Source organism: Pseudomonas svalbardensis (assembly GCF_030053115.1).
Lineage (GTDB): Bacteria > Pseudomonadota > Gammaproteobacteria > Pseudomonadales > Pseudomonadaceae > Aquipseudomonas > Aquipseudomonas svalbardensis.
In genome coordinates this window covers 2823046-2935997 of the sequence record NZ_CP125619.1, presented here as the reverse complement: position 1 = coordinate 2935997, position 112952 = coordinate 2823046, and the positions used below count along the sequence as shown (strand labels likewise).

General features: G+C 59.6%; 104 protein-coding genes and 9 pseudogenes (1 of these 113 running past the window's edge). 49 read left to right on the top strand and 64 right to left on the bottom strand.

Annotated features, from left to right (window positions below; all coding sequences use genetic code 11):
• On the bottom strand, nucleotides 1–417 hold the start of the coding sequence (locus QFX16_RS13555) for a LysR family transcriptional regulator (RefSeq protein WP_283184319.1). The gene continues 438 nt to the left of window position 1, outside the view; 417 of the gene's 855 nt are visible here — the first part of the coding sequence; it begins with the start codon at nucleotides 415–417; its stop codon lies off the left edge, out of view.
• A gap of 111 nt (nucleotides 418–528) precedes the next feature.
• On the opposite strand from QFX16_RS13555, the gene QFX16_RS13550 reads away from it, so the two are divergent.
• Nucleotides 529–954 carry a VOC family protein gene (locus QFX16_RS13550; RefSeq protein WP_283184318.1) on the top strand — a complete coding sequence of 142 codons (426 nt, stop codon included), beginning with the start codon at nucleotides 529–531 and terminating at the stop codon, nucleotides 952–954.
• On the top strand, nucleotides 951–2228 hold the full coding sequence (locus QFX16_RS13545; RefSeq protein WP_283184317.1) for an amidase: 1278 nt from the start codon (nucleotides 951–953) through the stop codon (nucleotides 2226–2228). The genes QFX16_RS13550 and QFX16_RS13545 overlap by 4 nt, the downstream gene beginning before the upstream one ends.
• Here the strand turns inward: QFX16_RS13545 and QFX16_RS13540 are convergent.
• The 6 genes from QFX16_RS13540 to QFX16_RS13515 form a co-directional block, all read right to left on the bottom strand.
• Nucleotides 2175–2774, bottom strand: a complete 600-nt coding sequence (locus tag QFX16_RS13540; RefSeq protein ID WP_283184316.1) for a GGDEF domain-containing protein — start codon at nucleotides 2772–2774, stop codon at nucleotides 2175–2177. The two genes, QFX16_RS13545 and QFX16_RS13540, sit on opposite strands and share 54 nt — an antisense overlap.
• A 74-nt stretch (nucleotides 2775–2848) precedes the next feature.
• Nucleotides 2849–3427 (bottom strand): hypothetical protein, encoded by a 579-nt coding sequence (locus QFX16_RS13535; protein ID WP_283184315.1) that lies wholly within the window; start codon nucleotides 3425–3427, stop codon nucleotides 2849–2851.
• A 1-nt stretch (nucleotide 3428) separates the two neighbouring features.
• Nucleotides 3429–5597 carry a xanthine dehydrogenase family protein molybdopterin-binding subunit gene (locus QFX16_RS13530; protein ID WP_283184314.1) on the bottom strand — a complete coding sequence of 723 codons (2169 nt, stop codon included), beginning with the start codon at nucleotides 5595–5597 and terminating at the stop codon, nucleotides 3429–3431.
• A gap of 25 nt (nucleotides 5598–5622) precedes the next feature.
• Nucleotides 5623–6078 (bottom strand): (2Fe-2S)-binding protein, encoded by a 456-nt coding sequence (locus QFX16_RS13525; protein ID WP_054615082.1) that lies wholly within the window; start codon nucleotides 6076–6078, stop codon nucleotides 5623–5625.
• Nucleotides 6079–6574: 496 nt separating this feature from the next.
• Nucleotides 6575–6823 (bottom strand): transmembrane sensor/regulator PpyR, encoded by a 249-nt coding sequence (locus QFX16_RS13520; RefSeq protein WP_283184313.1) that lies wholly within the window; start codon nucleotides 6821–6823, stop codon nucleotides 6575–6577.
• Between the two features lie 160 nt (nucleotides 6824–6983).
• Nucleotides 6984–8342, bottom strand: a complete 1359-nt coding sequence (locus QFX16_RS13515; RefSeq protein WP_283184312.1) for an XAC2610-related protein — start codon at nucleotides 8340–8342, stop codon at nucleotides 6984–6986.
• A 182-nt stretch (nucleotides 8343–8524) separates the two neighbouring features.
• Here QFX16_RS13515 and QFX16_RS13510 point away from each other — a divergent pair, with 182 nt between their 5' ends.
• A complete protein-coding gene (locus QFX16_RS13510) occupies nucleotides 8525–9028 on the top strand; it encodes a VOC family protein (protein ID WP_283184311.1) in 504 nt (167 codons plus the stop codon).
• A gap of 33 nt (nucleotides 9029–9061) precedes the next feature.
• Nucleotides 9062–9895: an AraC family transcriptional regulator gene (locus QFX16_RS13505; RefSeq protein ID WP_283184310.1), complete on the top strand. Its 834-nt coding sequence runs from the start codon at nucleotides 9062–9064 to the stop codon at nucleotides 9893–9895.
• Here the strand turns inward: QFX16_RS13505 and QFX16_RS13500 are convergent.
• Nucleotides 9892–10476 carry a LysE family translocator gene (locus tag QFX16_RS13500; RefSeq protein ID WP_283184309.1) on the bottom strand — a complete coding sequence of 195 codons (585 nt, stop codon included), beginning with the start codon at nucleotides 10474–10476 and terminating at the stop codon, nucleotides 9892–9894. The genes QFX16_RS13505 and QFX16_RS13500 overlap by 4 nt on opposite strands.
• Before the next feature lie 170 nt (nucleotides 10477–10646).
• Between QFX16_RS13500 and QFX16_RS13495 the strand changes: the two are divergent.
• Nucleotides 10647–11015, top strand: a pseudogene (locus QFX16_RS13495) (LysE family translocator); the annotation flags it as partial.
• Between the two features lie 60 nt (nucleotides 11016–11075).
• On the opposite strand, the gene QFX16_RS29545 reads toward QFX16_RS13495, so the two are convergent.
• Both QFX16_RS29545 and QFX16_RS29720 read right to left on the bottom strand, forming a co-directional pair.
• Nucleotides 11076–11453, bottom strand: a complete 378-nt coding sequence (locus tag QFX16_RS29545; protein WP_349294217.1) for an FAD-dependent monooxygenase — start codon at nucleotides 11451–11453, stop codon at nucleotides 11076–11078.
• A 90-nt stretch (nucleotides 11454–11543) separates the two neighbouring features.
• Nucleotides 11544–11717, bottom strand: a pseudogene (locus tag QFX16_RS29720) (IS5/IS1182 family transposase); the annotation flags it as partial.
• 201 nt (nucleotides 11718–11918) lie between these two features.
• Here QFX16_RS29720 and QFX16_RS13485 point away from each other — a divergent pair.
• Nucleotides 11919–12470, top strand: a complete 552-nt coding sequence (locus QFX16_RS13485) for a chalcone isomerase family protein (protein WP_283184308.1) — start codon at nucleotides 11919–11921, stop codon at nucleotides 12468–12470.
• 19 nt (nucleotides 12471–12489) lie between these two features.
• A complete protein-coding gene (locus tag QFX16_RS13480) occupies nucleotides 12490–13014 on the top strand; it encodes a DUF3833 domain-containing protein (RefSeq protein ID WP_283184307.1) in 525 nt (174 codons plus the stop codon).
• A 94-nt stretch (nucleotides 13015–13108) separates the two neighbouring features.
• On the opposite strand, the gene QFX16_RS13475 is transcribed toward QFX16_RS13480, so the two are convergent.
• Entirely contained in the window at nucleotides 13109–14035 is a 927-nt protein-coding gene (locus tag QFX16_RS13475; RefSeq protein WP_283184306.1) for a LysR family transcriptional regulator, read from the bottom strand.
• Nucleotides 14036–14190: 155 nt separating this feature from the next.
• On the opposite strand from QFX16_RS13475, the gene QFX16_RS13470 reads away from it, so the two are divergent.
• The 5 genes and pseudogenes from QFX16_RS13470 to QFX16_RS13450 all read left to right on the top strand — a co-directional run bounded on the left by QFX16_RS13470 (nucleotide 14191) and on the right by QFX16_RS13450 (nucleotide 18325).
• Nucleotides 14191–15396, top strand: a complete 1206-nt coding sequence (locus QFX16_RS13470; RefSeq protein ID WP_283184305.1) for an MFS transporter — start codon at nucleotides 14191–14193, stop codon at nucleotides 15394–15396.
• Nucleotides 15397–15500: 104 nt separating this feature from the next.
• Nucleotides 15501–15629, top strand: a pseudogene (locus QFX16_RS13465) (LysE family translocator); the annotation flags it as partial.
• Between the two features lie 106 nt (nucleotides 15630–15735).
• Nucleotides 15736–16818: a bifunctional transcriptional activator/DNA repair enzyme AdaA gene (locus QFX16_RS13460; protein WP_283184304.1), complete on the top strand. Its 1083-nt coding sequence runs from the start codon at nucleotides 15736–15738 to the stop codon at nucleotides 16816–16818.
• 42 nt (nucleotides 16819–16860) lie between these two features.
• Nucleotides 16861–17664 (top strand): isocitrate lyase/PEP mutase family protein, encoded by an 804-nt coding sequence (locus QFX16_RS13455; protein ID WP_283184303.1) that lies wholly within the window; start codon nucleotides 16861–16863, stop codon nucleotides 17662–17664.
• 4 nt (nucleotides 17665–17668) lie between these two features.
• A complete protein-coding gene (locus QFX16_RS13450; RefSeq protein ID WP_283184302.1) occupies nucleotides 17669–18325 on the top strand; it encodes a DNA-3-methyladenine glycosylase family protein in 657 nt (218 codons plus the stop codon).
• A 161-nt stretch (nucleotides 18326–18486) separates the two neighbouring features.
• Here QFX16_RS13450 and QFX16_RS13445 read toward each other — a convergent pair.
• The 3 genes and pseudogenes from QFX16_RS13445 to QFX16_RS13435 all read right to left on the bottom strand — a co-directional run bounded on the left by QFX16_RS13445 (nucleotide 18487) and on the right by QFX16_RS13435 (nucleotide 21697).
• Nucleotides 18487–19585: pseudogene (locus tag QFX16_RS13445) on the bottom strand (extracellular solute-binding protein).
• 2 nt (nucleotides 19586–19587) lie between these two features.
• The gene (gene aguA / locus QFX16_RS13440) at nucleotides 19588–20712 is read right to left on the bottom strand and encodes an agmatine deiminase (RefSeq protein WP_283184301.1); all 1125 of its coding nucleotides are present in this window, start codon (nucleotides 20710–20712) and stop codon (nucleotides 19588–19590) included.
• Between the two features lie 100 nt (nucleotides 20713–20812).
• The gene (locus QFX16_RS13435; protein WP_033054579.1) at nucleotides 20813–21697 is read right to left on the bottom strand and encodes a LysR substrate-binding domain-containing protein; all 885 of its coding nucleotides are present in this window, start codon (nucleotides 21695–21697) and stop codon (nucleotides 20813–20815) included.
• 187 nt (nucleotides 21698–21884) lie between these two features.
• Between QFX16_RS13435 and QFX16_RS13430 the strand changes: the two genes are divergently transcribed.
• Nucleotides 21885–22289, top strand: coding sequence for a PaaI family thioesterase (locus tag QFX16_RS13430; RefSeq protein WP_033054578.1), 405 nt, complete (start codon nucleotides 21885–21887; stop codon nucleotides 22287–22289).
• 46 nt (nucleotides 22290–22335) lie between these two features.
• Nucleotides 22336–22824: a GFA family protein gene (locus tag QFX16_RS13425; protein WP_283184300.1), complete on the top strand. Its 489-nt coding sequence runs from the start codon at nucleotides 22336–22338 to the stop codon at nucleotides 22822–22824.
• Nucleotides 22825–22967: 143 nt separating this feature from the next.
• Here QFX16_RS13425 and QFX16_RS13420 read toward each other — a convergent pair whose 3' ends face one another.
• The gene (locus QFX16_RS13420) at nucleotides 22968–23576 is read right to left on the bottom strand and encodes a MiaE family protein (RefSeq protein WP_046032069.1); all 609 of its coding nucleotides are present in this window, start codon (nucleotides 23574–23576) and stop codon (nucleotides 22968–22970) included.
• A gap of 160 nt (nucleotides 23577–23736) precedes the next feature.
• Between QFX16_RS13420 and uspL the strand changes: the two genes are divergently transcribed.
• Complete coding sequence (gene uspL / locus QFX16_RS13415) at nucleotides 23737–24600, top strand: universal stress protein UspL (RefSeq protein ID WP_283184299.1); 864 nt, start codon at nucleotides 23737–23739, stop codon at nucleotides 24598–24600.
• Nucleotides 24601–24720: 120 nt separating this feature from the next.
• Here the strand turns inward: uspL and QFX16_RS13410 are convergent, their stop codons facing one another.
• Complete coding sequence (locus tag QFX16_RS13410; protein ID WP_033054572.1) at nucleotides 24721–25191, bottom strand: DUF1289 domain-containing protein; 471 nt, start codon at nucleotides 25189–25191, stop codon at nucleotides 24721–24723.
• Nucleotides 25192–25599: 408 nt separating this feature from the next.
• On the opposite strand from QFX16_RS13410, the gene acnB reads away from it, so the two are divergent.
• Nucleotides 25600–28209: a bifunctional aconitate hydratase 2/2-methylisocitrate dehydratase gene (gene acnB, locus QFX16_RS13405; protein ID WP_283184564.1), complete on the top strand. Its 2610-nt coding sequence runs from the start codon at nucleotides 25600–25602 to the stop codon at nucleotides 28207–28209.
• Between the two features lie 187 nt (nucleotides 28210–28396).
• Here the strand turns inward: acnB and QFX16_RS13400 are convergent, their stop codons facing one another.
• A complete protein-coding gene (locus QFX16_RS13400; RefSeq protein WP_283184298.1) occupies nucleotides 28397–29677 on the bottom strand; it encodes a serine/threonine transporter in 1281 nt (426 codons plus the stop codon).
• A gap of 334 nt (nucleotides 29678–30011) precedes the next feature.
• On the opposite strand from QFX16_RS13400, the pseudogene QFX16_RS29715 reads away from it, so the two are divergent.
• The 5 genes and pseudogenes from QFX16_RS29715 to QFX16_RS13380 form a co-directional block, all read left to right on the top strand.
• Nucleotides 30012–30098 (top strand): annotated as a pseudogene (locus tag QFX16_RS29715) (tautomerase family protein); the annotation flags it as partial.
• A 32-nt stretch (nucleotides 30099–30130) separates the two neighbouring features.
• Nucleotides 30131–30748, top strand: a complete 618-nt coding sequence (locus tag QFX16_RS13395) for a TetR/AcrR family transcriptional regulator (RefSeq protein WP_283184297.1) — start codon at nucleotides 30131–30133, stop codon at nucleotides 30746–30748.
• Nucleotides 30749–30936: 188 nt separating this feature from the next.
• Nucleotides 30937–31896 carry a 2-hydroxyacid dehydrogenase gene (locus QFX16_RS13390; protein WP_283184296.1) on the top strand — a complete coding sequence of 320 codons (960 nt, stop codon included), beginning with the start codon at nucleotides 30937–30939 and terminating at the stop codon, nucleotides 31894–31896.
• A 144-nt stretch (nucleotides 31897–32040) separates the two neighbouring features.
• Nucleotides 32041–33108, top strand: coding sequence for a phosphotransferase family protein (locus QFX16_RS13385; protein WP_283184295.1), 1068 nt, complete (start codon nucleotides 32041–32043; stop codon nucleotides 33106–33108).
• Nucleotides 33109–33142: 34 nt separating this feature from the next.
• A complete protein-coding gene (locus tag QFX16_RS13380; protein WP_150630518.1) occupies nucleotides 33143–33910 on the top strand; it encodes an SDR family oxidoreductase in 768 nt (255 codons plus the stop codon).
• Between the two features lie 387 nt (nucleotides 33911–34297).
• On the opposite strand, the gene QFX16_RS13375 is transcribed toward QFX16_RS13380, so the two are convergent.
• Entirely contained in the window at nucleotides 34298–34645 is a 348-nt protein-coding gene (locus QFX16_RS13375; RefSeq protein ID WP_283184294.1) for a hypothetical protein, read from the bottom strand.
• A gap of 118 nt (nucleotides 34646–34763) precedes the next feature.
• On the opposite strand from QFX16_RS13375, the gene QFX16_RS13370 reads away from it, so the two are divergent.
• Nucleotides 34764–35879 (top strand): Gfo/Idh/MocA family protein, encoded by a 1116-nt coding sequence (locus QFX16_RS13370; RefSeq protein WP_283184293.1) that lies wholly within the window; start codon nucleotides 34764–34766, stop codon nucleotides 35877–35879.
• Nucleotides 35880–36294: 415 nt separating this feature from the next.
• Here the strand turns inward: QFX16_RS13370 and QFX16_RS13365 are convergent, their stop codons facing one another.
• From QFX16_RS13365 to QFX16_RS13340, 6 genes are all read right to left on the bottom strand, one after another.
• A complete protein-coding gene (locus QFX16_RS13365) occupies nucleotides 36295–36543 on the bottom strand; it encodes a DUF1652 domain-containing protein (RefSeq protein WP_283184292.1) in 249 nt (82 codons plus the stop codon).
• Nucleotides 36544–36672: 129 nt separating this feature from the next.
• A complete protein-coding gene (locus QFX16_RS13360) occupies nucleotides 36673–38169 on the bottom strand; it encodes a PAS domain S-box protein (RefSeq protein WP_283184291.1) in 1497 nt (498 codons plus the stop codon).
• A gap of 83 nt (nucleotides 38170–38252) precedes the next feature.
• On the bottom strand, nucleotides 38253–39146 hold the full coding sequence (sigJ, locus tag QFX16_RS13355; protein ID WP_283184290.1) for an RNA polymerase sigma factor SigJ: 894 nt from the start codon (nucleotides 39144–39146) through the stop codon (nucleotides 38253–38255).
• Between the two features lie 3 nt (nucleotides 39147–39149).
• The gene (locus tag QFX16_RS13350) at nucleotides 39150–39584 is read right to left on the bottom strand and encodes a carboxymuconolactone decarboxylase family protein (protein WP_283184289.1); all 435 of its coding nucleotides are present in this window, start codon (nucleotides 39582–39584) and stop codon (nucleotides 39150–39152) included.
• A 94-nt stretch (nucleotides 39585–39678) separates the two neighbouring features.
• A complete protein-coding gene (locus QFX16_RS13345; protein WP_283184288.1) occupies nucleotides 39679–40962 on the bottom strand; it encodes a Zn-dependent hydrolase in 1284 nt (427 codons plus the stop codon).
• A 156-nt stretch (nucleotides 40963–41118) separates the two neighbouring features.
• Entirely contained in the window at nucleotides 41119–42603 is a 1485-nt protein-coding gene (locus QFX16_RS13340; protein WP_283184287.1) for an NCS1 family nucleobase:cation symporter-1, read from the bottom strand.
• A 551-nt stretch (nucleotides 42604–43154) separates the two neighbouring features.
• Here QFX16_RS13340 and hydA point away from each other — a divergent pair.
• The 3 genes from hydA (at nucleotide 43155) to preA (ending at nucleotide 47398) form a co-directional block, all read left to right on the top strand.
• Nucleotides 43155–44594, top strand: coding sequence for a dihydropyrimidinase (hydA, locus tag QFX16_RS13335; protein ID WP_283184286.1), 1440 nt, complete (start codon nucleotides 43155–43157; stop codon nucleotides 44592–44594).
• 161 nt (nucleotides 44595–44755) lie between these two features.
• Entirely contained in the window at nucleotides 44756–46123 is a 1368-nt protein-coding gene (locus tag QFX16_RS13330; protein WP_283184285.1) for an NAD(P)-dependent oxidoreductase, read from the top strand.
• Nucleotides 46124–47398, top strand: coding sequence for an NAD-dependent dihydropyrimidine dehydrogenase subunit PreA (gene preA, locus QFX16_RS13325; protein ID WP_283184284.1), 1275 nt, complete (start codon nucleotides 46124–46126; stop codon nucleotides 47396–47398).
• A 107-nt stretch (nucleotides 47399–47505) separates the two neighbouring features.
• Here the strand turns inward: preA and QFX16_RS13320 are convergent, their stop codons facing one another.
• On the bottom strand, nucleotides 47506–48126 hold the full coding sequence (locus QFX16_RS13320) for a TetR/AcrR family transcriptional regulator (RefSeq protein WP_283184283.1): 621 nt from the start codon (nucleotides 48124–48126) through the stop codon (nucleotides 47506–47508).
• 140 nt (nucleotides 48127–48266) lie between these two features.
• Here QFX16_RS13320 and copC point away from each other — a divergent pair, with 140 nt between their 5' ends.
• From copC to QFX16_RS13290, 6 genes are all read left to right on the top strand, one after another.
• Nucleotides 48267–48632 carry a copper homeostasis periplasmic binding protein CopC gene (copC, locus tag QFX16_RS13315; protein WP_283184282.1) on the top strand — a complete coding sequence of 122 codons (366 nt, stop codon included), beginning with the start codon at nucleotides 48267–48269 and terminating at the stop codon, nucleotides 48630–48632.
• A gap of 3 nt (nucleotides 48633–48635) precedes the next feature.
• Nucleotides 48636–49496 carry a copper homeostasis membrane protein CopD gene (gene copD, locus QFX16_RS13310; protein WP_283184281.1) on the top strand — a complete coding sequence of 287 codons (861 nt, stop codon included), beginning with the start codon at nucleotides 48636–48638 and terminating at the stop codon, nucleotides 49494–49496.
• Between the two features lie 263 nt (nucleotides 49497–49759).
• On the top strand, nucleotides 49760–51058 hold the full coding sequence (locus QFX16_RS13305; RefSeq protein WP_283184280.1) for an OprD family porin: 1299 nt from the start codon (nucleotides 49760–49762) through the stop codon (nucleotides 51056–51058).
• A gap of 203 nt (nucleotides 51059–51261) precedes the next feature.
• Nucleotides 51262–52086, top strand: a complete 825-nt coding sequence (locus QFX16_RS13300) for an NAD-dependent epimerase/dehydratase family protein (protein ID WP_283184279.1) — start codon at nucleotides 51262–51264, stop codon at nucleotides 52084–52086.
• Nucleotides 52087–52139: 53 nt separating this feature from the next.
• Nucleotides 52140–53030, top strand: coding sequence for an SMP-30/gluconolactonase/LRE family protein (locus QFX16_RS13295; protein WP_283184278.1), 891 nt, complete (start codon nucleotides 52140–52142; stop codon nucleotides 53028–53030).
• 150 nt (nucleotides 53031–53180) lie between these two features.
• Nucleotides 53181–54050: an aldose 1-epimerase gene (locus QFX16_RS13290; protein WP_283184277.1), complete on the top strand. Its 870-nt coding sequence runs from the start codon at nucleotides 53181–53183 to the stop codon at nucleotides 54048–54050.
• Here QFX16_RS13290 and QFX16_RS13285 read toward each other — a convergent pair.
• The 9 genes from QFX16_RS13285 to QFX16_RS13245 all read right to left on the bottom strand — a co-directional run bounded on the left by QFX16_RS13285 (nucleotide 54035) and on the right by QFX16_RS13245 (nucleotide 64299).
• Nucleotides 54035–55762: a hybrid sensor histidine kinase/response regulator gene (locus QFX16_RS13285; protein ID WP_283184276.1), complete on the bottom strand. Its 1728-nt coding sequence runs from the start codon at nucleotides 55760–55762 to the stop codon at nucleotides 54035–54037. The two genes, QFX16_RS13290 and QFX16_RS13285, sit on opposite strands and share 16 nt — an antisense overlap.
• Complete coding sequence (gene ercA, locus QFX16_RS13280; protein ID WP_283184275.1) at nucleotides 55746–56909, bottom strand: alcohol dehydrogenase-like regulatory protein ErcA; 1164 nt, start codon at nucleotides 56907–56909, stop codon at nucleotides 55746–55748. Before ercA ends, QFX16_RS13285 begins: the two co-directional genes overlap by 17 nt.
• Before the next feature lie 234 nt (nucleotides 56910–57143).
• Nucleotides 57144–58286: a pyrroloquinoline quinone biosynthesis protein PqqE gene (pqqE, locus tag QFX16_RS13275; RefSeq protein ID WP_283184274.1), complete on the bottom strand. Its 1143-nt coding sequence runs from the start codon at nucleotides 58284–58286 to the stop codon at nucleotides 57144–57146.
• Entirely contained in the window at nucleotides 58264–58536 is a 273-nt protein-coding gene (gene pqqD / locus QFX16_RS13270) for a pyrroloquinoline quinone biosynthesis peptide chaperone PqqD (protein WP_283184273.1), read from the bottom strand. The genes pqqE and pqqD overlap by 23 nt, the downstream gene beginning before the upstream one ends.
• Nucleotides 58533–59285 (bottom strand): pyrroloquinoline-quinone synthase PqqC, encoded by a 753-nt coding sequence (gene pqqC, locus QFX16_RS13265; protein WP_283184272.1) that lies wholly within the window; start codon nucleotides 59283–59285, stop codon nucleotides 58533–58535. Before pqqC ends, pqqD begins: the two co-directional genes overlap by 4 nt.
• A gap of 155 nt (nucleotides 59286–59440) precedes the next feature.
• A complete protein-coding gene (pqqB, locus tag QFX16_RS13260) occupies nucleotides 59441–60355 on the bottom strand; it encodes a pyrroloquinoline quinone biosynthesis protein PqqB (RefSeq protein ID WP_283184271.1) in 915 nt (304 codons plus the stop codon).
• A 55-nt stretch (nucleotides 60356–60410) separates the two neighbouring features.
• Nucleotides 60411–60482 carry a pyrroloquinoline quinone precursor peptide PqqA gene (gene pqqA / locus QFX16_RS13255; RefSeq protein WP_003253598.1) on the bottom strand — a complete coding sequence of 24 codons (72 nt, stop codon included), beginning with the start codon at nucleotides 60480–60482 and terminating at the stop codon, nucleotides 60411–60413.
• Nucleotides 60483–60739: 257 nt separating this feature from the next.
• Nucleotides 60740–62260, bottom strand: a complete 1521-nt coding sequence (gene exaC / locus QFX16_RS13250) for an acetaldehyde dehydrogenase ExaC (RefSeq protein ID WP_283184270.1) — start codon at nucleotides 62258–62260, stop codon at nucleotides 60740–60742.
• A 263-nt stretch (nucleotides 62261–62523) separates the two neighbouring features.
• A complete protein-coding gene (locus tag QFX16_RS13245; RefSeq protein WP_283184269.1) occupies nucleotides 62524–64299 on the bottom strand; it encodes a PQQ-dependent methanol/ethanol family dehydrogenase in 1776 nt (591 codons plus the stop codon).
• Nucleotides 64300–64525: 226 nt separating this feature from the next.
• Here QFX16_RS13245 and QFX16_RS13240 point away from each other — a divergent pair.
• A pseudogene (locus QFX16_RS13240) lies at nucleotides 64526–64780 on the top strand (hemerythrin domain-containing protein); the annotation flags it as partial.
• A 75-nt stretch (nucleotides 64781–64855) separates the two neighbouring features.
• On the opposite strand, the gene QFX16_RS13235 reads toward QFX16_RS13240, so the two are convergent.
• Both QFX16_RS13235 and QFX16_RS13230 read right to left on the bottom strand, forming a co-directional pair.
• Nucleotides 64856–65296: a CopD family copper resistance protein gene (locus QFX16_RS13235; RefSeq protein ID WP_283184268.1), complete on the bottom strand. Its 441-nt coding sequence runs from the start codon at nucleotides 65294–65296 to the stop codon at nucleotides 64856–64858.
• A 25-nt stretch (nucleotides 65297–65321) separates the two neighbouring features.
• On the bottom strand, nucleotides 65322–66512 hold the full coding sequence (locus tag QFX16_RS13230; RefSeq protein WP_283184267.1) for an NnrS family protein: 1191 nt from the start codon (nucleotides 66510–66512) through the stop codon (nucleotides 65322–65324).
• Nucleotides 66513–66995: 483 nt separating this feature from the next.
• Between QFX16_RS13230 and QFX16_RS13225 the strand changes: the two genes are divergently transcribed.
• Nucleotides 66996–67679 (top strand): Crp/Fnr family transcriptional regulator, encoded by a 684-nt coding sequence (locus QFX16_RS13225; RefSeq protein WP_283184266.1) that lies wholly within the window; start codon nucleotides 66996–66998, stop codon nucleotides 67677–67679.
• A complete protein-coding gene (locus QFX16_RS13220) occupies nucleotides 67676–67876 on the top strand; it encodes a protein DnrP (RefSeq protein WP_283184265.1) in 201 nt (66 codons plus the stop codon). Before QFX16_RS13225 ends, QFX16_RS13220 begins: the two co-directional genes overlap by 4 nt.
• A 193-nt stretch (nucleotides 67877–68069) precedes the next feature.
• Here QFX16_RS13220 and QFX16_RS13215 read toward each other — a convergent pair whose 3' ends face one another.
• From QFX16_RS13215 to QFX16_RS13190, 6 genes are all read right to left on the bottom strand, one after another.
• Nucleotides 68070–69911, bottom strand: coding sequence for a nitric oxide reductase activation protein NorD (locus QFX16_RS13215; protein WP_283184264.1), 1842 nt, complete (start codon nucleotides 69909–69911; stop codon nucleotides 68070–68072).
• A gap of 77 nt (nucleotides 69912–69988) precedes the next feature.
• Nucleotides 69989–71419: a cbb3-type cytochrome c oxidase subunit I gene (locus QFX16_RS13210; RefSeq protein ID WP_283184263.1), complete on the bottom strand. Its 1431-nt coding sequence runs from the start codon at nucleotides 71417–71419 to the stop codon at nucleotides 69989–69991.
• Nucleotides 71420–71422: 3 nt separating this feature from the next.
• Nucleotides 71423–71863, bottom strand: coding sequence for a c-type cytochrome (locus QFX16_RS13205; protein ID WP_095133504.1), 441 nt, complete (start codon nucleotides 71861–71863; stop codon nucleotides 71423–71425).
• Nucleotides 71864–72110: 247 nt separating this feature from the next.
• Entirely contained in the window at nucleotides 72111–72362 is a 252-nt protein-coding gene (locus tag QFX16_RS13200) for a cytochrome C oxidase subunit IV family protein (protein WP_283184262.1), read from the bottom strand.
• A 10-nt stretch (nucleotides 72363–72372) separates the two neighbouring features.
• Nucleotides 72373–72960 (bottom strand): cytochrome c oxidase subunit 3, encoded by a 588-nt coding sequence (locus QFX16_RS13195; RefSeq protein WP_283184261.1) that lies wholly within the window; start codon nucleotides 72958–72960, stop codon nucleotides 72373–72375.
• Entirely contained in the window at nucleotides 72944–73747 is an 804-nt protein-coding gene (locus QFX16_RS13190) for a CbbQ/NirQ/NorQ/GpvN family protein (RefSeq protein ID WP_283184260.1), read from the bottom strand. Before QFX16_RS13190 ends, QFX16_RS13195 begins: the two co-directional genes overlap by 17 nt.
• A gap of 199 nt (nucleotides 73748–73946) precedes the next feature.
• Here QFX16_RS13190 and QFX16_RS13185 point away from each other — a divergent pair, with 199 nt between their 5' ends.
• From QFX16_RS13185 to QFX16_RS13135, 11 genes are all read left to right on the top strand, one after another.
• Nucleotides 73947–75635, top strand: coding sequence for a cytochrome D1 domain-containing protein (locus QFX16_RS13185; protein ID WP_439900117.1), 1689 nt, complete (start codon nucleotides 73947–73949; stop codon nucleotides 75633–75635).
• Between the two features lie 24 nt (nucleotides 75636–75659).
• On the top strand, nucleotides 75660–75974 hold the full coding sequence (locus QFX16_RS13180; protein ID WP_283184259.1) for a c-type cytochrome: 315 nt from the start codon (nucleotides 75660–75662) through the stop codon (nucleotides 75972–75974).
• 16 nt (nucleotides 75975–75990) lie between these two features.
• Nucleotides 75991–76317 (top strand): c-type cytochrome, encoded by a 327-nt coding sequence (locus tag QFX16_RS13175; protein WP_283184258.1) that lies wholly within the window; start codon nucleotides 75991–75993, stop codon nucleotides 76315–76317.
• A complete protein-coding gene (locus QFX16_RS13170) occupies nucleotides 76314–77492 on the top strand; it encodes a cytochrome D1 domain-containing protein (protein ID WP_283184257.1) in 1179 nt (392 codons plus the stop codon). The genes QFX16_RS13175 and QFX16_RS13170 overlap by 4 nt, the downstream gene beginning before the upstream one ends.
• Nucleotide 77493: 1 nt before the next feature.
• Complete coding sequence (locus QFX16_RS13165; RefSeq protein ID WP_283184256.1) at nucleotides 77494–77952, top strand: Lrp/AsnC family transcriptional regulator; 459 nt, start codon at nucleotides 77494–77496, stop codon at nucleotides 77950–77952.
• Complete coding sequence (ahbB, locus tag QFX16_RS13160) at nucleotides 77949–78464, top strand: siroheme decarboxylase subunit beta (RefSeq protein ID WP_283184255.1); 516 nt, start codon at nucleotides 77949–77951, stop codon at nucleotides 78462–78464. Before QFX16_RS13165 ends, ahbB (QFX16_RS13160) begins: the two co-directional genes overlap by 4 nt.
• Complete coding sequence (locus QFX16_RS13155; RefSeq protein WP_283184254.1) at nucleotides 78457–78900, top strand: Lrp/AsnC family transcriptional regulator; 444 nt, start codon at nucleotides 78457–78459, stop codon at nucleotides 78898–78900. The genes ahbB (QFX16_RS13160) and QFX16_RS13155 overlap by 8 nt, the downstream gene beginning before the upstream one ends.
• Nucleotides 78875–79378 carry a siroheme decarboxylase subunit beta gene (ahbB, locus tag QFX16_RS13150; RefSeq protein WP_283184253.1) on the top strand — a complete coding sequence of 168 codons (504 nt, stop codon included), beginning with the start codon at nucleotides 78875–78877 and terminating at the stop codon, nucleotides 79376–79378. The genes QFX16_RS13155 and ahbB (QFX16_RS13150) overlap by 26 nt, the downstream gene beginning before the upstream one ends.
• A gap of 26 nt (nucleotides 79379–79404) precedes the next feature.
• Entirely contained in the window at nucleotides 79405–80583 is a 1179-nt protein-coding gene (nirJ, locus tag QFX16_RS13145; protein WP_283184252.1) for a heme d1 biosynthesis radical SAM protein NirJ, read from the top strand.
• 70 nt (nucleotides 80584–80653) lie between these two features.
• Entirely contained in the window at nucleotides 80654–81493 is an 840-nt protein-coding gene (gene cobA, locus QFX16_RS13140; RefSeq protein WP_283184251.1) for a uroporphyrinogen-III C-methyltransferase, read from the top strand.
• Nucleotides 81490–82983 carry a nitrite reductase gene (locus QFX16_RS13135; RefSeq protein WP_283184250.1) on the top strand — a complete coding sequence of 498 codons (1494 nt, stop codon included), beginning with the start codon at nucleotides 81490–81492 and terminating at the stop codon, nucleotides 82981–82983. The genes cobA and QFX16_RS13135 overlap by 4 nt, the downstream gene beginning before the upstream one ends.
• Nucleotides 82984–83703: 720 nt before the next feature.
• Here the strand turns inward: QFX16_RS13135 and QFX16_RS13130 are convergent.
• From QFX16_RS13130 to gabT, 19 genes are all read right to left on the bottom strand, one after another.
• Nucleotides 83704–84447: an SDR family NAD(P)-dependent oxidoreductase gene (locus tag QFX16_RS13130; protein WP_283184249.1), complete on the bottom strand. Its 744-nt coding sequence runs from the start codon at nucleotides 84445–84447 to the stop codon at nucleotides 83704–83706.
• Nucleotides 84448–84557: 110 nt separating this feature from the next.
• Nucleotides 84558–85061 (bottom strand): nitrous oxide reductase accessory protein NosL, encoded by a 504-nt coding sequence (locus tag QFX16_RS13125; RefSeq protein WP_283184248.1) that lies wholly within the window; start codon nucleotides 85059–85061, stop codon nucleotides 84558–84560.
• A gap of 33 nt (nucleotides 85062–85094) precedes the next feature.
• Nucleotides 85095–85925, bottom strand: a complete 831-nt coding sequence (locus tag QFX16_RS13120; RefSeq protein WP_283184247.1) for an ABC transporter permease — start codon at nucleotides 85923–85925, stop codon at nucleotides 85095–85097.
• On the bottom strand, nucleotides 85922–86845 hold the full coding sequence (locus QFX16_RS13115) for an ABC transporter ATP-binding protein (protein ID WP_283184246.1): 924 nt from the start codon (nucleotides 86843–86845) through the stop codon (nucleotides 85922–85924). Before QFX16_RS13115 ends, QFX16_RS13120 begins: the two co-directional genes overlap by 4 nt.
• A complete protein-coding gene (locus QFX16_RS13110) occupies nucleotides 86842–88131 on the bottom strand; it encodes a nitrous oxide reductase family maturation protein NosD (RefSeq protein ID WP_283184245.1) in 1290 nt (429 codons plus the stop codon). The genes QFX16_RS13115 and QFX16_RS13110 overlap by 4 nt, the downstream gene beginning before the upstream one ends.
• Before the next feature lie 27 nt (nucleotides 88132–88158).
• Complete coding sequence (gene nosZ, locus QFX16_RS13105) at nucleotides 88159–90081, bottom strand: TAT-dependent nitrous-oxide reductase (RefSeq protein WP_439900128.1); 1923 nt, start codon at nucleotides 90079–90081, stop codon at nucleotides 88159–88161.
• A gap of 53 nt (nucleotides 90082–90134) precedes the next feature.
• A complete protein-coding gene (nosR, locus tag QFX16_RS13100) occupies nucleotides 90135–92315 on the bottom strand; it encodes a transcriptional regulator NosR (RefSeq protein WP_283184243.1) in 2181 nt (726 codons plus the stop codon).
• A gap of 111 nt (nucleotides 92316–92426) precedes the next feature.
• Complete coding sequence (gene hemN, locus QFX16_RS13095) at nucleotides 92427–93815, bottom strand: oxygen-independent coproporphyrinogen III oxidase (RefSeq protein ID WP_283184242.1); 1389 nt, start codon at nucleotides 93813–93815, stop codon at nucleotides 92427–92429.
• A 6-nt stretch (nucleotides 93816–93821) separates the two neighbouring features.
• Complete coding sequence (locus QFX16_RS13090; RefSeq protein ID WP_283184241.1) at nucleotides 93822–95171, bottom strand: oxygen-independent coproporphyrinogen III oxidase; 1350 nt, start codon at nucleotides 95169–95171, stop codon at nucleotides 93822–93824.
• Nucleotides 95172–95287: 116 nt separating this feature from the next.
• Nucleotides 95288–95731 (bottom strand): CopD family copper resistance protein, encoded by a 444-nt coding sequence (locus QFX16_RS13085; RefSeq protein WP_046046915.1) that lies wholly within the window; start codon nucleotides 95729–95731, stop codon nucleotides 95288–95290.
• Between the two features lie 744 nt (nucleotides 95732–96475).
• A complete protein-coding gene (locus QFX16_RS13080; RefSeq protein ID WP_046046902.1) occupies nucleotides 96476–96916 on the bottom strand; it encodes a CBS domain-containing protein in 441 nt (146 codons plus the stop codon).
• 40 nt (nucleotides 96917–96956) lie between these two features.
• Nucleotides 96957–97334, bottom strand: coding sequence for a nitrite reductase small subunit NirD (gene nirD / locus QFX16_RS13075; protein WP_129444743.1), 378 nt, complete (start codon nucleotides 97332–97334; stop codon nucleotides 96957–96959).
• Nucleotides 97334–99895, bottom strand: a complete 2562-nt coding sequence (nirB, locus tag QFX16_RS13070; RefSeq protein WP_283184240.1) for a nitrite reductase large subunit NirB — start codon at nucleotides 99893–99895, stop codon at nucleotides 97334–97336. Before nirB ends, nirD begins: the two co-directional genes overlap by 1 nt.
• Before the next feature lie 95 nt (nucleotides 99896–99990).
• Complete coding sequence (locus QFX16_RS13065; RefSeq protein WP_283184239.1) at nucleotides 99991–100236, bottom strand: hypothetical protein; 246 nt, start codon at nucleotides 100234–100236, stop codon at nucleotides 99991–99993.
• A 60-nt stretch (nucleotides 100237–100296) separates the two neighbouring features.
• Nucleotides 100297–101502 (bottom strand): acetyltransferase domain-containing protein, encoded by a 1206-nt coding sequence (locus QFX16_RS13060; protein ID WP_283184238.1) that lies wholly within the window; start codon nucleotides 101500–101502, stop codon nucleotides 100297–100299.
• A 28-nt stretch (nucleotides 101503–101530) separates the two neighbouring features.
• On the bottom strand, nucleotides 101531–102169 hold the full coding sequence (locus QFX16_RS13055) for a DUF4198 domain-containing protein (RefSeq protein WP_283184237.1): 639 nt from the start codon (nucleotides 102167–102169) through the stop codon (nucleotides 101531–101533).
• A 528-nt stretch (nucleotides 102170–102697) separates the two neighbouring features.
• Entirely contained in the window at nucleotides 102698–103186 is a 489-nt protein-coding gene (locus QFX16_RS13050; protein WP_008055821.1) for an Lrp/AsnC family transcriptional regulator, read from the bottom strand.
• Between the two features lie 45 nt (nucleotides 103187–103231).
• Nucleotides 103232–103888: an HAD family hydrolase gene (locus QFX16_RS13045; RefSeq protein ID WP_283184236.1), complete on the bottom strand. Its 657-nt coding sequence runs from the start codon at nucleotides 103886–103888 to the stop codon at nucleotides 103232–103234.
• Nucleotides 103889–103983: 95 nt separating this feature from the next.
• The gene (gene gabT, locus QFX16_RS13040; protein WP_283184235.1) at nucleotides 103984–105276 is read right to left on the bottom strand and encodes a 4-aminobutyrate--2-oxoglutarate transaminase; all 1293 of its coding nucleotides are present in this window, start codon (nucleotides 105274–105276) and stop codon (nucleotides 103984–103986) included.
• 272 nt (nucleotides 105277–105548) lie between these two features.
• Here gabT and QFX16_RS13035 point away from each other — a divergent pair, with 272 nt between their 5' ends.
• Nucleotides 105549–106475 (top strand): 2-hydroxyacid dehydrogenase, encoded by a 927-nt coding sequence (locus QFX16_RS13035; RefSeq protein WP_283184234.1) that lies wholly within the window; start codon nucleotides 105549–105551, stop codon nucleotides 106473–106475.
• Nucleotides 106476–106689: 214 nt separating this feature from the next.
• Here QFX16_RS13035 and QFX16_RS13030 read toward each other — a convergent pair.
• Both QFX16_RS13030 and QFX16_RS13025 read right to left on the bottom strand, forming a co-directional pair.
• Nucleotides 106690–107770, bottom strand: a pseudogene (locus QFX16_RS13030) (tartrate dehydrogenase).
• A gap of 25 nt (nucleotides 107771–107795) precedes the next feature.
• Nucleotides 107796–109253 carry an NAD-dependent succinate-semialdehyde dehydrogenase gene (locus tag QFX16_RS13025; protein ID WP_283184233.1) on the bottom strand — a complete coding sequence of 486 codons (1458 nt, stop codon included), beginning with the start codon at nucleotides 109251–109253 and terminating at the stop codon, nucleotides 107796–107798.
• 242 nt (nucleotides 109254–109495) lie between these two features.
• Between QFX16_RS13025 and QFX16_RS13020 the strand changes: the two are divergent.
• The 3 genes and pseudogenes from QFX16_RS13020 to QFX16_RS13010 all read left to right on the top strand — a co-directional run.
• Nucleotides 109496–109627 (top strand): annotated as a pseudogene (locus tag QFX16_RS13020) (ATP-dependent Clp protease proteolytic subunit); the annotation flags it as partial.
• Nucleotides 109628–109723: 96 nt separating this feature from the next.
• Nucleotides 109724–111895, top strand: coding sequence for an ATP-binding protein (locus QFX16_RS13015; RefSeq protein ID WP_283184232.1), 2172 nt, complete (start codon nucleotides 109724–109726; stop codon nucleotides 111893–111895).
• A 42-nt stretch (nucleotides 111896–111937) separates the two neighbouring features.
• Nucleotides 111938–112125 (top strand): annotated as a pseudogene (locus QFX16_RS13010) (LysR family transcriptional regulator); the annotation flags it as partial.
• A 142-nt stretch (nucleotides 112126–112267) separates the two neighbouring features.
• Here the strand turns inward: QFX16_RS13010 and QFX16_RS13005 are convergent.
• Nucleotides 112268–112699, bottom strand: a complete 432-nt coding sequence (locus QFX16_RS13005; protein ID WP_283184231.1) for a DNA methylase — start codon at nucleotides 112697–112699, stop codon at nucleotides 112268–112270.
• Nucleotides 112700–112952: the final 253 nt, after the last annotated feature.

The window sequence follows — 112952 nt, the reverse complement described above, 5'->3', positions numbered from 1 at the left end:
ATCCACCTCACCGGTGTCCACCTGGCTCAACAGGTTCAGCGACACGCCGGGCACCAGTTTTGGCTCCAGCAACGGCGCCTGTTGCCTCAGTCGCAGCAATGCCTGGGGCAGCAGTCCGGTCTGGGCCGTGGCCACCGCGCCAATTTTCAACTCGCCGCGATACTCGCTGACATCATCGCTGACCGCCATGCGGCTGAAGGTCTCCAGCATTTCCCTGGCCATCGGCAATGCGCGCTGGCCCGCCGCATTGAGCAGCGCCTGACGTCCGGTGCGGTCGAACAAACGAATACCCAGGGCCTGTTCCAGATTGCGAATCTGCGCGCTGACGGCCGACTGGGTCAAGCCGATGTGCATACCGGCCGCGGCAAAAGTGCCGTAGCGCGTCACCGCAATGAAGGTTTTCAGTTCTCGCAGCATGGCCTTCTCGATTGATCGAAATAATTTGAGCTCGACGCAAAAATTATCGTCTTTTAATCAAAAAGCACAGGACTAAACTCAGTCTGAATCCATACAGCCGAGGCACATCCAATGCAACTCTCCCCTTTTCACTTGGCCATCCCGGTCTACGACCTGACTGCTGCACGGAATTTTTATGGTGAAGTGTTCGGCCTGGAGGAAGGTCGCTCAAGCGATCATTGGGTCGATTTCAACTTCTTCGGCCATCAGTTGGTCATTCACCTGGCGCCGAAAAACGCCTCTCAAGAAGCGGCGCACACCAATGCTGTCGACGGTCATGACGTGCCGGTGCCGCATTTTGGTGTGGTGTTGGGGATGAGCGAATGGGAGGCTCTGGCCGAGCGGTTGAAAGCCCTCGACACCCGATTCGTGATCGAACCGGGCATTCGCTTTCAGGGCTTGGTAGGTGAGCAAGCGACGATGTTTCTCTTTGATCCATGCGGCAATGCGCTTGAGTTCAAGGCGTTCAAGGACATCACTCAGTTGTTCGCCAAATGATCCGCCCCGTCCCGGATGCCACGACCCTCAGTCAGTCCGTGATCAAGGGTGAGACGACCGCCGCCGTCATCGCCGAAACGGTCCTGGAACGCATTCAGGCGCTGGAGCCGGACATCCGGGCCTTCGTCTCGTTCGATGCCCGAAAAGTACGCACCGATGCTGCGTTGCACAACAGTCGTGGCTTGCTGGCCGGAGTCCCGGTGGGGGTGAAGGATGTCTTCGACAGTGCCGACCATCCGACGCAATTTAACTCGCCCATCTATGCCGGTCATCAACCTGCCCGGGATGCCCATGTGGTGACCCTGCTCCGTCAGGCCGGCGCGCTGATCATGGGCAAGACCCACACCACTGAATTTGCGTACATGCACACCGGCCCGACCCGCAACCCGCATGACCCGGACCGCACGCCGGGCAGCTCCAGCGCCGGTTCAGCGGCCGGGATGGCAGCGGATTTCTTTGCTGTGGCGCTGGGCACCCAGACTGCCGGTTCACTGCTGAAACCGGCGTCCTATTGCGGTCTGTTCGCGTTCAAACCGTCGTTTGGACTGGTATCGCTGGAAGGCGTAAAGCCGCTGGCGCCGAGCTTCGACACCGTAGGCTGGTACGGTCGCTCGGTGCGGGATCTGCATTTGGTGGCGCAGGTGTTGATTCCAGGTTTTGCAGTGCCTGAGGTTGAACCACGTCCTCTGCAATTGGGCTTCTATCGCACAGCGCGCTGGGATCAGGTCGACCCCGAGGTGGCCAACGCCCTGAAACAGGCCGTGGACCACTTGCGCAGCGCCGGCCATCAAGTCAACGACGTGCAACTGCCAGATGAATTTGCCGGGGTATTCGACGATCACCTGTTAATCAACGATTGCGAAGGCGCCCGTTCTCTGGCGAAGGAGTTTCAGGAACACCGCGCACTGTTAAGCCCTTCGACGTTGGCAATGTTCGACCGAGCGGCGACGACAACCTGGGAACAGGAGTCCGCTGCCAAGGCCCGGTTGGCGGCGCTTGCACCGCGCCTGAATGAACGATGTCAACCCTACGACGCAATGCTCGGCCCCTGCTGCGGGATGGTCGCGCCCGTGGGTCTGGAAAGCACCGGGCCATCGGATTTCATCAAGTTCTGGGGCGCGTTCGGCTGGCCGCAGGTGAATATCCCGCTGGTTCGCGCTGTAGGATCAATGCCTATCGGTTTACAGATGATCGGCCGCTTCAGAAATGACGGTTCGTTGCTACGGGCGGCCGAACGGGTCGCTTCCGATTTGCTCACTGATCGCGGCCAATAAGCCCTCGGCCGTCTGGTGGAGCGCAGGATGAAACTCGATCTGATCGATACTGAAGCGGATGTCATAACCGCGGTGCACCGTGGCATTGCGCTCTTCGAGTATTTCTTCGAGTCGCGCCCTGATCGCGGGTATTTCCACAACGCTTGAGCCGGTCAGTAACGCGACGAATTTGTCGCTGCCCAACCGGCCGATCACATCGCTCTCGCGAAAGGCAATTCGCAGCACATCAGCGAAGGTTTTCAGGGCGTTGTCGCCCTCGGCGCGACCATAGAGATAGTTGATGTGTTTGAAGTCATCAATATTGAAATGCAGCAGCGTTGCTGGCTTTTTCAGCTGTTGGCAGACATCCAGCCCTTGTTGGGCCAGCGCTGTAAAACCGTGTCGATTGGAAAGCAGCGTCAACTCGTCCATGCTCGCCATCTGCACACCCATCAGCTCCTCCTCGGCCTTGCGGGCCAGGTCACGCAGCAGCTCGCGCTCCTGCAGTGGCGTGCGCAACGGGTTGGCGTACGTGCCTGGTTTTACCGGTTTGCCTGGGATCAGCATTACTCACTCCATTGACGGGTATATTTCTTAGAGTCGTCCATACCCGGTTTGACTCCCTGTTAACGGACCGCCGGTCAACTCCCCACGACCGGACATGGCCCTCCCGCGTCTGCCCAGCGTTTGAACTGGGTGACGAAAATGTCGTGCGGCACCGGGACCGGCGCCCTTCCCTGACCCGGATTCCAGCCCCAAAGCACCAATTTGTCGTCGCTGACATGCTTGATCAGCGCGGCGAAATCGCGGTCACCGTTGCTGGAACGGTCCTTGATCATTGCGCACAACTGGTCGGCCGGCAGACCGATCCAGGCCATTTTGTGCGCGGCTGGCGGCAGGCTCCAATGCGGCGCCCCCGGCGGTGCGTGAGCCCCATAACTGGCCGGCGGATTACGCTCGGCGTGGCAGGTAGCGCAGGGCAAAACCGCCGCGCCCTTGCCGTCCATGCCCCGTACGACGTTCATTGCGTGAGGAATCCCGGCGTCGAATTGCAACGGCGAATCGCCGGGGATATGGCAGTTCTGGCAGCGCGGGCTCTGGAAGACTTTTTGCACGGTATCGAACGCCTTGATGGCTTCTTTATCGTCAGCAAACAGGTCCTCGGCATAGCCGATCAGGCCGATCAATACCACCGCGCCAAGAATCAGATGTCGTCTCATCTCACACCCCCGACAGTTGCAGCGGCAGTTCCCGCAAGCGCTGGCCGGTCAGGGCGAACACCGCGTTGGCCACTGCCGGCGCCGTGGGCGGCACACCGGCCTCGCCGATGCCGCCGGGTTTGTCGCTACTGGGCACGATATGCACTTCCACCACCGGCATTTCGTTGAGCCGCAGCACTTGATAGTCGTGGTAATTGGACTGCACCACTTGCCCGTTCTTGAAGGTCAGTTTGCTGTGCAAGGTAAATCCGAGGCCGAAGGTGATGGCCGATTCCATTTGCGCTGCGATGCTCATCGGGTTGACCGCAATGCCGCAATCCACCGCACACACCACCCGGTGTACGCGGATCGCGAGGTTGTCCTGGGACACCTCGGCCACCTGGGCAACATAACTACCGAAAGACTCATGCACCGCGACACCCAACGCATGGCCGTCCGGCAGTGGCGCCTTCCAGTTGGCTTTCTCGACGGCCAGGTTCAGCACGCCAAGATGCCGTGGATGGTCCTTGAGCAAGGTTCGTCGGTACTCGACCGGATCCTTGCCGGCCGCCTCTGCCAGTTCGTCGATCAGCGACTCCATCACGAACGCGGTGTGGGTGTGCCCCACCGAACGCAGCCAGAGCACACGAATGCCGGTTTGCGGCGAATGCAGATCAACCTGGTGATTCGCCAACCCCTTAAGGTACGGACTGTCGGCGACCCCTTCGACAGACGTCTTGTCGATGCCATTCTTGACCATGGTCGCCTCGAATGACGTGCCTGCCATGATCGACTGCCCGACCATGACATGCTTCCAGGCGATCGGCAGGCCGCCGGCATCGAGGCCGATGCGCGCCTGATGGAGGAACGCGGAGCGGTAGTAACCACCGCGAATGTCGTCCTCCCGGGACCAGACGGTTTTCACCGGTGCGCCCGCTGCCTTGGCGACTTCCACGGCTTCAGCGACAAAGTCCGAGGTCGGATTGGCCCGGCGACCGAAACCACCGCCCAGAAACTCGGTGTGAATCTCCACCTGCTCGGGTTTGAGCCCGGTGATTTTCCCGGCGACCATTTGATCCAGCGTCTGGAACTGGGTGCCGGTCCAGATTTCGCACTTGTCCTGGGTGATTTTCACCGTGCAGTTGAGCGGTTCCATCGGCGCGTGGGCCAGGTACGGCACGCTGTACTCGACATCGATGGTCTTCAACGCTTTACCCATACCTGCCGCGACATCACCGGCCTGACTGGCCGAAGCGCCAGGGGTGGCGGCGAGTTTGCGGAAGCTTTCCAGCAGCTTCTGACTGTCGAGCCCGGTGTTCGGCCCCAGATCCCAATCGACCTTCAACGCATCGAGCCCCAGCTTCGCCGCCCAGTAATGATCGGCAATCACCGCCACCCCGGAGGGCACCTGCACCACTTTGTGCACGCCCGGAATCTCCAGCGCTTCGGCGCCTTCGAAGGATTTGACGCTGCCCCCGAACACCGGCGAGCGCGCGACCATGGCGGTCATCAGGCCGTCGAATTGCACGTCCATACCGAACTTGGCGCGGCCGGTGATTTTCTCCGGCGTGTCCAGGCGCTTGGTCGGTTTGCCGATGATTTTCCAATCCTTGGACTCCTTGAGCTTGATCGACGCTGGGTCCGGCACCGGCAGCTTGCCGGCGTCATCCGCCAGTTCGCCGTAGGTGGCGCGTTGGTCGCCGGCAATCACCACACCCGATTCGGTGCGAATTTCGGAGGGAGCAACGTTGAAGCGCTTCGCCGCCGCGTCGATCAACATCAAACGCGCCGCTGCACCGGCCTGCCGGTAGCGGTCGAACTCCATCCAGGTCGAAGTCGAACCACCGGTAATTTGCATCCCGCCAAACCCGGCCAGGCCATACTCGGCGGCCGAAGCCGGTGCATGTTCGACACGGATCTTCGACCAGTCGGCGTCCAGTTCTTCGGCGATCAACATGGTCAGGCCGGTCCAGATGCCCTGGCCCATTTCCGAATGGCCGAGCAGTATGGTGACGCTGTTGTCATTGCCGATCCGTAAAAACGCATTGGGCGCGAAAACATTGCCTTGATTCTCGGCGCCCATGGCAAAGCGATGGGCACCGGGGATGACAAACGCCACCACCAGACCACCGCCCAGCACCGCGCTGCCCTTGAGGAAACCGCGGCGTGACAGAGGATTGAGGCTGTTCATTGTTCGGACTCCCGTCAACGTGGCATCAACCGATCTCGGCGGCGCGTTTGACCGCTGCGCGGATCCTTGGGTAGGTGCCGCAGCGGCAGATGTTGCCGGACAGCGCCTGATCGATGTCGCTGTCGGTGGGTTTGGGGATTTTCGCCAGCAACGCGGCGGCCGACATGATCTGCCCGGACTGACAGTAACCGCACTGCACCACGTCGAGTTCGGCCCAGGCTTGTTGTACCGGGTGCGAACCGTCGGTGGAAAGGCCTTCGATGGTGAGGATTTTTTGCCCGTGGGCCACGGCTGTGGCGGGGGTGATGCAGGAACGCAGTGGCGCGCCGTCGACGTGCACCGTACAGGCACCGCACTGGGCCATGCCGCAACCGAATTTGGTGCCGGTCAGGTGCGCGACATCGCGCAGGACCCATAGGAGCGGCATGTCTGCGGGGACATCCAGCGCCTGGTCCTTGCCATTGATGTTGAGGGTCAGCATAGCGAATGTCCTCAGACTCACGGTGTTCTGAAGGGGCTCTCGTTAGGCCCTTGTAGGAGCCGAGCTTGCTCGCGATGAACGATAACGCGGTGTGCCAGACCTGACGCCATCGCGAGCAAGCTCGGCTCCTACAGGGTGGACGGGCTCTCGGGAACCTCGGGTTATCCCTACAGCTAAGCGCAAATTGCCGGGCGAGACAGGTTCATCGACCACCGGTCACACAAAAAAGACTGAAGTAACCCGCTCCGTGTAGCAGCTGCCGAGCCTGCGAGGCTGCGTTCGGCGACGCAGTCGTCGTAATCCTTGCGCATGCAGTTTTCCTGGCGCTCCGCAGTGCCTGACTTCACGACGACTTCGTCGCCGAACGCAGCCTCGCAGGCTCGGCAGCTGCTACCCAGAGCGGTGGGGGCTTAGAAGTCGGTGGTTGCGCACCTCGGGCCTTTATTGATTTGGCCACCCGGTGGATCGCTGAAAAGGGAAGCCTGGGCCGTCGCCTTCAGGCCACGGCGCCGACCAGACCTTTGCCCAGCCGATGCTGCGCCAGAAGACGCATCACGTAGCCGATTTTGAGCAAGGTCGGCCCGATGATGGTCATAGCATGCATCGACACCAGCACCACGATCGACAAATGACCGTCGTAGAGGTAAGCGCCGTAGATACCCGCCACCAGCAGCGCGAGACCGGCACCGAGGACCCGGCTCGACAGGTGCAGAACGTTCTGAGGATTGCTGAAGAACTCGAACATTTTTCCGTACTCCTGAATCAGAATCAGTTGTACGTTGGGTGTATCAAGTCTCGTGCCAGATTAAAAATCTATAAAAATCAAATATTTGAAGCTATACAAGTCGATATGACTACTTTCGAAAGTAGTCATATCGACCCTATAAAAAGTCATTACGACTACATCAGGGTTGTTTCACGTAAGCCGCGCTGTACTTCTGATACTCACCAAAACCGGTCACTTCTGCGGCGCCGTTGAGCAACTGCAGGCGAAACAGCGGATCTCCCTGGGAGTCCAGTGCGATGACAAGGTTACCGGCGAGCAATGGATACTGATGATGGACTTCAACAGGCGGATCCTTGAGCTGAAAAATGCTCAGGTTGATGTCCGCCATCTCGGGGCCGTTGTCGATTCCCGGTAATACTTTGACGGTCAACTCGCCGATACGCCGGTCCTGGACATTGCTCACGAGGTAGCGCCCTTCTCGCTGACTGTCAGTAACCCGCTCAAGCTTTTGCGCGGCGACTTTGAACGCGGTCGGCCTCACATTGATGCTTAATTGACGAGAGCCGTTGATCCACGTGCCGGTCTGGCTGCCCTGTTCGTTCGGCGTGCCTTCGACGAACCAGTTGCCGATCATCTGACCGTCGTCGTCCAGTTCACGCAGAACAATACCGCCATCTTCGTAGGTATTGCCCACCAGCCGGATCGGTTTACCGCTGCCGGTTTTGCTGTAGCGAACTTCCCCAACGTAGACATCACCCTGACGTTGCCACCACAGCTCAACGGGGATCTTGTCATCGAGGGTGCCGCGCAACATGACGGGCACTTCACCAACAGGACCTTCGAGACGACGACGCTCCGTCCATTGGCCGGACTTCAGTTCACGATCGGTCACGTCCACATAGCCAGAAGGCATAAACGGGTTGGCTTCCGACGGTTTTTGCACCACCTCTGTTTTCTCGGCCACCTTCACAGGACGGTTGTCCTGTATTTGCCATGTCGCGCTCTGGCGCCAACAGCAACCGCTTTTGGACTGGGTATGCAGGCGCTTGGTGACCGGATCGATGTCGAACATGCCCAGATTTGCGTCACGGGTCAGAGCGGCAAAGGACGTGCTCGACACGAGCGTCGGACTCTCGGGATCGAACAGATAAATGTCGTAGGAAGGACCGCCATAGCCCGCTTCATTGCCATTGCGTACGGCAAGATCTTGCTGCCCGTCGAAATTGAAATCGCCGAACAACAGCAGACTTTGATCGGCATACGCCAGGTTGCGGTCGAACTCCGAAGCTTTGTGGCCTGGCTTGAACAGGGCGAACGCTTCGGCTGACTCGATGCGCTGCAGCACCTGCCCGCCAGCCCTTTCGCGCAACGTAATCAGCGCAGGGGCGCCGTCGAAAGTCTGGGTGGGCGGCTGTGCAAACAGCACGTCGATGACGTATTTCTGCGCAGGATCCGTGAGGTGATACGTCAACGGCTCGGCGCTTACAGCAGCGGCAACCAGCAGACAGGAAACAGCCAATAAACGAGGGGCAACCATGATGCAGAGCGTCCTTGCGGCAAACCAGATCGGCAAGTCTAGCGGCTATCGGGTCGGGCCGACATTGTTGATGCCATCGACAAAGGAAACTCTTTCAACTTGTCGATCTACGGTACGGCCCGACGAGCCGAGGCTGACTACGCTGAAAGTCCAGCCTGAGTAATCCGTAGAGGAGCTACACCATGCACCGCGTTCAAAAACTCACGCCCTGTCTGTGGTTCGACAATCAGGCCGAGGAAGCCGCGAAGTTCTATTGTGCGATCTTCGATCATTCGAAAATCAGCGCCACCACCCACTACGGCAAGGCCGGTCAGGATATCCACGCCAGGCCCGAAGGTTCGGTGATGACGGTCAGTTTCGAACTGGACGGACAGAGTTTTACCGGCCTCAACGGCGGTCCCCTACTCAAGTTCAATGAAGCGGTTTCATTTCAGGTCAATTGCCATACTCAGGAAGAAGTTGACCACTTCTGGGGGCGCCTGTCCGCGGGCGGTCCCGTTGAGGCCCAGCAATGCGGCTGGCTCAAGGACAAATTCGGCGTGTCCTGGCAGATCGTGCCGGTGGCCCTGATGGACATGATTAAAGATCCCGACACAGCAAAATCCCAACGCGCCATGACGGCGATGTTGCAGATGAAAAAACTCGATATCGCAGCGCTGCAACGAGCCTTTGACGGCGAGAGCTAATACACTTCGACGCTGACCTGCCGAGGACTGACCATGAAGCCCGCCGTTGCCAAAAACGCTGACAAAGCCCCGCGCTTCTGGCGCGACGACGCCCTGCCGTTCATCGAAGCCCGCTCCATCGCCGACGGCCGCGAGGTCTGCTACACCCGGCATTCTCACGAGCACTTTTCCATCGGTGCGATCACGGCCGGGCGCAGTACCTACCTCCACGAGCAATCGGAGTTTCAGGTCAGTGCCGGCACCGTGGTACTGATGAATCCCGGCGATGTCCACGCCTGCAATCCCATCGATGACCAGCCGTGGTCGTACCTGATGCTGTACGTCGAGACACCTTGGCTGACCGATTTGCAACATCAGCTCGGCTTCAGCCAGGACTTGGCGTTTCGCCGGTTTTCCATCACCCACACTCACGACAGCGACCTGTTTGCCGGCCTGAAAGGTTTGTACGACGTGCTGGTCGATGCGCAGCAAGACGTGTTGCGCAAGCAAAGCGCGGCCGTGGAGTTTTTCACCGACGTACAGCAGCGGCTCAATCCGATCGATCAACCGCTGCGCGAGCCCAATTTCAAACTGGAACGGGCGGCCGATTACATCCGCGACAACTGCACGCACATGCTCAAACTCGAAGACATTTGCGAGGCGGCCCAGCTATCGCCGTCCTACCTGATCCGTGCGTTCAAGCAGCATTACGCCATGACGCCCCACGCCTTTCTGGTCAACCGGCGTATCCAGTTCGCCCGCGATCAGCTGCGCAGCGGCAAGCTGATCGCCGATGTGGCACTCGAAGCCGGGTTTGCCGATCAGGCGCATTTTCAGCGAGCGTTCAAACAACATCTGGCGGCGACGCCGGGGCAGTACCGCGGTTAAAACAACAGGTACACCGCGCTCGCCGCCAGCAGCAACGCCATGCTCCGATTGAACAGGCGCATGCCCGCCGAGTTACTCAGATAGCCGCGTAAAAACGTCCCGGCATAGGCCCAGCAGCCGACGGACAGGTAGCAAATCACCAGATACACCGCCGCAAACTGCCAGACCAGTCGCGCCTCGCCATCCGCCACAAAAGCGCCCATGCCGGCAACACAAGCCAGCCAGGCTTTCGGATTGAGCCATTGCATGACGGCGCCGTACAGCATCGACGGCGCACGGCCTGACTCTTTCGCATCCAGATGTCCCTTGTCGGCAGCCAACTTGAAGGCCATGTACAACAGGAACGCCACACCCGCCCATTGCACCACCTGCGTCAGCGCTGGCCATCGCTGCAACACTTCATGCAGCCCTAATCCCATCAATACCAACAACACGACAAAACCCAACGTCGCCCCGGCTACATGCCGTTGACTGGCGCGAAAACCAAACTGCGCGCCGGAACTCAACGCCACGATATTCACCGGCCCTGGCGTTATCGAGGCCACCAATGCAAATGCCGCCATCGAGATAATCAGACTCATCACAGACCTTCTTCAATTGAGTTGAACGAGGCCTCAAGGTAAAGAGCGACCTGATGGCTGTATTGAACAAAACACCCCTCAGCTGTACCGCGACCGCCGTCCACCACTGTATGAGTCAAGCCACCCCAGGCCTGTGATAAAAATACCGTTCCTGCTTTTGGAACCCCGCCATGGACCTCGCCACCCTCACCCTGTTTCTACCGGCCTGCTTCGCCCTGAACATGGCGCCCGGGCCGAACAACCTGTTGTCGGTCAGCAACTCGACCCGCTAAGGCTACCGCATCGCCTGTGTCGCCGGGATCGGTCGGCTGCTTGCGTTCGCCGGCATGATCGCCCTCGCGTCTGCGGGGTTGGCGGTGGTGCTGCAAACGTCAGGGTTGTTGTTTTACGGAATCAAGATTCTGGGGGCGGCGTATCTGCTCGACCTCGCCTGGCAATTGTGGCGCGCGGATCCCGGGGCGGAAAACAGGGTGGAAGGTGCTCCGGCGGGGATGCTGGCGTTGGCATGGCAAGAGTTCCTGGTGGCGGCCGGCAACCCTGACGATGGCCAATCGAAAGTTCGCTGATAGTCCGTATCGGCCAGAAGCGGACATTCGAGTCTACGTCCGCTGCGGATCGTCATAATTCGGCAACTCGATCGCATCAGCCTTCAGAGAAAGGATTTTTCCGAATAAGGTCTTTAACCCCGGTGCGGTGGCCATCCTCAACACCGCGTGACCGAGCGCGATACCAAATCGCGAATGCGGCGATGCCAGTCTAGGCGCGGACTTGGGTACGCTTAGCGCCTGAGCGACGTAACGGCGCATCAGTTTTTCGTAGGCCGCAAACGCGCGGGCGTGGTCGGCGTGGCGGCTCAGTTCGCCAGCCAACACATAAGCGCCGCACAGTCCCAGACTTGTGCCCATGCCGCTGATAGGCGATGCCCAATAGGCTGCGTCACCAACTAGCGCGATGCGCCCTTTGTTCCAACAGGGCATCTTGACCTGACCTACCGCGTCCAGATAAAGGTCGGTCGCCTCCTCCAGCGCAGCGAGCACGCGAGGTGTCTCCCAACCGGCGTCGGCAAACATTTGCTTGAGCAGCGATTTCTGCTCGGCCAGCTTGAACTCATCGGTCGCGCGACTCATGTCACGTAGTCTCAGGCTATCCAATTTCAGGATGCGCTTGAGGTGGGCAAACAACATTTCGACCTTTTTACGTTCGTGGCTAGAGCGCACGTACACAGGTGTCGCTGCGATTCGAAGACTACAAGGAGCAGCGTCTGCACAACGCTTTCAATTGTCGCTTGCCGAGGGAGTTCAGGCGCTTGGCAATAGCATTATTTGAACAAGGCGTTGGCGTCCGTTTTTGTGGGGGCAAGCCCAGTTTGAGACGTTAGCTGTACAAAATAATAATTTGGTATAACTTTTAAAGGCGCCCATTGAGTTTTACTGAGGTCTTGCATGACTATGCAGACGGATCGCTTAATCCGCCGCGTTATCTGTCTTGTTCTGATGCTCCAGAGTGCAGAACTATTTGCTGATTGGCGTGAGGCTTTACCCGATGCTCGTCTGTTGGGTAGCGGGGATATGCGAGTATTTGGTTTCTCCATCTACAGCGCGCATTTCTGGAGCCCACGCCTGATTGCCGGTGAACCGCTGGGTGCAGATGTGCCTTTTGCGCTGGAGCTGACCTACAGTCGCGCTATTAGTCGCGATGATCTGGTCGAGGCCAGCATCAAGGAAATCCGTCGCCTGTCACCCAACTCCCTGAATTCAGAGCTGATGGCTCGCTGGGAGTGGGAAATGCAGCAAGCGTTTGTCGATGTGGGCGCAGGTGACCGCATCACCGGAGTCTATATGCCTGGAGAGGGCGCACGTTTTTACGTCGGCGAGAACCTACAGCATGTGGTGAGGGATGATGCGTTCGCCAAAGCCTTTTTTGCGATCTGGCTTGACCCCCGAACACGTAACCCGGAGCTGCGCGCCCAATTGCTGGGCGCAGCTAAACCCTGAGGTCGTTGAGCAAATGCACATGTTGAAGATATGGATAATGCTGCTATGCATTGGCCTTGCGAGTTGCAGCCGGGTAGATGTGCATACCTACAGCCAGGAGACGCCCAAGCTTGAGTTGCGCGAATTCTTCGAGGGCCGGGTCGAAGCTTGGGGTATGTTTCAAAAGCGTTCAGGCGAGGTCACCAAGCGCTTTCACGTGGAGATCAATGGCCACTCCGAAGGTAGCAGACTGATACTCGACGAATCATTTACTTACAGCGATGGTACTAAGCAAAAACGAGTGTGGACGCTAACCCCTGTTGGCCCTAGCCAATGGCGCGGAACCGCTGGCGACGTGGTGGGCGAGGCGCGTGGTGAGGTGGCAGGCAATGCACTGCGCTGGAGATATGTGCTGAGCCTTCCGGTGGATGGCAAGGAGTATCAGGTTCAGTTAGACGACTGGATGTACCTTATGGACAAGAACACCATGATCAATCGCTCGTTCATGACCAAATTCGGGGTGGAGGTAGGTCAGATCACCTTGTTCTTCCGCAAGCAGCCTTGAGTCAACGGGCATGCTGTCCGGCCATCCAGTGCAACGCCGACATCAATATCGCCCAAAGAAAAGGGGCTTGCAATGAGGGGGAGTCCATATACGGTCATTGGATTTTGCTAGTAGACGGCACCAAATTAGCGGCAAGCTCCTCCAGTAACGCACTGACTTTGGGAAGTGCCTGTCGACTTTTGATCCAAACCAGATTGATCGCTAGGCCATCGGTTGCCAAGTGGGGAAGCACTTCAACCAATGTCCCCTCTTCAAGCTGACGCTTGATCAACCACGAAGGTAACTGCGCGATCCCGCATCCCGCCGATACCGCGATCACCAGACCTTCGCCATCTCCCACAACGAACTTTGCGGCTATCGCCCTGCGTTCAATTTCGCCCGGGTGCTTTCCTGAAAAACTCCAAGGGTTAACCGTTCCATCCGCCCAGCCGTAAGCGATGCACTGATGCTGTTCCAAATCACGATCGGTCACAGGCGTGCCATGTTTGCTCAAGTACGCGGGCGACGCACAGAAGATATGCCACTCACTGCCCAGATAGCGATGCCCCAGCGCAGCGGGCCAAATGTCCGAACCACCGATGCGTACAACGATATCGACACTTTCCTCGATAGGGTCGATGAAACGGTCAGAAAACGAAATGTGTGGGAGCAACAGCGCATGTTCCTGAGCAAACCGGAGAATGACCGGAAGCGCCTGCAAGCGGCCGAAGGCACCTGGAAGGTCAATGCGAATCCTGCCACGAGGCTCAGTGTTTTCGGCATGCAGAGACAGCTCAGCCTCTTCCAGGTCAGCCAGGACGCCTGTACACGTGCGATAGAACGCAACCCCCGCATCCGTCAGTGACAAGCGTCGTGTCGTGCGATGGAACAACCGAACCCCAAGCCTGCTTTCCAATCGAGCGATGCCTTTGCTGACTGCCGACCCCGTCAGACTCATCCGCTCGGCAGCGGTTTTGAAACTGCCGCAGTCCGCGACGCAGACAAATACATCAATGCCCTTTAATCGTTCGGAGGAAAACATGGATGCTCCGTATTAATGAACTAAGTTCCGCAAACTTGATAATAAACATCATAAATCAGAACAGGATTCCCCAGTAAGATTGATTCCGACGCATCAATCAACAAGATGCGACTGGCGAATTCCATAAAAACAACCTGCTGAACGATGAGGCAAGGATGCTGACCACATTAAAAAACTATCCGACGACGGTAAATTTGCTGCTCTCAGCGTCCCTGATATTGACCTTGGCGCGAGCTATCACCCTGCCTTATCTGGTCATCTACCTTTCCAGCAGTTTCGGCTTGAACGTCGCCGATATCGGCCTGGTCATTGGCAGCACACTGATTATCGGGTCGTTATTGAGCCTTTACGGTGGCTTTCTGGTTGATAAAATGTCCAGTTACCGGCTGATCCTGGGACTCAGCGGTGTGTTTACGCTGGGTTTTCTCGGGACGTTTCTTGCTCGCGATCTCTGGCTGTTCTACAGCTGCCTGCTATTGATCAACCTGGCTTATGCGGTCATTGATATCGCGGTCAAATCAGGATTTGGCAGTCTGCTTCCCGTCACTGATCGCAGCGAAGTTTTCTCGATCAAATACACGCTGACCAATATCGGGTATGCCGTCGGCCCGTTTCTTGGCGCTGGGATGGCCAAGCTGGATATCAGCTTGCCATTCCTGTTATCCGCCGGGCTTGGGGCAGGATTCTTCTTCATCTATTTCGTTTGGGGCGATAGAGACCTGAACGCCACCGATGAAGCTCAGAAACCCGCGCCGTTTCTCGCCGTGGGAAAACTACTGCTCCAGGATTATCGGTTGGTGTGTTTCACCCTTGGCGGGCTCTTCAGCGCGGTGGTCTTTGGCCAGTTCACCGCTTATCTCTCGCAGTATCTGGTGGTCACTACTACGCCAGAATCTACCTACCAGATCATCAGTACCGTTGTGGCTACCAACGCACTCATGGTTATCGGGTTGCAATATTCCATAGGCAGAAAGATCTCCCACAGACACCTGAATTTGTGGCTTGCGGCGGGGCTGAGCATGTTCATGATGGGGTTGGCGGGTTTTGCCCTGTCGACCTCTATTCTGCTCTGGGTCATTTCCATGGCCATCTTCACGGTCGGCGAGATCATCGTATTCCCCGCCGAGTACATGTTCATCGACAAAATCGCTCCAGACAACCTGCGCGGCATGTATTACGGAGCGCAAAACCTGTCCAACCTCGGTGCAGCACTGGGCCCGGTTCTTTGCGGAGTCGTATTGGCGACCCAGCGTCCTCACTACATCTTCTACATGCTCGCGCTCTTCATTGTTGCGGGTGGATTGTTTTACCTCCTGGGAGGTTCCAATTTGAGCGCTACAACGGGTAAGGATCCTGATTGATGGGCAGCAATGAGGAAGCCGGTGAGGAATCAAAAAATCACCTTGTAAATGTCCGTTTTGGGTCGAAAGCGGGCAACCAGCAGCTGAGATTCAAGCTGGGCACCAGCAATCCGAAAGCGATCCTGATCTTCACCGCGTTCCTGCCCCAATTTGTCGACTCGACCCAAGCCGTATCGCCGCAATTCGCCGTGTTGGGCGCGTTGTTCCTGGCGCTGGAATGGATCGCCATCGGCGGCCTCGGTGTTGCTGATGGCGCGACGGGCCTGATTGGCGGGATCTGTGGAATTCTCTGTCGATTTTTCGGTGGAGGCGTTGGGCGACGCGTCTTATGCTCACTGCATGAACCTACAAAACGCTTTGCTTCCGCCCCACGCCGAGATGGTTCGCGCCATGCTCGAACGAGACACCGCCTACGAGGGGGTGTTCTTTACCGCGGTCAAAACCACCGGCATCTTCTGTCGCCCCAGTTGCACGGCGCGCAAACCGAAACCGGAGAATGTCGAGTTCTTCGCTCATGCCGATGAGTGCATGTCCGCGGGCTACCGCGCTTGCCTGCGCTGCAAACCACTGGACGCGGCGGCCATCGCGCCGGGCTGGGTGCAGCAGCTGCTCAAATCGGTGGATGCCGACCCTGAGCAGCGCTGGACCGATGCCCGGCTGCTGGCCGAGGGCATCGAACCGCTGAAACTGCGCCGCTGGTTCAAGCAGCATTTCGGCATGACCTTTCACGCCTGGCTGCGCACCCGGCGCCTCGGCATGGCGTTGGGCGGGATCAAACAGGGCGATTCCATCGACAACGCCGCATTCGATTCGGGCTACGAGTCCCTGAGCGGGTTTCGCGATGCGTTTCAAAAGTCCTTCAACATCACGCCCGGCCGCGCCGCCAACAGCGAGCCACTGCTGTTCACTCGCCTGACCACACCGCTGGGGCCGATGATCGTCATGGCCGAACGACGTGGGCTGGTGCTGCTGGAGTTTCTTGATCGGCCAGCGCTGACCAAGGAAGTCGAAGAATTGCAGAATCGATACGGCTATGCGGTCGCGCCAGGACATAACGCGCATTTGCAGCAGATTGAAGCCGAGCTGACGCAGTACTTCGCCGGCAAACTCACTGACTTCAACGTTCCACTACACTTGCCTGGCAGCGATTTCGCCCGACAGGTCTGGGCCGAACTGGCGAAGATCCCGTACGGCCAGACCATTACCTACGGCGCCATTGCGGCGTTATTGGGCAAGCCCGGCGCCAGTCGCGCCGTGGGCCTGGCCAACGGGCATAACCGTCTTTCGATTGTTGTGCCCTGTCACCGGGTGATCGGCGCAGACGGTTCGCTGACCGGCTATGGTGGAGGGCAACCGCGCAAGGCGTTCTTGCTAAGGCTGGAAAAATCGGCGGTGCAGATCACGCAACAACTCGCATTCTGATCATTTACGGGTTTCTCAAAAAGTCATAAGGAAGGACATTCGATGGACAACCTATTTCACCAGTTGCACCACGACGGCTTGCTGATCCTCACCAACGTCGCCGATGCCGCCGGGGCGCGCATAGTGGAACAGCTGGGCTGTAAAGCCGTCGCCACCAGCAGCGCGGCAGTCGCCTGGGCTCACGGTTATCCGGATGGCAATGCCCTGCCCCTTGAGCGCCTGATTTCAACGGTCGAGTCCATCGCCCGGGTGATCTCGGTGCCGTTGACCGTGGACATCGAGGCCGGTTATTCCGATGACCTGACGCGGGTGGCCGACCTCATCGATGCGGTGATTGCCGCCGGGGCCGTCGGGATCAACATCGAGGACGGTGCGTCCCCGCCCGAACTGCTGGTGCGCAAGATCGAAATCGCTCGGCAGGTTGCCAGTCGCCGAAATGTGAAGCTGTTCATCAACGCCCGCACCGATGTGTACCTCAAAAGCCTGGTGCCCGCCGAAGATCGCGTGGCCGAGACGCTCAAGCGCGCCGCGTTGTATCAGGTGGCCGGTGCCGATGGGTTGTTTGCTGCCGGAGTCACCGCGGAATACGAGATCGCTGCGCTCTGCCAGGGCACCACGCTGCCGGTGAACGTTCTCGGCCTGCCGGGCCTGCCGTCGCCTGAAGAGCTGAAAGCCCTCGGCGTACGCCGTTTGAGCGCGGGTTCACGCATCGCCGAGTTTCTTTATGGCGCCATGAGCGCACTGGCCAAGAGTTTTCTGGAAACAGGGACACTCGACAGCCGTGATCTTAAGGCCTTCACCTATGGCGAAGTGAACGCGCTGTTGGCGCCGTCCGGGAAAGCTTGACCCCATGCCCGACGCCTATCTGCCCGCCACCAAGTTTCTATCGTCCATCGATGAGGACTGGCGCCGCCACATCGCCGCCATCGGTCCTTGCCTGCATCAGCCCCATGCGGCTCGCGATCCTTATGAGTCGCTGGTGCGGGCGATTGCCTACCAGCAACTGCACGCAAAGGCTGGGGATGCGATTGTCGGTCGGTTGATCGCGTTGTTTGGGACGGGCGCGTTCCCGAAGCCTGAACAGATTCTGGCGACAGGCTTTGATCAACTGCGCGGTTGCGGGTTTTCCGCTGGCAAGATCGCGACCATTCAGGGCATTGCCCAAGCGGCGCTGGACAGTGTGGTGCCGGATTACGCCACGGCACTGGCCATGGAGGATGAAGCCTTGATCGAGCGCCTGATTACCCTGCGCGGAGTTGGGCGTTGGACGGTTGAGATGTTGCTGATTTACAGCCTGGAACGGCCGGATATTTTGCCGGCCGATGATTTTGGGGTGCGTGAGGGGTATCGGCGGATTAAGGGGTTGGAGGTGCAGCCCAATCGCAAGCAGATGATTGAGATCGGGCTGGGGTGGCGTCCGTTTCGGACGGTGGCGGCGTGGTATTTGTGGCGTGTGCCGAAACCACCCCTCACCCCAACCCTCTCCCCAAGGGGTAGAGGGGGCTGACCGAGGTGTTCTACGAGATCCATCGACCTGTGAAACCGAGTCGATTATGGATTCAATACAATACTTTCAGGTCGCAGTAATTCGTCAGGTCTTTACGGTCAGCTCCCTCGCCCCTCTGGGGCGGTCCGACGTTTCGGGAGGGTTGGGGTGAGGGGTCGATTTCAAAGCCCCGACTTCAACCGACTAAACGCCCGTATCAACGCCCGGTTAAACGCCTTGCCATTGTCATTCTTGCTATACAACGAAGCCCTCACCTCGGCCGACGGATACGTCCCCGGGTCATTGCGAATCGCCGGATCAATCAAGCCGTCCGCCGCCGTAATCGCATTGGCGTAATGGATGGTGTCCGTGATCGGCGCGATCACCTCCGGTGTCATCAGATAATCCATCAACGCCAGCCCCGCCTGAGGATGAGGCGCATCCTTGGGAATGACCATCGCGTCGAACCAGATTAACGTGCCCTCCTTCGGTATCTGATAACTCAGCGTGAACGGCTTGTTCGCAGCCTCAGCCTGTCCCGCGGCGATGGCCACATTGCCGTTCCACGACATCGCGACGCAGGTGTTGCCATTGGCGAGGTCGCTGATATTCAGGTCATTGTCGAAGTAGCGGATGTAGGGCCGGATCTTGGCCAACTGCTGCTCGGCCCGTTTCAGGTCATCGAGGTTCTGACGGTTGATGTCCAGCCCCATGTACTTCATGACCGCGGCGAACACTTCGTTGGGATCGTTGAGCAAACTCACCCCGCAATCGGCAAATTTTGACACCACTGCTGGGTCGAACAGCATGGCCCAACTGTCCCGTGGTGCGTCGGGCAGGCGCTTCTTGATCGCCTCCTCCTGATAGCCGACGCCAGTGGTGCCCCAGGCGTAGATCCCGGCATAGCGATTGCCCGGATCGAACACCGCCATGTGCTGGCGGAACTCGTCACCCACGCCGGCAAAATGCGGCAGCTGTTGCAGGTTCAGGGTTTGAATCGCACCGCTCTGGATCGCCCGGGACAAATGCTGGCCGGCGGTCAGCACCAGGTCATAGCCGCTGCGGCCGGTGAGCAGTTTGGTCTCTGCGGTTTCCAGGGAGTCGAAGTGGTCGGCCACCACGTGGATGCCGGTTTTCTTCTCGAAATTGGTCAGGGTGTCCGGGGGCCAGATACTCGCCCCAGATGTACAGATTGACCACCGGTTTGGCGGTGTCGGCGGCCTGCACACACAGGGGTGCGAGCACCAGCAGTAATGCTTGAGTCAGTTTGTGCAGGCCCATTTTCAAACTCCCTTTTTGTTGCAGGCACTGCCTGCGTACTGCGGCATGGTGATACAGGCGACGTTACCGCCGCCAAGGAGGATTTCCCGAGAGTTTTCGATACCGACGATTTTATGTTGCGGGAACAGTTCGGCGAGGGTCGCCTGTGCGGCCTGATCGTTGCGATCGCCAAACAACGGCACCACGATTGAGGTGTTGCCGGCGTAGTAGTTGATGTACGACGCGCAGATTTTGGTCCCGGCCTGACGGGTGTGCGTGCTGTCTTGCTGATCCAGGCCTTCGGCTTCCTCGGCGGTCCATTCCAGCACATCCGGTTGCGGCAGCTTGTGCACTTTCAACTCGCGGCCACGGCTGTCGCGGGTGCTGCGCAGGATGTCGTAGGCCTCCTGGTAGATTTCCCATTGCGGGTCATCGCGATTATCGGTCCATTGCAGCACCACTTCACCGGGGCGCACGAAGCACGCGAGATCGTCGACATGGCCGTCGGTTTCGTCAAACTTGCAGCCCCGTGGCAGCCAGATGATTTGCTCGGCGCCGAGGTAATCGGTCAGTCGGCGGGTGACTTCTTCCTTGCCCAAATGCTGGTTGCGATTGCGGTTGAGCAGGCATTGCTCGGTGGTCAGAATGCTGCCCTGGCCGTCGCTCTGGATACCGCCCAGTTCAGCAATCAGCGGCGCGCGGTAGCGGTCGAACCGTTCGATTTCGAGGATTTTGCTGGCGATTTGATCGTCCTTGTCCCACGGGTAGTACAAGCCGCCATCGAGGCCGCCGTATGCGTTGAACTCGAAGTCCACGCCGCGCACCTCACCGCTGTCGTCGTTGACCACAAAGCAGGGGCCGCTGTCACGGAACCAAGTGTCGTTGCAGGTCATTTCCACCACCCGCGCGTGAGGCGGCAGTTGGCGGCGAGCGGTGGCGAACTGCGCGGCGGAGGCGCACACGGTGACCGGTTCGCTCCGGGAGATGGCGGTGACGATCTGCACCCAGACTTTCTGCGCCGGCTTGGCGCCATTGCGCCAGACGTCGGTGCGCTCCGGCCAGCCGAGCCAGCAACCGGACTTGGTTTCGAACTCGCCGGGCAAACGGAAACCATCGAGTTTGGGGGTGGAGTCGAGCAAACGTGCCATGGTCAAACCTCATCAGCGGGGATTGGAATGACCACAGGCTACGGTCGCCGGCGCCCTCCTCGCCAACGATGAATATTTCGGAATACTTGAATTCAACTCATCAATCGATCAGTTGATCGTTGAACCATTCCAGCATCTGCGCCACTGCCGGGCGCTCCAGCCTCACTCGCTCACACACCAAAGCATATTGGCCGAGTGCAGTCATGCTTGAAGTGAACGGCCGGACCAGACGACCGCTGAGCAAATCCTCCTGCGCGGTCAAGTTATCGCCCATGGCCACACCCTGGCCTTGGGCCGCTGCTTCCAGCGCCAAACCGGCGTGGGCGAAATACAGCTGCCGTTCCGGACGCTGATCGCCGGCATGGCTGGTGAGCCAGGCGGTCCAGGTCTTGCCGTCCTGATCGTCGTGCAGCAGGCAGTGGCGTGCCAGATCCTTCGGCGTTTTCAACGTGCCCTGATTGAACAGTCCGGGGCTGCACACCGGGAAGAACTGCAAGGCCGGCAAGGGCCTGACGAAGTACGCGCTGCTGTCCACCGGGCCAGTGCCGTAAGTGATCGCCAGGTCGATGTCTTCGCCCGGCGCCGTGGCGTCGATCGGTTGTTCGTAGAGGTGCAAGGTGATGTGCGGATAGCGCGCGTAAAAATCCGTCAGGCGACTCATCAACCACTTTTGCGCCAGCTCGGCAGTTACCGCCAGGCGCAACACCGCCAGCGATGACGGGTCACGCAGCTCATCGCAGGCATCGCCGATCAGTTCGAAGGCCTGCTGCAAGCTTTGCATCAGGCGCCCGGCGGCCATCGTCGGGCGAATCTGCCGGCCTTCACGGATGAACAACGTCACGCCCAATTGCTCTTCGAGCTGGCGAATCTGATGGCTGACGGCGCTGTCGGTGACGCACAACTCCGCCGCCGCCCGACCGAAATGGGCGTGACGGGCGGCGCATTCGAAGGTTCTGAGTGCTGCTAAAGAAGGCAGTCGTCGCATGATCAAGGTCCCGATTTCGAGGCACCATGCTGACCCGGCGGACAGTGGGCGTCCAGTGGGAGCCGAGCTTGCTAGCGATGACGGCGGCACATTCACCACAAATCCAACGCCCCATCACCCTCCCTTATCGACCATGACATCCCCCCAAACCCGGCGCATGTTGGTGCCTCAACCGGAGGGATTCGCCATGCTCAACGCACTCAAACAGATCAACTCAACCTCAGCCTTTAACCGCTGGGCCGGTTTCGAAGTCACTCGCGCCGAGAGCGGCGAAGCCGAACTCACGATGGCTTTTCGCGAGAGCGATATGGCGCAGTACGCAGGCTTCCTGCACGCCGGACTGATCGGTGCCCTACTCGATACAGCCTGCGGTTTTGCCGCAGGAACAGTCGCCGGCAACGTGCTGGCATCGCATTTTTCAGTGAACTGCCTGGCACCCGCCATCGGCGAAGTGTTCATCGCTCGGGGTCAGGTGGTGAAGGCTGGCAAGAAGCAGGTGTTCGCCCGCGCCGAGTTGTTCGCGCAAACCGGCGATCAACTGAAACTGGTGGCGACCGGCGACGCGATTCTCGTACCGGTCGAGGGGCGCTGAAGGTCTAGGCTGTCTTGGGTAAGTTCCAGACCTGTCGGAGGTTCCCATGCAGCTCGAAGGTTCCTGCCATTGCGGCGCGGTGTCGTTCAGTTTGACCAGCGCCCACCCCTACCCGTACCAGCGTTGTTACTGCTCGATCTGCCGCAAGACTCAGGGCGGTGGCGGTTATGCGATCAACATCGCTGGCAATGCCGCCAGCCTCAAGGTGCGCGGTCGCAAGCACATCTCGATTTACCATGCGCGGCTCAAGGACGAAGGGGATAAACGCGCCCGCCGCAGCACCACCGAGCGGCATTTCTGTTCCCTTTGCGGCTCGGGATTATGGCTGTTCAGTCCTGAATGGCCGGATCTTGTTCACCCATTTGCCTCAGCCATCGACACGGCGTTGCCGGAGCCACCCGAGCGCACGCACGTGATGCTCGGTTCGAAAGCATCATGGGTGGAAGTCCAGACGCAGCCCGCTGATCGACAGTGCGATGTCTGGCCCGAAGAGTCCATCGCCCAATGGCATGAGCGCCTGGGTTTGAGCCGCTAAGACGGTTCACAGTCTTTGACAGTTTCCCGACAAAGCTGTCAAAGATTGCTGGCCGACAGCCGCCTAGCATAGGCGCATCCAAATTCCCTCGGGTGCTCCCATGTTTCGCTCCTGCGCAGCAGGTTGATTTTCGGTCGAAAGCGTCAGGCCGCGGCTGGCACACCGCTGTGGAAACGAAACTCCACGTCCGGCGACTCGATCAGCTCTTGCTCAGCGGCGCGAACCTTGTCGATCACCTGGGCGATGTCCTTGGCGTCACCGTACTGGTAGGCCAGTTTCAGATAACCCTGGAAATGCCGGGCCTCGCTTTTCAGCAGGCCGAAGTAGAACTTGCCCAGCTCTTCGTCCAGATGTGGCACCAGCGCTTCAAAACGCTCGCAGCTACGAGCTTCGATAAACGCACCGACCACCAGGGTGTCCACCAGTTTGACCGGCTCGTGGCTGCGCACCACTTTGCGCAGGCCCGAAGCGTAGCGCCCGGCGGACAGCTGACGCAGCTCGATCTTGCGCTTTTTCATCAGGCGCATGACCTGTTCGTGGTGCACTAGCTCTTCCCGGGCCAGACGCGACATCAGGTTGATCAGATCGACGTGGGAGTGATACTTGGCGATCAGGCTCAACGCGGTACTGGCGGCCTTGAATTCACAGTTTTTGTGATCGATCAGCAGGGTTTCCTGATCAGCCAGCGCGGCTTGAACCCAGCCATCGGGGGTGCGGCAGCCGAGGAACTCGTGAATTTCGGGAAGGATCATGGGGCTCACGGATAAGAGGTTCAAAATCGAAGGGCGCCGATTATACCGGCCTGCCGGCAGACCACCAGTCGCGACCGTTGATATACATCAAGTCCCGAATGGCCAGCCAGCAACTATAGTTGTCCAACGCAGTATTTCTTACTTCATGGAGATCCCGATCATGCAAGCCATTCGCAGCATTCTGGTGGTCCTCGAACCTGAACACCCGGAAAGCCTGGCGCTCAAACGGGCCAAGCTGATTGCCGGCGTGACCCAGGCTCATCTGCATCTGCTGGTCTGCGACCGCAAGCATGACCACAGCGGCATGTTGGGCGTGCTCAAGGCCGCGCTGATCGAGGACGGCTACAGCGTCACTACCGAGCAGGCGTGGAACGAAAGCCTGCACGAAACCATCGTCGATGTGCAGCAGGCTGAAGGCTGCGGACTGGTGGTCAAGCAGCATTACCCCGACAGTCCGCTGAAAAAAGCCCTGCTGACCCCGGCGGACTGGAAACTGCTGCGTTACTGCCCGACGCCGGTGCTGCTGGTCAAAACCTCGAAACCCTGGACTGGCGGCGTCATTCTGGCGGCGATCGACGTCGGTAATACCGATGGCGAACACCGCACCTTGCACTCTTGTATTGTCGATCACGGTTACGACATTGCCAGCCTGGCCAAGGCCCATTTGCACGTGGTCAGCGCCCATCCGTCGCCGATGCTGTCGGCGGCCGACCCGACGTTGCAGCTCAGCGAAACCATCGAGGCGCGCTATCGCGAACAGTGCAAATCGTTTCAGGCCGAGTTCGACATTGATGACGAGCACCTGCATATCGAGGAAGGTCCGGCGGATGTGTTGATTCCGTTCATGGTCCACAAACTGCAGGCGGCGGTGACGGTCATCGGTACCGTGGCTCGGTCCGGGTTGTCAGGGGCGTTGATCGGGAATACGGCGGAAGTGGTGCTGGATGCGGTGGAGAGTGATGTGCTGGTGCTGAAGCCGGATACGATCATGGACCATCTGGAGGAGATCGTGACGCAGCATTGAGATTTTCGGCGCCAGATAGATCGCCTTCGCGAGCAAGCCCGCACATTGGATCTGTGTCGTTCACAGATTTCATGTCCAATGGAGATCCCATGTGGGGCTTGCTCGCGACGCTTTTAAGATTTAACCGCCGAAGGCGTCGCGGAGGAAGCCCGGTGCAATGTAGCGCTGGTAATGCGCCTCGGAGAGCAAAAAGAACTCCCGATCAATAGCATCCCGCAGTTCCGGCAGGTTCCAGTCGCGAAACTCCGGCATCAGCACCATCCCGTAAGCTTCCAGGTTGTTGATGACCCGCGCCCCCCGGGCGATCAACTGATACGCCCAGCAATATTCCGACTGATGCGGCACAAAGCGGATCTTGCGCTGCTCTAGCTGCAGACGCAGGCGCTGGGGATCGAAAACCTCCAGCTTGCTGGCCATCACCTGGGACAGCAGCAGCTCAAGACGCAGCCACACCGCGCGCTTTTCTTCCTCGTTGTAACCATTCCAGTTGATCACTTCATGGTGGAAACGCTTGCAGCCACGGCACACCAAATCACCATAAACAGTGGAGCAGAGGCCGACGCAGGGGGTTTTGATGGTCTGATTGGGCATAGGTTGGGAGAACACGGGAAAGCAGAACAGGTCGGCATGTTAGCCCTTTGTCTAACATTCATCACCCCTCAATCTTGAGGGCCTAACTTACCTTTAATTTTTTTTTGCCGTAGAATCAGCCAGCCTTTTAAGGCGCCAATGTCCGTTAGAAGCTGTTTTCAAAGCGTCACGAGCACAGTCGTTCCTTCAGAGCGGTGTTGGCGATGGGTTTTTCCAGCGGGGAAAAGCCCAACGCCAACCCTCATCAGCTCCCCGTTCTGCAGGCGTAAAACTTTGAAAGCAGCTTCTGTAAGGAATTGTCGGTAATTCTGGCTAAGTGGCCCACAACGCCACGCAGCGCATGAGTACGGCAATTTCGGGATGAGCGTCCCGGACACCCATTTGGGACCACTGATGAGGGTAATAACTGTGCTTGAAGCCTACCGCAAACATATCGAAGAGCGTGCAGCACTGGGTATCGTTCCCCAGCCGCTAAACGCCGAACAAACTGCAGGCCTGGTCGAGCTGCTGAAGAATCCCCCGGCTGGCGAAGAAGCTTTCCTCGTTGACCTGATCACCAATCGCATTCCGCCAGGTGTAGACGAAGCAGCCTATGTAAAGGCCGGTTTCCTGTCTGCCCTCGCCAAAGGCGAAGCAAAATCCCCTCTGATCGACAAGAAACGCGCTGTTGAACTGCTCGGCACCATGCAGGGCGGCTACAACATCGTGACGCTGGTTAATCTGCTGGACGACGCCGAACTGGCGCCAGTCGCTGCCAAAGAACTCAAGCACACCCTGCTGATGTTCGACGCTTTCCACGACGTCGCTGAAAAAGCCAAGAACGGCAACGTTCTCGCTAAAGGCGTGCTGCAATCCTGGGCTGACGGCGAGTGGTTCAAAAACCGTCCTGTGCTTGCCGACAAGATCAGCCTGCGCGTCTTCAAGGTCACCGGCGAAACCAACACCGACGACCTGTCCCCTGCTCCGGACGCCTGGTCCCGCCCGGACATCCCGCTGCACGCCCTCGCCATGCTGAAAATGGCCCGTGAAGGCATCGCGCCTGACGCCCAGGGCGTCACCGGTCCGATGAAGCAGATCGAAGAAATGCGCGGCCAAGGCTTCCCGATCGCCTACGTCGGTGACGTGGTCGGTACCGGTTCTTCGCGTAAATCCGCCACCAACTCGGTGCTGTGGTTCTTCGGCGACGACGTTCCTTTCGTGCCGAACAAGCGTGCCGGCGGTTTCTGCTTCGGCAGCAAAATCGCTCCGATCTTCTACAACACCATGGAAGATGCGGGCGCACTGCCAATCGAATTCGACGTCACCAACATGCACATGGGCGACGTGATCGACCTGTACCCGCATGCTGGCAAAGTCTGCAAACACGGCACTGACGAAGTCCTGACCACCTTCGAAATGAAGACTCCGGTGCTGTTGGACGAAGTCCGTGCCGGCGGCCGTATCCCGCTGATCATCGGCCGTGGCCTGACCGACAAGGCCCGTGCCGAATTGGGCCTGGGCCCTACCGACCTGTTCAAACTGCCTGAAGCACCTGTCGACACCGGCAAGGGCTTCACCCTGGCGCAGAAAATGGTCGGCAAGGCATGTGGTCTGCCAGAAGGCAAAGGCGTTCGTCCAGGTACTTATTGCGAACCGAAAATGACCACCGTCGGCTCTCAGGACACCACCGGTCCTATGACCCGTGACGAACTGAAAGACCTGGCGTGCCTGGGCTTCTCGACCGATCTGGTAATGCAGTCTTTCTGCCACACCGCGGCTTACCCTAAGCCGATCGACGTGACCACCCACCACACCCTGCCAGACTTCATCATGACCCGCGGCGGCGTTTCCCTGCGTCCGGGCGACGGCATCATCCACAGCTGGCTGAACCGTATGCTGCTGCCGGACACCGTCGGTACCGGTGGTGACTCGCACACCCGTTTCCCGATGGGCATTTCGTTCCCGGCCGGTTCCGGTCTGGTTGCGTTCGCTGCAGCCACCGGCGTTATGCCGCTGGACATGCCGGAATCGATCCTGGTGCGCTTCAAAGGCAAAATGCAACCAGGCGTCACCCTGCGTGACCTGGTTCACGCCATTCCTTACTTCGCGATTCAGGCTGGCCTGCTGACCGTCGAGAAGAAAGGCAAGAAGAACGCCTTCTCCGGCCGCATTCTGGAAATCGAAGGCCTGGACAACCTGAGCATCGAGCAAGCTTTCGAGCTGTCCGATGCCTCGGCCGAACGTTCGGCTGCCGGTTGCACCATCAAGCTGTCGAAAGAGTCGATCACCGAGTACCTGAGCTCCAACGTCACCCTGCTGCGCTGGATGATCGGCGAAGGCTACGGCGATGCACGTACCCTGGAACGTCGTGCTCAAGCGATGGAAGCCTGGATCGCCAACCCTGAGTTGATGGTTGCCGATGCTGACGCCGAATACGCTGAAATCATCGAAATCGACCTGGCCGACATCAAAGAGCCTGTGCTCTGCGCGCCAAACGATCCGGACGACGCCCGTCTGCTGTCCAGCGTTGCTGGCGAGAAGATCGACGAAGTGTTCATCGGTTCGTGCATGACCAACATCGGCCACTTCCGCGCTGCCGGCAAGTTGCTGGAACAGGTCAAAGGTCAGCTTCCAACCCGTCTGTGGCTGTCGCCGCCGACCAAAATGGACGCTCACCAGCTGACCGAAGAAGGCTACTACGGCATCTACGGCAAGGCCGGCGCTCGCATGGAAATGCCGGGTTGCTCGCTGTGCATGGGTAACCAGGCACGTGTAGAGCCGAACTCGACTGTTGTGTCCACTTCGACCCGTAACTTCCCGAACCGTCTGGGTGACGGCGCGAACGTCTACCTGGCTTCGGCCGAGCTGGCGTCTGTTGCTTCCATCCTGGGTCGCCTGCCGACCGTCGAGGAGTACATGGAATACGCTGGCAAGATCGACAGCATGGCGGCCGATGTTTACCGCTACCTGTCCTTCGACCAGATCGCCGAGTTCCGTGAAGCTGCTGCGAACGCCAACATCCCGGTCGTTCAAGCCTAACGCTGCAACGCAATAAAAAACGCCGCCCATCGTGAGATGAGCGGCGTTTTTTTATGCCTCAAGAATGCTTATTTCCAAGAAGACCGAGGCGCCTAAATCGCGAGCAGGCTCGCTCCCACAGGTTTTGCGCGGTCCCTGTGGGAGCGAGCCTGCTCGCGATGGCGGACTCACAGCCCCGAAGAAATCATCAGGCAGTCAGCGAATAGATCAACGCCGAAATCGCCACCAGGCCCACCGCCGTCACGAAGACGTTGGAAGCCTGACCGCGATAACGCGCCATGGCCGGAACCTTGCGAATCGCGTACATCGGCATCAGGAACAGGATCGCGGCGATGATCGGGCCACCGAGGGTTTCGATCATCCCGAGAATGCTCGGGTTCAGCGTGGCAACGATCCAGCAGACCACCAGCATGAAGGCGGCAGTCATGCGATCCAGGGTCTTGGGTGCCGGGCGTTTGCCACTCTTCACAATCAGACCTTTAAGACCTTCGCTGGCGCCGATGTAGTGGCCCAGGAACGACTTGGAAATGGCCACGAACGCAATCAACGGTGCCGCGAAGGCGATGGTCGGGTTGCTGAAGTGGTTGGCCAGGTACGACAGGATCGACAGGTTCTGCGCCTTGGCTTCCGCCAGTTGTGCGGGCGACAGGGTCAGCACGCAACTGAACACGAAGAACAGCACCATCACCACCATCAAGGCGTGGGCGCGGGACAGGATCTGCGAACTACGCTCTTCGGCGTGATCGCCGTAACGACGCTTCTGGTCCACCGCGAACGCCGAGATGATCGGCGAATGGTTGAACGAAAACACCATTACCGGAATCGCCAACCACAGCGTGTGCAGCAATGCCGACGGTTCTGGCAGCGTCGACGCGGTGGCGAGAATGCCGCCGTTCCAGTGAGGAATCAGGAACACCGCGAGGAACAGCAGCGCAACAATGAACGGATAAACCATCAGGCTCATGGCCTTGACGATCACCTGCTCGCCGCAACGTACCACCGCCAACAGGCCGAGGATCAGTACGAGCGACAGCACAGCGCGTGGCGGCGGCATGATGTGCAGTTGATGCTCTAGGAAACTGCCCACGGTGTTGGTCAGGGCCACGCTATAGATCAACAGGATCGGGAAGATCGCGAAGAAGTACAGCAAGGTGATCAGCGCGCCAGCCTTGATCCCGAAGTGCTCTTCCACGACTTCAGTGATGTCCGCGCCTTCGCGTCCGGACAACACAAAACGTGTGAGGCCACGGTGTGCGTAAAACGTCATAGGGAACGCCAACACCGCCAGGACCAACAACGGCCAGAAGCCGCCCAGACCCGCGTTGATCGGCAAAAACAGCGTGCCAGCCCCGATGGCCGTGCCAAACAGGCCCAGCATCCAGGTGGTGTCATGGCGATTCCAGCTCTCAAGCGTCGCTGGTGTCGCCGATACATAGCGTTCGTCGACGCTATTGGCCTGATCATTCATCCGGTGGGATCTCCGCATTCCGGTCAGTTGCTACCCGGTCAGGACGAGTCGGAAAAATCCGACAGGCAGCGCCCTGGCCGAAACAGGGGCGCGATTGTCCGGGATTAATGAGCAGAAGCAAAGACTTAGCTGAGGAGTGGTTGTGCGGATCAGATCCTCTGGCACCCTTTACTGAATAGATGTTTTAAAAAATCTATTCAATAAAGGATTGCCGTCATGTAATTTCGATCCCGACTGCTGACCGGCAACCCTAATTTCGGAGCCCTCTCATGCCACTCGTTCGCGTCGACATCAAGAAGCATCAAGACCCGACTTACGCCAAACGTGTCGGGCAAGGCTGGAAGATGTATTCATTAATCTGGTGGAAGTAAAGAAAGAGAACTGGTCCCTCGGCAATGGCATAGCCCAGTACGCCAGCTGATTTCTGCCTTTATGTATACCTGTGAGCCGCCAATGCCCCGAGTCTCCCGCAAACAAGCCGAACTCAACCGCGAGATCATCGTCGAGGCCGCCACGCGTCTGTTTCGCGAACGCGGCCTGCACGGGATCAGTGTCGTCGATGTGATGGGCGCGGCCGGCCTCACCCATGGCGGGTTCTATGGTCACTTCGAATCCAGGGAAGCGCTGGCGCAAGAGGCGTGCAGCCGGGCGTTCACCCAATCGATGGAACGCTGGAAGCAGAAAATAGAGGATAACGACGACAGTCTCTCGGCTCGCGAGAGCATCATCGCGCCCTACCTGTCCGCGGCCAATCGCGATAATCCAGGCGAAAGCTGCCCGGTGACCGCATTTGCCGGCGACATGTGTCATGAAACCGCTGAAAGCGGATTGCACCAGACCTACACCCAAGGGCTGGAGGCATTGTTGCAGATGCTGGCACCGCTGATGGGCGCGGATCAGCCCGAAACCAATCGGCAAAAAGCGTTGGTGGACTATTCGCTGATGGTCGGCGCCCTGACCCTGGCCCGCGCCACCCGTGGTGACGCCTTGTCCGATGAAATTCTCGACGCAGCCCGGACATTTCTCACCTCGGACACGGCCGTTGACACACCCGCGACGCCGCGACGTTGAACGGCGCCTTCGCAAAGGTGTTGAACACCGTGGATGTGTAGGCGCTACGGAACGCTTCTACACTGAGGTCGCAGGCCACAAGCCTGCTATCTTTGGTAAATGCCAAACCGTTGCGGAATCAGCCATTTGAAGCAACGTTTTGAAGCCACTTTCGAGCCCCGACTTTCCGATGCCCACAGGAGCCCAGCATGCCTGCAACCGTTCTGGTACTGGTTGAAACCATCAATGAGTACCTGCCGATTCTCGAACATCAGGGTTTTCACCTGATTCTGGCTCCCACACCTGCCGAGCGCGCCGATGCCATCACACGCCATGGCGCGCAGATCGATGCGGTGCTGACCCGCGGCCCATTGGGCCTGTATGCCGACGAAATCGCCGACCTGCCCAACCTCAAGATCATCTGCGTGATCGGCGCCGGCTACGAACACGTCGACCTGCAAGCCGCCGCCAACCGGGGCATTACGGTCACCAATGGCGCCGGAGTCAATGCCTCTTCAGTCGCCGACCATGCCATGGCGATGCTGCTCTCTCTGGTACGTGATATTCCCCGTTGCGACGCCGCCGTGCGCCGGGGTGAGTGGCCGAAAATCATGCGCCCGTCCCTGGCGGGCAAGCACTTGGGAATCCTGGGGCTCGGTGCGGTCGGAATGGCCATCGCCAAACGCGCCGCCCACGGCTTCGACATGACGGTCAGTTACCACAACCGCCAGCATCGCAGCGATGTGCCGTACAGCTTCCGCTCGACGCCCACCGAGTTGGCGCGGGAATCAGACTTTTTGGTCGTCGCCACCCCCGGCGGCCTGGGCACCAAACACCTGATCAACCGACAAGTACTCGACGCCTTGGGCCCCCAGGGGTTCATCGTCAACATCGCCCGAGCCAGTGTGATCGTCACCGCAGACCTGATCAGCTCGCTTGAGCAGCGCAGGATTGCCGGCGCTGCGCTGGATGTCTTCGACACAGAACCCCAAGTACCCAATGCCTTCAAGACGTTAGCCAATGTGATCCTCACCCCGCATGTCGCCGGTTTGTCCCCGGAAGCCACTCAAGGCACCGTGGAACTGGTAGGTCGCAATCTGGTGGCGTTCTTCTCAGGTAATCCGGTATTGACCCCGATTGCCCTGCCATCATCGATGAGCATGATCTGACTACCATTCAAACAGGTGTATCAAACACAATGATTGCCCGGCAACACGCTCACCTATAAGGGCGTTTCGTGGTTGTGGGTGTCGGGTGTGCGCATTAGATTAGCCAATAGTCTCAGGCCTCCAAAATAAGCAGAAGGGATAAGCATGGCGCTTACTGACCAGTCCACCCGTATCCGCACCGGCGAAGAACTCGATGCCAGCCTGATCGATCCGTACCTCAAGGCCCACATTCCGGGCCTGAGTGGTTTGCCGCAGATCAGCCAGTTTCCGGGCGGTGCGTCGAACCTCACTTACTTGCTGGAATACCCCAAACAGGAGTTCGTCCTGCGTCGCCCACCCTTTGGCCACAAGGCCAAGTCCGCTCACGACATGGGCCGTGAATTTCGCATCCTCAATCAGCTTCGTGATGGTTTCCCGTACTGCCCGAAAACCTACGTGCACTGCACCGATGAATCGGTGATCGGCGCCGAGTTCTATGTGATGGAGCGGGTCAAGGGGATCATCCTGCGCTCCGAACTGCCGCCGGAACTGGGTCTGGATTCGGCGAAAACCGAAACGCTGTGCAAGAGCTTCATCGACAAGTTCGTTGAACTGCACCGGGTCGACTACAAAGCCTATGGCCTGGGCGACCTCGGCAAACCCGAAGGTTATGTCGCGCGGCAAATAAAAGGCTGGAGCGATCGCTACGAGAAAGCACTGACGCCGGACGCGCCGAAGTGGGAAGCGGTCAAAGCCTGGCTCAACGACAAGATGCCGACCGATCACCCGACCTCCAGCATCGTCCACAACGACTACCGCTTCGACAACGTGATCCTCGACCCGAACAACCCGATGGACATCATCGGCGTGCTCGATTGGGAACTGACCACCCTCGGCGACCCGCTGATGGACCTGGGCAACACCCTCGCCTACTGGATCGAAGCCGACGACCCGGCACCGGTGCAATTGATGCGCCGCCAGCCGAGCCACGCACCGGGCATGCTGACCCGCCGCGAGTTCGTCGATTACTACGCCGAGCGTTCAGGCATCCAGATCGACAACTTCGACTTCTACTACACCTACGGCCTGTTCCGCCTGGCCGGCATCGTGCAGCAGATCTACTACCGTTTCTTCCATGGTCAGACCCAGGACAAACGCTTCGCGCAGTTCATTCACATGAACAAACTGCTGGAGCAGATGAGCCTGCAAGTCATTTCGAAATCCAGCCTCTGATCGCCCGCCCTGGCCCCAATAACAAGGAAAAACCATGTCCAAGACTCAGTTGTTCGACCTCGACGGCAAAATCGCATTCGTATCCGGCGCCAGCCGCGGCATCGGTGAAGCCATCGCCAAATTGCTGGCCCAGCAAGGCGCCCATGTCATCGTCTCGAGCCGCAAACTCGACGGTTGCCAGCACGTGGCTGACGCGATCATCGCCGCCGGCGGCAAAGCCACTGCCGTGGCTTGCCACATCGGCGAAATGGAACAGATCAGCCAGGTCTTCGCCGGCATCCGCGAACAGTTCGGGCGCCTGGACATTCTGGTCAACAACGCCGCGACCAACCCGCAGTTCTGCAACGTACTGGACACCGACCTCAGCGCTTTCCAGAAAACCGTCGACGTGAACATCCGCGGCTACTTCTTCATGTCGGTGGAAGCCGGCAAGCTGATGCGCGATAACGGCGGCGGCAGCATCATCAACGTCGCCTCGATCAACGGCATCTCGCCGGGGATCTTCCAGGGCATCTACTCCGTGACCAAAGCGGCGGTCATCAACATGACCAAAGTGTTCGCCAAGGAATGCGCGCAGTTCGGCATTCGCTGCAATGCGCTGCTGCCGGGTCTGACCGACACCAAGTTTGCTTCGGCATTGGTGAAAAACGAGGCTATTTTGAACACCGCATTGCAACAGATTCCGCTCAAGCGTGTGGCGGATCCGAGTGAGATGGCGGGAGCGGTGTTGTATCTGGCCAGTGATGCGTCGAGTTACACCACTGGGGTTTCGTTGAATGTGGATGGTGGGTTCTTGTCCTGATCCGATTTACCGGATGAACACAAGGCAGCCTTCGGGCTAATGCCAGTCAGTTAAGCCAAAACGCGATCCGTAGCAGCTGGCGAAGCCTGCGTTCGGCTGCGCAGCAGTCGTAAAACCTGAGTTTGCGGTCTTCCTGAAACACCGCATCGTCTGATTTCACGACTGCTGCGCAGCCGAACGCAGGCTTCGCCAGCTGCTACGGATTTTGTCGTTCCTTAACTGATCGGCATTAGCCGGCGCTAATCACAAAGGAATTTTTGATAGAACTCCGCTTTTGCGCATTCGTCGCAAAGCTCAGAGCCCGCTGCGGATTGTTTTCCCAAAAAATAGGCGCCGCGACCAAGCCAATCAGGAAACCAAGAACAAAAGAAGGAGAAATGCAATACATCAGCGAGCCTTGGCTTCCCCATTCACACGCTCGAAAAACGCTCGAACCTTGTTCGGATCCTTGAGCATTTCAGCAGCGTATTCATCGATACGCACCGAAGCGCATGTGGCAGCTGATAACTTGGTGCCGTTAGAACCGACCATGATCCAGCCGTTCTCAGCCGCTGTTTTGTGTCCTTCACTATCCATATCGATCCTCACTTCTGATCCACTTTTTGCAATCGCAGCTGCGATAAATCCGTAGGCCTTCTCGGAATTTGTTTTGACAGTACTGGCACGTCCGCTGACGATTTTTCCATTCGCCAGGCGGATGATGCCGCCGTGCTGGAATCCGGCAGAATCACGCACAACCTTGGCTTCCTGACATTGCACAACAAAGGAATATTTATTCCACAATGTTGCGCATTGAGAATTTTTATTCCATTAATAGCCCCTCCTGAAAATAAAATCCAAAAGGACCCCGGCTATGCGCGAACTCGGTATCGGTCTCATCGGCACAGGTTTCATGGGCCGCGCCCATGCCTTGGCGTTTCGCAACGTCAGTGCGGTTTTCGAACTGCCCCTCAAGCTCAAACTGGCCGCCCTGGCCGACGCCGATCCGCAGCGTGCCCGCCACTGCGCCGATGCCTGGGGTTTCGTCACTGCTCATAGCGACTGGCAGCAACTGATCGATGACCCCAAGGTCAATCTGATCGCCATCACCACGCCCAATCACCTGCATTACCCCATTGCCATGGCCGCACTCGCCGCCGGCAAACCGGTGTATTGCGAAAAGCCGTTGGCGGTGAATCTGGAACAGGCCGACGCCATGCGACTGTCGGCCAAAGCGGCGGGCGTGGTGACGCGGGTGGGTTTCAACTATCAGCACAACCCGATGATCGGGCTGGCCCGGGAGCTGATTGAAAACGGCGACTTGGGTCAGATCATCAGTTTCCAGGGTGAATTCAGCGAAGACTTCATGGCCGATCCCGCGTCACCCTGGTCGTGGCGTTGCGATGCCGATCATGCCGGTGGCGCACTGGCCGATCTGGGCAGCCACGTGTTGGCCATGGCCCGCTATCTGGTGGGCGATGTCGAGGCAGTGAGCGCCGACACTCATACCGTGCACCGGCAACGCCCCGCCACGGCTGGCAGCCTGGAACAACGCAATATCGCCGTCGACGATCAGGTCCACGCCTTGTTGCGGTTTGCGAACGGCGCCCGGGGCACGTTCAGCAGCAGTTGGCTCAAGCACGGCTACAAGAATCACCTGAGTTTCGAAATCAGCGGCACTCGAGGGACTTTGGTGTTCGATCAGGAACGCCTGAATGAACTGCGTCTGTTTCGTGCCGGTCAGGACGGTTTCCAGCACTTGCTGGCAGGGCCGAATCTGCCGGGTTATGCGGCGTTTAGCCCGGCGGCAGGGCATCAGCTCGGCTACAACGAACTCAAGACGCTGGAAGTCCATGATCTGGTGATGGCGTTGGCAGGCTTATCTCAGGGCGGAACGGATTTCGAAGAGGCGTGGGAAGTCGAACGCCTGGCTACGGCGATTCGGGTGGCCGCGCGGGAGTCGCGTTGGGTCAGGATCGAGGAAGTCTGAGCGACGCGCGCGGATACCCGCCAGCAGCACAGCGCTGCTGGCGGTTCAACGGGAGCCGATGGACGCTTACTGAGTGACGCAACGAGTGAGCGTCGTTTCCCGGGTCACCTGCCCCTCAGCTCTCATATCGCCTTGCACATCAGTGTTTTCAGTGGTTTGGCAGGTTCGCACAGGGGGCGGAGGCGGCGCAGCGGGAGGTGGCGGTGGAGGACTGGCACAACCACCCAGAATCGCTATCCAGAGTGCGAACGACAGTGTTGCAAAAATGCGTTTCCCAAGACTTTTCATAGGTTGACCCGCGGTAAGTGATCTACATATTTCCGCGACCCAACTGTTTCACCGCGAAGCCGCGGACCGGTCACAGAAAAAATACTCTCGTATTCTTTGTACGACCGCCGGCAAAACCCGACAGTTCCTAGGACGTCTCGCGACAATGCAACGTGTTGCTCTCAAGTTCATAACGCAGCTCTTCGATCAAAGCTGCCACCGCCTCCGGCGTTCTGAGGTTGGCCACGCTCAACCCACTGATCACCAGATCCACCTGCCCCGACACCGGATGATAGAGCTTCACCGTCAGTGAATGATCACCCGTAACATTGCACTCACAGGCCAACGGTGAAAAGCTCCGCTCCAGTTGCATACGCAATTGCGCCACGTAAATCATCCTGCGGTTCCTGTCGCTGTTTTGAAAGGGACGCGATACCCGAAGACCTGTATCGCACCCTTACAGCCTAAGAACCGCCGCCCCGGCCCAGAACATCAATTTGCACCCCTTCGAGTAGTGCATTTGCACCTAACGCTGGGCCTTGGGCCGCCACTCGCTGGAGAACAAACCGCGCTCGCGAGCCCAGACAATCGCCTCGCTACGGCTGTGAACGTCGAGCTTGGAATACACCGTCGAGACATGGTTGCGCACCGTGTTCGGGGCGAGTTTGAGCCGCGCGGCGATTTCCTTGTCGGCCAGGCCTTCGCAGATCAGGCCGAGCACATCGCGCTCGCGGGCGGTCAGGTCGGTGAAAGACACGCTAGGCAACTGCGGCGAGTTGACGTTTTTGACGTTAGCGAGTTTCTCGATGAGCGTGCGGCTGAACCAGGAGGCGTCTTTCATCACCTCTTCGATCGCCGACACCAACTCCAGCTCGGTGCGTTTACGTTCAGTGATGTCCATAAACACCAGCAGGTAGCAGGGACTGTCCTGAATGTTCACGGTGTCGGCCGAGACCGCGCAATCGATCAGCCCGGTGTCTTTCTTGCGGAGGCTGACATCGATGCGATCCAGGCTTCCGATTTTCTCCAGGGTTGCGAACAGCCGTGTACGTGCGCCCTTGTCATGGATGAAGTCGATCTCTGCGATGGTCTTGCCGAGCACCTCTTCACTGGGATACGCGAGCGTATCGAGGAAGGCTTCGTTGACGTCCATCACCATCTGATCGCCGGCGTTACACACCAGAATGGGCACCGGGGTCAGTCGAAAAGCCTTGGCGAAACGTTCCTCGCTTTGGCGCAGGGCGACCTCGGCCTTATGCCGAGGCTCGATGTCTACAAAGGAAAAGAGCATGCAGGCTTCGTCGTTCAGCTCAAGGGGCTGGCCGGCGACGATCACCTGTTTGCTGCCACCTTCGGATAACTGCAGCTGAGCCTGCATTTGCGGAATGGTTGCCCCTTCGCGCAAACGCTGCTTGGCCAGATCCTTGTTTTCGGCCCCTTCCAGCACATCCAGTTCATAGGTAGAACGGCCGATCACCTGATCACGCGCATAGCCGGTCATCTCCAGGAAGCCAGGGTTGACTTTGATGTAGCGCAAATCGCTTAGACGACAGATCACCGCCGGGGCTGGGTTGGCGTTGAAGGTTTTTTCGAAACGCTGTTCGGCGCTGGCCCACTCCGTGACATCGCTCATGATCAGCACCAGCGACTCCGGCTCGCCAGCGCTGTCGGCCAATACCATGCTGCGCACGCTGTGGACCCAGGTGCGCTCTTCGTCGTCCGCCGGCGTCACCTCAACCAACACATCACTGAAGGTCTCACCTCGGGCAACGCGGCTGATCGGATAATTGTCGGCCTGAACCGGGTGATTATTGCGATAACGCAAGGCGAAGCGCTTGGCGTACTCCTTGGCATTCGCCCCCAATTCGCTGAGTTGCCCGACGCCGTGCATGGCCAACGCGGCGTCATTGGCCCAGAGAAGGGTCTGGTCGAGCTCCAGCAGAATCAACCCATCGGACAGGCCGGCGATAATCTGCTGCAACTGACGGCGATTGGTTTCGGTGGTCAGGACGTCCTGGCTCATTGGATCTCCACGCGTGCGGCGGTGCATTCACGCGCCGCCCTGTGAAGATTACGACCGCGAGGGGTTGGGATAGTGCAGAGGACTCAGTGCACATCCAACAAATCCTGCAACCCCGCCAACTTCTGCGGATTGCGCATGATAAAAATCCGGCTCACCTGCCCCGCTTCGTCGAACCCAAACGTCATCGATGCAGTGATGACCTCGTCCGCCTTGATGATCACGCCTTGGGCACCATTGATTTCGGCTGGCAGCCATTCGCAAGTCTGCCAATAGACGTGCAACGACTGGCCAATGAAATCCAGCACATTGGAAATGCCAGACAACGTTTCGCGGATGGCCGAGGCCTTGCCGCCGCTGTCGGCGCAGAGTTCGACGTCTTCGCTCAGCATCGCGGTCAAGGAAGCGGTCGAGCCGCTGGCGATGGCGCTACGGAAAGCGCTGAGCAATTGCTCCTGGCGTGCCGGTTCCGGCTGAAAGCGCGTTTGTCCGCTGCCCAGGCTGGCCTTGGCCCGGGACACCAGTTTGCGGCACGCAGCCTCTTGAACCCCGACCGCATCCGCGACGTGCGTGTAATCCATGTCGAAAATTTCGTAGAGCAGGTACGCCGCACGCTCCTTGGGGGTTAGCCGTTCCAGTAACAACAGGAACGCGGTGGACAGCGACGAGGCCAGTTCATGCCTGTGTTCGGGTGAGTCCTGATGGGTGGTGTGAATCGGTTCCGGCAGCCAGGTGCCGATGTAATCAACCCGCGACTTGTGCGCCGAGCGCAGCAGATCGATGCAGTGCCGGGTGCAAGCCGTGGTCAGCCAGGCGGCCGGCGTGGCAATGATGGCGCGGTCGGTCTCCAGCCATTTGATGAACAGCTCTTGCACAACATCCTCGGCTTCGGCGCGGGAGCCGAGGATGCGATAAGCAAGACCGAGCAAAAATGGCCGGCGCTGCTCGAACACAGCGGCGGTGTTTTCAGCGGAGTTCATCAATCAGTGCCTCGACACCTGCAAACGGTTCCACAGGCTGATCATGCCGATCTCGGCCGTCAAGGCACCGATTTGTGCGTCGCTGAAGTGCTCGCGCAAGTCACCGCGCAGGCTGGCGTAGTCGGTCTTTTCATCGAGTACGGTGAGGGCTTCGGTCCAGGCCAGGGCCGCACGTTCAGCGGCAGTGAAATCGCTGACGTGACGCCAGACGATCAGGCGGTCCAGCCGCTCGTTGGTTTCATTGGCTTCACGGGCCTCGCGGGTGTGCATCTTCACGCAAAAACCGCATTGGTTGATCTGCGAGGCACGCAAGTGCAGCAAGTGTTTGAGGGTCGGGTCCAGGTCGTGGCTGTCGAGGGTGACGTGGACCTGGGTCAGGCTTTCGAACACCTGAGGAATCGATTGCAGCAGGTTAACCGGCTGGGTGTTGGACGACATCGTGTTGCTCCACTGTTTGGGGGATTCAACAGGATGACGATTGAGGATTCGGGTTTGTGACGTGCGCTGTTTTTTTCAGCGCACGTCATGCTTTTCAAGCCGCCAATTGACCGCTGGCAATCGCCGCCGAAGCCACCAGCATCGCCCGCAACAACACCGCACACCCGGCCGCCAGATCATCCGGCGCGGCGTTTTCGATTTCGTTGTGGCTGATGCCGCCTTCGCACGGTACGAAGATCATCCCGGCCGGGCCGAGTTCGGCGAGAAAGATTGCGTCGTGCCCTGCTCCGCTGACGATGTCCATGTGCGACAGGCCCAAGCCTTGGGCGGCGCCGCGTACCGCTTCGACGCAGCCTTTGTCGAAGTACAGCGGCGGGAAATCCGCAGTGGGTGTGAGTTCGAAGGTCAGGCCGTGTTCCTCGCAGGTGGTTTCGATGACTTCACGGACTTCGGCGATCATTGAGTCCAGACGCGCCGGTTCCAGATGACGGAAGTCCAGGGTCATGCGCACTTCGCCGGGGATGACGTTGCGTGAGCCGGGATAGGCTTGCAGGCAACCGACGGTGCCGCAGGCGTGGGGTTGATGGCCGAGGGCAGCGCGGTTGACCGCACCGACGATCACCGAGGCGCCGACCAGAGCGTCCTTGCGCAGGTGCATCGGCGTCGGGCCGGCGTGGGCTTCGACGCCGCGCAGTTTCAGGTCGAACCATTTCTGCCCGAGGGCGCCCATCACCACGCCGATGGTTTTGCGTTCGTCTTCAAGGATCGGGCCTTGTTCGATATGGGCCTCGAAATAGGCGCCGACGGCATGGCCGCTGACCTTGCGCTCGCCAGCATAGCCAATGGCGTTCAAGGCTTCACCCACGGTAACGCCTTCGGCATCGACCTTGGCCAGGGTTTCTTCGAGGGTGAACTTTTCCGCGAATACGCCGGAGCCCATCATGCAGGGGGCGAAGCGTGAGCCTTCCTCGTTGGTCCAGACCACGACTTCCAGCGGCGCTTCGGTTTCCACGCCCAGGTCATTGAGGGTGCGCAGCACTTCGACGCCGGCCAGTACGCCGAAGCAGCCGTCGAACTTGCCGCCGGTGGGTTGGGTGTCGATGTGGCTGCCGGTCATCACCGGTGGCAGGTTCGGATTGCGGCCCGGACGACGGGCGAAGATGTTGCCGACGGCATCGATGCTGACGGTGCAACCGGCCTCCTCGCACCAGTTGACGAAAATGTCCCGGGCCTGGCGGTCGAGGTCGGTCAGGGCCAGGCGACAAACACCGCCCTTGACCGTGGCGCCGAGCTTGGCCAGGTCCATGAGCGACTGCCACAAGCGGTCGCGGTTGATGTGCTGATGGGTGGACTGCAGAACGTCAATGGCAGCGTTCATGATGATCTCCTCAGGCAGTTCTTATGGATTTCTTCAGGCATTTCTTGGGTGTCTTGGCGGCCGTCTTCGTCGGAACGCCGCCCGGAGCCGGCTCGCTCCCACAGGGGTAATGCATTCCAAATGTGGGAGCGAGCCTGCTCGCGAAGGGGCCGTCCCTCACACCGCAGATTTCGCAACAGACGGGCTGGGGCGCATCGAGCACAACCCGTAATAAATCAGTCCGCCCAGTGCCGATCCGGTGAACCAGCCATAGTCGTAGAACCAGCTGAATGCATCGCTGCCGAGCGACAGCAGCGTCAGCGCCACCGGCACACCAAACGCAATAAATCCGAACCAGTTCCACGCTGGATAAACGTCGTCGCGGTAAAGTCCGGCCAGATCCAGTTGCTGTTTCTTGATCAGGAAATAGTCCACCACCATGATCCCGGCAATCGGACCCAGCAGGCTCGAATAGCCCAGCAGCCAGTTGGAATACACCGTCTCCAGGCTTAAATCCGAGACGATCAAACCGAGCTTCTTCAACAGCTCATGGGCCATCAGCGCCAAACCGACCAGGCCAGTGAGCATCACCGCTTTGGTGCGGTTGATGAACTTAGGGGCGACGTTCTGGAAGTCGTTGGTAGGCGAAACGATATTGGCCGCTGTGTTGGTCGACAGCGTGGCGATGATGATCAGCGCCATGGCCAGTGCGACCCAGACCGGGCTCTGGATATGACCGATCAGCGTGACCGGATCGGAGACGGTGACGCCCACCAGTTTTACCGAGGCGGCCGTCATCACTACGCCGAGGGAGGCGAACAGAAACATGGTCAGGGGCAAGCCGATAATCTGCCCGACGATCTGATCCTTCTGGCTTTTCGCATAGCGGCTGAAATCCGGAATGTTCAGGGACAAGGTGGCCCAGAACCCGACCATGGCGGTCAGCCCGGCGGCAAAGTAACTGACCACGCTCGCGCCTTCCGGACGTTTGGCCGGAATCGCCAGCAACTCGGTCATCGACACGTTCGGCATCGCCCATACCAGCAGCCCCACGCCCACCAGCACCAACAACGGTGCCGAGAGGGTTTCCAGCCATTTGATCGAGTCCGCGCCGCGAATCACCACCCACAGATTCAAGGCCCAGAACACCATGAACCCGATTACTTCACCGGTACCGCCGAGGGATTTCCAACCGTCGAACACCGACCCCAGAAACAGGTGAATGGCCAGCCCGCCGAACATCGTCTGAATGCCGAACCAGCCACACGCCACCAGCGCCCGGATCAGGCACGGAATGTTGGAGCCGAGGATGCCAAAGGACGAACGCAACAACACGGGAAACGGAATGCCGTACTTGGTGCCGGGAAAGGCGTTCAGGGTCAACGGGATCAGTACGATGATGTTGGCGAACAGAATCGCCAGCAACGCTTCACCGACGCTCAGGCCGAAATGCGCGGTGAGCACGCCACCGAGGGTGTAGGTCGGCACGCAAATCGCCATGCCTATCCACAATGCGGTGATGTGCCATTTGTTCCAGGTTCGTTCGCGCACCTTGGTCGGTGCCATATCGTGGTTGTAACGGGGACTGTCGAGGACGTCACTGCCGGCTTCGAGCTCAAACAAGCCGTCGCGCTCGGTCACTTGCGATCTGTTCTGTTGCATGGCCGCTCCACTGTTCTTTTGATTATTGTTGCTCATCAGGGGCTGGCGGCATCAATTAACGTGCCGGTTACCCCGTTTGCGCATCGGGCAGTTCCATAAAAACTTTGTAACCAACTGATGTTTATCAGTTTTATTTATATCACCGATGAGTCACCGGTTACTTGCTCGTTCAATCAGGCCAGATGCCAGGCAAGTTGTCCGAACAGTCAGGACTCAATCTGGTGCATACCACTTTTTTTCAACGTCGCGCATCAACCATAGACCATCCTCAAGCGGCTGATTTCACATAAGAAATCTCGTCTATTTTTGGAACCTGTCAAGTGCGTCAAAATGGTGAGAGGCCTCACCATTTTGGTGATTTGAAGTTTTAAATGTTAATTATCAATAACTTAAAACAAATATAAGCATATAAAAAATATTCTTGCTCAATCCTCAAACTCAGACTAGCGTTTATTCCTGACAGCGCTGACAGGAATACACCTGTTTGCGTCAGCTTCATATAAAACATTTAGAACCGGCACAAGTCGGTCATTGCCTGCGAGGAACTCGGAATGTCTCTGTTGATCCGTGGCGCCACCGTTATTACCCATGATGAAAGTTATCGCGCCGACGTCTATTGCGCCGACGGCGTGATCAAAGCCATCGGCGAAAATCTTGATGTTCCGGCGGGTGCCGAAGTGCTCGACGGCAGCGGCCAATACCTGATGCCCGGCGGCATCGATCCGCACACGCACATGCAACTGCCCTTCATGGGCACGGTGGCCAGTGAAGACTTCTTCAGCGGTACTGCGGCGGGACTTGCCGGTGGCACGACGTCGATCATCGACTTTGTGATCCCCAATCCGCAGCAATCCTTGATGGAAGCCTTTCATCAGTGGCGCGGCTGGGCCGAGAAGTCGGCGTCGGATTACGGTTTCCATGTCGCGATCACCTGGTGGAGCGAACAGGTCCGCGAGGAAATGGCCGATCTGGTCAGCCACCACGGGGTCAACAGCTTCAAGCACTTCATGGCCTACAAGAACGCAATCATGGCCGCCGACGATACGCTGGTGGCGAGTTTCGAGCGCTGCCTGGAGTTGGGCGCAGTGCCGACCGTGCATGCGGAAAACGGTGAGCTGGTCTATCACCTGCAACGCAAGCTGATGGCGCAGGGCATGACCGGCCCGGAAGCGCATCCGCTGTCGCGCCCTTCGCAGGTGGAAGGTGAAGCGGCCAGTCGGGCGATCCGCATCGCCGAAACCCTGGGCACGCCGCTGTACCTGGTGCATGTCTCGACCAAGGAAGCCCTCGACGAAATCACCTACGCCCGCAGCAAGGGCCAACAAGTCTACGGCGAGGTCCTGGCCGGGCATCTGCTGCTGGACGACAGCGTCTACCAACACCCAGACTGGCAGACCGCCGCCGGTTACGTGATGAGCCCGCCCTTCCGTCCTCGCGGCCATCAAGAGGCGCTTTGGCACGGTCTGCAATCAGGCAACCTGCACACCACCGCCACCGACCACTGCTGTTTCTGCGCCGAGCAAAAAGCGGCGGGACGTGACGATTTCAGCAAGATCCCCAATGGCACGGCCGGTATCGAAGACCGCATGGCGGTGCTCTGGGATGAAGGGGTGAACACCGGGCGTTTGTCGATGCAGCACTTCGTGGCGCTCACCTCCACCAATACCGCCAAGATCTTCAACCTTTACCCGCGCAAAGGCGCGATTCGCGTCGGTGCGGACGCGGATCTGGTGCTGTGGGATCCGCAAGGTACGCGGACGATTTCGGCGAAGACTCACCACCAGCAGGTGGACTTCAACATCTTCGAAGGCAAGACCGTGCGCGGTGTGCCGAGCCACACCGTCAGCCAGGGCCGGGTGGTATGGGCCGATGGTGATTTGCGAGCAGAGCGTGGTGCCGGGCGGTATGTCGAACGCCCGGCGTATCCGGCGGTGTTTGATTTGCTGAGCAAGCGGGCTGAGATGAACAGGCCGACAGCTGTGAAACGCTGAAAGCGGCCTTCGGCCTATCGCGAGCAAGCTCGCTCCCACAGGTTTTGTGGACGCCCGAGATACCTGTGGGAGCGAGCTTGCTCGCGATGGGGCCGGCCCAGACAACAAAAAAACCAATGCCCATCAGAGGCATCACCTCAAATAACCGTGAGGCCAACACCGTGATCAAGACTCTGAACCACCTCCCGCATCCGCACGAGAATGCGGCCGCCCTCGCTGGCCATTTCACCGATCTGGCACCACCACTCAACGACCGCCAGGCCCATCTGGAAGCCTCGCGTTGCCTGTACTGCTACGACGCGCCCTGCGTGAATGCCTGCCCGAGCGAGATCGACATTCCGTCGTTCATCCGCAATATCCATCAGGAAAACGTTCAGGGCGCCGCGCAGAAAATCCTCTCGGCGAACATCCTCGGCGGCAGTTGCGCCCGGGTCTGCCCGACGGAAGTGCTTTGCCAGCAAGCCTGCGTGCGCAACAACGACCATGAATGCGCACCGGTGCTGATCGGCCTGTTGCAGCGTTACGCCGTCGACAACGCACACTTCAGCGAACACCCCTTCACACGTGCTGCATCAACTGGCAAGCGCATCGCGGTGGTTGGCGCCGGTCCGGCCGGTTTGTCCTGCGCTCACCGCAGTGCCATGCACGGTCATGACGTGGTGATTTTCGAGGCACGGGAAAAGGCTGGCGGCCTCAACGAATACGGGATCGCCAAGTACAAACTGGTGGATGACTACGCGCAGAAGGAGCTTGAATTCCTACTGGAGATCGGCGGGATCGAAATCCGCCACGGGCAGAAACTCGGCGAAAACCTCACCCTTGGCGAACTGCATCAGCAGTTCGACGCGGTGTTCCTCGGCCTCGGTCTGGCCGCCAGCAAGCAGCTGGGGCTTGCTCATGAAGACGCACCCGGTCTGCTGGCCGCCACCGATTACATCCGCGAACTGCGTCAGGCCGATGACCTGACCCAACTCCCCCTCGCTGACCGTTGTATCGTTTTGGGCGCCGGCAACACCGCCATCGACATGGCCGTGCAAATGGCTCGCCTCGGGGCTCGCGACGTCAACCTGGTGTACCGCCGCGGTGTTGAGGAAATGGGCGCCACCGACCACGAACAGGACATCGCCAAAGCCAATCAAGTGCGTTTGCTGACGTGGGCACAACCCGAAGAAGTCCTGCTGGATGCTCAAGGCCAAGTACGCGGCATGCGCTTCGCTCGGACCTGGTTAGTCGAAGGTCGCCTGCAAACCACTGGCGAAACCTTCGAACTGGCCGCCGACGCCATCTTCAAAGCCATCGGCCAGGCCTTCGACGCCAGTGCCCTCGCCGATCCGCTGGCCTGTGAACTCAAGCGCCAGGGTGAGCGGATTCAAGTGGATGAAAACCTGCGCACCAGCATCCCCGGCGTATACGCCGGCGGCGACTGCACCAGTCTCGATCAGGACCTCACCGTGCAGGCGGTGCAGCACGGCAAACGGGCCGCCGAGGCCATCAACGCCCAACTCATGCTCAACGTGGAGGCTGCGTAAATGGCCGATCTCTCGATTGTCTTCGCCGGCATCAAAGCCCCCAACCCGTTCTGGCTGGCCTCCGCGCCACCGACCGACAAGGCCTACAACGTGGTTCGCGCCTTCGAGGCGGGTTGGGGTGGCGTGGTCTGGAAAACACTGGGTGAAGACCCGGCGGCGGTCAACGTGTCGTCCCGTTACTCGGCTCATTTCGGTGCCAACCGTGAAGTGGTGGGCTTCAACAACATCGAGCTGATCACCGATCGTTCGCTGGAGATCAACCTGCGGGAAATCACTCAGGTCAAAAAGGACTGGCCGGACCGTGCACTGATTGTGTCGCTGATGGTGCCCTGCGTCGAAGAGTCCTGGAAATTCATCCTGCCACTGGTGGAAGCCACCGGCGCCGATGGCATCGAACTGAACTTCGGTTGCCCGCACGGGATGCCGGAGCGCGGCATGGGCGCGGCGGTCGGGCAGGTGCCGGAGTACGTCGAACAGGTCACCCGTTGGTGCAAGACGTATTGCTCGCTGCCGGTGATCGTCAAGCTCACGCCGAACATCACCGACATTCGCGTCGCCGCCCGCGCAGCCCATCGTGGTGGTGCGGACGCGGTGTCGCTGATCAACACGATCAACTCGATCACCAGCGTCAACCTGGAGCGCATGGTCGCCAATCCCTCCGTGGGCAGCCAAAGCACCCACGGCGGTTATTGCGGTTCGGCGGTGAAGCCGATCGCGCTGAACATGGTCGCCGAAATCGCCCGCGATCCACAGACGCAAGGCCTGCCAATCTCCGGCATTGGCGGCATTGGCAGCTGGCGTGACGCGGCGGAGTTTATTGCGCTGGGCAGCGGCTCGGTGCAGGTGTGCACGGCGGCGATGCTGCATGGCTTCCGGATTGTCGAGGAGATGAAAGACGGTTTATCGCGCTGGATGGACAGGCAGGGCTACGCCAGCGTGTCAGAGTTTTCCGGGCGTGCGGTGGGCAACACCACGGACTGGAAGTATCTGGACATTAACTATCAAGTGATCGCCAGGATTGACCAGGAGGCGTGCATTGGTTGCGGTCGTTGCCACATTGCTTGCGAAGACACTTCGCACCAGGCGATTACGAGCCTTAAGCAGGCGGACGGGACGCATAAATATGAAGTGATTGATGATGAGTGCGTGGGGTGCAATCTGTGTCAAATCACGTGCCCGGTGCAGGACTGTATCGAGATGGTGCCGATGGAGAACGGGAAGCCGTTTCTGGATTGGAATCATGACCCGAGGAACCCGTACCACGTCGCTGTTTGATCGTTGAAGATCAAGGGATCGCAGCCTCGTTTCACTCGACAGCTCCTACAAGGGATTGCGTAACCCTGTAGGAGCTGTCGAGTGAAACGAGGCTGCGATCTTTTGATTCACGGCTCCAAGCCGATCCCCCGCAAGATCACACTCGTCACCGTCTGCACCGCCCGCTCGAACTGCATGTCCGACAACGGCTGATGGTCATTCAGAATATTCACCTGATGATCAAAGTCGGCATAGTGCTGGGTCGACGCCCAGATCATGTACAGCAGGCTTGAAGGCTCCACCGGCAGGATGCGTTTGTCGTCCACCCACTGGCGAATTTTCGCCTCTTTCATTTTGGCCCAGTCGTACAGACTGACGTCCAGCTTCTCACCCAGGGTCGGCGCGCCGTGGATGATTTCGTTGGCCCAGACTTTGGAGCCGTAAGGCCTGCTGCGGGAGTGGTTCATCTTGGCGCGGATGTAGCTGCTGAGCACCACGCGCGGATCGTCGAACATCTCGAAGCACAGGGCATCCTGTTTCCACACTTCCAGCAAACCCAACAGCACGGCGCTGTACAGATCACTCTTGGTGCTGAAGTAGTAATGCAGGTTGGAGCGCGGCAGTTGCACTTCGGCAGCGATGTCGGCCATGGCGGTGCCGCCGAAACCTTTTTCGGCGAACACCTTTTCGGCCCCCAACAGAATTTTCTCGACGTTACTGCGACGAATCTCGATCTTGTGATTGCCCATGAGGGCTCCCTGACAACAGCGTTGCCCAAGACTAGCATCCGCTCTATCTCGCGGCGACAAGGGAAAACGAAACTTCGTACACGCAGCTTCTCGCAGGTAAACTGACCGCCTTTTCGAACTCGCCTCAGAGGTATTCCACGATGCTGCTCAAGAAAACCCTGACCACCGTCGCCCTGCTCGGCTCGTTGTTCGCCGCTTCATCGGTATTTGCCCACGCCCATCTGAAAGACCAGACCCCGGCCGCCGACAGCACAGTGACCGCGCCGTCGGAACTGCGCCTGGTGTTTTCCGAAGGCGTTGAAGCGACCTTTTCCAAGGTCACGATCAGCAAGGACGGCAGCAACGTGCCGGTGAAGAGCCTCGCCACCGAAGGCAGCGACAAGAAAACCCTGATCGTCACCCCGGCCGCACCGTTGGCAGCGGGTGCCTACAAAGTCGAATGGCACGCGGTGTCGGTCGATACCCACAAAAGCGAAGGCGCTTATAGCTTCAAGGTTGGCCAGTAATTCATGACGAGCGCGATGGTGCTGTGCCGCTTTCTGCATTTCACTGTTGTGCTGATGCTATTCGGGGCCTGGGTGTTCAGGCCTCTGCTGCTCAATGGCGACGCTGGAAATCTGGATCAGCGACTGGCCAGAACGAGCCACTGGCTGGCGGCGGTGGCCCTGGTCACTGGCGTTAGCTGGATGCTGCTGATCACCGCCAGCATGGCCGGTTCACGGGACGCGGCATTCGATCCTCCGACCCTGCAACTGATGCTGGGCAAAACGTTTTTCGGCCAGGTCTGGCGCTGGCACTTGCTGCTCAATGCGTTGTTGGTCGCGCTGCTGATGACGCCCTTGCGTTCAAACCTGCCCCTGCGAATCGGCCTCGCCAGCCTGCTGCTGGCCTCCCTCGCCCCGGTCGGCCACGGTGCCATGCTCGACGGCCTCAACGGCCAATTGCTGATCCTCAATCAAATCATTCACCTGACCTGCGTCGGCGCCTGGCTCGGAGGCTTGATGTTATTGGTGATGATCCTGCGGCAACCGGCAGAGCACTCAATCAAAGCGACATTGCAACGCTTCAGCGGCGTTGGTTACGTCTTGGTGGCGGGGTTGGTGATGACCGGTTTGATCAACGTTCGTGTACTGACCGGGCAATTCTGGCCGACGCCGTTGCTGTCCGGGTTTGCGCTGATCCTGTTGATCAAGGTTGTGTTGGTCGCCTCAATGCTGGGGCTGGCGCTGTTCAATCGGCTGCGGATCAACGACTGCGACCAGCGTCCGACTGCTCTGAAAAGCAGCGTCATCTTCGAATGGTTGTTGGGGATAGGAGCGGTGGCAGCGGTTTCCCTTCTGGGCACCATGCCCCCGATGATCGTGAGCTAAACACAATCCAATGTGGGAGCGGCGGTGCGGCGGTCCGACTTGCTCGCGAAGGCGGCGTCACATTCGACACATTGGCTGACTGACACACCGCTTTCGCGAGCAAGCCCGCTCCCACAGGGTTCTGCGACATGCTACAAAATCACGCCAAGTCATCGTACAACTTCTGATTGACATTCCCCGTAACACTTGCAAATAATCCGCCCCAATGTTGTACGACGACGTATAACAAAAATACAAACAACAAGAAACACGGGAGCGTCACTGTGAGCAAGCTCGTCCGCAATTCCTCCGTCTGCACCCTTCGCCCAACCTTCACATGCCGTCACACCCTGAGCCTGATCGGTTGCAGCAGCCTGGCCCTCGCCTTGCCCATGACCAGTCATGCCGAAGGTTTCGTCGATGACGCCAAAGCCACGCTGAACCTGCGCAACTTCTACATCAACCGCAACTTCACGAACCCGGCTTACCCGCAGGGCAAGGCTGAAGAGTGGACCCAAAGCTTCATCCTCGATGCCAAATCCGGATTCACCCAAGGCCCCGTCGGTTTCGGCATGGATGTGCTGGGCCTGTACTCGGAAAAACTCGACGGCGGCAAAGGCACGGGCGGCACCTCGTTGCTGCCGATTCATGACGACGGCCGCCCGGCCGACAATTTCGGGCGCCTGGGTGTGGCGCTGAAAGGTAAAGTCTCGAAAACCGAATTGAAGGTCGGCGAATGGATGCCGGTGTTGCCGATCCTGCGCTCCGACGATGGCCGCTCGCTGCCGCAAACCTTCCGCGGTGGTCAGGTGACGTCCACCGAGATCAGCGGCCTGACGCTCTACGGCGGCCAGTTCCGCGCCAACAGCCCGCGCAACGATGCGAGCATGGAAGACATGTTCATGAACGGAAAATCCGCGGCCTTCACCTCGGACCGTTTCAACTTTGGCGGTGGTGAATATGCGTTCAATGAGAAGCGCACCCAGGTCGGTGTCTGGTACGCGCAACTCAGCGACATCTATCAGCAGCAGTATTTCAACCTGAGCCACAGCCAGCCCATCGGCGACTGGACCCTCGGTGCCAACCTTGGCTACTTCATCGGCAAGGAAGACGGCAGCGCCCTGGCCGGCGACCTCGACAACAAAACCGCGTTCGCCATGCTCTCGGCAAAATACGGCGGCAACACCTTCTTTGTCGGCTTGCAAAAACTCACCGGCGACGATGTCTGGATGCGGGTCAACGGCACCAGCGGCGGCACCCTGGCCAATGACAGCTACAACTCCAGCTACGACAACGCCAAGGAAAGATCCTGGCAACTGCGCCACGACTACAATTTTGTGGCGCTCGGCATTCCCGGCCTGACAATGATGAACCGCTACATCAGCGGCGATAACGTGCACACAGGCACCATCACCGACGGCAAGGAATGGGGCCGCGAGTCAGAACTGGCTTACACCGTACAGAGCGGCGCGCTGAAGAATCTCAACGTCAAATGGCGTAACGCGTCGATCTGCAAGGACTTCAGCACTAATGAGTTCGACGAAAACCGCATTATCATCAACTACCCGATCTCGTTGCTGTAAGGCGGGTTTTACGACAAGGTTGAATCCCCGATTTGTGCCACAACTCACTCTTTGCTACATCGATCGCGGGGCAACCAGACCCTTCGTCCATTTCAATTGATGTGTCGTTGACAACCACCAGAAAGGCTAACGATACTTCAGCCTAGTCGTACGACAACCTACAACAAATTCAATAACAACTGACTGCTTGTTCAGGGACTTCCATGACCATCACAACTAACGCCCGCGCTCCTTTCAATCGTCTCCTCCTGACCGGTGCCGCCGGTGGCCTCGGCAAAGTCCTGCGCGAACGCCTGCGGCCCTACGCCAATGTGATTCGCCTGTCGGACATCGCCGACATCGCCCCGGCCATCGATGACCGTGAAGAAGTCTTGCCCTGCGACCTGGCAGACAAGCAAGCAGTCCATCAGCTGGTTGAAGGCGTGGACGCGATCCTGCACTTTGGTGGCGTGTCGACGGAGCACTCGTTCGAAGAGATCCTCGGCGCCAACATCTGCGGCGTGTTCCACATCTACGAAGCCGCTCGCCGCCATGGCGTGAAGCGGGTTATTTTCGCCAGTTCCAACCACGTGATCGGCTTCTATAAGCAGGATGAAGTCATCGACGCCCACTCCCCTCGCCGCCCGGACAGCTACTACGGCTTATCCAAGTCTTACGGCGAAGACATGGCCAGTTTCTACTTCGATCGCTACGGCATCGAGACCGTCAGCATACGCATCGGCTCCTCGTTCGCGGAACCGCTCAACCGCCGAATGATGAGCACCTGGTTGAGCTTCGGCGACCTGACTCAATTGCTCGAATGCGCGCTGTACGCCCCTAATGTCGGCCACACCGTGGTCTATGGCATGTCCGACAACAAGAACGTCTGGTGGGACAACCGTTTCGCCACCTGCCTGGGTTATGAACCTCAGGACAGCTCCGAAGTGTTCCGCGAAAAAGTCGAAACCCAGCCGATGCCTGCCGCTGATGACCCGGCACGGGTCTACCAGGGTGGTGCATTTGTCGCGTCCGGCCCGTTCGGCGACTGAACCCGCGTACATCACTTGATCCCAACAACAAAAACCCGAGGGGATGAGCTGTCATGCAAGCCGAATTGATTGTCGATGCCCGTAACGCAGTCGGTGAATGCCCGGTCTGGGTCCCCGAGGAAAACGCCCTGTATTGGGTTGATATTCCGGCCGGCGGACTTCAGCGCTGGAGCGCCGAAACCGGCCATGTCCACGCCTGGACAGCACCGCAGATGCTCGCCTGCATTGCACGTCACAGCAACGGCGGCTGGGTTGCCGGGATGGAAAGCGGGTTCTTTCATCTGCACCCGCATAACGATGGCAGCCTCGACAGCAACCTCCTGGCTCCGGTCGAACACGCCCGCACAGATATGCGCCTGAACGATGGTCGCTGCGATCGTCAGGGGCGCTTCTGGGCCGGCAGCATGGTGCTGAACATGGGCGCCAACGCTGCCGACGGCACGCTTTATCGCTACAGCGCCGGGCAACGCGGGCCACTCGAGGCGCAACTCAACGGGTTTATCGTGCCCAACGGCCTGGGTTTCAGCCCGGACGGGCGAACGATGTACCTGTCTGACTCTCATCCTCTGGTCCAGCAAATCTGGGCCTTTGATTACGACATCGACAGTGGCATGCCGTCCAACCGGCGGCTGTTTGTCGACATGCATCAATTCCCTGGTCGTCCCGACGGGGCGGCAGTCGATGCCGAAGGCGGCTACTGGATTTGCGCCAATGACGCCGGGCTGATTCACCGTTTCACGCCCGATGGCCGACTGGACCGTTCCCTCGCCGTACCGGTAAAAAAACCGAGCATGTGCGCCTTCGGCGGCGGTCGCCTGGACACATTGTTCGTGACCTCGATCCGTCCCGGCGACGACCATGACGAACAGTCACTGGCCGGCGGTGTGTTCGCCCTCAATCCCGGGGTGAAAGGTTTGCCGGAGCCGTTGTTCAAGGATTTTTGATCGCCTTCGCATCAGGTGTTGTGCCCCTCTTAAAAGATCGCAGCCTCGTTTCACTCGACAGCTCCTACAGGGGTAAGCATTTCAATGTAGGAGCTGTCGAGTGAAACGAGGCTGCGATCTTTTCAACCATTCAACGCAAGACGAAAATCCATGACACTCCTCGAGCTCGAAGACGAATTCACCCACCTCACCCTCGCCCCGCAACTCGGTGGCAGCATCGTCAACTGGAGCGTGCGCGGCACGGGTCTGCCGCTGTTGCGCCACAGTGACGCTCACGCGCTGAACACCGGCCTGCCCGGCAAGCTCGGCTGCTTTCCCTTGGTGCCGTGGTCGAACCGAATTTCCGAAGGAGGTTTCGACTGCCCCGAGGGCTGGCTGGCCCTGACACCCAACAGCCTCACCGATCCCCTGCCGATTCACGGCAGCGCCTGGCAACAGCCGTGGCAGGTGGTTTCGCAGACGCGCGATGAAGTCATCCTGCAACTCGACAGCACCACGCCCTTCGCTTACCGCGCCTGGCAACGATTCCATCTGATCGAAGGCAAGCTGAGCATTGATATTAAGGTCACCCATCTGGCCGAAAGCCCTGCCTGGCATGGGCTCGGTTTGCATCCCTACTTTCCGCGTACCACAGGCACCCGGTTGCGGGCGCAAGCCCGGCTCGTCTGGTTGTGTGACGGGACCAAAATGCCGACGCACCTCAGTGCGTTGCCGGCCGAATGGGATTTCCAGTCACTCAAGACGTTGCCCGACACATTGGTCGACAACGGTTTCTGCGAATGGGATGGTCACTGCCTGATCCGCCAGCCAGCATTGAGCTATGAGCTGGAATGCCGCGCCACGGGCAGCGATTACTTCCTGCTCTACTGCCCGGTGGGCCTGGATTTTTTCTGTATCGAACCGGTGAGCCACCCGGTCAACGCGCATCACCTGCCCGGTCGACCGGGGTTGCGATTGCTGGCGCAAGGCGAGTCAGCCGAGCTCGGCTTCAGCCTGCAATTTCGCTACCCCAGCAACTGACTCAGCACCGCGCGCAACTTGCCGGGTTTCACCGGTTTGTTCAGCAGCGGTGCGTCGAGTCGCTGCAATGAGCGCCGACACTGATCCGTGCGGTCTGCGGTGATGATGACCGCCGGAATCACCTGGTGGTAATGCTCACGCAAATGCCTGACCACATCACAACCCACCACGCCGTGATCGAGGTGGTAGTCCGCCAGAATCAGTTCCGGCGGTCGCCCCTGCAAGGCGGCCAGTGCGGAGAATTCATCGGTGGCCGTCACCACTTCGCAGCCCCATTGCCCGAGCAGTGCGCTCATGCTTTCGAGGATGCTCACTTCGTTGTCCAGCACCAGCAAACGCCGGCCCGGCAATGGATTGCCGGTGCCGGGTTGTGGTGCCGCCAGGCTGATCGGCAGCGGAATCTCATGGGAAATTGGCACGTCGATGCTGAACATCGAACCCCGCCCCGGCAGCGAATGAACCCCGACTTTATAGCCGAGGATCTTGGCGATGCGCTCAACGATGGCCAGCCCCAGGCCCACACCCTTGCGGTCGGCGGCGCGTCCAACGTCCAGTTGGTTGAACTCGAGGAAGATCGAATCCAGTCGGTCCGCCGCGATCCCGCGCCCGGTGTCCCAGACTTCCAGGCGCAGCATTTCACCCCGGCGTCTGGCCCCTAGCAGGATGCTGCCCTCGTCGGTGTAGCGGCAGGCGTTGCTGAGGAAGTTGCGCAGAATCCGCGTCATCAGGCGCAGGTCAGTGCTGATGGCGTAATCGCCCATGTGCACCCGCAGGTTCAACCCTTCAGCCAGGGCCACTGACTGGAACTCCGACACCAGCGGCGCGAGCAATTCATCGAGGCGGTACAGCGCAATGTCCGGTTTGACCGCCGCCTGATCGAGCCGGGAAATATCCAGCAAATCGGTGAGCAAATCTTCCGCGCCTTCCAGCGCCTGGTGAGTCCGCTCCACCAGCACCTGTTCGACGTCGGGCAGCTTGCGCTCGCGCAGGGTCGAGATCAGCAAACGCGCGGCATTGAGCGGTTGCAGCAGGTCATGACTGGCGGCGGCGAGGTATTTGTCCTTGCTGCGATTGGCGGCCTCGGCGGCGTCCCGGGCATCGCGCAAGGCCTGGGCGATCTGTTTACGCTGGGTGATTTGCTGTTGCAGGTTGCGGTTGGCTTCCAGCAACTCGTCGGTGCGCGCGGTGACGCGCTGCTCCAGTTCGTCGTTGAGTTGCTGCAGGCGCTGCTGGGCGAGTTTGCGTTCGGTGATGTCGGCGACAAAACCCTCCACCAACCCTTCCTGATCGGGCTTGAGCAACAGGTTCATCAGCACGTCGAGGCTGCTGCCATCCTTGCGCCGCAATTGGGTTTCATAGCCATGCAGGCTGCCCTGGTGCCTGAGGATTTCGCCGATATTTTCCAGTTCCTGTGCACCACCGACAAACAGGTTGCTCGCCAGATCCGCCAGGGAAAACAGCACTTCCTGAGGGTCCTGATAACCGAGCATCCGCGCCAGTGCCGGATTGGCGGCGCGCATGCCTTCCAGGAGGCTGGCCTGAAAGATCCCGTGGACGGCGTTCTCGAACAGCCATTTGTAGCGATTGCGTTCGGCTTCCAGCTCGTCCAGGCGCGCGGCCAGTTCCGGGTAATGACTCTTGCGCGCCGAGTGGCTGCCTAATCCCAGTAACCCCGCCAGCGCCCGTTGCTGCTCGTCAGAGGGCTTCGCCATAGACGACCTCGACATCACGCTGACTGGACTCGCGCGGGTTGGTCAGGATGCACGGGTCGTGCATGGCGTGTTGCGACAGGAACGGAATGTCTGCAGTGCTGACCCCGTGCAATCCGAGGGTTTCGTGGAAGCCGATCGCATGTTTCAGAGCGATCAGATGTTCCACCAGACGCCCGCAAATCTGCCGGTGATTCAAGCCACGGCAATCGATGCCAAAGGTCTCGGCGATCACCTTGAAGCGCTCCGGTGCGGAGCTGTAGTTGAACGCCACCACGTGTTCCACCAGCACCGCGTTGCACAGCCCATGAGGCAAGTCGAGAAATCCACCGAGGCTGTGAGACATGGCATGCACCGCGCCGAGGATCGCGTTGGAGAACGCCAGCCCGGCCTGCATGCTACCGAGCATGATTTTCTCGCGCAGGGCAATGTCGTTCGGGTTGGCGATCATCTGCACCAGGTTGCCGTTGATCAGGCGCATCGCCTCCAGCGCATGGGGATCGGTCAACGGCCCGTGACCGGTGGAAACAAACGCTTCGATGGCATGCACCAACGCATCGATGCCGGTACAGGCCGACAGGAACGGGTCCATGCTCAGGGTGGTTTCCGGGTCGATCAACGACACGTCCGGCACCACCGCCTTACTGACGATGGAGAACTTCATGCGTTCTTGCTGGTTGGAGATGATCACGAATTGCGAGACATCGGCCGAGGTCCCGGCGGTGGTTGGAATCAGGATCAGCGGCGGGCTGGGGACACGGATGGTGTCCACGCCTTCGAATTCGAGGATGCTGCGCCCATGGGCGACAACAATGCCGATGCCTTTGCCGCAATCCATCGGGCTGCCGCCACCGACGGCCACGATCACATCGCAATGATTTTCCCGGTACAGATCGGCGCCGAGCATCACTTCTTCGACCCGCGGGTTGGGCGAGACTGCGCTGTACAGGAAATACTCAATGCCCTGGGCTTGCAGGCTGGCCTCGACATCGGCGACCCAACCGGCAGCAATCACACCGGGATCGCTGACCAGCAGCACCTTGCGGGCGCCAAAGGTTTTGGCGCAATTGCCGACGTTGTGCCGGCAGCCGGCACCAAAGATGATTTCAGGCGAAACGAATTTACGCAGCTGGCTGAGACTCTGGCTCATTGGAAAGCCTGTTTTTATTGTTTTGGAAGGTAACGTCCACACTAAAGCATCCGGTAGTGAATGCAATCAGACCAATGGGTAGCAGGCTGGGGTGTACCCAAATCTCGCATCCAACGCGAATCCCTGTGGGAGCGGGCTTGCTCGCGAAGGCGGCATTACATTCAACGTTGATGTCGACTGACCCACCGCTTTCGCGAGCAAGCCCGCTCCCACAGGGGATTTGTGTTGTTTGATTTATCCGCGGTAGATCAGTCGCGAAGCCTTCTCGTTACGCAACGTCAGGTGTTCCATGCCCAGCCCCGGGGCCTCGGCTTCCTCGCGGGCCTTGAGAATCATGCCGTGGTGCGGGGATTTGCTGCACACCGGGTCAGCGTTGGCGGCGTCGCCGGTCAGCATGAATGCCTGGCAGCGGCAGCCGCCCAGGTCCTTGTGCTTTTCATCGCAGGAGCGGCACGGTTCTTTCATCCAGTCATCGCCACGAAAGCGATTGAAACCGAAAGAATCAGTCCAGATGTGCTCGATACTGTGCTCACGCACATTGGGAAACTGCACCGGCAACTGTCGGGCGCTGTGGCAAGGCAACGCCGTGCCGTCGGGGGTGATGTCGAGAAACAGATTGGCCCAGCCGTTCATGCAGGTCTTGGGGCGTTCCTCGTAGTAATCCGGGGTGACGAAGATCAGCTTGCACGGGTGGCCCTGCGCTTCAAGACGCTCGCGATATGAGTGGGTGATGCGCTCGGCGCGCTGCAATTGTTCGCGCGTGGGTAACAGGCCGACGCGGTTGAGCTCGGCCCAGCCGTAGAACTGACACGTCGCCAATTCGACGAAATCTGCCTCCAGCTCCAGGCACAACTCGATGATCTGCGCGATCTGGTCGATGTTGTGCCGATGGGTGACGAAGTTCAGCACCATCGGGTAGCCCTGGGCTTTCACCGCCCGGGCCATCGCGAGTTTCTGGGCGAAGGCCTTGCGCGAGCCGGCGAGCATGTTGTTCACCGCTTCGTCGGCGGCCTGGAAGCTGATCTGGATGTGGTCCAGCCCCGCGACCTTGAAATCGCGCACCTTCTGCTCGGTCAGGCCGATGCCCGAGGTGATCAGGTTGGTGTAGTAACCCATGTCCCGGGCGGCCTTGATCAGCTCGGCCAGGTCTTGGCGAACCAACGGCTCGCCGCCGGAAAAACCCAGTTGCGCGGCACCCATCTCTCGGGCCTCGCGGAACACCCGGATCCATTCTTCGGTGCTCAACTCTTCGCCTGATTGGGCAAAGTCCAGCGGGTTGGAGCAATACGGGCATTGCAGCGGGCAACGGTAGGTCAGCTCCGCCAACAGCCACAGCGGCGGGCCCGGACGCGAGTCACTCAATCCAGAATTGAGCATGGGCCACCTCCAGAAACGCCAGCACATCTTCGTCGATCCCCGGTACGCCAGGGAAATTTGCAGACAGTCGATCAATAATCGCCTCAACGCTGCGCTGGCCGTCCACCAGATCGAGGATCTGCCCGGCACTGGTGTTGAGTTTGATCATGCCTTCGGGGTACAGCAGCACGTGACAGTCCTGACGAGGTTCCCATTGCAGGCGAAAACCCTGCCGCAGCGACGGTGATTGCTCGCGGTTAATCAGGCTCACAGGGCAATCCCCCGGTGCCAGACCTGCTCCGTGGTGACGGTGTGATACGGCGGGCGCTCCAGCTCGTAGGCCATGCTCATGGCGTCGAGCATGCTCCACAGCACGTCGAGCTTGAATTGCAGGATTTCCAGCATGCGTTGCTGGCCTTCGACCGTGACGTAGTGCGCCAGGGTGATGCGCAAACCATGTTCTACGTCACGCCGCGCCTGACTCAGGCGAGTGCGGAAATAGTCGTAACCGCCGACGTCGATCCACGGGTAATGGGTTGGCCAGGCATCGAGCCGCGATTGATGGATCTGTGGCGCAAACAGCTCGGTCAGCGAACTGCTGGCGGCTTCCTGCCAACAGGCGCGACGGGCGAAATTGACGTAGGCGTCCACGGCGAAACGGACACCGGGCAGCACCAATTCCTGTGAGAGGATTTGCTCGCGATCCAGCCCCACCGCTTCGCCCAGCCGCAGCCAGGCTTCGATCCCGCCTTCGCTACCGGGCACGCCGTCGTGATCGAGGATTCGTTGCAGCCATTCCCGGCGCACGTTGCGGTCCGGGCAGTTGGCGAGAATCGCGGCGTCCTTCAGGGGGATGTTCACCTGGTAGTAGAAGCGATTGGCGACCCAGCCTTGAATCTGCTCACGGGTTGATCGGCCGGCGTACATGGCTTGGTGGAATGGATGGTGGATGTGGTAGTAGGCGCCTTTGGCGCGCAGGGCCGCTTCGAATTCGGTGGGGGTCATTGGGGTGTCAGTCATTGCGGTTCTCCGGGGAATAACCGTTCGATTCTGCGGTGTCTAGTCTGCCCCCTTCGCGAGCAGGCTCGCTCCCATAGTTGATCGGTGTGAACACAGATTTTGTGTACACCACAATCCCAATGTGGGAGCGAGCCTGCTCGCGAAGGGGCCATCCGCTACAGCTCAATACTCATGCCGTCATAGGCCACTTCGATCCCGCGCCGCTCCAGCAACGCTCGCTCGGCCGAGTCTTCATCAAGGATCGGGTTGGTGTTGTTGATGTGGATCAGCACCTTGCGCTGGCGGGTGAAGCCTTCAAGGATGTCGAGCATGCCGCCAGGGCCGCTTTGCGACAGGTGACCCATTTCACGGCCCAGGTTCTGGCCGACTTCGCAGACTCGCATCTCGTCGTCGCGCCACAAGGTGCCGTCCAGCAACAGGCAATCGGCGCGTTGCATCCAGCTCAGAACCTCGTCGTCGACTTGTCCCAGGCCCGGCGCATAGAACAGCGAAGCACCGCTGCGTCGGTCTTCGATAAACAAGCCGATGGTGTCGCCCAGCTGCGGATTGCCGCGATTGGGCGAGTACGGCGGTGCGTTGCTGACCAAGGGGATCGCGCGAAATCGCAGGTGTGCGCAAGCCGGGATGCTGAAGGGTTCGCGGTCGAGCCCGACCGGTTGCCACTGCAACCCGCCGTTCCAGTGCTTGAGCATGGTGAACAAGGGGAAGCCGCTGCTCAGGTCTTCATGGACGCGTTCGGTGCACCAGACCTGATGCGGGCAACCTTCGCGCAGACTCAACAGGCCGGTGCAATGGTCGATCTGGCTGTCCATCAGGACGACGCCGACGATCGCGGTATCACGCACCCGGCGCGCCGGTTGCAGCGGCGCGAAACTCTCGAGTTGCGCACGAATGTCCGGTGAAGCATTGCACAGCACCCAATCCACACCGTTGTCGCTCAGGGCAATCGAGGACTGTGTGCGCCGTTGGGCCCGCAGGCTGCCATTGCGCATCGAGGCGCACTGGCGGCAGTTGCAATTCCATTGCGGAAAACCACCGCCAGCGGCGGATCCGAGAACGCGAATGTGCATGGGCAATGCTCCAGAAGGCAGGCCCGGCCAACGCAACAGCTGGCCGGGTGAACAGTCAGCGGTTGGCGAAATACATCGTCACTTCGAAGCCAATGCGCAGATCGGTAAACGCGGGTTTAGTCCACATGGGTCAATCCTCTTCTTGTGCCGGACGATTCCGGTAAAGCCATTAATGCACGGGGCGCCTGCCACCCGAATGCTACTTTCGAACGAGTTGGCGGCGTGCATTGGTAGGGGGTGTCGCCAGATTTTCAGCACACCCAAAACCAATGTGGGAGCGAGCCTGCTCGCGAAGGCGGCCTGACAATCAACATCAATGTTGAATGTGCTGGCCTCTTCGCGAGCAGGCTCGCTCCCACAAGGGGTAGTGCGGCGCTTGCTAGATCAGAAGAACCCCATCGGATTGATGTCGTAGCTCACCAGCAGGTTTTTGGTCTGCTGATAGTGGTCGAGCATCATCTTGTGGTTTTCACGGCCGACACCGGATTTCTTGTAGCCACCAAACGCGGCGTGGGCCGGGTACAGGTGGTAGCAGTTGGTCCAGACACGCCCGGCCTTGATCGCCCGACCCATGCGGTAGGCGCGGTTGATGTCGCGGGTCCACAGGCCGGCGCCGAGGCCGAACTCGCTGTCGTTGGCAATCGCCAGGGCTTCGGCTTCGTCCTTGAAGGTGGTGATACCCACCACCGGGCCGAAGATTTCTTCCTGGAACACGCGCATTTTGTTGTGGCCCTTGAGCAGGGTCGGCTGGATGTAATAACCCGTCGACAAGTCACCCTCAAGACGCTCGGCCGCGCCGCCGGTGAGCAGCTCGGCGCCCTCTTCCTGGGCGATCTTCAGGTACGAGAGGATCTTGTCGTATTGCTGCTCGGACGCCTGGGCGCCGACCATAGTTTCGGTGTCCAGCGGGTTGCCGCGCTTGATTTTGACGATCTTCTTCATCACCACTTTCATGAAGTCGTCGTAGATCGACTCCTGCACCAGCGCTCGCGATGGACAGGTGCAGACTTCGCCTTGGTTGAAGAACGCCAGCACCAAACCTTCGGCGGCCTTCTCGATGAACTGCGGCTCGGCTTGCATGATGTCTTCGAAGAAGATATTTGGCGACTTGCCGCCCAATTCGACAGTGCTCGGAATGATGTTCTCGGCCGCGCATTTCATGATGTGCGCGCCAATCGGGGTGGAACCGGTGAAGGCGATCTTGGCGATGCGCTTGCTGGTGGCCAGCGCCTCACCCGCTTCGCGACCAAAACCCTGGACGATGTTCAGCACACCGGCCGGCAGCAAATCGGCGATCAGTTCGGCGAAGACCATGATAGACAGCGGCGTCTGCTCGGCGGGCTTGAGTACCACGCAGTTGCCGGCGGCCAGGGCCGGGGCGAGTTTCCAGGCGGCCATCAGCAGCGGGAAGTTCCACGGAATGATCTGCCCGACCACGCCCAATGGCTCGTGGAAGTGATAGGCCGTCGTCAACTCGTTGATCTCGGCGGCGCCGCCCTCTTGAGCGCGGATGCACCCGGCGAAGTAACGGAAATGGTCGGCGGCCAGCGGCACGTCAGCGTTGAGGGTTTCGCGCACGGCTTTGCCGTTGTCCCAGGTTTCGCTGACGGCGAGGATTTCGAGGTTTTGCTCGATGCGGTCGGCAATTTTCAGCAGCACCAGGGAGCGGTCTTGCGCGGAGGTCTTGCCCCAGGCATCGGCGGCGGCATGGGCGGCATCGAGGGCTTTTTCAATGTCGGCAGCGCTGGACCGAGGGAACTCGGCGATCACTTCACCGTTGACCGGCGAAGAATTAGTGAAGTACTCACCATTGACCGGGGCGACGAACTCGCCGCCGATGAAATTGCCGTAGCGCGGTTTAAACGTAACGACGGCGCCAGGTGTACCAGGTTGTGCGTAGATCATGGTGGGCCTCTGTCTGGGTCGATGCCTGTCGGGCAAACAGGCGATGAACCGATAGTAGAGAGCCCCGCGCGTCAGACGAATGCGCCGTTGGCAGGAGGACTCTCGTTATTTGGTAGTAGATTTGCCCACATCTACCTGTGGCAAATCTCCCTGTGGGAGCGAGCCTGCTCGCGAAGGGGCCAGCACATTCACTAGAGATGTTGGCTGACAGATCGCTTTCGCGAGCAGGCTCACTCCCACAGGGTTATGCGGTGGATTTTGAGTTAATGCTTGGCGACCAGGTCTTTCGGCAGCTTGAAGGTCCAGAGCATGCCGCCCTGGTTGAAGTCCTTGATGCGCTTGGCCACTTCGCCGCCCCACAGCGGAACAGCACCACCCCAACCGGACAGCACCGAGACGTACTGTTCGCCGTCCATTTCCCAGGTCACAGGCGAGCCGAGTACGCCGGAGCCGGTCTGGAATTCCCAGACTTTCTCGCCGGTCTTGGCATTGAACGCCTGCAGGAAACCTTCCGGCGTACCGGTGAACACCAGGTTGCCCTTGGTGGTCAGCACTCCGCCCCACAGCGGCGCGAAGTTCTTGTGGCGCCAGACTTCCTTGCCGGTTTTCGGGTCGATGGCGCGCAGCACGCCGATGTAGTCTTCATTCAATGGTTTGATGGTGAAACCGGCACCGAGGAACGCCGCGCCTTTCTTGTAGGCGATGCCTTCGTTCCAGATGTCCATGCCCCATTCGTTGGACGGTACGTAGAACAGCCCGGTGTCCTTGTTGTAGGCCATCGGCATCCAGTTTTTCGCGCCGAGGAATGCCGGAGCTACGAATACCGAACTGCCTTTGGCTTCGGTGCCTGGTGCGCCTGGGCGGCTGGCTTCGTTGTAGATCGGCCGGCCCTCTTTATCCAGGCCGGTGGCCCAGGTGATTTTGTCCACGAACGGGAAGCCGCGAATGAATTTGCCGTTGGTGCGGTCCAGCACGTAGAAGAAACCGTTACGGTCAGCGGTCGCGGCGGCTTTGATCTCTTTGCCGCCTTCGGTGTAGTTGAACGAGACCAACTCGTTTACGCCGTCATAGTCCCAGCCATCGTGAGGCGTGCTCTGGAAGTGCCATTTGATGGTGCCGTCGTCCGGATTGAGCGCCAGACGCGACGACGAGTAGAGGTTGTCGCCAGGACGCAGATGCGAGTTCCACGGCGCCGGGTTGCCGGTGCCGAACAGCAGCAGATTGGTTTCAGGGTCGTAGTAACCGCCTAGCCAAGGGGCGGCGCCGCCGGTTTTCCAGAGATCGCCGGGCCAGGTCTTGCCGGCTTCACCGCCGGAGATGCCGTTCTCTACCGCTTTGCCGTCCTTGTAGGTGTAGCCCATGTGGCCCTCGACGGTTGGACGGGTCCACAGCACGCTGCCGTTTTTCGGGTCGTAGGCTTCGATTTTGCCAACCACCCCGAACTCGCCGCCGGCGACACCGGTGATCAGTTTGCCGTTGATCACCAACGGCGCGGCGCTGATCGAATAGCCTTCCTTGTGGTCGGCGACTTTCTTGCTCCAGACGACTTTGCCGGTGTCTTTGTTCAGGGCCACGAGTTTGGCGTCGAGGGTGCCGAAGATCACCAGGTCGCCGTACAGCGCGACACCACGGTTGATCACGTCGCAGCAAGGGCGGATGTCATCGGGCAGGCGCGCATCGTATTGCCAGAGTTTCTTGCCGGTGCGCGCATCCACCGCAAACACCCGCGAGTAGGAACCGGTCATGTACATCACGCCGTCCTTGATCATCGGCTGTGCTTGCTGACCGCGTTGTTTTTCACCGCCGAAGGAGAACGCCCAGACCGGCCGCAAATCCTTCACGTTGTTGACGTTGAGCGTGTCCAGCGGACTGTAGCGTTGACCCTGGACGCCCAGACCGTTGGTGACGATCTGCTCCGGGTTCTTGGGGTCCTGGAGAATGTCTTGATCGGTGACGCCGGCCAATGCCGAGCCAGACAACAGCATGGCACTGAGCAGCACACTCAAGACGAAGGGTTGGCGACGTGCGGGTTGGGTCATGACGGCTACCTCTGCGGTTTTTTTATACCCGGGAAATTTTCCCGGTCTGGTGCAGATTCTTGGGCGCCGCCGCCCTTGGAACAATTGCCCGCAGTGTGGAGATTGCTAGTTCCTTAGTACCGGGTCGGATGAGATGGACACCGAAATTCGTGATCGACACTGACCTAATGTGGGAGCAACTGTCTTGATGATCGTTATTTTGAAGGCATATTGATAGACAGCTGAATTCCCACAGCTTTACGCCATGCGATGCCCTCAGGCCGCGCCGCCGATCCAGGTGCTGCGCTTTGAACATGATCAACATGGCGAAGCCCTCGAAAAGCTGCTCGCGCTGACCAACAACATCACCCCGCCGCCCGATGCCTGTAACACCTGGCGGGCCCTTTATCGTGGGCTGCTGGAGTTTCGTGATGACCTGATGCAACACATCCATCTGGAAAACAACGTGTTGTTCATTAACGCCCTGAACCCTCGCCATTGATTGATTGCCGGTCAGACCCAACCCGCGCCAGCCAACCGGTTGACGCGGGTTTTGTCTGTTTGGGACGGCGTGCGATCACCCGTGCCAATAGAACATGGCCTTGGCCAGGATCACGATCAACACCATGTGCCCGAGGATGCTGCGGCGAATCCATCTGGCACGGGTCGCGGTCAGTCGTGCGCTTTTCAGCCAATACGCCAGCAGGAAGTAATGGCCGATGATGCTCAGGGCCAGGACGATCTTCAGGCTCAGTAACGTGCCAAAGCTGCTGGCCAGCGGCTGACTCAATACGCCACGGTGTTGCCACGCCAGGCTGATGCCGGCGCCATACAACAGCAACACCACGCCATGTAGCACCTTGCGCGAACGCACCGCGATCGCTTGATCTGCGGTCGTTTGCGCGGTACCCGCCAACTGCTGGCGGGCGCGGTGCCAGATCACCACTTCAAAAAACAGCGTGCCGATAAAGGCAATCGCCGCCAGCAAGTGGGTGACCAGCAAAAAGGGATATAGCACCGGCAGCCTCCATCAGTTCACTTGCTTAGCCCGGATGACCGTCCACCCGGGCCCGCAGCAGCATCGGCCCATAGCGCCAGGCGTACAGCGCAAACGCCAGCGCCCAACACACACCGGCCAGCCACAACGCAGGCAGGGGAAAGAACAGGATCAACACGACCCGGCTCAGACACGCCAGGTTGAGCAAAATGAACGCCAGGGTCATGCCCGATGGCGGCTCCAGCGCGCGGCCGGTATGCCCCAGGCTGACCCGCGCGATCATCGCCAACACCAGGCCGCCCATCGCGCCGATCGTCAGGCAATGCACCGCCAGACTCGGGTTAATCGGCACACCGAAATGCCACAGCGCCATTCCGAGACACGCCACCGCCAACCAGGCATAAGCCAGGTACAGCGACCACAGCAATGGCACGCGCCAGAGGGCGCGATCATGCCAGCGGACCAGGCGTACCAGATGCCCGGCGGCCAACACGGCGAACAACAGACCCACCCAAAGATTGGGGTCAAGCGCAGGTCCGGCGGCATACAACAACGCCACCAGCGGTGAGCCAATCAGCAGCAGCCAATCGAGCCACGGACAAGGGGTAACGCCTTCGACCTTGCCGAGACCGCGCTGGATAAAGAACGGAATGACGCGCCCGCCGATCAAGCCCATCATCGCCGCCACCAGCCAGAGGCCGGTCAGCACGCCTTGACGCTGCCAGCCTTCATGACCTTCGACCAGGCCGTACAGGGACAACCCGTCGGCCGCCGCTAACAACAGCAGCACCACCGCAATCGGGTAGTTACGTTTCTGCCGCACCTTCCACAAGGTGAACCCCATGAGCGCGGCCACCGCCAGCGGGAACGCCAATTCCAGCACCGCGAGCACCGGCCACGGCGCATTGACCAGCCAGGCCACGCGCGCCAACAACCACAGCAACGCCAGCGCGGCCAGTGGTCGCCCGCTGAGGCCGGGGCGACCGGTCCAGGTTTGCACGGCCGTCAGCAGAAAACCCGCGATGATCGCCAAGCCGAACCCGAACAGCAATTCGTGTCGATGCCAGCCCAGCCAGCCACCCGCCGGCTGCCAGGCGGAAAGCGCACCACTGAAGGCAGCGAGCCAGAGCGGAATGGCCAGCACCGCCAACAGGCAGCCGGCGAGGAAAAACGGCCGAAAGGCCAAACGTAACAGCGGCGCGATGGCCATCGCTTTACGGCGGTCAAGCACTTGCATAAAGCCACTCCTTTACCTTTCTGCTGACCTGACGCTAACCCACACGCGTCGAAGTAAGTCCGGGGGCAATAATCGGGTATTGGCGATCAGTTGCCTTTGTCGCAGATCAAGTTTGCAAGGGGCGTGCCCCGATGCCGATCTGCGCCGGTAGCAAGCCTCGCGTGCCGCCAATGAAATCCATTCAGGGTACAAATGACCCTACAAGGGTTATTTAAACCCTAAACCTCGTGGTCATTTCTACCCTATTGTCTGACAACCCCAATAAACAAGGGCCTCCAGGCATGGCCCGCGTTTTGCTCAAGCCTCTAGCATTCAAGAAACCTTTGATCCCTCTCGATCCCCAGGAGCCGTCATGAAAAAAGTCATCCAGCCACTCGCCTGGTTTGTGGTGTTGACCTCGGTTCTGGCGTTGGCCAGCGGCGTCTCTCTAGGCCTCGTTTGACTTAATCGCCATCCCCTCTTCAATCCTCAGGATGAATTCTTATGGTGCTTCATCGCGTCCATCACCAGATTCTGCGCAGTCATCACTTGTTCGAGCCGTTGAACGAAGAACAGCTGGATGAATTGATGAGTACCAGCCACTTGTTGAGCATCGACAAAGGCGAACCGTTGTTCCGCCAGGGCGAGCCGGCAGACTCGTTCTATTTCGTGATTGCCGGCGCGGTGAAAATCTACCGCCTGACACCGGATGGGCAGGAGAAAGTGTTTGAGGTGATCAGCGATCGGCAAACCTTCGCCGAGGCGATGATGCTGATGGACACCCCGAACTATGTGGCTTCGGCCGAAGCGATCTGCCCGACTCAGCTCTATCGGTTATCCAACAACACCTACATGCGCTTGCTGCAGAGCAATAGCCGGCTGACCTTTGCGCTGCTCGGCAAGCTCTGCGTTCGCCTGCACCAACGGGTCAACGAAATCGAAACCCTGTCCCTGAAAAACGCCACCCACCGGGTCGTGCGCTATCTGCTGACGCAACTGGTGCGCCAGCAAACCGTTGACAGCCAATTCGAGCTGCCGATGGCCAAGCAATTGATTGCCGGGCATCTGTCGATCCAGCCGGAAACCTTTTCGCGGATCATCCGTCGCCTGATCGATGAAAACATCATCACCCAGGACGGCCGCCAGATCGCCATTCTCGATCGTCTGCGTCTGGAACAGTTCGAGTGAGTGCCGTGCCCGTCTGTTTGTATTGCCAACACGTAAACCCCGCACGAGCAACCGAGTGCCGTCAATGCGGCATGCCCCTGCCGGCATTCGCCGCACAGGCGGGGGAACGCCGGCTGCGCCGATTCATGTGGTTCTGCATCGGCCTGACGATCTTCTGCGTGACAATGTTTTTCTGGCTGCCACGCAGCATCTCTTGAAGAGCACACATACCCCTTGTAGCAGCTGTCGAGCCTGCGAGGCTGCGTTCGGCTGCGAAGCAGTCGTAAAACCATACAGCGCGGTGTTTCAGAAAAACCGTGGGTTCAGGATTTACGACTGCTGCGCAGCCGAACGCAGCCTCGCGGGCTCGGCAGCTGCTACAGGGGCGCAGGCGACAAGGGACCGTGTCGATCACGGCTGCGTCAACTGGCGATACAATTGCGGCAAGCGCAGGGGTAATTGCTCGGGCTGGCGGATCAAGGTGTAGCCATTGGCACCGAACATGTAAGGCAGGTAATCCCCGGCCTCGCGATCAATCGTGATACAGAACGGCGTCAACCCCTGACGCCGCGCCTGCAGCACCGCTTCGCGGGTGTCTTCAACACCGTAACGCCCCTCATACAGGTCCAGATCATTCGGTTTGCCATCCGTCAGCAGCAGCAACAGTTTGCTGCGTCGTTTGCTCTTGCCCAGCAGTTGGGTGGCGTGGCGGATGGCGGCGCCCATGCGGGTGTAATAACCCGGTTTGAGCCCTTGAATGCGACCGCGGGTGTTGTCGTCATAGCGCTGGGTGAAGGACTTGAGTTCCTGCATCCGCACTTGATGACGACGCAGCGAGGAAAACCCGTACAGGGCGAAATCATCACCGAGCACCGACAGGGTTTCGCCGAACAGCAGCAAGCTGTCGCGGATTACATCGATCACCCGATGCTCATCATTCAAATGTGCGTCGGTGGACATCGACACATCGGCCAGCAACAGGCACGCCAGGTCGCGGCGCGTCTGGCGTTGTTCCATGAACAGACCTCGTTCCGCACATTGGCCATGCTCGCGTTCAACGTGAAAATCCAGCCAGGCCTGCATGTCCAGTTCAGACCCTTGAGGTTGCTGGCGTAACCATTGACGGTCATTGCGCAGGTGTTCGAACTGACGGCGCAGGCGGTGCGCCGAGGCCTTCAGCCGTGGCGGCAGTGGCTGCGACTCGCAGTCGCGGGGCACCATCATTTGCAGATTGACGAAGGCGTCCTGCATTTGCTGTTTGCGATAGTCCCACTCCGGCAACTTGATGCCTTCGCCCAACGGAATATCGTCGACATCGGCGGGCGGCAAATCCAGGTGCAGCTTGAGGCCGCCGCCCTTGCGCAGACGGGTGCGCGACAGGCTCAACTCGTCGAGGTCCTCGGCGACTCTGGCCGCGTCAGGGTTTTCGCTGTCGTCTGACCAGCGATCCAGGTCGACGTGTTCGGTCCAGCTAAACAGGTTCTCCAGGCGCACGATTAACAACCCGCCGTCGCGGCTGCCTTCATCGATCCGCTTGGCGCGTTTGCTTGCGCCTTTCTGCTCACCGGGCGGGGTCGTCAGCGATTCTTCCGACTCGTCACCGAGGTCGGCCGCCTGCGGGCTCGCGAGGTTTTGCGGCGGGTACAACCACAGCGGCAGCGGCCATGCGGCCCGTTCGCTGCGGGGAAAGTGTTCGACACTGCCGGGCTCGCGCAACGCCTGGCATAACGCCCGTTCCAGGGCCGCTTCGCCGGGGTTCAATGTTGCCGGATCCGGGCGCAATTGCAGATGGGCATCGACCAAACGTTTATACCGGGCACGCAACGCGGGATAGCGCCGCAACAGCTGTTGCGTCCAGCGTTGATTGTCCCGACCCCAGTGCCGCATCTGCCCGGCCTGGGCCGCCAGCAATGCGAGCCAACGATAGAGTTCCTCGTTCAGTGCGACTTCAGGGAACACCGCCAGGCTCGACGGCAGACGAAGGTTCGTCTCGTCGCACCACGCCAAGGGCACTTGCTTGCAGGTGCCGGCGATCTGCTGCAGCACGTTGCGTCGCAACAACAGATCGCGGTCGCTGGCGGCTTCCACGCCGACGCCATTGGCGCCACCCATGGCGCGAAACAACAACGCCAGCGGTCGCTGCTGGTGGATCAGTTCGACCCGGGCCTCGGGAAAGTCCGGGCTGGCCCGACGGGTGATAAAGCGATGCCAGACACTACCGACCCACTCTTCCAGTTCGACGGTAAAGGCCATGGTTTTTTTCCTCTGAAAACCAATGTGAAACGGCCCGCTTTACCAGCCGGGCCGTCCTCCTTCAGGTGGTTACTGACTCACGAACGAACAGCGGATGCGGCAGTCGCAGTGATCCCCACTGGCACCCGCCGCTTGAAGCTGGACAGGTAGCAGAGCAGCCCTGCGAAGAAACCGAGACCGGCGCCCAGACGAGCCCAGAACAGCACTTGCAGGTGATCGACAGTGGCCATGAACGGTAACGCGACGCCATCCACCGGCCAGCGTTGCAGGTAGATCTGCACGACACCGGCAGCGGTGAGCAGCAGCGTGATCATTACCATCGACAGGGTCATCAACCAAAAGCCCCAGATCTCGAGTTGCTGCGAACGCTCGTCCGCTGCTTCGCCGAGCCCGCGCAGTTTCGGCATGGCATAGCTGATCAAGGTCATCACGATCATCGCGTAAGCACCGTAGAAGGCCAGGTGACCGTGAGCCGCCGTTAACTGCGAACCATGGGTGTAGAAGTTGACCGGTGCCAGGGTATGCAGGAAACCCCAGACGCCAGCGCCGAAGAACGCGGTGACCGTGGTGCCCTTGGCCCACAGCGTGGCCGCGCGGTTGGGGTGGTCCCGCCGACGGTTCTTGACCATGCTGAAGGCGAATATCACCATCGCCAGGAAGGGTAGCGGCTCGAGTGCCGAGAAGATTGAACCGACCCACAACCAGACCTCAGGTGCACCGATCCAGAAGAAGTGGTGACCGGTACCGATGATCCCCGTTATTAGCGCCATGGCGATGATCACATAAAGCCATTTCTCCACGACCTCCCGGTCCACACCGGTGATCTTGATCAGGACGAAGGCAAGCATCGAACCCATGATCAGTTCCCACACGCCTTCCACCCAAAGATGCACCACCCACCACCAGTAGAACTTGTCGCGGGCCAGGTTGCCGGGGTTATAGAAGGAGAACAGGAAGAACACCGCGAGCCCGATCAGCCCGGTCATCATGACCATGCTGACGGTGGTCTTGCGCCCTTTGAGCAAGGTCATGCCGATGTTGTAGAGAAAGCCCAGGCAGACCACCACAATGCCCATCTTGGAGATGGTCGGCTGCTCCAGGAACTCCCGACCCATGGTCGGCAGCAGCTCGTTGTGGGTCAGCTTGGCCAGGCCGGCATAAGGCACCAGCAGGTAACCGAGGATCGTCAGCACGCCAGCGGCGGCGAATACCCAGAACAGGATGATCGCCAGCTTCGGACTGTGCAGTTCGCGGTCGGCCTCTTCCGGAATCAGGTAGTAGGCAGCCCCCATGAAGCCGAACAATATCCAGACGATCAGCAGGTTGGTGTGCACCATCCGCGCTACATTGAAGGGGATGATCGGAAAGAGAAAGTCCCCTACCACGTATTGCAGGCCCATGATCAAACCGAACAGTATCTGACCGAGAAACAGCATCAGAGCAAACACGAAGTACGGTTTGGCCACGGATTGCGAGGCGAATTTCAGATGCGGATTTGCAATGCTCATCGCTTAGCCCTCCTTGTTTGGCGGCCAGCCATTGGTGTTGATTTTCGAGCTCCATTTGAGGAACTCGGCGATGTCATCCACCTCCTGGTCACTCAACTTGAACTGAGGCATCGCGCGACGGCCCGGTACGCCCAGTGGCTGCATCTTCATCCAGGCATGCAGGAAGGGTTTGAAACCCGCCTCTCCGCCGCGACGCTGGAACACGTTGCCCAGCTCAGGCGCGAAGTAGGCGCCCTCGCCCAACAGCGTGTGGCAGCCGATGCAGTTGTTTTGCTCCCAGACCGTCTTGCCGCGAATCACTGATTCGGTTAACTGCGCTTCATTGCTGCGCTCTGGAAAGGTCTGTTCCGTGTGATAGGTCAAGGCCAGGAATATCAGGAAGAAGAAGATGCTTCCCCCAAAGTAAATGTTCCTGGCCATGCCTTTGGTGAAGGTGTCTGACATGGTCGTTTCCTCTTTGCTAGGCCCGTCCATGATAGGAAGCGAAGGGTTGAAACCTGCTTGATGGCGATCAAGAAAGTCAGATGGTTTCGGTCGGGTATAGATCGTATGGCTGACGAAGATCCAATGTGGGAGCGAGCCTGCTCGCGAAGGCAGAGTGTCAGTCAACAGGGATGTTGAATGTGACGGCCCCTTCGCGAGCAGGCTCGCTCCCACATTGGAGTTGCGGTGTTTTACAGACTGTATTCCTTCAGCGGAACGACACCAGCGTCAGCCCCGCCGCCAACACCAGCGCCCAGCTCAACATCAAGCGCCGCCACAGTCGCGGCGCGTGGCGCATCTCCATGAAGCCATCAGTGATCAGCCACGCCTTGCCAACCGCCACCAGCAAAATGGCAATCGACAGCAACCACGTCGCACCGGCCTGGGCCAGCACCACGGTGCAGACGCTTAACGTGGCGAGCGCCGCCCAACAGACGAGCAAAACCCTGGAAACAGTCATGAGAACCTCGTCAACTCAGCACGTAGACCAGCGGAAAAAGCATGACCCAGATCAGATCGACCATGTGCCAATACAGCACGCCGGATTCAAACCCGCTGCGCGTGTTGGCGTCGTACAAGCCACGGCGACAGCGCTCGGCCAGCCATCCGAGAATGACCATGCCAAGCACTACGTGGAGAAAATGAAAACCGGTGAGAATCCAGTACAACGTGAAAAACGTGTTGTGCTCCATGCCCAGCCCCGAGGCCAGCAAGTTCCGGTATTCCGTGAGTTTCAGCACCACGTAGACACTGGCGGCGAGCAATGCCATCAGCAGGAAGACGGCGCCGTGACGGGATCGTGAGCGCCTGACGTGCTCCTGCGCCAGCGCGGCGAACAGCCCCGCGGTGAGCAGGCTCAGGGTCATCGCCAGCCCGGTGGAGGTGTTCAGCAATAGACGGCTTTCGCTGAACATCTGCGGTTTGAGCGCCTGGGTCACGGCGAACGTCAGGATCAGGATGGCAAACACCGATAGCTCGGCCAGAATGAAAAACCACATCGCCAGATCGCCCGGCAAGTGGCGTTGCGAAACGCCCGTTGACTCAGCCGAAGTGGACATCAACCACGTCCATCAGCGCGGCAACGGTCAGCGGATCATCGCTCAGCGGCTCGGCCAGGCAGGCCATGCACGCCTCACGCGGGCTCATGCCGGAGCGGATCATGCGCGCGGTAAAAATCAGCAGCCGCGTTGAGGCGACCTCTTCCAGATCATGTTGATCGAGCCGGCGCAGTGCCTGCCCCAGCCGCACCACTTGCGCCGCCAGCGCGTTGTCCACCTGAGCCTCGCGGGCAACGATGCGTTCCTCATCGACCACCGGCGGATAGCCGAAACGCATCGCCACGAAGCGTTGGCGGGTGCTGGGTTTCATGCCTTTGAGCAGATTCTGGTAGCCGGGGTTGTAAGACACCACGAGCATGAAGGACGGCGGCGCCTTCAGCACTTCGCCGGTGCGTTCCAGGAACAACTCCCGACGATCATCGGCCAGCGGATGCAGTACGACCACTGTGTCCTGACGTGCCTCGACCACTTCGTCGAGGTAACAGATGCCGCCTTCGCGCACCGCGCGGGTCAGCGGTCCGTCCTGCCACCAGGTGCCCTGGGCACCGATCAGATGGCGACCGATCAGGTCGGCCGCGCTCAAATCATCGTGGCAAGCCACGGTGTACAGCGGCAGTTTCAGTCGATGGGCCATGTGCTGGACAAAACGGGTTTTGCCGCACCCCGTCGGGCCTTTGATCAGCACTGGCATGCCGTGTCGCCAGGCTTGTTCGAACAGCGCCTCCTCATTGTTCAGCGGTTGGTAGAAGGGTTCGATCGGGTGTTCGCAAGACTGGATGCGGTCCATGGGCTGCCTGTTCCAAAAGCGGATTCAAGGAACACGCTACGGGCCCCTGCGACAACCTGGCAAGTGAGATGGCCGGCAAACTTGATCGTCGTCAAGCGAACATTGGCCTGCTCGGGCATAGCCTTGCACGGCACTAAGAACCTGCGTTCTGCGCTGCCGTTTCAGCACATCGCAAAGGTCTTGCCTGAGGAGAAATGGAATGCTGATCAGCAATAGAAAAACGTTTGCCCTGACCCTGACCACGCTGTGTTCGGCACTGGCCCTGGCGGTGAGTCATGCCGCCAGCGCTGAAGAGCCCGCCGCCGCGGCCAACCCGCCCATGGTCAAAACCGCCGGCGCTCCCGACATGAGCCAGGCCGAGTTCGACTCATCCAAGGAAATCTACTTCCAGCGCTGCGCAGGCTGCCACGGCGTTTTGCGCAAAGGGGCCACGGGCAAACCGCTGACACCGGACATTACCCAGAACCGCGGGCAACCGTTTCTGGAAGCCTTGATTACCTACGGCTCACCGGCGGGCATGCCGAACTGGGGGACGTCCAATGCGCTGACCAAGGATCAAATCACGGTCATGGCCAAGTTCATTCAGCACACGCCGCCGACGCCGCCGGAATGGGGCATGGCCGAGACGCTGAAAACCTGGAAAGTGCTGGTCAAACCCGAGGACCGTCCGAAGAAGCAGCTGAGCAAACTCAACTTGCCGAACCTGTTTTCGGTGACGTTGCGCGATGACGGCAAGATCGCCCTGATCGACGGTGACAGCAAAAAGATCGTCAAGCTGATCGAGACCGGCTACGCGGTGCACATCTCGCGCATATCAGCTTCGGGTCGCTACCTGCTGGTGATTGGTCGAGACGCGCGGATCGACATGATCGACCTGTGGCCGGTCGAGCCGACCAAGGTCGCCGAAGTCAAAGTGGGCATCGAGGCGCGCTCGGTCGAGACCTCCAAGTTCAAGGGCTACGAAGACAAATACACCATCGCCGGCTCTTATTGGCCGCCGCAATTCACCATCATGGATGGCGAAACCCTGGAGCCGAAACAGATCGTTTCGACCCGCGGCATGACCGTCGACAAGCAGGAATATCACCCGGAACCCCGGGTCGCGGCGATCATCGCCTCCCACGAATGGCCGGAGTTCATCGTCAACGTCAAGGAAACCGGCAAGGTCATGCTGGTCAATTACCAGGACATCAAAAACCTCACCGTCACCTACATCGACGCCGCGCCCTTCCTGCATGACGGCGGTTGGGACAGCACGCACCGCTACTTCATGACCGCCGCCAACAACTCCAACAAGGTCGCCGTGATCGACTCCAAAGAGCGCAAGTTGACCGCACTGGTGGACGTCGGCAAAACCCCTCACCCGGGTCGCGGTGCCAACTTCAACCACCCGACTTACGGGCCGGTTTGGGCCACCAGCCACCTGGGTGATGACGGCATCTCGTTGATCGGCACCGACCCGACCAAACACCCGCAATACGCCTGGAAGCAGGTCGCCTCACTCAAGGGCCAGGGCGGCGGATCACTGTTTATCAAAACCCATCCCAACTCTCGCCACCTGTACGTCGACACCACCCTCAACCCTGACACCAAGCTGAGTCAGTCGGTGGCGGTGTTCAACCTCGACAAGCTCGACGCCGGCTACACCGTGCTGCCCATCGCTGAATACGCCGGCATCAAGCAAGGCGCCATGCGTGTCGTGCAACCGGAATACAACAAGGCCGGTGATGAAGTCTGGTTCTCCGTGTGGAGCGGCCAGGCAGACGAGTCGGCGCTGGTGGTGATCGACGACAAAACACTGAAGCTCAAGTCAGTCATCAAGGACAAACGACTGATCACACCCACCGGGAAGTTCAACGTCTACAACACCCAACACGACATCTATTGAGCTCCATCAATGCAAGGAACCACCATGAAAAATACTCTGTTTTCACTGTTCGCCCTGACCGCTGCGCTGAGCGTGCAGCCGGCCATGGCCGAGGACGGGCTGGAGCTGTTCAAGAGCAAACCCTGCGCAGCCTGTCATTCCATCGACACCAAGATTGTCGGCCCGGCGCTCAAGGATGTAGCGGCCAAGAACGCTGGCGTACCCGGGGCCGTGGACACCCTGGCCGGTCGCATCAAGAACGGCACACAAGGCAATTGGGGCCCGATGCCAATGCCGGCCAACCCGGTAACGGATGAAGAAGCAAAAATTCTCGCGACCTGGGTACTGACACTCAAATAACCGCCTGGAGGGCGTCATGATGGTTTATCGACACGCTGTGATTCTGGCGGCCCTCCTCCTCATTTGCGCAACCGCGGTTGCGTCGCCGGACGCCGAGCGTCAGGCGCAACTCGAACACCTGCTGACCCAGGACTGCGGCGCCTGCCATGGGCTGCACCTCACCGGTGGGCTAGGCCCCGAACTGACGCGCGCAGCGCTGGCTGGCAAGTCACGGGACAGCCTGATTGCCACCGTCACCCAAGGCCGGCCAGGCACTGCGATGCCCGGTTGGGCTCCGTTGCTCAGCCCCGGCGACATCCGGTGGCTGGTCGATCTTCTTCTCCAGGGATATCCCGCACCATGATCCGTTCAATCCTGCTGTCAGCGGCGACCGGGCTGTTGTTGTCCGCTTGCGTTCAGCCACCGTTGCGTGGCACCGGCGATCTGGGCGTGGTCGTGGAGCGCGCCACCGGCAGCGTGCAAATCATCGAGAGTGACACCCATACGGCGCTGGCCCGACTCATGGGTTTGGGCGATCTGTCCCATGCCTCCGTGGTGTTCTCACGCGACCAGCGCTATGCCTACGTGTTCGGCCGCGACGGCGGGTTGAGCAAAATCGATTTGCTGACCCGGCGTATCGATCATCGCGTCATCCAGGGCGGCAATAGCATTGGCGGCGCCATCAGTCAGGACGGCAAGTTGATCGCGGTGTCCAACTACGTGCCCGGCGGGGTCAAGGTGTTCGATGCCGACACCCTGCAACAGGTGGCCGATATTCCGGCCACGCCCCTGGCCGATGGCACCAAGCGCTCCCGGGTGGTCGGCCTGGTCGATGCGCCGGGGCAACGTTTTGTGTTCAGTCTGTTCGATACCGGCGAGATCTGGACCGCCGATTTTAGTCAGGGCAGCACACCGCAGATCAGCCGTTTCACCGGCATCGGCCAGCAACCCTACGACGCCCTGATTACCCCCGATGGGCGCTATTACATGGCCGGTCTGTTCGGTGAAGACGGCATGGCCCAACTCGATCTCTGGCATCCAGAGCGCGGTGTGCAGCGGGTACTCGGCGACTACGGACGCGGCCAGGCGAAACTCCCGGTCTACAAGATGCCGCACCTGGAAGGCTGGGCCGTTGCCGACAACCAGGCCTTCGTGCCCGCCGTTGGCCGTCATCAGGTATTGGTGATGGATTCACGCACCTGGCAGCAGACCGCTGTGATCCCGGTCGCTGGTCAACCGGTGTTCGTCACGTCGCGCCCGGACGGTCGGCAGCTGTGGGTCAATTTCGCCTACCCGGACAATGATCGGGTTCAGGTCATCGACACCGAAACCCATGCCGTGGTCGCGGATCTGAAGCCGGGGCCGGCGGTGCTGCACATGGAATTCACCGCACGCGGCGATCAGTTGTGGCTGTCGTTACGCGACGGCAATCAGGTTCAAATCTGGGATCCGTACCGCCTGAAGCTGCTGAGCACCCTGCCAGCCTCCGCGCCGAGCGGCATCTTCTTCAGCAGTCGCGCGCAGAAAATGGGGTATTGAAATGAACCTTGAGCTGCTCAGTCGCCAACTCATCGACCGCTTCCAGCACGGCATGCCGCTGTGCCCGTCACCGTACAAGGAGATGGCGCGGATTCTCGGTTGCCGCGAATCCCAGGTGATGACCTGCCTGGAAGAAATGGATCAGGCCGGCACCCTCTCACGGATCGGCCCGGTGTTCGAACACAGCCGCGCCGGGGCCAGCACCCTCGCCGCCCTCGCCGTGCCCGCCGAACGCCTGCAACAGGTGGCCGATCGCGTCAGTCAGTACCCCGAGGTCAATCACAACTACGCACGGGAGCATTTCTACAACCTGTGGTTTGTGCTGACCGCCCCTGATCGCCAACACATCGACCGTGTGCTCAAGGAACTGGAGAACGACACCGGCCTCATGCCGCTGGACCTGCCGATGTTGACCGCCTACCGCATCGACCTCGGTTTTGCCCTGGGAGAAAAATCATGAAGCCCGGATTGAGCCCCAAACAAGCGCTGGCGCTGCGTCGGCACCTCGAAGGCGGATTGCCGCTGGTAGCGCGCCCCTATCAGGAACTCGCCGAACGGATAAACACCGACGAAAACCAGGTGCTCGAGCAAATGCGCCAATGGAGCGAGCAAGGGCTGTTTCGCCGTATCGGCCTGGTGCTGCACCATCGCGCGCTGGGCTTTACCGCCAACGCCATGCTGGTGCTGGATATTCCCGACGCGCTGATCGACGAAGTCGGCCAGCGCCTGGGGCGAGCGCCCGGCATTAACCTTTGCTATCAGCGGCCCCGGCGCTTGCCGCAGTGGCGGTACAACCTGTTTTGCATGGTGCACGGGCGTCAACGTGACCGGGTGGAGGCGCAGATACAGGCGTTGCTGGAGGAGCATCTGCTGAGCGACCTGCCCCATCAATTGCTGTTCAGCACCCAGGTCTTCAAACAGTGCGGCGGCCGCTTTGCGCCCTCGCGAACAGGAGCACCGAGCCATGGATGACCTCGACCGTCGCCTGATCAACCGCTTGCAACTGGGCCTGCCGCTGGTGCGCCACCCCTGGCGGGTATTGGCGGCCGAACTGGAGAGCAGCAGCACTGAACTGCTCGACCGACTGCATGCCCTGCTCGATGACGGCGTGCTCACACGCTTCGGCCCGATGTTCGACATCGAACGGCTGGGCGGCGCCTTCACCCTCGCGGCGCTGGCGGTCCCGGAAGAACGTTTCGACGAGGTCGCCGAGCAACTGCTGGGCCTGCCTGAAGTGGCGCACAACTACCGACGCGAGCACGCCTGGAACATGTGGTTCGTGCTCGGCTGCGCGACCGAACACGCCATCACCGAGACGCTGCAGCGCATCGAAACCCTGACCGGCCTGCCGCCGCTCAACCTGCCCAAAGAGGAGACCTACCATGTCGGTCTGTATTTCCCGGCCTGAAGACACCCTCGTCCAGCGTCTGATCGTGTTGACCCAAGCCGGTCTGCCGCTGCTGGACGACCCGTGGGCGTGGCTCGCCGAACAGCTGGGGCTCAACATCGAAGCCACCCTGGATCTGCTCAAGCGCTTGCAGGCCGAGGGCGCGATTCGGCGGATCGCTGCCGTGCCCAATCACTACCGACTGGGCTATCGCCACAACGGCATGACGGTCTGGGATGTGCGCGACACCGACATGCCGCGCCTCGGTGCGCTGATCGGCGCGCAACCCTTCGTCAGCCACTGCTATCGCCGTCCGCGCCGAACCGACTGGCGTTACAACCTGTTCGCCATGGTGCATGGCCGCAGCAGCGATGAAATCAACAGCTACCGCGAGCACCTGCGCTATTTGCTGGGCGACGCCTGTGGGGCCGACGAGATGCTGGTGAGCAGCCGCATCCTGAAAAAAACCGGCTTGCGCCTGCCGCCCGCTTCGCGCTGAACACACCCTGACTCAAGGAGAGTGGCATGTTGAGGATCAGCCAATACCTGCGTGCACTGGCCGGCCAGGCCCCTGCGCCCAGAACCAGTCCGCCGGGCAGCAATCGGGCGCCGGTGGTGATATGGAACCTGCTCAGGCGCTGCAACCTGACCTGCAAACATTGCTACGCCACCTCGGCCGACAGTGTCTTTCGCGACGAACTGGATACGGCCGCTGCGCTGACCGTGATTGACGATCTGCACGATGCCGGCGTCAAGGTGTTGATTCTTTCCGGTGGCGAACCGCTGTTGCGCGAGGATCTGTTTGTGCTCAGTGCCTACGCCCGGACCAAGGGTTTCTTTGTGGCCTTGTCCACCAACGGCACGCTGATCGATGAGCAGAACATCACGCAGATCAGCGCGGCGAACTTCGACTACGTCGGGATCAGCATCGATGGCCTGGAAGCCACCCATGACGCCTTCCGCCAACTCAAGGGCAGCTTCGCCCGTTCCATGCAGGCAATCCGGCTCTGTCGCGAACAGGGCATTCGCGTTGGCCTGCGTACCACCCTGACCCAGGAGAACCACCCTCAGCTGCCCCAACTGCTGGCGCTGATGCGCGAGTACGACGTGCAAAAGTTTTACCTGTCGCACCTCAACTACAGCGGTCGCGGCAAACGCAGTCGCAAACTCGACGCACACCAGCAGATGAGCCGCGAGGCCATGACGCTGATCTTCGAGCGCGCCTGGGAAGACATCCAACAGGGCCGCGACAGCGATTTTGTCAGCGGCAACAACGATGCCGACGCCATTCTCCTGCTGCAATGGGCAGCCGTGCGTCTTCCCGAGCATTACCCACGCCTGGAAAAAATGCTCCGCGCCTGGGGCGGCAACGCGTCGGGCAGCGGCATTGCCAACATCGACAACACCGGCGAAGTGCACCCGGACACCTACTGGTGGCAGCACTCGGTGGGTAATGTCCGCCGCACGCCGTTCCGCACGTTGTGGCTGGATCAGCCGGATGCCCTGCTGTTGCGCCTGCGTGAGCATCCCCGCGCCGTCGGCGGTCGTTGCGCAGAATGCCGCTGGTTGCCCATCTGCAACGGCAACACCCGCACACGCGCCTGGGCCGAGGGTGATTTGTGGGGCCAGGACCCCGGCTGCCACCTCAGCGATGACGAAATCGGTGTGCCGCCATTACCCACCATCCCTTGCATCACCCACTGAATAGCCCGTCCGGCCAACCACCTGACAAAGGCTGGGGCCGGTCAACCTGATGAAGCACCAAGGACGTCCCATGCCTCCATCGATTGCTATACCGGCCACACTTGAGTCCCCGTTCCGGCCGGGCGAAGTTGCCCTGGTCGGCGCCGGCCCCGGCGATCCACGCCTGCTGACCCTGCGCGCCTGGAGCCTGTTGATGCAGGCCGACGCCGTGGTCTATGACCGGCTAATCAGCCCCGAGCTGCTGACATTGATCCCACTGACCTGCGCCCGGCATTACGTCGGCAAGGCCAGTGGCTGCCACAGCCTGCCCCAGGAGCAGATCAACGAACTGCTCGCCGACCTTGCCGATCAAGGGCAGCGCGTGGTCCGGCTCAAGGGCGGCGACCCGTTCATTTTTGGTCGCGGTGCCGAAGAGCTGGAGTACCTGCTGCAACGCGGCATCGACTGCCAAGTGGTGCCGGGCATTACCGCCGCTTCCGGCTGCAGCGCTTATGCGGGCATACCGTTGACCCACCGCGACCTGGTCAATTCCTGCCGGTTCATCACCGGTCATTTGCAACGCGATGGCGAGTTGTCGCTGCCCTGGAGCAGCCTTGCCGACAGTAGCCAAACCTTGGTGTTTTACATGGGCTTGTCGAACCTGGGGATCATCGCTCAGCGTTTGATCGAAGCCGGGCTGTCGGCCGATACACCCGCGGCGCTGATCAGCAACGGCACGCGTCCCGACCAGCACGTCGCCCGTGGCAAATTGCACCAATTGCCGACCCTGGCGCTGGATTGTCCACCGGGCATACCGACACTGACGGTGATCGGCACCGTGGTCGATTTGTTTGGTGCAGAACAGCTGGAGTACCCGGCGCGGCTTTACCCGGCTCAAGCGCTGCAACGCCACGCCAAGGTGGCGATATGAGGCGCATGCTCCTTGCGCACATGTTATGGGTCAGCGCGGCCCAGGCCGGCGCAGCGGTTCCTGCACTTGAACACGCCGCGGAAAACTATCAGCAGCATTGCCAGCGCTGTCACGGCATTAACCGTCTCGGCGCTGCGGGGCCGGCGTTGTTGCCGGAGAGTCTCAGCCGGATCAAACCTGATGAAATCCGCAGCGTGATCCAGAACGGTCGCCCCGCGAGCCAAATGGCCGGGTATGCCACTGTGTTCAGCCCCGCGCAGATCGACGCGCTGGTGGACTACCTTCAGCAACCGCCCGCCACCCCGCCCACCTGGAGCAATGACGACATTCTCGGCAGTCACTCGATGCTCGCGGACCTCAGCAAGCTGCCCACCACGCCCCAGCACGGCGCCGACCCGCTGAACCTGTTCGTGGTGGTGGAAGCCGGCGACCATCACATCGACATCCTCGACGGTGACCGCTTTGAGGTGCTGGCGCGGTTTGCTTCGCACTTTGCCGTGCATGGCGGGCCGAAGTTCTCACCCGACGGGCGCTTCGTCTACTTCGCCTCCCGTGACGGCTGGATCAGCCTGTATGACTTGCACAACCTGAAACTGATCGCCGAGGTTCGCGCCGGCCTCAATACCCGCAACCTGGCGGTGAGCAAGGATGGACGCTGGGTGCTGGTGGGCAACTATTTGCCCGGCAACCTGGTGGTGCTCGATGCTCGCGATCTGTCGCTGGTCAAAACCATTCCCACGATCGGTCAGGACGGCACCGCGTCACGGGTCAGCGCGGTCTACTCCGCCCCGCCGCGGGACAGCTTCATCGTCGCGCTCAAGGACGTGAAGGAAGTCTGGGAACTGTCCTGGGCCGGCACCCCGGATTTCGAACCACGGCGGATCCCTGCCGGGGATGTTCTCGACGATTTCTCCTTTTCACCGGACTACAAACAGCTGCTGGCGACGTCGCGCAAGGCCCAGGGCGGTCAGGTGATCGACCTCGACAGCGGCAAGGTAGTCACCGACATACCGCTGCCGGGCATGCCGCATTTGGGGTCGGGGACCTACTGGAAACGCAACGGCGAGTGGGTGTTCGCCACGCCGAATATCAGCAAGGGGCTGATCTCGGTCATCGACTTCAAGACCTGGAAACTGATCAAGGAAATCCCGACCCTGGGGCCCGGGTTTTTCATGCGCAGTCACGTCAATTCGCGGTATGCCTGGACCGACGTGTTCTTCGGGCCCGACAACGATGCGATCCACCTGATCGACAAACAGACTCTGGAAATCGCCCACACCTTGCGCCCGATGCCCGGTAAAACTGCCGCTCATGTTGAGTTCACCCGTGACGGCCGTTACCTGCTGCTGAGCATCTGGGCCACCGACGGTGCGCTGATTGTTTACGACAGCAGCACCCTGAAGGAGATCAAACGCATTCCGATGAACAAGCCTTCGGGCAAGTACAACGTGGGGAACAAGATTGAGTTTGCCGAGGGGACTTCGCACTAGGCCTTGGGTGTATATCCGTTTCTTCGGTAACGGCGGCTTAGGGTTCCGCCCTGACGGCGGGTCACTTGGAAAATCCCCAAGTAACCAAGGGCTTTTGCCCCTTTCGTTCGGTGGCTCGCCCAGGCTCGCCATGCCCTCGCTCCGGTCCTGCTCCGTGGGCCTCTCGAGGGGGCGTGTACCGCAAAAGCAAAAGCGAGGCGGCCTACCGGCCGACCTGTCTCTTCAAAGCGTACGCATTTCCCCTGTGGGAGCGAGCCTGCTCGCGATGAGGCCCTGTCAGTCGACATCAATGTTGAATGTAAGTCCGCCTTCGCGAGCAGGCTCGCTCCCACAGTTGGATTTTTGGCGGGCATGACATAGGTGTCCACCGCCAATGACCTTGGCAGACATCAGGTCGGCTATCAGGCCGCCTCGCTTTGGCTTTTGATCTTGATCTTGATCTTGATCTGCCCCGTCGGAAGGCCGAGCGCAGGTTCTGCGCAGTGGGCACCGCGGCAAGGATGCCGCGGTAGCCGCCCCCGGCCATGGATGGCCGATGGCGGCGGGCCCACGGAGCAGGACCGGAGCGAGGGTATGCCGAGCCTAGGCGAGGCACCGTACGTCAGGGGCAAGAGCGTTTGGTTACTTGACGCTTCTCCAAGTGACCCGCCGTCAGGGCGGAACCCTAAGCCGCCGTTACCGCAACAACGGATATGTACTCCGAGCGTAAATATTTACCCTTCAGCCCAAGGTGTAACCGTTATCGACCTTCCAGTCCTGACCGTAAACACCCCGAGCCCCCTGCGACAGCTGAAAGACAATCACATTAGCCACCGATGCCGCATCTAGAAAATGACCCGGTAACAGACGTTTGCCAAGCGTGTCGGCAACATCGCCAAGCTCCCCATCGCTCAACCCCAAGTGATCCCACATCGAGGTAGCCGTCGGTCCCGGCGAGACCAGATTAATGCGCACATCAAAACTCGCAAACTCCACCGCCAGCGTCCGCGCCTGAGCCGCCAGCGCAGCCTTGCTGGCAATGCAGGCGGCCAGCCCGGGGAAGCTCGAACCGGTCAGGAAGCTCCCGACAAACACCACCGACGCCGGGTTCGCCAACTCACCCCGCAACGCCGCCAGCGTATTCAACGCCCCGGCACCGTTGACCGCCCACTGACGCTGGAAGGCCTGCATATCCAGACTGTCAGCCATTTCAGCGATCCCCGCGTTGGGCACCAGATAGTCCACGGGGCCAATCGCCGCCGCGCGCTCGGCCAGTTCGCGCAGGTCTTGCAGATTCGTGACGTCCCCGGCAAACCACTGCAACCGCTCGCCGTAGATCTGCTGCAAGGCCGGCAGTTCACCCAGGGTCCGTGACATCGCCAGCACCTTGACGCCGCGCGGTAACAGCGCGGCGCACAGTGCCAGGCCAATCCCGGAGCTGGCACCCGTGACCACCGCCAAACGGTCCTGAAACTCGGTTTTCATCATTTACTCCTGGGCATCACGGATGCCAGCACTGGGGGACATAGCCAGCCCCTATCTTTGAGCAGGTGAAGAAATACCGACTTGACGGCGATCAGATTTTCTCGACGACGCTAGTGTTGCTGCAGCAGCGCCGGAGTGATCTCGCTGAACCGCAGCAAGCGACCGCCCTGTTCAGCGGCAAGCTTTTCAGCGGCCTCGCGGCTGGAGAAGGACGCCAGCACCACGCCCATGGCGCCTTTGAGTTGGGTGCCGAACACGTAGAACGCATCTCTGGCATCGATCAGGTGGGCATCATCCGGCGCGTTCCATGGGCTGCGCCCCATGTCGTGGACATACAGTTTTGCATCGCCATGATGATTTTCCGGCTGCAACCACCAACCAATCATTTCCGCCGTGGAGCAGAACTTCTTGACCCCGGCCCGCTCGACCACTTCGCCCTTGGGCCCGGGGAATCCGTTGATGATCATCCCGCAGACATGGCATTCATCACTGGGATGAAAGGCAGTGGCCGCGTTGCTGTAAGTGGCTTGCGCCGGATTGTCACAGGCCGTCAGCAACAGGCACATCATCAGGCCCGCCACTACGCGCATCGTCGTCAGATAAAACGTACTCATCGTCAACTCCTCCAAAACTATCAAAGTGGAAACTCATGTCGCCCGGCGACGAAACAACAGCCAGGCCGAGCCCAATGGCACCGCCACCCACAGCGACAGGCACAGCCAGAGCATCAAGCCGGGCATCGGCAAATCGCTGCCCAGCGTCAGCACACCCGCGGTACTGGTGCCGGGTTCAAAACCGGAGAGGTTGATCAGGCGATAGATGTCAGCGGGGTTGAGCAGCAGCAACCAGGGCAGCACTTTCGGGTTGAACTGCCCTTCGCTGAGCACCAACAGCGCCAGCAGTGCCAGGTCGAACACCAGCACGAAGAAGAACCAGACACCCAACGCCAGCCCGGCCGCCGTGGACTTCTCGGCCGACACACTGCTCAGCACATAGGCCAGCCCCAGAAAACCCCAGCCCAGCAATGTCGACGACGCCATGAACCGGCCAAAAGCCCAGAGCAGCAGGCTCAGTTCGACATCGTCCACCAGCACGGCGATGGCCAGCATGGCGCAGCCGAAACCGATCAGTGTCGCCAGCGCCAGGATCAACCCGTGGCCGACAAACTTGCCCAGCAGAATCTGCCCGCGACCCAAGGGGTACGTCAGCAACAGCAGCAACGTGCCGCTTTCGTCTTCGCCGACGATGGCGTCATAGGCCAACAGCAACGCAATCAACGGCATCAAAAACGTCGCCAGACTGGCCAGGCTGGCGATGGTGGCCGGGACCGACGTGAAGCCCAATTGCCCGGAGGCCGCGGCGCCCAGCCAGGCGATGCCGATGGCCAGCACCGCGAACAACACACTGATCGCCAACAACCAGCGATTGCGCAAACCGTCGCTGAATTCCTTGCGGGCCATGTTCCAGACAGCGTTCATACGGCCTCCCCGATCGGCGCCGTACCGGTCCGGCTCATGTAGTAGCGGTAAATATCTTCCAGAGACGGCTGATGGATTTCCACGTCGGCCGGCTCGTCTTCATTGAGCAGTTGGCGCAACAGCCCGAGCTTGCTGCCATTGAGCGCGGCCACTTCAAGCCCTTCGACGCCCCAGCGTTCGGTGACGTGTCCGGCGTTGTTCCAGCGTTGCTGCAAGGGCCCGGCGTGCTTGAGGCCGTTGGCGCGAATCAGCGTCGGCAACCCGGCTTCCTCGCGCAAACTGTGGAGACTGCCGAGGGCCAGCAGGCGACCCTGGGTCAGAATCGCTGCGCGGTTGATGTGCGCCTCGACGCCCGGCAAGACGTGGGAGCAGAGAATGATGCTGGTGCCCTGGCTGCGCAGGCGATCGAGCAACCGATAAAGATCCTGGGTCGCGATGGGATCGAGGCCGACGGTCGGCTCGTCGAGCAGCAACAAACGTGGCTCGCCGAGCAGCGCTTGCGCCAGCCCCAGCCGTTGACGCATGCCTTTGGAGTAAGTCTTGACCCGCCGATGCGCCGCGCCCGCCAGGCCGACTTCCTCCAGCAGCACGTCGACCTGAGCGAACGCAGCACCTTTGAGTCGCGCGAAATGACGCAAGGTCTCAAGACCGCTCAGCTGCGGGTAAAACGTCACGTTTTCCGGCAGATAACCGAGCAGGCGCCGCACGTGGGGATCGCTGGGTAAACGGCCGAACACCCTGACCTGCCCTTCGCTGGGCTGGAGCAGGCCAAGCACCAGTTTCATGCTGGTGGTCTTGCCCGCGCCGTTGTGCCCGAACAACCCCAGCACTTCACCTTCCGCCAGGCTGAGGTTGAGCTGATGCAACACGGTGGCGTGCCCATAGCGCTGGCTGACGCCTTCAATGTCGATGACGTTCATGAGGTGGGCTCCTGGGTCAGGGTTTGAGTGGATGACTTCATCAGCGGATGGCTGTCCAGCACCCCCGGCGATTTCATCACCGGAAAGGCCCGCTGCACCCAGCGCAGCAACTCGATACCGGGGCTGTTCATTAACAGTCGCACCTGCGGGTACAGCCACAGCAGACGGTCGACGTTGTCATTGGGTTCGTAGGCGATATCGCCGAGGCCATCGTTGTTGCGGTCCCAGCCCAGGTAATCGCTCCAGTAATTGCCCCGGCCATCCGCCGACCATTCCTGCAAGCGGGTGGCGACGTACTTGACCTGTCGTTGATTACCGACAAAAGCGTTGTCAGCGATGCGGTTATCTTCCGAGCCGGCGGTGAGGTGGATGCCCACGGCGCTGTGCTCGAAGTGGTTGTGTTCGATGCTGTTGAACAGCGAGTTGTAGATGAACAACGCCTTGCCCTCGGCACCGCTGATCATGCTGTCGCCGGTCGAGCCGTCGCGCACATCAGTGACGAAGTTGTCACGCAAGGTTGAATAGGTGATGTAGTTCATCAGGATCCCGTAGTTCTGATCCTGTTCGGAGCGATTGCCGATCACCGTGAGCTTGCGGCTTTGCATCAGGGCGTAGCCGGTGCGGGTGCGGCGGGTGGTGTTGCCGATCAGCTGGTTATCGTTGGCGAACATGTAATGCACGCCGTAGCGTAGGTCTTCCAGGGTATTGCCTTGCAGCAGGTTGCCGTTGGAGGTGTCGATGTAGATGCCATCGCGGGTGTCTCGCACCTGGTTGCCAATGACCTTGGCACCATGCACGGCATACAGATGAATGCCGTTGCCGCGATCTTGCGAGCGCATCGCCGGATCACCCTGAATGAGGTTGTCGATCAGGCGCACATCCTGCGTACCGTCGACCCAGATACCGAACCCCTGGCCTTGCAGACGATTGCCTTTGATCACCGCGCCATGGGCTTTGGGCTGGATAAACACCGCCGCATTCATGGCTGTGAGGTCGTGCCCCCAGTCCAGAAAGGTGCAGCCCTCGATGCCGACATCCGGCGCACTGATGATCAAGCCGTTGCCCTGCCCCTCGCCCTGAAATACCGCGCCCGGCTCGCAGACAATCTGCATCGGTTGATCGACGCTGAACGAGCCACGGTATTCCCCTGCCGGCAGGTGCCAGCGTTGCTCGGCGTCCACCGTCAACGGCAACGTGGTGATGGGTTGCACCGCCAGCGCGCTGCCAGGCATCAGCAGAAGCGCAAGCGCAATGACCTTCACCGGGTTTCCCTTGCTATCAGTCATTGCTTGGCTCCTGTCGATGGGCAACGGTCAGGCCTTCTCGACCTTCATGCGGCCGACCATTTCCATGTGCAGTGCATGGCAAAACCAGCTGCAGTAGTACCAGTGCAGGCCGGCCTTGTCGGCGATGAAGGTGATCGATGAGGTCTGCTGCGGGCTGATCTCCATGCTGACGCCATGGTTGGTCATCACGAAGCCGTGGGTCACGTCTTCAATCTGGTCGATGTTGGTGATGGTCACCGTGACCTCGTTGCCCTGTTTGACGGTGAACTCCGGCAGGCCGTAGGCCGGGGCCATCGAGGTCATGTAGACGCGGACTTTGTTACCGTCGCGGATGACCTTGTTGTCGGTCTCCAGCTTGATCCCGTCTTTGGCGGCGATGACCACGGTTTCGGCAAAAAACGGGTCGTTGCGGTCCCAGATTTTCTTGGTCTTGATCTGGTCGCGGCGGGCCATCACGCAGTCGTGGGGTTCGGCGAAGGCCGGACCGTCGTGCACCAGTTTCATTTCCTCGCCGGAAATATCGATCAACTGATCGTTTTCCGGGTGCAGCGGGCCGGTCGGCAGGAAGCGGTCCTTGGAAAACTTGCTGAGGACCATCAGCCATTGACCGTCGGCCTCGCTGGTTTCGGTGAGCGAGGCATGGTTGTGACCCGGCTGATACTGCACATCGAGTTTCTGCTTGATGTAGTTGACCTTCTCGCCGGTGTACGCGCGAATCGCCTCCTCGACGTTCCACTTCACCACCTGGCTGTCGATAAACAGCGTGGTATAGGCATTGCCGCGGCCGTCGTAGGTGGTGTGAAGCGGGCCCAGACCCAGTTCCGGCTCGCCGACCACCACGTCACGCGGGTCCTTGAATTTGTCGTCGAACAGATCGTCGAGCTTGGCGATGGCAATGATGGTGCAGGTCGGCGAGAGCTTGCCGTTGGCAATGAAGTATTTGCCATCGGGCGAGGTATTGAGGCCGTGGGGGTTCTTCGGCACCGGGATGTAACGGGTGAACGCGCTGTCCTTGCCTTCGGTTTTACGACCGTCGACCACCGGCACTTTCGAGCCGTCGAGGGTGATGAACTTGCCGGCCTTGATTGCCGCTTCGATGCGCGGGATGTTGAACACCACCACCCAGTCGCGCTCGTTGCGCATCATGCCGCCCAGGTCGTAGGCCTTCTCCGAGTTGTAGCAGGTAGAAGCGGCATACTTGCCGGTGTAGTCGGCATCGGTGTTATCCAGGTTACCGTCGACGATGACCTGGAATGACATCTCCATTTTCTCGGCATCGATGGCGTTGAACATGGTGTAGCTGTTCTTGTCTTGCAGGTCGAAGGTGCTGCCGTCATTGGGGTGTGGAATCACGAATTCGGCGTTGGCGAACACGTACTTGGTGTGCGGCACTTTTTGCAGGCGCAGCCCGTGAACCGCCTGCACATTGGGCACGGTGAGCATCTTGTCGCACTTCATGATGTCCAGCCGGATACGCGCCACGCGGCTGTTGGCCTTGTCATTGATGAACAGGTATTTACCGTCGTACTTGCCGTCGGTCATCGACAAATGCGGGTGGTGGCAGTCTCCATTCTGGAAATGCGCGCTGTCGCCCATGATCCGTTTGCTTTCGTTGGTCAGGCCCCAACCGGTGGCGGAGTCGACGTTGAACACCGGAACACGCAGCAACTCACGCATCGACGGAATGCCCATGATCCGCACTTCCCCCTGATGGCCGCCACTCCAGAAACCGTAGTACTGGTCCAGTTCGCCCGGCCCGACGTGGGTTTTCAGTTGCGCGTCCTTGGCCGCTGCCGCCCATGTCTCACGGGTGAACACCGCGCCGCCAATGGCCGTGGCACCGGCCAGTACCGCGCCGGTCACCGCACTGGTGCCCAGGAAGCCGCGACGACTGAGGCCGGTCGATTCCGGCACTTCAGTGGTTTTTTTGGATTCTGTGTCGTTCATCAGGTGTTTTCCTTGAAGGGATAAAAACGGTCACTGCGGACAGGCGCTCGCGGGGTTCATTCCAGAGCGGTCACTTCCACGACAGGTATCAGTTGCACAGGAGCGGGTGCCGGTTTGCCGCGCTTCTTGCGCTTGTTGATCAGCGGCGGGCATTTGTTGTCGTTCTGGTAAGTCATCTGGCAATCGAGGCAGTAGTGGCACTCGTTGGCATTGATTCGGCCATCGGGATGAATCGCCTGGATCTCGCATTCCTTGGCGCACAGTTGGCAGGGCGTGCCGCAGTCCTTGCGGCGCTTGAGCCAGTCGAACAGGCGAAATTTGCTCGGAATCGCCAGCGCCGCACCCAGCGGGCAGATGTACCGGCAATAGACTTTGCGCGTGAAAATATTGATGACCAGCAGCGCCACCGCGTAGAGCACGAACCACCACTGGCGGTCGAACCGGAGGGTGATGGCGGTCTTGAACGGTTCCACCTCGGCGAACAGTTCGGCGGCGGACATCGACTCCAGGGAGATGCCGAACAGCAGCAGCAAAATGATGTATTTGATCGCCCACAAGCGCTCATGCACCGCGAACGGCAGTTCGTATTGAGGGATTTTCAGCTTGCGCGCGGCCTCGTTGATCAACTCTTGCAAGGCGCCAAACGGACACAGCCAGCCGCAGAACACTCCGCGGCCCCACAGCAGAATGCTCGCGGCGGCGAAGACCCAGAGCATGAAGATCAGCGGATCGGTGAGAAACAGCTCCCAGCGAAAGTGCTCGAACAGCGCATGCACAAAGGTCAGGACGTTGACCACCGACAGCTGCCCCAGGGCATACCAGCCGAGAAACACCACGGTAAAGACCAGGTAACCCCGACGCAGCCAGTGCAGAAAATGCGGCCGGCGGGTGAATGTGTCCTGCAGGAACAGGATCGCCGTCAGCAGCAGCAACGCGGTCCCGAGTACGGCGACTTGGAAGTGTTTCTGGTACCAGATGGTCAACCACATCGGCCGACTGGCTTCCTCGAGGGCGGCCAATTCTTCGGCGCTGGGCAGCGGCCGTTCAAGGTACGGCTCGGGCAATTGATAAGGCAGTTCGAAACTGCTGAACGTGCCACTGACCGGGCCGGTCTGGCGACGTACCAATAACTCCAGAGACCAGGGCGATCCCGGATCGAACTTCGCCGGTTCGCGCACAATGAAAATCGACATTTCATTGAACTCGGGCATGCCCTTGGCAAACACATCCGAGAGCCGCTGGTGGTCCATGTCGCGAAAACTGATGACATTGCCGAACTGGCGCAATTGCACCCGATCGAAGATCCCGCCGCGCACGTACCCCGAGCCCTTATAGGAAAACAGCCCACGACCCAGCACCGCGATGGCCTGCTCGCCAGGCTTGAGGTCTTGCATGAGGAAGCGATATTGATTGTCGCCCAACAGCGCACGGCCGATGGTCGGCGGATTCAGGTCGGCGGTGTACAGCTCGATAAAGGTCTCATCAACCTGATCGGCGCTGGCGTTGTCGACGCCTTCGGCATCGGTGCCCTTGAAGGCGGCGTCGACCTGGCCACGGGTCAGGTTCAAGCGGCGGATGGCGCCGTTGCCGGTCAGTTGTTCCCAGGTGGCGGGCTCGAAAAAGTCCTGGCGCACGGTGGCGGGCTTGCGCGCCACACCGCCCGTGTCTTCGATCAGCTTGAGCGATACGGCCACATCGTGGGCCGCGCGCATGATGACCTCGTTGACCACCATGGCCGTGACCGTTGCGCCGGCGATGGCATCGACGGTGACCGCATTCGGATCACTGGAATGGCCGACGACGACCCGCTGATTGACCTTGATGCCCTTGTACTTGGCACTGAAACCGTGAAGTTTTGCCTCAGGGATACCAATCAGCAGAATCGGCTCGTGGTGCTCCAGCACATAGGCATCCTGAATCATGCCGGTCGTGTCGAGAATCACTTGGGTGTTGATCGGTTTGCCCGAGTAGGCCGGAATATCCACCACGTCCAGGCTCTGGAACACATAACCGATGACCTGGCCGGCGGCGGACAGTGTGCGCACCTTGAACGGGCCTTCGGGGGCGGAAACGGAATCGGTCTGAGGGAAGGTTTTCTCGATGCGCTGCTGCTCGATGTCACGGTATTCCTTGGCCTGGACTCCCTCGAAGGTGGCGAGCATCAGCATCAGCATGACCACCAGCCCGACGCCCCAGGCGCGCAGGTTGCCGTGTATCGAAGGCTGATGGATTGTCATGGGTTCGCTGATTTCAAAAGGGCTTTCGGTCATGTTAGGGAGCGTTGCGCCCCCTGCCCTTGATTGAAATCAACTTAAGAAAGTAGCCCCCGGAAGACAGGCTCCGGGGTCTCAAACCGTGCGTGAAAACTGCCCTTTTTGCTCACCACCCAGATAGGCGTCAAACGCCATCGCGGCACTGCGCATCATCAAATGCCCTTGTGGCAGCAGCACCAATTCGTCGCGGTGAATCTGCAGCAACCCATCGCGCACATGCTCGCCCAGCTGCGCCAGCGCCTCGGCAAAGTACTCGGTGAAGCGAATGCCATGCCGCGCCTCATACTTGTCGAACGCGATACGGCCATGGCACATCAGGTCGCTGATCACCTCGCGGCGCAGCAGGTCGTCGGCGTTCAAGCGGTAACCGCGGTGCACCGGCAACATCCCTTGATCGATACGGCTGTAGTACTGAGAAAGCTCCTTGACGCTCTGGCTATAGCTGTCGCCGACCTTGCCGATCGACGACACCCCAAGACCGATCAAATCGCAGTCGGCATGGGTGGAGTAGCCCTGAAAGTTACGCTGCAGGGTGCCATTGGCCCGGGCCAGCGCCAGCTCGTCATCCGGCAAGGCGAAATGATCCATGCCGATATAGACGTAACCGGCCTCGGTCAGACGACGGATGGTCAGCTCAAGCAGTTCCAGCTTGCGCTCCGGTGGCGGCATGTCGGCGGGGCGAATCAGCCGTTGCGCGCGGACCATCTCCGGCAGGTGCGCGTAGCTGTAGGCGGCAATCCGGTCCGGACGCAGAGCGATGATCTTGCTGAGGGTGACGTCGAAACTCTGCACGGTTTGCAGTGGCAGGCCGTAGATCAGGTCGACGCTGATCGACTTGAACTGCGCCTCGCGCGCCGCCGCGACCAGCGCATAAATCTGCTCTTCACTTTGCTGGCGATTGACCGCCGCCTGCACGTCGGGGTCGAAATCCTGAACGCCGAAGCTCAGGCGATTGAAGCCCAACTGGCGCAGCGACTGAATCTGCTCGGTGCTGATGGTCCGCGGGTCCACCTCGATGGAAAACTCATGGTCATCGCTGTCATCCATGTTGAATGCCTGGTGCAGGCAGTCCATCAGGTCCGCCAGCTGTTCGCTGGTCAAATAGGTCGGCGTGCCGCCCCCCAGGTGCAACTGAGTGAGTTTGCGGGTGCTGTCGAACAAGGCCGCCTGCATCGTGATTTCACGCTTGAGGTACTTCAGGTACTCGACGGCGCGATGGGTTTTCTGGGTAATGATTTTGTTGCAGGCGCAGTAGTAACAAAGGCTTTTGCAGAACGGGATGTGGATGTACACCGACAACGGTTTCGGCGCGGCCACCTGATTGCTGTCACGGGCGGCACGCTGATAGTCATCAACGGCAAACGCCTGATGAAACTGCGGCGCCGTGGGGTAAGAGGTATAACGCGGCCCCGGGCGGTCATACTTTTCGACCAGGGCGCGATTGAAATCAAATGTCGTGTTCATGATCGATCAACTCGCAATGGGCCCGCCCAAATCCTTTTCAAACAGGTTGCAGATGGCATCCACTTCCGGCCGACCGGCGGGAAGAATGCTGATGAAACGGTCTGACAACTCAATCAATCCATCACGACTCAATTGCTCCAGCCAAGGCCAGACAGCGCAGAAGTACTTTGAAAAAACCAGCCCATATCGCTTCTCGATGGCGCGGATATCCAACTCCTGATCACAGGCCAGACGTTCCATGACCATTTGCCGGATCTGATCCCCCGCCTCGAAGCGCCAGCCGCGACACGTCGGCAGTTGCCGCATGTCCAGTTGCTGCTGATAACGTTCAATCTCGTCGGTGTTTTGCGTGTACAAATCGTCGATCTGGCTGATGGCACCCAAACCGAATCCGACATGATCGCAATAGCCGTGACGGGAGAAACCCTCACAGGTACGGCGTAACCGGCCTCGCTCCTGGGCGATCGCCAGATCATCATCAGGCCGGACAAACTGCCCCAGACCGATGTAGTGATAACCCGCGCAAAGCAGTTGCTCGAAACAGATCTGGCGCATCGCACCTTTATCGTCTTGGCTGCACAACTCTCTGATTTTGTCACCGAGCACCGGCCGATAGCGCCGTGGTGGCCGGGCATAATCGAACACCATCAGCCGGTCCGGCTCCAGCTCGATAATGCTCGCCAGCTTCAGCGCAAAACTGTCCGGCGTCTGCCAGGCATGGCCAAAACCCAGATCGACGTTGATGGATCGAAACCCAAAGGTGCGCGCGGCATCCATGAGCGATTGGATCGGCGCCGGGTTCTGGTAGCAGGCCACCGACCTGTCACAGTCGGCGTCGATATCCGGAACGCCGATGCTGACGTGGTTGAACCCCTGGTCGCGCAGCAACCTCATAGTCGACCAGTCGGTATGGTGAAGGTCTACCTCGACGCTGTAGTCACCCCCTTCATGTTCGAGAAAATTGAACCGGCCACGCAGATGACTCATCAGTCGCTCCAGATGGGCAGGCGCGGGTGTTCCGCCTCCCAGATGAAACTGCTCGACCCGTTGCTCCGCACCCAGGTGACAACCGACGAGATCGATTTCACGCTCCAGATGCTGAAGGTGCTGCTCGACTCCGTTGTGCTCGTCGGCGATATCGCGCGGGGCACAGGAAGACGGCTTGAGGCTGGAAGGCAGTTGCACGTTCAGGGACAGCGGACGGCACTTCTGGCGGCTTACGCGCAGTGCACGAAGCAGATCGAGAGAGCCAATACCGTCATGAAATTTTTGCGTGTCGGCATGACAGTTTGGGTCAAGCACGCCTTGATCGCACCGAGCGATCAACTCGCCGGGGTTGTGAAATAAATCGAGCATGACGGTCTCCGAGACTGGCTGCGGACTTTCAGTCTCCGGGTTTCACCATCAATGCTCCTTGATTTGCGTCAAGCGCAAGCGAAGTGTCCGCACAACGGACCACCGGTCAAACCCGATTACCACGTCAGGTAAAACATGCCCTTGGCCAGCAGCACGATAACGACCATATGGCAGAACAGGCTGCCATGGATGAAGTGCAGGTAGCGCGGGCTCATTCGGCCGCTTTTGAACAAAAACATGGCGCCCAGGAAGTGCAGCAGCACACTCACGGCCACCGCGATTTTCAACGCCAGTAATGTGCCAAACGATGAGGCCAGTGGTGAGGCAAGGGCTGGCAAGTAGCGCAACCAGACCATGCCCAGCCCCGCACCGAACAACACCAGCAGAACCCACGGCATCAGCGAGCGGGCCCGGCGACCGATGCCCTGCTCCACCAGCAGCATCACCCTGGCGGGTAACTGTTTGCGGATGCTTTCCAGGAACAGGACTTCGAAGAACACCGTGCCGATGAAGATCAGGGCGGCAAACAGGTGCAAGGTCAGAATCAGCGGATAGATCATGGAGTTTTCGCCTTGGGTCAAGGCAACCCGCGCTACGGCGAACATTGGGCTGAGCGCACTGGCTGTCGGTCTCTGGAGATTACAGAGCCCGTCGGGCCATGCGGTTGATACCGATCAAGAAAGCCACAAAACCGTGTGCATATCCGTTTCTGCGGTCACGGCTGCTTAGGGTTCCGCCCTTACGGCGGGTCACTTTCGAAAAGCGCGAAAGTAACCAAAGCGCTTTTGCCCCTTTCGTTCGGTGGCTCGCCTAGGCTCGCCATGCCCTCGCTCCGGTCCTGCTCCGTGGGGGCGGTGCATCAAGATCAAAAGCTGCAGGCGAGCTAACGCTCGGCCTGTTGAGTGGTGAGAAGCGTGCGTTCACCCCCTCCCCCCTGTAGGAGCTGTCGAGTGAAACGAGGCTGCGATCTTTTGATCTGCTGTGGCTGTGGCTGTGGCTTTTGATTTTGATCTACTGCCCCTTTCCCAGAGGCCGAACGCAGGTATTGCGCAGTGGGCACCGCGGCAAGGATGCCGCGGTAGCCGCCCCCGGCCATGGATGGCCGATGGCGGCGGGCCCACGGAGCAGGACCGGAGCGAGGGCATGCCGAGCCTAGGCGAGGCACCGTACGTCAGGGGCGAAAGCGTTTGGTTACTTTGCGCTTTTCAAAGTGACCCGCCGTAAGGGCGGAACCCTAAGTCGCCATCACCGCAGAAACGGATATGTCCCCTCAACTTTAAGTGAACAGCGTAGCGCCAACCCATTCAGTGCCCGCGAATGTAATGCTCCAGTTGCCGAATCAAATCCGCCTGTTCAACGATAGCTTCCTTGACCAAATCCCCAATCGATAACAGCCCCATCAGTTCGCCACCCTCCATCACCGGAAGATGACGCAGATGGCTGTCAGTCATAACCGCCATGCAACGCTCAATACTCTGCTGACTGTCAGCGGTCACCACAGGCGCACTCATGATGTCGCGCACCGGCGTACCGACCGAAGAGCGCCCCTGCAGAACGACCTTGCGCGCATAGTCGCGCTCGCTGATCACGCCGACCACCTGCCCAGCCTCGATCACCGGAAGCGCGCCTACGTTCTTTTCAGCCATGATCCTCAGCGCTTCAAGCACCATCTCATCGGGCGCGATGCTATGCACCTGGCGGTTTTGCACGACCTTGAGTTTCAGCAATTGTGCAGCTGTTTTCATAAATACCTCCGATGCGGATACGCGATGCTGTTGAACAGGCTCAAGCCACCCCGACTTGCACCGCGCCGGCGTTCAAGCGAACAGGCCAGACACGCAGACGCTGTTGCGGGTACTCCAGGCAACTGCCGTCCTCAAGGCGGAAATGCTGTTTGTAGATCGGCGATGCAACCACCAGATCACCCTTGATGCTGCCGACCAACCCGCGACCGATCACATTTGCCCCGGATTGCGGGTCATGGTTGTCGATGGCGTAGAGGGTCCGACCCTCGGCACCCGGCAGGTAGAACAGCGCCACTTGCGCGCCGTCGAGCCAGACGACGACGCCGGAGTTGCTGACCAGGTCCTGTTGCTCGCACACCGTTTGCCAGGCCTCGGTGTTTTCCAGGGAATCGATGCGTTGGGTATTGGACTGGCTCATCAGGCAATCTCCTCGATAACAGGGATAAGGTTGAGTTCGGCGGCCATGATCGGGCGCCGCTGGCCGCGTTCCTGGACAAAGTGGATGTCCGGGTCTGGGCGTTTATCGTTGACGAAGGTACGGAAGCGCTTGAGTTTTTCCGGGTCTTTAAGGGCGTTGGCCCATTCGCATTCATAGCGGTTGACCACCAGTTGCATCTGCGATTCGAGCTCTTCACCCAGTCCCAGGCTGTCGTTGATGATCACATCCTTGAGGTAATCGAGGCCGCCTTCCAGGCTTTCGCGCCACACCGAGGTACGCTGCAATTTGTCGGCAGTGCGGATGTAGAACATCAGGAAGCGGTCGATGTAGCGGATCAGGGTCGCATCGTCGAGGTCGGTGGCGAACAGCTCGGCGTGACGTGGGCGCATGCCACCGTTGCCGGCGATGTAAAGGTTCCAGCCTTTCTCGGTGGCGATCACGCCAACGTCTTTGCTCTGGGCCTCGGCGCATTCCCGAGTGCAACCGGACACCGCGAATTTGAGCTTGTGCGGCGAGCGCAGCCCCTTGTAACGGTCCTCGATGGTCAGGGCCATTTGCACGCTGTCCTGCACGCCGTAACGGCACCAGGTGCTGCCGACACAGGACTTCACCGTCCGGGTCGATTTGCCGTAGGCATGCCCGGTTTCGAAACCGGCTTCAATCAGTTCGGCCCAGATGTCCGGCAATTCATGCAACTGCGCGCCAAACAGGTCGATACGCTGGCCGCCGGTGATTTTGGTGTAGAGGTCGTATTTCTTCGCCACCACACCGATCGCGATCAGTTTGTCGGCGGTGATCTCGCCACCGGGGATGCGTGGCACCACCGAATAGGTGCCGTTTTTCTGCATGTTGGCCATGAAGGTGTCGTTGGTGTCCTGCAACGGCACCAGTGAGGCGTCCATGATCGGCTGGTTCCAGCACGACGCGAGGATCGATCCCACCGCCGGTTTGCACACGTCGCAACCGGTGTGACCACGGCCATGCTTGGCCAGCAGTTCTTCGAAGGTGATCACCCCTTCTACCCGCACCAGCGCATACAGCTCCTGACGGGTATAGGCAAAGTGTTCGCACAGGCTTTTGTCGACGCTGACGCCACGGGCAATCAACTCATGTTCGAACACCTGCTTGAGCAACCCGGCACAACCACCGCAACCGGTGCAGGCCTTGGTCTGCGATTTGAGCAGGCCGAAGTCGGTGCAGCCACCGTCGATGGCCGAGCAAATGGAACCCTTGGTGACGTTGTGGCACGAGCACACCGTGGCCGCTTCGGGCAACGCGCCCGGGCCCAGGGTCGGTGCGCCTTCGGACGACGGCAGAATCAGGCTGGCGGGTTCCGCCGGCAGCGCAATCGCGTTCTGCATGTATTGCAGCAGCGTGTCGTAGTAGCTGTTGTCACCGACCAGCACCGCACCGAGTACATGCTTGCCCGTCGCGTCCACCACCAGGCGTCGATAGCTGGCCGTGGTCTCGTCGATAAACTGATAACTGCGCGCGCCCGGCGTGCTGCCATGCGCGTCGCCGATGGAACCGACATCGACGCCCAGCAGTTTGAGCTTGGTCGACATGTCCGCGCCCATGAACGGCTCGGCGGTTTCGTTGCACAGCAGTGCGGCAACACCGCGCGCCATTTGGTAGCCCGGGGCGACCAGGCCAAAAATGCTGCCCTTCCACGCGGCACACTCGCCGATGGCGTAGATGTTTGGATCGCTGCTCTGGCATTGGTCGTCAATCACCACACCGCCGCGCGGGCCGACTTCCAGCGAGCATTGACGAGCCAGTGCGTCTTGCGCACGGATACCGGCGGAAAACACGATCAGGTCGGTTTCAAGAAATTCGTCATTGGCGAAGTTCATCCGATAGCGGTATTCCTCGCCTGCGCTTATCGACTGAGTCCCGCGCGACAGGTGCACACCGACGCCGAGGCGTTCGATCTGCGCCTTGAGCGCCAGACCACCGTACTCGTCCAACTGCACCGGCATCAGACGCGGGGCGAATTCCACCACATGAGCTTCCAGCCCCAGGGTTGTCAGGGCGTTGGCGGCTTCCAGGCCGAGCAAGCCACCGCCGACGACCACACCGCGTCGGGCGTTGCTTGCCGCGGCACGAATGGCGTCGAGGTCTTCAAGGGTGCGATACACCAGGCGCGAATCGCCCTCGGCGCCTTCGATTAGCGGCACAAACGGATAGGACCCGGTGGCCAGCACCAATTTGTCGTAGGAAACGCAGCCTTGCGCGGTGATCACCTGGCGGCGGACGCGGTCGATTTCCAGGACCGGCACCCCCAGATGCAGCGTGACGCCCGGGGTCTGATACAGCGAGGCTTCACCGAGGGCCAGCGACTCGGCATCACGGCCGGAGAAATACTCGGAAAGGTGCACGCGGTCGTAGGCACGCATCGGCTCCTCGCTGAAGACGTGCAGCCGATACTGATCAAGGGCACCGCGTTCGATCAGCTGTTCGACACAATGATGTCCGACCATGCCATTGCCGATCACGATCAGCGTTTGCAGCTTGTTCAAAGTGGCCACATTGGAATTCATAAGAGACACCCGTCGATAGCTGTTCAAAAAGCAAAAAAAAACGCCTGAAACCTTGCGGTTCCAGGCGTCTTTGCCTGTTCGTTTACGGTGCTAAGTCAGGCATCTATGCCGGATCCACCGATGTTGCCCGCGACCTGTTCGGTCAATCGATCGTCGTTGACCGAGGGGGCTGCCCACTCGACTGCGTTCACAGTGGGCCTGAACAGTGTCTTGCAGACTTTGTGCCAGTCGACCATTGGCAGTCCTTGCGCCAGTAAACGTTGACCACGGGTGCCCATGAACGCCCGATATTTGCCTTCGCATAGTGCAGCGCGAGGTGGCGCAGCCTTATAAAAGTGCACAAAGGCTGTTCCGTTCCAGTTCAGAACCTGCCACCTGACGGGGTCCGGCATACAGTCACGTCAGAGGTATTTGAGGATCGCGATATCGCGGCGGCGCTGTTTGAGGTTGGCGAACCAGCGCGTAGGGAAGAACAGCAACACCCCGAGGATCACACTCCACAGCCACACCGTGGGCAGGTTGTCGAAGCCATAGTACGCCCCCTGATTGGCGCCCCAGATCGCGACCGCCACCAGATACATGGCCTTGAGTACGTACAAGTGCAGCAAATAGAAGAACATCGGCGCCCCGCCGTAAATCGCCAGGGTCGCGGTGGACCAGCGATCCTGCAGCTTCTCGAACAGCGCCAGCAAGATCAGCGAAAGGCCAATCGTCGGCATCAGGAACATCAGCGAGGGCGGGTACTTCTTGGCGCTCATGAAACTCATGAAGGTGCGCAACGAGTCACCAGTCTGCACCCAGGGTTTCTCGCCATAGACGTTCAGGTAGCGAATGAACACGAACGCCACCAGCAGGCCGGCGCCCAGTCTGAGCAGACGGGAAATCCGCTCGGCCGGGTCCATTTCCTTGCCGAACCACGGCCCGATCCCCCACCCCAGCAGGATCACGCCAATCCAGGGCAATACCGGGTAAGTGGTGCGGGCCCGGGTGAATTCAGTGATGTCGATGAACACCCGCTGATGCAGGATCGACCACGGCACGAAGAACGGCGACTCCGGCCCCACGGTCACGCCATCGAGCAGGTTGTGCCCGGCGACAATGGCCACGCCGAGTACGATCAGCCAAGCGCGTTTGAAGTGCAGCAACCCGGCGAGCACAATCATGCAGATGCCGATGCACCAGATCACCTGCAGCCATAGCGTCTTGGGCGGGAACTCGGCGTTCCAGGCAAAGCACACGAAGGTGACTTCGAGAAACACCAGGAACAACCCACGCTTGAGCAGGAACACCGAGGTTTCTTTCGCCGTGTGTTTCTGGCTGTAGAGCCAGGCCGACAAACCGGTGAGGAAGATGAATGCCGGCGCGCAGATCTCGCTGAGCATGCGGGTGAAGTACAGGTCCGGCGTGACGCTCAACGCATCGATCGGGTCGGTGACCTGACGGTGCAGCAGAAAGGTTTCCCGCACATGGTCGATCAGCATCAACAGCATGACGAAGCCGCGCAGGGCGTCGATCGCCAGCATTCGGGTGTTGGCCTTGACGGCAGTGGTTGCAAGCGCAGGGGAAGCGGTTGTCGCCTGCCCTGCCAATCCTGAAGATGGGGTCATATCAGTCACTCATGTAATGGTCGAGGGGTCAGGCCTGTTTCTTGAGCCTGGCGACTTCCGATGCCGGCAGCTGCGACGGCGCTCGCGGCAACGGCGTCTGGCCCTGTGATCGATAGAACGACAATGTCGAACTGAAGCTCTTTATATCGAACGGTTCCGCTTTGCCTTGAGGACTGATGCGCTCGCCGGGCGTGCGGTCCTTGTATTCCACGGCTACCACGTAAGTGCCCTGCCACGGCAGCTCGAAGCTGACTTTGCCCGAGGCGTCGGTGCGCTGGGTGAACACTTCACCGGAGCCGGTTTCCAGCACCACGTCCTGGTCGGCCAACGGTTTGGACGCATAGACTACCTGGAACTGCGCCTTGCCTGCATCGGCGACGCCGGTCGGCACGATGTCCAGGGTCAGTTCCGGGGTGCGTGCGCGCAAGTCGCCAACCCAACGGGTCGCCGGCGTCCAGTGCGTCTTTAGCGCCTTGTCCGCCTCATGAAGGTCGAAGATCGGATAGTGCGGGTCCTGGGCCAGCAACGAGTCATCTGCCCGGGTTTGATGCGCCACCGCAAACGCTTGGCGCTGCAAGGTCAGCGTTAATGGCTGGGACCGGTCGCTGATCGACCAGCCCTTGAGTTGCTGGAACCGATCCATCCCGCCCGGTGTGACTTCCAGCATGTTCTTGTCATATTCCCCGTAGTACAACGCCAGGGGTTGCCCGGGTGGTTGTTCCTACCAGATCTGATGCGCCTCGCTGCTGCTCGCCAGCAGTAAAACGCCGTAACCCAATAGTGCTTTTGCGTTGCTCATTCGCATTTTTTTTCGCTCCGATTGGTGTTATTCAGCGGGTCGTGGCAGCCGCATCGTTTTATCGAAACCAGCCGGACAACAAACCGCTCCCCTCTCTCTAAACGCATTACACCGCAGAGACTTTTGCGCGTTGTTTCGAAATCATCGGTCAGAGCGCATCTGACGACTGTTTTGCAGGCTGCAAACAGCTGTTTATGCGGCCTGCGCCAGCATGAAGCATGTTGAGGGGATCTAACGAACTCATGTCCAAACGCGGTGCAGACGGCGCTGCAAGACACAAGCGGGCTTGCTCGCGAAAGCGGTTTGTCAGTTGATATTTCTATCGACTGACACGGCCTCTTCGCGAGCAAGCCCGCTCCCACAGGGGATTCGTGTTGGTATTGAGAATGGAGTCTGTCAGTGGCGCAGCAACTTACGCAGCGGCACGCCGTCCTTGAGCACCGGAGATTTGATGACGATGTAACTGAAGTACTTGGAGATGCCGATGTTCTTGTCCAGCAGGCTTTCGATCACTTCCTGATAATGCTGGATGCTGCGGGTCATGAAGCGCACCAGATAATCGTAGCCACCGCTGATCAAATGGCATTCGAGCACTTCGTCCACCAGACGGATATTGGACTCGAACTTGGCGAAGTCTTCGCGCTTGTGGTCGCTCAAGGTGATCTCGGTAAACACCGTCACCGAATCGGTGATCTTGGCCAGGTTCAGGTGCGCCTTGTAGCTGGAAATATACCCGGCCGACTCAAGCCGTTTGACCCGTTGCAGGCAGGGACTGGCCGACAACCCCACCGCATCGGCCAGGCTGACGTTGGTCATGCGCCCGTCCTTTTGCAGCTCCACCAGGATGCTGATGTCGATTCGGTCCAGTTTGACTAACCCTTCCATTGCGTACCTCTTGACTGCCGTCTGTAAGACAATCTTCTAGCAAAATCAGCGCCGTAAAGACAGCTGATGCTGAGCCACCAGATCCGCCATGCTGTTAATACAGTAATCCGCCGCGCAAGGCGTGGGGCGTTTTGACCGGCCGCGACAGATCAGGCACACGTCTTTGGCCGCCTGTCGATCGGCCGAAGGTCGGGTCACGTGCAGGATGTTGCCGGCTTCAAAATCGTTGGCCTTTAACCACTGCGGATCGAGTAAAGGGTCGCTGGCCAGTGAAATGAAATCGTCGGGCAGGATCCCCAACCGCTCACACAGCAGCCCTCGATCCTCGACGCCCCGGTCGCCGTGCACCAGCAAGCGGTAGAACTTGCGCAGGTACAACATCGCCCCGGGCGCGTCCTCGAACAGCGACCAGCCGGCCACCGAACGGGCAAAGCTCATGCCCTCCTCCCAGCTGGCTTTCAGGCCCCAGCGCTCGGCCAACTGGCGATGGGCGAAACACAGCACGCCACTAAAGCCCAGTTCAGCGAAACGCGGATACAGCGCTCGCACCACCTCGCTGTATTCGGCCAGCACCTGTTCCTTGTCCGAATGACCGCCTCGGCTGTCCAGCAGCGGTTGCAGTGCCGTCCAGACACCCGAGTCCCGATCGACCAGGACCTCATCGCAATCGATGAGCAGTGCTCGATAATCAGTCAGCCCCATGGTGCGCAAAGCCTCCGATGATGCATTCCATCAATCCATGCTCCATAAACGCTCACGGACGATGCCTTGTGGCACCGCCCAGAGCGGCCATGGGCTCAGTTCAAGACGCGTGCCAATGCCGCTTCAAGAATCTGCAGCGCTTCATCGACCTGTGCTTCGGTGGTCACCAGCGGTGCGAGGAAGCGCAGGACGTTGCGGTACACACCGCATTTGATCACCAGTAAACCGCCGGCCCGGGCTTCATCGATCAGTCGCTGATTCAGGTCAGCGTCCGGCGTGCGGGCCGCGTCATCCTTGATCAATTCGATTGCCAGCATGAACCCGGTGCCGCGCACGTCGCCGATTTGCCCGTAACGGGCCTGCAAACGCAGCAGCCCCTGACGCAAACGCTCGCCCAGTGCTTCGGCGCGGGCCAGCAGTTGTTCTTCCTCGAAGGCATCGATCACCGCCAGCGCGGCGGCGCAGGACAAGGCGTTGCCACCGTACGTGCCGCCCAGGCCGCCGGGCAGCGGCGCGTCCATGATCTCGACCTTGCCGACCACCCCGGACAACGGCAAGCCACCGGCCAGACTTTTGGCGACGGTCACCAGGTCGGGCTGAATGCCGGCGTGCTGGAAACCGAACCACTTGCCGGTACGGCCGAAACCGGTCTGGATTTCATCGAGAATCAGCACAATGCCGTGCTTTTCAGTCAGCCCGCGCAAGGCCTGGAGAAACTCCGCCGGTGCCGACAGGAAACCACCGTCGCCCTGCACCGGTTCGATGATGATCGCGGCGACACGCTCAGGGGCAACCTGGGTGGCCAGCAACTCGTCGAGGGCCTTGAGCGCCATCTCACTGGTGACACCGCGATACGCATTCGGATACGGGGTGTGGAACACCTCCGGGGCGAACGGCCCGAAGTTCTGCTTGTACGGCTGGCTCATGCCGGTCAGCGTGGTGCCGAGCAAGGTACGGCCGTGGAAGCCGCCGCGGAAGGCGATCACGGCCGAGCGGTTAGTGTGAGCGCGGGCGATCTTCACCGCGTTTTCCACCGCCTCGGCACCGGAAGTAAAGAACGCCGCTTTATACGCTTCTTTGCCACCGATCATTTCGCACAGGCGCTGGGCCAGGTCCAGATAAGGCTTATAGGCCACCACCTGGAAACAGGCGTGAGAGACCTTTTGCAATTGCGCCAGCACCGCAGCGACCACCTTCGGGTGGTTGTGACCGATGTTCAGCACACCGATGCCGCCGACAAAATCCAGGTAGCGCTTGCCGTCCACGTCCCACAACTCGGTACCTTGGGCGCGATCGATCACCAACGGGTGAGCGGTAACCAGGCCACGCGGCACGAATTGATCGCGCTGACGGAGCAAATGAAGGGTTTCGTCGACTTTGCTATTCATGGCATTTCCCATCGTGAGTCCGGCAACCGGGAGGTGGTTGCGATGGTGTTCAGGTTAAGCCTTGCGCGAAACGATCTACGCCGAACTTGGCCCCTGAGAAATTCGGATCGACTGTTTTCACCCCGCCAAACGGCAGATTCCTTTCGCCCGTCGAATCTGCCGGGCCGTCGCCGATCGAGCATCGCGAAACCCGTTTAACCCTGCCCTTTCGACAGATCCTGCGCCGACGTTGCGCGATGATGGACAACACCTTCATCCCTCAGGACATGCCCATGGCCCTGCTCTATAAAGCTGACCCTGTGCGCGGCGAACAGTGGAAAGCGCTGTTTGCCGAACACGCCCCGGATATCGAATGGCGCGCCTGGCCGGACATCGGTGATCCCGCGGACATCAAGTACCTCGCCGCCTGGCAGGCACCTGACGATCTAGAGGCTTTGCTGCCGAATCTGAAAGTGTTGTTCGCGTTGTCCGCTGGGGTTGATCAACTGGACCTCAGTCGCTTGCCCGCGAGCTTGCCGGTGGTGCGCCTGCTGGACCCCGGCATCACCCGAGGCATGTGCGAATACGCCAGTTTTGCGGTGCTGAGCCTGCACCGGGACATGCTGCGTTATCGCCAGCAGCAAATGGCGCGGTGCTGGCAGGCGCACTTGCTGCAACCGGCGGCCACGCGGCGGATCGGGATCATGGGCCTTGGCACCCAGGCTCAGCAGATTCTGGCGACGTTGCAGCCGTTGGGTTTTGCCTTGTCGGGTTGGGCGCGCAGTGCGCATCAGGTCGCTGGTGTGGAGTGCTATGCCGGGCGCGAGCAACTGCCGGCGTTTCTCAGCCAGTGCGACATTCTGCTGTGCGTGCTGCCACTGACTGAGCAGACTCAGGGCATTCTTGATCGTGAGTTGTTCCGGCAAATGCCCCATGGCGCTGCGTTGATCAATATGGGTCGTGGCGGGCATCTGGTGGAAAATGACTTGCTTGAGGCGCTGGACAGCGGGCAGCTCAGTGGCGCGGTGCTCGATGTGCTGCAAGAAGAACCGGCGCCGGCGGATCACCCGTTTTGGGATCATCCGCAGATTCTGCTGACACCGCATATTGCCGCGATGACGCAGCCGGAGAGTGCGTTTGGGGTGTTGCTGGAGAATATCCGACGGCATCAAAGAGGCGCGCCGATGGTGGGCCAGATCGATCGAAAACAAGGTTACTGAAATAGTTAGCTCTGGTATTTGTGGTGCCTGCTAAAGCCACCCCTCACCCCAGCCCTCTCCCCAATGGGAAGAGGGGAAAGGGAGCCGATCTTCATGCCGTTCAAAACCTGAGTTCAACTCGGAGTCTCAGGTCGCAATTTTTCTCAATAACACATCGGTCAGTCCCCTCGCCCCTCTGGGGAGATGAGGGGGCGATTTCAGATCCTCCACACACTCAAAGTCGATCGGCAATCGCCTTCCCGACCTCCTGAGTCGACCCCTTCCCCCCCAGATCCGGCGTAATCGGCCCATCCGCAATCACCCGCTCAATCGCCTGCAGAATCCCGTCATGCGCCGCGCGATAGCGCTCATCTCCATTACCGAGAAAATTCAGCATCAACGCCCCAGACCAGATCATCGCAATCGGGTTGGCAATGTTCTGCCCATAGATGTCCGGCGCCGAGCCATGCACCGGCTCGAACAGCGACGGAAAGCGACGTTCAGGATCAAGGTTGGCCGACGGCGCGATGCCGATGGTCCCGGCGCACGCCGGCCCCAGGTCGGACAGAATGTCCGCCGAACAGGTTCGACGCCACCACCACATCAAACCGTTCCGGTTGCAGCACGAAACGCGCGCACAGAATGTCGATGTGCTGCTTGTCCCAGGTGATCTCCGGGTACTGCGCCGCCATCAATGCCGTGCGCTCGTCCCAGTACGGCATGCTGATGGAAATTCCGTTGGACTTGGTCGCCGCCGTCAGCCGTTTGCGCGGCCGGGTCTGGGCCAGGTCGAAGGCGAACTTGAGAATCCGGTCGACGCCACGGCGGGTGAACACTGACTCTTGCAGCACGAATTCATGCTCGGTGCCTTCGAACATCTTGCCGCCGACCGAGGAGTATTCACCCTCGGTGTTTTCGCGGATCACCACGAAATCGATGTCCCCCGGCTTGCGTCCGGCCAATGGGCACGGCACACCGGGAAACAGCCGCACGGGGCGGATGTTCACGTACTGATCGAAGTCGCGACGGAACTTCAGCAGCGAGCCCCACAGGGAAATGTGGTCCGGCACCTTGTCCGGCCAGCCCACGGCGCCGAAGTAGATCGCGTCGAAGCCCTTGAGCTGTTCGAACCAGTCGTCGGGCATCATTTGCCCGTGTTCCAGGTAGTAATCGCAATGCGCCCAGTCGAGCACTTCGATGCTCAGATCAAGCTGCCATTTCTTCGCGGCCTGCTCCAGTACTCGCAGCCCTTCCGGCAACACTTCCTTGCCGATGCCATCGCCGGCAATCGCGGCGATTTTGAATGTCTTGCTCATCAATCTGCCTCCCCGTGTCTGTGAATTACAGCCCACCGATGTGGAAGGCTTTGACTTCAAGGTATTCATCCAGACCGTACTTGCTGCCTTCGCGGCCCAGGCCCGACTGTTTGATGCCGCCGAACGGGGCGACTTCCATGGAAATGATCCCGGTGTTGAGGCCGACCATGCCGAACTCCAGCGCCTCGCCGAAACGCCATGAACGACGCAAGTCCTGGGTGAAATAGTAGGCACCCAAACCGTAAGGCGTGGCATTGGCCAGCGCGAGGGCTTCCGCTTCGTCAGTGAAACGCATCAGCGGCGCCACCGGACCGAAGGTTTCTTCGTTGGCCAGTAGCATGCCCGCATGTGCTTCGCCGAGGACCGTAGGCTGCACGAATTGGCTGTCGCCCTCGGGAATGCCGCCGCAGAGCAAACGCGCGCCCTGGCTCAGGGCATCGTCGATGTGCCGGGCGACTTTGCTCACCGCCGCCGGATTGATCAGCGGACCGATGGTGACGTCGGCGTCCAGGCCGATACCGACCTTGAGCTTGCCCACCTCCTCCACCAGACGCTGGGCGAAACGTTCGTAGATGCCGTCCTGCACCAGAATGCGATTGGCACAGACGCAGGTTTGCCCGGCGTTGCGAAACTTGCTGAGCATGATGCCGGCGACGGCCTGCTCAAGGTCAGCGTCGTCGAACACAATGAACGGCGCGTTGCCGCCCAGCTCCAGGCTCAAGCGCTTGATGTGTTCGGCGCTCTGGCGCATCAGCAAGCGGCCGACGGCGGTCGAGCCGGTGAAGGAAATCTTGCGCACGCTTGGGTTACCGGTCAGCTCTTCGCCGATGCCGGCGGGCATGCCGGTCAACACGTTGAACACCCCGGCCGGGATGCCGACCCGTTCGGCCAACACCGCCAACGCCAACGCAGACAACGGCGTCAGGTCCGAGGGTTTGACGATGATCGGGCACCCGGCCGCCAGGGCTGGCGCGCATTTGCGGGTGATCATCGCGTTGGGGAAATTCCATGGGGTGATCGCGGCGCAAACACCCACCGGTTGCTTGAGGGTCAGCAGTCGGCGGTCGCCGCTGGGGGCCGGCATGGTTTCGCCGTAGACCCGTCGGGCCTCCTCGGCGAACCATTTGACGAAACCGGCGCCGTAGCGAATTTCGCCTTTGGCTTCGTTCAACGGTTTGCCCTGTTCGCAGGTCATGATCAGCGCCAGGTCGTCGAGGTTATCGATCATGGCCTGATACCAGCGCTCAAGCAGCGCCGCACGTTCCGCCGCCGGGCGAGCGCGCCAGGCCGGCCAGGCTTTTCCGGCGGCTTCAATGGCGCGACGGGTTTCCGCGCCTTGCATCGCCGGTACGCGGCCAATTAGCTGGCCGTTGGCCGGGTCGATGACGTCCAGAGTCGCGGCGTTGTCGGCGCCGATCCACTGCCCGTCGACATAGGCGAGTTCTGCTAAAAGGCTGGGGTCTTTCAAACGATTCTTGAGCATGGTCGAGTCCTGATCCGAGACACGCTCCAGTCTAGGGAGGTGCTGCGGATGAGGATGCTGAAAGCGATTTGAGGACAGTGTCGGATGCTGAAATTTGGCGGTGGAACGGCAGATTCGTGATCCGTCAGACAAACACAAAACCCTGTGGGAGCGGGCTTGCTCGCGAAAGCGGCGGGTCAGTCGATATCAATGTTGTTGACACACCGCCTTCGCGAGCAAGCCCGCTTGTGTCTTGCGCAGGAATTTTTCATTGCCTGTCAGCAGAGGAAAAAGTCATAGCTGCACACGAGTCTCTGGCCTACGGAATTGCTCATGAGATGAAGCAGATGGTGTTCGCCAATGATGTCAAACACTGGAAAGTCAGTGGCAGTTAAGCGAGCGTGGAATCCAGCGAAAACTGCAATCGATCAGGCAGATTGAACCTAGCCTGAGCCCAAGCCTCGGATATTAAAACCCCCAGTGGTGAACCCATGGCAATCGAGGAAACGTTACTGCGCCAGCGCAAAGTGCTTGCCAAGTTTGGCGAGCTAGCCTTGGCATCAGATGACCTTGAGCACATCCTTGATGAGGCGTGTCGGTTAGTCGGTGACGCGCTCGAAACCAATCTGGCCAAATTCATGCAGCTGCAGGAAGACGGCATCACGTTCTTCGTGCGAAACGGTGTGGGTTGGACGCCCGATGTTGTCGGGAAGGTTCGGGTGCAAGCACGCGAAGGAAGCCCAGAACTGTATTCACTTAACACGAACGCCCCAGTCATATCGACGGACATTTCAACAGAAACACGATTCCGCTATCACGACTTTCATATGAAAAACGGGGTAAAAGCCTTCGTCAACGTTTTAGTCCACGGCGCCAATGGCGAACGTCCTTTCGGGATCTTTGAGGTTGATAGTCGAAGTCCTCGCCAGTTCACAGAAAGCGATATCGATTTCCTTCGGGGGTACAGCAACCTACTCGGCGCAGTTTTGAAGCGTTCCAAAACTTCGGAAGCCATGCGTTTAACGGAAAAAAAATTGCGCGAAAGCGAGCGGCATTACCGCATCGCAGCTGAGCTCAATCCACTTTGGCCTTGGACTGCTGATAAAGTCGGCAACCTTATCTCCATCGATCAGCGCTGGTATGAATATACCGGTCTGTCACCTGCGCAGACATTGGAACGGCAGTGGGCTAATGCCGCTTACCCCGCAGACCAGGTATCAATAGCTAATTTGTGGGATCAATCACTGGCCACACTGCAACCTTTCGACTTACAAATCCGTTTACGAAAACATACAGGCGACTACCGTTGGTTTAGAGTCCTTGCGTTGTGTAGTCTTAACACCGCCGGACAATGCGAGCAGTGGTACGGCACAATCGAAGATGTAGACGATCGGGTACAGTTAGAGAGCGCACTACGGGACTGGAACGACTTGCTGGAGGATCGTATCGCTCAACGTACTCAGCAACTTGAGGAGGAACAGCATGAGCGCGCCGTGACGGAGTCCAAGCTACGGCAGAGTCAAAAAATGGAAGCTGTCGGCCAGCTTACTGGGGGAATAGCCCATGACTTCAATAATCTGCTAGCCGGCATAATTGGTAGCCTGGAGCTGATGCAGCGGCGCATCGATGCTGGCCGCTACAATGAGCTAGCCCGATATAACTTTGTTGCCATGACCTCAGCATCTCGGGCGGCCGCATTAACGCAGCGTCTACTGGCATTTTCGAGACAACAATCACTCAAACCGGAACTCCTCGAACCTCGCAAAGTGGTGGCAGGACTGGAAGAAATGATTCGCCGTACGGTCGGGCCAAACATCATTGTGGAGTGCTCATTCAGGGCAACCGATCGCATTAGATGCGACCTCAACCAACTGGAAAATGCGTTGCTTAATCTTGCGATCAACGCACGGGACGCAATGCCCAATGGGGGTAGGCTCGACCTACAGGTCGAGCGATACGTCATCGATGAAGCGTCCTCCTCCGAAAAAGTAATGCCGCCTGGAACGTATGTGAGCATAGCTGTCACAGATTCAGGCACTGGAATCAGTCCGGACATCTTGTCGCGCATATTTGACCCATTTTTCACGACCAAGAAGATTGGGGAAGGTACCGGATTAGGCCTTTCGATGATTTATGGCTTCACCCAGCAATCCGGTGGCCAAGTTAGAGTTCACAGTAGCCTTGGTGTTGGCACCACAGTGACCATGTATTTTCCAGTTAATGATTCGCGGCCTGACGACCCAAAAGGAGACCTGGGCGAATCCCATCAGCCAGAACCATTCGGCAACAATGAAACTATTTTGCTGGTGGACGACGAAGCGGCTATCAGACAGATGGGGGCGGAGCTTTTGTCAGAAACTGGCTATCGCGTCATTGAAGCAGTGGATAGTGATTCCGCAATGAAGCAAGCGGAGAAGCTGGAACACCTAGATTTACTGCTCACCGATATAGGCTTACCCGGATTGATGAACGGGATCAGCTTGGCTGCGGAACTCAAGAAGAAATATCCGCAACTCAAAGTGCTTTTTATCACCGGGTTCGCTGGCGGTGCGAGATTGGTCACGGTCGATGCGACTACTCGGATTCTAACCAAGCCCTTTAGTCTGAACGAACTCAGTTCGCGAGTGAACTCGTTGATAAACACTCTCTCAAATAGCAATTAGCCCAGTTCCCTCTCCTCCTCGGATCTTCGTTGATCCCATTACGGCCAAGGCATCGCATATTTACTGGAAGAAGAATTTGCACCGCATATTGAGGATGGCCGCTTGATACGAGTGCTAGAGGACTGGTGCCCTCTGTTCTCGGGTTATCACCTGCACTACCGAGCCGTCGCTTGCCAACACCGGCTTTTTCGCTTGTTCTGAATGCTCTTCGAGGCGATGTTTTCTCTTAAGGCAGTGCGTGAGATGGGGGATTGTTTTGGCAAGACGAACCGGAAGCATCTGATGTTTACTATGAGTCGTCTTAGGCCGCACGCAACAGGCGGGAAATCGCTCGCTGAAATCCAGCCGGTCAAATAAAATCGACCTACGCTTTCAAAAAATCACCTTCCCCACCTCCCGCATGGAAATCTCGACGGTCTTGGGGCCAATCCCGTCGAACTCAGATAGGCGTTTTTCGAACTCCTGGCGATTGGCGCTAGCCCCCACGATGTCCATCACCTTTCCAGCGTATTCGTCGTTGAGTTTGTTAGCCAACGCCAGTAAACGGGACACCGTGGTTTCGTCGTAACGCACGTAGTGAGCCTGACCGAGCATCGCTACCCGCTCTCGATGCGTGCCGTGGGCGAGCTTTCGGGGCGAATCGCGCTGATGTTGATCGACGATCACTTGGTACGCCCTTGCGGCTATCCCGCCCTGGATTCTTTTACCCATCAGATAACTGGCGACCAGCCATTTGAACAGGCCCGCTTCGTTCGCATCATCGAGGACTATCTGCAAGTCCCGTGCGCTAATGACCTTGTGCATTAAGCAATCCCCTATGCCAATGTTTCCGGCAGGAATATAGCTCCCAGGACGTCAGCGAGGCTTCGGAGCGAAGCAAGCCGCAGCAAAAGGAACCCCTTAGCCCAGCCTATGCGTAACAGTTGAGTTTAAATAATCTGGAAGTAATCGAATGCATATGTCTGAGGCGTACCAAGTCATGGAAGCTCTGTCGACGAACGACGCGAACCTTAAGATCCACGAGGGCTGGACGCTGATTTCCGTGGTAGTGACGACA

Excerpts from the sequence above, each read along its gene's own strand:
- QFX16_RS13550 (WP_283184318.1), top strand. The coding sequence starts at position 529 with ATGCAACTCTCCCCTTTTCACTTGGCCATCCCGGTCTACGACCTGACT.
- QFX16_RS13545 (WP_283184317.1), top strand. The coding sequence starts at position 951 with ATGATCCGCCCCGTCCCGGATGCCACGACCCTCAGTCAGTCCGTGATC.
- QFX16_RS13540 (WP_283184316.1), bottom strand. The coding sequence starts at position 2,774 with ATGCTGATCCCAGGCAAACCGGTAAAACCAGGCACGTACGCCAACCCG.
- QFX16_RS13535 (WP_283184315.1), bottom strand. The coding sequence starts at position 3,427 with ATGAGACGACATCTGATTCTTGGCGCGGTGGTATTGATCGGCCTGATC.
- QFX16_RS13530 (WP_283184314.1), bottom strand. The coding sequence starts at position 5,597 with ATGAACAGCCTCAATCCTCTGTCACGCCGCGGTTTCCTCAAGGGCAGC.
- QFX16_RS13525 (WP_054615082.1), bottom strand. The coding sequence starts at position 6,078 with ATGCTGACCCTCAACATCAATGGCAAGGACCAGGCGCTGGATGTCCCC.
- QFX16_RS13520 (WP_283184313.1), bottom strand. The coding sequence starts at position 6,823 with ATGTTCGAGTTCTTCAGCAATCCTCAGAACGTTCTGCACCTGTCGAGC.
- QFX16_RS13515 (WP_283184312.1), bottom strand. The coding sequence starts at position 8,342 with ATGGTTGCCCCTCGTTTATTGGCTGTTTCCTGTCTGCTGGTTGCCGCT.
- QFX16_RS13510 (WP_283184311.1), top strand. The coding sequence starts at position 8,525 with ATGCACCGCGTTCAAAAACTCACGCCCTGTCTGTGGTTCGACAATCAG.
- QFX16_RS13505 (WP_283184310.1), top strand. The coding sequence starts at position 9,062 with ATGAAGCCCGCCGTTGCCAAAAACGCTGACAAAGCCCCGCGCTTCTGG.
- QFX16_RS13500 (WP_283184309.1), bottom strand. The coding sequence starts at position 10,476 with ATGAGTCTGATTATCTCGATGGCGGCATTTGCATTGGTGGCCTCGATA.
- QFX16_RS29545 (WP_349294217.1), bottom strand. The coding sequence starts at position 11,453 with ATGCCCTGTTGGAACAAAGGGCGCATCGCGCTAGTTGGTGACGCAGCC.
- QFX16_RS13485 (WP_283184308.1), top strand. The coding sequence starts at position 11,919 with ATGACTATGCAGACGGATCGCTTAATCCGCCGCGTTATCTGTCTTGTT.
- QFX16_RS13480 (WP_283184307.1), top strand. The coding sequence starts at position 12,490 with ATGTTGAAGATATGGATAATGCTGCTATGCATTGGCCTTGCGAGTTGC.
- QFX16_RS13475 (WP_283184306.1), bottom strand. The coding sequence starts at position 14,035 with ATGTTTTCCTCCGAACGATTAAAGGGCATTGATGTATTTGTCTGCGTC.
- QFX16_RS13470 (WP_283184305.1), top strand. The coding sequence starts at position 14,191 with ATGCTGACCACATTAAAAAACTATCCGACGACGGTAAATTTGCTGCTC.
- QFX16_RS13460 (WP_283184304.1), top strand. The coding sequence starts at position 15,736 with ATGAACCTACAAAACGCTTTGCTTCCGCCCCACGCCGAGATGGTTCGC.
- QFX16_RS13455 (WP_283184303.1), top strand. The coding sequence starts at position 16,861 with ATGGACAACCTATTTCACCAGTTGCACCACGACGGCTTGCTGATCCTC.
- QFX16_RS13450 (WP_283184302.1), top strand. The coding sequence starts at position 17,669 with ATGCCCGACGCCTATCTGCCCGCCACCAAGTTTCTATCGTCCATCGAT.
- aguA (WP_283184301.1), bottom strand. The coding sequence starts at position 20,712 with ATGGCACGTTTGCTCGACTCCACCCCCAAACTCGATGGTTTCCGTTTG.
- QFX16_RS13435 (WP_033054579.1), bottom strand. The coding sequence starts at position 21,697 with ATGCGACGACTGCCTTCTTTAGCAGCACTCAGAACCTTCGAATGCGCC.
- QFX16_RS13430 (WP_033054578.1), top strand. The coding sequence starts at position 21,885 with ATGCTCAACGCACTCAAACAGATCAACTCAACCTCAGCCTTTAACCGC.
- QFX16_RS13425 (WP_283184300.1), top strand. The coding sequence starts at position 22,336 with ATGCAGCTCGAAGGTTCCTGCCATTGCGGCGCGGTGTCGTTCAGTTTG.
- QFX16_RS13420 (WP_046032069.1), bottom strand. The coding sequence starts at position 23,576 with ATGATCCTTCCCGAAATTCACGAGTTCCTCGGCTGCCGCACCCCCGAT.
- uspL (WP_283184299.1), top strand. The coding sequence starts at position 23,737 with ATGCAAGCCATTCGCAGCATTCTGGTGGTCCTCGAACCTGAACACCCG.
- QFX16_RS13410 (WP_033054572.1), bottom strand. The coding sequence starts at position 25,191 with ATGCCCAATCAGACCATCAAAACCCCCTGCGTCGGCCTCTGCTCCACT.
- QFX16_RS13400 (WP_283184298.1), bottom strand. The coding sequence starts at position 29,677 with ATGAATGATCAGGCCAATAGCGTCGACGAACGCTATGTATCGGCGACA.
- QFX16_RS13395 (WP_283184297.1), top strand. The coding sequence starts at position 30,131 with ATGCCCCGAGTCTCCCGCAAACAAGCCGAACTCAACCGCGAGATCATC.
- QFX16_RS13390 (WP_283184296.1), top strand. The coding sequence starts at position 30,937 with ATGCCTGCAACCGTTCTGGTACTGGTTGAAACCATCAATGAGTACCTG.
- QFX16_RS13385 (WP_283184295.1), top strand. The coding sequence starts at position 32,041 with ATGGCGCTTACTGACCAGTCCACCCGTATCCGCACCGGCGAAGAACTC.
- QFX16_RS13380 (WP_150630518.1), top strand. The coding sequence starts at position 33,143 with ATGTCCAAGACTCAGTTGTTCGACCTCGACGGCAAAATCGCATTCGTA.
- QFX16_RS13370 (WP_283184293.1), top strand. The coding sequence starts at position 34,764 with ATGCGCGAACTCGGTATCGGTCTCATCGGCACAGGTTTCATGGGCCGC.
- QFX16_RS13365 (WP_283184292.1), bottom strand. The coding sequence starts at position 36,543 with ATGATTTACGTGGCGCAATTGCGTATGCAACTGGAGCGGAGCTTTTCA.
- QFX16_RS13360 (WP_283184291.1), bottom strand. The coding sequence starts at position 38,169 with ATGAGCCAGGACGTCCTGACCACCGAAACCAATCGCCGTCAGTTGCAG.
- sigJ (WP_283184290.1), bottom strand. The coding sequence starts at position 39,146 with ATGAACTCCGCTGAAAACACCGCCGCTGTGTTCGAGCAGCGCCGGCCA.
- QFX16_RS13350 (WP_283184289.1), bottom strand. The coding sequence starts at position 39,584 with ATGTCGTCCAACACCCAGCCGGTTAACCTGCTGCAATCGATTCCTCAG.
- QFX16_RS13345 (WP_283184288.1), bottom strand. The coding sequence starts at position 40,962 with ATGAACGCTGCCATTGACGTTCTGCAGTCCACCCATCAGCACATCAAC.
- QFX16_RS13340 (WP_283184287.1), bottom strand. The coding sequence starts at position 42,603 with ATGCAACAGAACAGATCGCAAGTGACCGAGCGCGACGGCTTGTTTGAG.
- hydA (WP_283184286.1), top strand. The coding sequence starts at position 43,155 with ATGTCTCTGTTGATCCGTGGCGCCACCGTTATTACCCATGATGAAAGT.
- preA (WP_283184284.1), top strand. The coding sequence starts at position 46,124 with ATGGCCGATCTCTCGATTGTCTTCGCCGGCATCAAAGCCCCCAACCCG.
- QFX16_RS13320 (WP_283184283.1), bottom strand. The coding sequence starts at position 48,126 with ATGGGCAATCACAAGATCGAGATTCGTCGCAGTAACGTCGAGAAAATT.
- copC (WP_283184282.1), top strand. The coding sequence starts at position 48,267 with ATGCTGCTCAAGAAAACCCTGACCACCGTCGCCCTGCTCGGCTCGTTG.
- copD (WP_283184281.1), top strand. The coding sequence starts at position 48,636 with ATGACGAGCGCGATGGTGCTGTGCCGCTTTCTGCATTTCACTGTTGTG.
- QFX16_RS13300 (WP_283184279.1), top strand. The coding sequence starts at position 51,262 with ATGACCATCACAACTAACGCCCGCGCTCCTTTCAATCGTCTCCTCCTG.
- QFX16_RS13295 (WP_283184278.1), top strand. The coding sequence starts at position 52,140 with ATGCAAGCCGAATTGATTGTCGATGCCCGTAACGCAGTCGGTGAATGC.
- QFX16_RS13290 (WP_283184277.1), top strand. The coding sequence starts at position 53,181 with ATGACACTCCTCGAGCTCGAAGACGAATTCACCCACCTCACCCTCGCC.
- QFX16_RS13285 (WP_283184276.1), bottom strand. The coding sequence starts at position 55,762 with ATGGCGAAGCCCTCTGACGAGCAGCAACGGGCGCTGGCGGGGTTACTG.
- ercA (WP_283184275.1), bottom strand. The coding sequence starts at position 56,909 with ATGAGCCAGAGTCTCAGCCAGCTGCGTAAATTCGTTTCGCCTGAAATC.
- pqqE (WP_283184274.1), bottom strand. The coding sequence starts at position 58,286 with ATGCTCAATTCTGGATTGAGTGACTCGCGTCCGGGCCCGCCGCTGTGG.
- pqqC (WP_283184272.1), bottom strand. The coding sequence starts at position 59,285 with ATGACTGACACCCCAATGACCCCCACCGAATTCGAAGCGGCCCTGCGC.
- pqqB (WP_283184271.1), bottom strand. The coding sequence starts at position 60,355 with ATGCACATTCGCGTTCTCGGATCCGCCGCTGGCGGTGGTTTTCCGCAA.
- exaC (WP_283184270.1), bottom strand. The coding sequence starts at position 62,260 with ATGATCTACGCACAACCTGGTACACCTGGCGCCGTCGTTACGTTTAAA.
- QFX16_RS13245 (WP_283184269.1), bottom strand. The coding sequence starts at position 64,299 with ATGACCCAACCCGCACGTCGCCAACCCTTCGTCTTGAGTGTGCTGCTC.
- QFX16_RS13230 (WP_283184267.1), bottom strand. The coding sequence starts at position 66,512 with ATGCAAGTGCTTGACCGCCGTAAAGCGATGGCCATCGCGCCGCTGTTA.
- QFX16_RS13225 (WP_283184266.1), top strand. The coding sequence starts at position 66,996 with ATGGTGCTTCATCGCGTCCATCACCAGATTCTGCGCAGTCATCACTTG.
- QFX16_RS13215 (WP_283184264.1), bottom strand. The coding sequence starts at position 69,911 with ATGGCCTTTACCGTCGAACTGGAAGAGTGGGTCGGTAGTGTCTGGCAT.
- QFX16_RS13210 (WP_283184263.1), bottom strand. The coding sequence starts at position 71,419 with ATGAGCATTGCAAATCCGCATCTGAAATTCGCCTCGCAATCCGTGGCC.
- QFX16_RS13205 (WP_095133504.1), bottom strand. The coding sequence starts at position 71,863 with ATGTCAGACACCTTCACCAAAGGCATGGCCAGGAACATTTACTTTGGG.
- QFX16_RS13200 (WP_283184262.1), bottom strand. The coding sequence starts at position 72,362 with ATGACTGTTTCCAGGGTTTTGCTCGTCTGTTGGGCGGCGCTCGCCACG.
- QFX16_RS13195 (WP_283184261.1), bottom strand. The coding sequence starts at position 72,960 with ATGTCCACTTCGGCTGAGTCAACGGGCGTTTCGCAACGCCACTTGCCG.
- QFX16_RS13190 (WP_283184260.1), bottom strand. The coding sequence starts at position 73,747 with ATGGACCGCATCCAGTCTTGCGAACACCCGATCGAACCCTTCTACCAA.
- QFX16_RS13185 (WP_439900117.1), top strand. The coding sequence starts at position 73,947 with ATGCTGATCAGCAATAGAAAAACGTTTGCCCTGACCCTGACCACGCTG.
- QFX16_RS13180 (WP_283184259.1), top strand. The coding sequence starts at position 75,660 with ATGAAAAATACTCTGTTTTCACTGTTCGCCCTGACCGCTGCGCTGAGC.
- QFX16_RS13175 (WP_283184258.1), top strand. The coding sequence starts at position 75,991 with ATGATGGTTTATCGACACGCTGTGATTCTGGCGGCCCTCCTCCTCATT.
- QFX16_RS13170 (WP_283184257.1), top strand. The coding sequence starts at position 76,314 with ATGATCCGTTCAATCCTGCTGTCAGCGGCGACCGGGCTGTTGTTGTCC.
- QFX16_RS13165 (WP_283184256.1), top strand. The coding sequence starts at position 77,494 with ATGAACCTTGAGCTGCTCAGTCGCCAACTCATCGACCGCTTCCAGCAC.
- ahbB (WP_283184255.1), top strand. The coding sequence starts at position 77,949 with ATGAAGCCCGGATTGAGCCCCAAACAAGCGCTGGCGCTGCGTCGGCAC.
- QFX16_RS13155 (WP_283184254.1), top strand. The coding sequence starts at position 78,457 with ATGGATGACCTCGACCGTCGCCTGATCAACCGCTTGCAACTGGGCCTG.
- ahbB (WP_283184253.1), top strand. The coding sequence starts at position 78,875 with ATGTCGGTCTGTATTTCCCGGCCTGAAGACACCCTCGTCCAGCGTCTG.
- nirJ (WP_283184252.1), top strand. The coding sequence starts at position 79,405 with ATGTTGAGGATCAGCCAATACCTGCGTGCACTGGCCGGCCAGGCCCCT.
- cobA (WP_283184251.1), top strand. The coding sequence starts at position 80,654 with ATGCCTCCATCGATTGCTATACCGGCCACACTTGAGTCCCCGTTCCGG.
- QFX16_RS13135 (WP_283184250.1), top strand. The coding sequence starts at position 81,490 with ATGAGGCGCATGCTCCTTGCGCACATGTTATGGGTCAGCGCGGCCCAG.
- QFX16_RS13130 (WP_283184249.1), bottom strand. The coding sequence starts at position 84,447 with ATGAAAACCGAGTTTCAGGACCGTTTGGCGGTGGTCACGGGTGCCAGC.
- QFX16_RS13125 (WP_283184248.1), bottom strand. The coding sequence starts at position 85,061 with ATGAGTACGTTTTATCTGACGACGATGCGCGTAGTGGCGGGCCTGATG.
- QFX16_RS13120 (WP_283184247.1), bottom strand. The coding sequence starts at position 85,925 with ATGAACGCTGTCTGGAACATGGCCCGCAAGGAATTCAGCGACGGTTTG.
- QFX16_RS13115 (WP_283184246.1), bottom strand. The coding sequence starts at position 86,845 with ATGAACGTCATCGACATTGAAGGCGTCAGCCAGCGCTATGGGCACGCC.
- QFX16_RS13110 (WP_283184245.1), bottom strand. The coding sequence starts at position 88,131 with ATGACTGATAGCAAGGGAAACCCGGTGAAGGTCATTGCGCTTGCGCTT.
- nosR (WP_283184243.1), bottom strand. The coding sequence starts at position 92,315 with ATGACAATCCATCAGCCTTCGATACACGGCAACCTGCGCGCCTGGGGC.
- hemN (WP_283184242.1), bottom strand. The coding sequence starts at position 93,815 with ATGAACACGACATTTGATTTCAATCGCGCCCTGGTCGAAAAGTATGAC.
- QFX16_RS13090 (WP_283184241.1), bottom strand. The coding sequence starts at position 95,171 with ATGCTCGATTTATTTCACAACCCCGGCGAGTTGATCGCTCGGTGCGAT.
- QFX16_RS13085 (WP_046046915.1), bottom strand. The coding sequence starts at position 95,731 with ATGATCTATCCGCTGATTCTGACCTTGCACCTGTTTGCCGCCCTGATC.
- QFX16_RS13080 (WP_046046902.1), bottom strand. The coding sequence starts at position 96,916 with ATGAAAACAGCTGCACAATTGCTGAAACTCAAGGTCGTGCAAAACCGC.
- nirD (WP_129444743.1), bottom strand. The coding sequence starts at position 97,334 with ATGAGCCAGTCCAATACCCAACGCATCGATTCCCTGGAAAACACCGAG.
- nirB (WP_283184240.1), bottom strand. The coding sequence starts at position 99,895 with ATGAATTCCAATGTGGCCACTTTGAACAAGCTGCAAACGCTGATCGTG.
- QFX16_RS13060 (WP_283184238.1), bottom strand. The coding sequence starts at position 101,502 with ATGACCCCATCTTCAGGATTGGCAGGGCAGGCGACAACCGCTTCCCCT.
- QFX16_RS13055 (WP_283184237.1), bottom strand. The coding sequence starts at position 102,169 with ATGCTGGAAGTCACACCGGGCGGGATGGATCGGTTCCAGCAACTCAAG.
- QFX16_RS13050 (WP_008055821.1), bottom strand. The coding sequence starts at position 103,186 with ATGGAAGGGTTAGTCAAACTGGACCGAATCGACATCAGCATCCTGGTG.
- QFX16_RS13045 (WP_283184236.1), bottom strand. The coding sequence starts at position 103,888 with ATGGGGCTGACTGATTATCGAGCACTGCTCATCGATTGCGATGAGGTC.
- gabT (WP_283184235.1), bottom strand. The coding sequence starts at position 105,276 with ATGAATAGCAAAGTCGACGAAACCCTTCATTTGCTCCGTCAGCGCGAT.
- QFX16_RS13035 (WP_283184234.1), top strand. The coding sequence starts at position 105,549 with ATGGCCCTGCTCTATAAAGCTGACCCTGTGCGCGGCGAACAGTGGAAA.
- QFX16_RS13025 (WP_283184233.1), bottom strand. The coding sequence starts at position 109,253 with ATGCTCAAGAATCGTTTGAAAGACCCCAGCCTTTTAGCAGAACTCGCC.
- QFX16_RS13015 (WP_283184232.1), top strand. The coding sequence starts at position 109,724 with ATGGCAATCGAGGAAACGTTACTGCGCCAGCGCAAAGTGCTTGCCAAG.
- QFX16_RS13005 (WP_283184231.1), bottom strand. The coding sequence starts at position 112,699 with ATGCACAAGGTCATTAGCGCACGGGACTTGCAGATAGTCCTCGATGAT.